This window comes from Pollutimonas sp. M17, from assembly GCF_025836975.1.
Classification (GTDB): Bacteria; Pseudomonadota; Gammaproteobacteria; order Burkholderiales; family Burkholderiaceae_B.
On sequence record NZ_CP107548.1, the window covers coordinates 840,443 to 953,180 of the forward strand.

General features: G+C 63.8%; 105 protein-coding genes, 2 tRNA genes and 1 other RNA gene (2 of these 108 cut by a window edge). 67 read left to right on the top strand and 41 right to left on the bottom strand.

Annotation, left to right across the window (positions count from 1 at the left end; genetic code table 11):
* Positions 1 to 201, top strand: partial view of a ferritin-like domain-containing protein gene (locus OEG81_RS04045; protein ID WP_264131443.1) — the 3' end only. It extends 381 nt beyond the left edge of the window; the window shows 201 of its 582 coding nt (coding positions 382-582); the start codon falls outside the window, past its left edge; the stop codon is at positions 199 to 201.
* Positions 198 to 611, top strand: coding sequence for a c-type cytochrome (locus OEG81_RS04050; RefSeq protein ID WP_412034102.1), 414 nt, complete (start codon positions 198 to 200; stop codon positions 609 to 611). Before OEG81_RS04045 ends, OEG81_RS04050 begins: the two co-directional genes overlap by 4 nt.
* A gap of 65 nt (positions 612 to 676) precedes the next feature.
* Here the strand turns inward: OEG81_RS04050 and OEG81_RS04055 are convergent, their stop codons facing one another.
* A complete protein-coding gene (locus OEG81_RS04055) occupies positions 677 to 1,456 on the bottom strand; it encodes a metallophosphoesterase (protein ID WP_264131444.1) in 780 nt (259 codons plus the stop codon).
* Between the two features lie 59 nt (positions 1,457 to 1,515).
* Here OEG81_RS04055 and OEG81_RS04060 point away from each other — a divergent pair.
* From OEG81_RS04060 to glnQ, 7 genes are all read left to right on the top strand, one after another.
* Positions 1,516 to 1,591, top strand: a tRNA-Lys gene (locus OEG81_RS04060).
* Positions 1,592 to 1,817: 226 nt separating this feature from the next.
* On the top strand, positions 1,818 to 2,828 hold the full coding sequence (locus OEG81_RS04065) for a methionine ABC transporter ATP-binding protein (RefSeq protein ID WP_264131445.1): 1,011 nt from the start codon (positions 1,818 to 1,820) through the stop codon (positions 2,826 to 2,828).
* Positions 2,825 to 3,484 (top strand): methionine ABC transporter permease, encoded by a 660-nt coding sequence (locus OEG81_RS04070; protein WP_264131446.1) that lies wholly within the window; start codon positions 2,825 to 2,827, stop codon positions 3,482 to 3,484. The genes OEG81_RS04065 and OEG81_RS04070 overlap by 4 nt, the downstream gene beginning before the upstream one ends.
* Before the next feature lie 19 nt (positions 3,485 to 3,503).
* Positions 3,504 to 4,295: a MetQ/NlpA family ABC transporter substrate-binding protein gene (locus tag OEG81_RS04075; RefSeq protein ID WP_264131447.1), complete on the top strand. Its 792-nt coding sequence runs from the start codon at positions 3,504 to 3,506 to the stop codon at positions 4,293 to 4,295.
* A 159-nt stretch (positions 4,296 to 4,454) separates the two neighbouring features.
* Positions 4,455 to 5,210: a glutamine ABC transporter substrate-binding protein GlnH gene (gene glnH / locus OEG81_RS04080; protein ID WP_264131448.1), complete on the top strand. Its 756-nt coding sequence runs from the start codon at positions 4,455 to 4,457 to the stop codon at positions 5,208 to 5,210.
* A gap of 131 nt (positions 5,211 to 5,341) precedes the next feature.
* Positions 5,342 to 6,181 (top strand): ABC transporter permease subunit, encoded by an 840-nt coding sequence (locus tag OEG81_RS04085; protein ID WP_412034103.1) that lies wholly within the window; start codon positions 5,342 to 5,344, stop codon positions 6,179 to 6,181.
* Positions 6,178 to 6,906, top strand: a complete 729-nt coding sequence (glnQ, locus tag OEG81_RS04090; protein WP_264131449.1) for a glutamine ABC transporter ATP-binding protein GlnQ — start codon at positions 6,178 to 6,180, stop codon at positions 6,904 to 6,906. Before OEG81_RS04085 ends, glnQ begins: the two co-directional genes overlap by 4 nt.
* Here the strand turns inward: glnQ and OEG81_RS04095 are convergent.
* The 3 genes from OEG81_RS04095 to OEG81_RS04105 form a co-directional block, all read right to left on the bottom strand.
* Entirely contained in the window at positions 6,903 to 7,604 is a 702-nt protein-coding gene (locus tag OEG81_RS04095) for a DUF6776 family protein (protein WP_264131450.1), read from the bottom strand. The two genes, glnQ and OEG81_RS04095, sit on opposite strands and share 4 nt — an antisense overlap.
* 188 nt (positions 7,605 to 7,792) lie before the next feature.
* The gene (gene murU / locus OEG81_RS04100; RefSeq protein WP_264131451.1) at positions 7,793 to 8,488 is read right to left on the bottom strand and encodes an N-acetylmuramate alpha-1-phosphate uridylyltransferase MurU; all 696 of its coding nucleotides are present in this window, start codon (positions 8,486 to 8,488) and stop codon (positions 7,793 to 7,795) included.
* Positions 8,488 to 9,531 (bottom strand): aminoglycoside phosphotransferase family protein, encoded by a 1,044-nt coding sequence (locus OEG81_RS04105; RefSeq protein ID WP_412034104.1) that lies wholly within the window; start codon positions 9,529 to 9,531, stop codon positions 8,488 to 8,490. The genes murU and OEG81_RS04105 overlap by 1 nt, the downstream gene beginning before the upstream one ends.
* 142 nt (positions 9,532 to 9,673) lie before the next feature.
* Here OEG81_RS04105 and OEG81_RS04110 point away from each other — a divergent pair, with 142 nt between their 5' ends.
* Genes OEG81_RS04110 through rsmA form a run of 3 tightly spaced genes read left to right on the top strand, consistent with a single transcriptional unit; the run spans position 9,674 to position 14,347 of the window.
* Positions 9,674 to 12,076, top strand: a complete 2,403-nt coding sequence (locus OEG81_RS04110) for an LPS-assembly protein LptD (protein WP_264131453.1) — start codon at positions 9,674 to 9,676, stop codon at positions 12,074 to 12,076.
* Entirely contained in the window at positions 12,073 to 13,557 is a 1,485-nt protein-coding gene (locus OEG81_RS04115) for a peptidylprolyl isomerase (RefSeq protein WP_264132463.1), read from the top strand. The genes OEG81_RS04110 and OEG81_RS04115 overlap by 4 nt, the downstream gene beginning before the upstream one ends.
* A 4-nt stretch (positions 13,558 to 13,561) precedes the next feature.
* Positions 13,562 to 14,347 (top strand): 16S rRNA (adenine(1518)-N(6)/adenine(1519)-N(6))-dimethyltransferase RsmA, encoded by a 786-nt coding sequence (gene rsmA / locus OEG81_RS04120; RefSeq protein ID WP_264131454.1) that lies wholly within the window; start codon positions 13,562 to 13,564, stop codon positions 14,345 to 14,347.
* 979 nt (positions 14,348 to 15,326) lie between these two features.
* Here rsmA and OEG81_RS04125 read toward each other — a convergent pair.
* Complete coding sequence (locus tag OEG81_RS04125; protein ID WP_264131455.1) at positions 15,327 to 16,556, bottom strand: nucleoside recognition domain-containing protein; 1,230 nt, start codon at positions 16,554 to 16,556, stop codon at positions 15,327 to 15,329.
* A 146-nt stretch (positions 16,557 to 16,702) separates the two neighbouring features.
* Between OEG81_RS04125 and OEG81_RS04130 the strand changes: the two genes are divergently transcribed.
* Complete coding sequence (locus OEG81_RS04130) at positions 16,703 to 18,925, top strand: acyl-CoA dehydrogenase (protein ID WP_264131456.1); 2,223 nt, start codon at positions 16,703 to 16,705, stop codon at positions 18,923 to 18,925.
* 32 nt (positions 18,926 to 18,957) lie between these two features.
* Here OEG81_RS04130 and gloA read toward each other — a convergent pair whose 3' ends face one another.
* The 6 genes from gloA to glyQ are packed head-to-tail and all read right to left on the bottom strand — an operon-like array spanning position 18,958 to position 24,584.
* Positions 18,958 to 19,353, bottom strand: a complete 396-nt coding sequence (gene gloA, locus OEG81_RS04135; RefSeq protein WP_264131457.1) for a lactoylglutathione lyase — start codon at positions 19,351 to 19,353, stop codon at positions 18,958 to 18,960.
* 43 nt (positions 19,354 to 19,396) lie between these two features.
* Positions 19,397 to 20,275, bottom strand: a complete 879-nt coding sequence (locus tag OEG81_RS04140) for a M48 family metallopeptidase (RefSeq protein WP_264131458.1) — start codon at positions 20,273 to 20,275, stop codon at positions 19,397 to 19,399.
* Positions 20,262 to 20,990 (bottom strand): lysophospholipid acyltransferase family protein, encoded by a 729-nt coding sequence (locus OEG81_RS04145; RefSeq protein WP_264131459.1) that lies wholly within the window; start codon positions 20,988 to 20,990, stop codon positions 20,262 to 20,264. The genes OEG81_RS04140 and OEG81_RS04145 overlap by 14 nt, the downstream gene beginning before the upstream one ends.
* A gap of 2 nt (positions 20,991 to 20,992) precedes the next feature.
* Complete coding sequence (gene gmhB / locus OEG81_RS04150; RefSeq protein WP_264131460.1) at positions 20,993 to 21,532, bottom strand: D-glycero-beta-D-manno-heptose 1,7-bisphosphate 7-phosphatase; 540 nt, start codon at positions 21,530 to 21,532, stop codon at positions 20,993 to 20,995.
* Positions 21,529 to 23,676: a glycine--tRNA ligase subunit beta gene (glyS, locus tag OEG81_RS04155; RefSeq protein WP_264131461.1), complete on the bottom strand. Its 2,148-nt coding sequence runs from the start codon at positions 23,674 to 23,676 to the stop codon at positions 21,529 to 21,531. Before glyS ends, gmhB begins: the two co-directional genes overlap by 4 nt.
* Positions 23,676 to 24,584, bottom strand: a complete 909-nt coding sequence (gene glyQ, locus OEG81_RS04160; RefSeq protein WP_264131462.1) for a glycine--tRNA ligase subunit alpha — start codon at positions 24,582 to 24,584, stop codon at positions 23,676 to 23,678. Before glyQ ends, glyS begins: the two co-directional genes overlap by 1 nt.
* Before the next feature lie 178 nt (positions 24,585 to 24,762).
* Here glyQ and OEG81_RS04165 point away from each other — a divergent pair, with 178 nt between their 5' ends.
* The 5 genes from OEG81_RS04165 to OEG81_RS04185 all read left to right on the top strand — a co-directional run bounded on the left by OEG81_RS04165 (position 24,763) and on the right by OEG81_RS04185 (position 30,159).
* Positions 24,763 to 25,530 (top strand): crotonase/enoyl-CoA hydratase family protein, encoded by a 768-nt coding sequence (locus OEG81_RS04165; protein ID WP_264131463.1) that lies wholly within the window; start codon positions 24,763 to 24,765, stop codon positions 25,528 to 25,530.
* A gap of 64 nt (positions 25,531 to 25,594) precedes the next feature.
* The gene (locus OEG81_RS04170; RefSeq protein WP_264131464.1) at positions 25,595 to 27,121 is read left to right on the top strand and encodes a fumarate hydratase; all 1,527 of its coding nucleotides are present in this window, start codon (positions 25,595 to 25,597) and stop codon (positions 27,119 to 27,121) included.
* Positions 27,122 to 27,284: 163 nt separating this feature from the next.
* On the top strand, positions 27,285 to 28,115 hold the full coding sequence (locus OEG81_RS04175) for a MaoC family dehydratase N-terminal domain-containing protein (protein ID WP_264131465.1): 831 nt from the start codon (positions 27,285 to 27,287) through the stop codon (positions 28,113 to 28,115).
* On the top strand, positions 28,112 to 29,350 hold the full coding sequence (locus OEG81_RS04180; protein ID WP_412034105.1) for a CaiB/BaiF CoA transferase family protein: 1,239 nt from the start codon (positions 28,112 to 28,114) through the stop codon (positions 29,348 to 29,350). The genes OEG81_RS04175 and OEG81_RS04180 overlap by 4 nt, the downstream gene beginning before the upstream one ends.
* Positions 29,350 to 30,159, top strand: a complete 810-nt coding sequence (locus tag OEG81_RS04185; protein WP_264131466.1) for an HpcH/HpaI aldolase/citrate lyase family protein — start codon at positions 29,350 to 29,352, stop codon at positions 30,157 to 30,159. The genes OEG81_RS04180 and OEG81_RS04185 overlap by 1 nt, the downstream gene beginning before the upstream one ends.
* Before the next feature lie 15 nt (positions 30,160 to 30,174).
* On the opposite strand, the gene folK is transcribed toward OEG81_RS04185, so the two are convergent.
* From folK to hda, 4 genes are all read right to left on the bottom strand, one after another.
* A complete protein-coding gene (gene folK / locus OEG81_RS04190) occupies positions 30,175 to 30,645 on the bottom strand; it encodes a 2-amino-4-hydroxy-6-hydroxymethyldihydropteridine diphosphokinase (RefSeq protein ID WP_264131467.1) in 471 nt (156 codons plus the stop codon).
* 67 nt (positions 30,646 to 30,712) lie between these two features.
* Entirely contained in the window at positions 30,713 to 32,071 is a 1,359-nt protein-coding gene (gene pcnB / locus OEG81_RS04195) for a polynucleotide adenylyltransferase PcnB (protein ID WP_264131468.1), read from the bottom strand.
* A 9-nt stretch (positions 32,072 to 32,080) separates the two neighbouring features.
* Positions 32,081 to 32,779 (bottom strand): HAD family hydrolase, encoded by a 699-nt coding sequence (locus OEG81_RS04200; RefSeq protein ID WP_264131469.1) that lies wholly within the window; start codon positions 32,777 to 32,779, stop codon positions 32,081 to 32,083.
* The gene (hda, locus tag OEG81_RS04205) at positions 32,776 to 33,483 is read right to left on the bottom strand and encodes a DnaA regulatory inactivator Hda (RefSeq protein ID WP_264131470.1); all 708 of its coding nucleotides are present in this window, start codon (positions 33,481 to 33,483) and stop codon (positions 32,776 to 32,778) included. Before hda ends, OEG81_RS04200 begins: the two co-directional genes overlap by 4 nt.
* A 132-nt stretch (positions 33,484 to 33,615) precedes the next feature.
* Between hda and purM the strand changes: the two genes are divergently transcribed.
* Complete coding sequence (purM, locus tag OEG81_RS04210; protein WP_264131471.1) at positions 33,616 to 34,668, top strand: phosphoribosylformylglycinamidine cyclo-ligase; 1,053 nt, start codon at positions 33,616 to 33,618, stop codon at positions 34,666 to 34,668.
* Between the two features lie 33 nt (positions 34,669 to 34,701).
* Here the strand turns inward: purM and miaA are convergent, their stop codons facing one another.
* Together miaA and mutL are read right to left on the bottom strand one after the other, a co-directional pair.
* Positions 34,702 to 35,643 carry a tRNA (adenosine(37)-N6)-dimethylallyltransferase MiaA gene (gene miaA, locus OEG81_RS04215; protein ID WP_264131472.1) on the bottom strand — a complete coding sequence of 314 codons (942 nt, stop codon included), beginning with the start codon at positions 35,641 to 35,643 and terminating at the stop codon, positions 34,702 to 34,704.
* Entirely contained in the window at positions 35,640 to 37,550 is a 1,911-nt protein-coding gene (gene mutL, locus OEG81_RS04220; protein ID WP_264131473.1) for a DNA mismatch repair endonuclease MutL, read from the bottom strand. The genes miaA and mutL overlap by 4 nt, the downstream gene beginning before the upstream one ends.
* 167 nt (positions 37,551 to 37,717) lie before the next feature.
* Between mutL and OEG81_RS04225 the strand changes: the two genes are divergently transcribed.
* Positions 37,718 to 38,359: a VTT domain-containing protein gene (locus tag OEG81_RS04225; protein WP_264131474.1), complete on the top strand. Its 642-nt coding sequence runs from the start codon at positions 37,718 to 37,720 to the stop codon at positions 38,357 to 38,359.
* A gap of 39 nt (positions 38,360 to 38,398) precedes the next feature.
* Here the strand turns inward: OEG81_RS04225 and OEG81_RS04230 are convergent, their stop codons facing one another.
* The 3 genes from OEG81_RS04230 to OEG81_RS04240 are packed head-to-tail and all read right to left on the bottom strand — an operon-like array spanning position 38,399 to position 41,158.
* The gene (locus tag OEG81_RS04230) at positions 38,399 to 39,760 is read right to left on the bottom strand and encodes an N-acetylmuramoyl-L-alanine amidase (protein ID WP_264131475.1); all 1,362 of its coding nucleotides are present in this window, start codon (positions 39,758 to 39,760) and stop codon (positions 38,399 to 38,401) included.
* Complete coding sequence (tsaE, locus tag OEG81_RS04235) at positions 39,691 to 40,248, bottom strand: tRNA (adenosine(37)-N6)-threonylcarbamoyltransferase complex ATPase subunit type 1 TsaE (RefSeq protein ID WP_264131476.1); 558 nt, start codon at positions 40,246 to 40,248, stop codon at positions 39,691 to 39,693. The genes OEG81_RS04230 and tsaE overlap by 70 nt, the downstream gene beginning before the upstream one ends.
* A gap of 13 nt (positions 40,249 to 40,261) precedes the next feature.
* Entirely contained in the window at positions 40,262 to 41,158 is an 897-nt protein-coding gene (locus OEG81_RS04240) for an AEC family transporter (RefSeq protein WP_264131477.1), read from the bottom strand.
* A gap of 197 nt (positions 41,159 to 41,355) precedes the next feature.
* Between OEG81_RS04240 and OEG81_RS04245 the strand changes: the two genes are divergently transcribed.
* Positions 41,356 to 42,342, top strand: a complete 987-nt coding sequence (locus OEG81_RS04245) for a tripartite tricarboxylate transporter substrate binding protein BugE (RefSeq protein WP_264131478.1) — start codon at positions 41,356 to 41,358, stop codon at positions 42,340 to 42,342.
* Positions 42,343 to 42,427: 85 nt separating this feature from the next.
* Positions 42,428 to 42,502: transfer RNA gene (locus OEG81_RS04250), tRNA-Arg, on the top strand.
* Positions 42,503 to 42,528: 26 nt separating this feature from the next.
* Here the strand turns inward: OEG81_RS04250 and OEG81_RS04255 are convergent.
* Positions 42,529 to 43,434, bottom strand: coding sequence for a LysR family transcriptional regulator (locus tag OEG81_RS04255; RefSeq protein ID WP_264131479.1), 906 nt, complete (start codon positions 43,432 to 43,434; stop codon positions 42,529 to 42,531).
* 212 nt (positions 43,435 to 43,646) lie between these two features.
* Here OEG81_RS04255 and OEG81_RS04260 point away from each other — a divergent pair, with 212 nt between their 5' ends.
* Positions 43,647 to 44,639, top strand: coding sequence for a Bug family tripartite tricarboxylate transporter substrate binding protein (locus tag OEG81_RS04260; RefSeq protein ID WP_264131480.1), 993 nt, complete (start codon positions 43,647 to 43,649; stop codon positions 44,637 to 44,639).
* 7 nt (positions 44,640 to 44,646) lie between these two features.
* The gene (locus OEG81_RS04265; RefSeq protein ID WP_264131481.1) at positions 44,647 to 45,870 is read left to right on the top strand and encodes an amidase; all 1,224 of its coding nucleotides are present in this window, start codon (positions 44,647 to 44,649) and stop codon (positions 45,868 to 45,870) included.
* Here the strand turns inward: OEG81_RS04265 and ybaK are convergent.
* Complete coding sequence (gene ybaK / locus OEG81_RS04270; RefSeq protein ID WP_264131482.1) at positions 45,867 to 46,379, bottom strand: Cys-tRNA(Pro) deacylase; 513 nt, start codon at positions 46,377 to 46,379, stop codon at positions 45,867 to 45,869. The two genes, OEG81_RS04265 and ybaK, sit on opposite strands and share 4 nt — an antisense overlap.
* Positions 46,380 to 46,438: 59 nt before the next feature.
* On the bottom strand, positions 46,439 to 47,350 hold the full coding sequence (gene xerD, locus OEG81_RS04275; RefSeq protein ID WP_412034127.1) for a site-specific tyrosine recombinase XerD: 912 nt from the start codon (positions 47,348 to 47,350) through the stop codon (positions 46,439 to 46,441).
* A 202-nt stretch (positions 47,351 to 47,552) separates the two neighbouring features.
* On the opposite strand from xerD, the gene modA reads away from it, so the two are divergent.
* Genes modA through OEG81_RS04290 form a run of 3 tightly spaced genes read left to right on the top strand, consistent with a single transcriptional unit; the run spans position 47,553 to position 49,741 of the window.
* Positions 47,553 to 48,308 (top strand): molybdate ABC transporter substrate-binding protein, encoded by a 756-nt coding sequence (modA, locus tag OEG81_RS04280; RefSeq protein WP_264131484.1) that lies wholly within the window; start codon positions 47,553 to 47,555, stop codon positions 48,306 to 48,308.
* A 12-nt stretch (positions 48,309 to 48,320) separates the two neighbouring features.
* A complete protein-coding gene (gene modB, locus OEG81_RS04285) occupies positions 48,321 to 49,010 on the top strand; it encodes a molybdate ABC transporter permease subunit (protein WP_264131485.1) in 690 nt (229 codons plus the stop codon).
* The gene (locus OEG81_RS04290; protein ID WP_264131486.1) at positions 49,007 to 49,741 is read left to right on the top strand and encodes an ABC transporter ATP-binding protein; all 735 of its coding nucleotides are present in this window, start codon (positions 49,007 to 49,009) and stop codon (positions 49,739 to 49,741) included. Before modB ends, OEG81_RS04290 begins: the two co-directional genes overlap by 4 nt.
* Here the strand turns inward: OEG81_RS04290 and OEG81_RS04295 are convergent.
* Complete coding sequence (locus tag OEG81_RS04295) at positions 49,693 to 50,523, bottom strand: TOBE domain-containing protein (protein WP_264131487.1); 831 nt, start codon at positions 50,521 to 50,523, stop codon at positions 49,693 to 49,695. The genes OEG81_RS04290 and OEG81_RS04295 overlap by 49 nt on opposite strands.
* A gap of 179 nt (positions 50,524 to 50,702) precedes the next feature.
* Here OEG81_RS04295 and OEG81_RS04300 point away from each other — a divergent pair, with 179 nt between their 5' ends.
* The 12 genes from OEG81_RS04300 (at position 50,703) to OEG81_RS04355 (ending at position 65,064) form a co-directional block, all read left to right on the top strand.
* A complete protein-coding gene (locus tag OEG81_RS04300) occupies positions 50,703 to 53,357 on the top strand; it encodes a PD-(D/E)XK nuclease family protein (protein ID WP_264131488.1) in 2,655 nt (884 codons plus the stop codon).
* Positions 53,347 to 56,679 carry a UvrD-helicase domain-containing protein gene (locus tag OEG81_RS04305; protein WP_264131489.1) on the top strand — a complete coding sequence of 1,111 codons (3,333 nt, stop codon included), beginning with the start codon at positions 53,347 to 53,349 and terminating at the stop codon, positions 56,677 to 56,679. Before OEG81_RS04300 ends, OEG81_RS04305 begins: the two co-directional genes overlap by 11 nt.
* A 34-nt stretch (positions 56,680 to 56,713) precedes the next feature.
* Positions 56,714 to 56,811, top strand: an RNA gene (gene ffs / locus OEG81_RS04310) — signal recognition particle sRNA small type.
* 95 nt (positions 56,812 to 56,906) lie between these two features.
* Positions 56,907 to 58,988: a DNA polymerase III subunit gamma/tau gene (locus OEG81_RS04315; protein WP_264131490.1), complete on the top strand. Its 2,082-nt coding sequence runs from the start codon at positions 56,907 to 56,909 to the stop codon at positions 58,986 to 58,988.
* A gap of 41 nt (positions 58,989 to 59,029) precedes the next feature.
* The gene (locus OEG81_RS04320; RefSeq protein WP_264131491.1) at positions 59,030 to 59,356 is read left to right on the top strand and encodes a YbaB/EbfC family nucleoid-associated protein; all 327 of its coding nucleotides are present in this window, start codon (positions 59,030 to 59,032) and stop codon (positions 59,354 to 59,356) included.
* Positions 59,356 to 59,964, top strand: coding sequence for a recombination mediator RecR (gene recR / locus OEG81_RS04325; RefSeq protein ID WP_264131492.1), 609 nt, complete (start codon positions 59,356 to 59,358; stop codon positions 59,962 to 59,964). Before OEG81_RS04320 ends, recR begins: the two co-directional genes overlap by 1 nt.
* An 89-nt stretch (positions 59,965 to 60,053) precedes the next feature.
* Positions 60,054 to 61,094 carry an ABC transporter substrate-binding protein gene (locus tag OEG81_RS04330; protein WP_264131493.1) on the top strand — a complete coding sequence of 347 codons (1,041 nt, stop codon included), beginning with the start codon at positions 60,054 to 60,056 and terminating at the stop codon, positions 61,092 to 61,094.
* A complete protein-coding gene (locus OEG81_RS04335; protein WP_264131494.1) occupies positions 61,087 to 61,896 on the top strand; it encodes an ABC transporter ATP-binding protein in 810 nt (269 codons plus the stop codon). Before OEG81_RS04330 ends, OEG81_RS04335 begins: the two co-directional genes overlap by 8 nt.
* Before the next feature lies 1 nt (position 61,897).
* A complete protein-coding gene (locus OEG81_RS04340) occupies positions 61,898 to 62,692 on the top strand; it encodes an ABC transporter permease (RefSeq protein WP_264131495.1) in 795 nt (264 codons plus the stop codon).
* A 90-nt stretch (positions 62,693 to 62,782) separates the two neighbouring features.
* Positions 62,783 to 63,886 carry a tRNA 2-selenouridine(34) synthase MnmH gene (mnmH, locus tag OEG81_RS04345; RefSeq protein ID WP_264131496.1) on the top strand — a complete coding sequence of 368 codons (1,104 nt, stop codon included), beginning with the start codon at positions 62,783 to 62,785 and terminating at the stop codon, positions 63,884 to 63,886.
* 57 nt (positions 63,887 to 63,943) lie between these two features.
* A complete protein-coding gene (locus OEG81_RS04350) occupies positions 63,944 to 64,324 on the top strand; it encodes an RNA-binding S4 domain-containing protein (protein ID WP_264131497.1) in 381 nt (126 codons plus the stop codon).
* A 161-nt stretch (positions 64,325 to 64,485) separates the two neighbouring features.
* Positions 64,486 to 65,064 (top strand): NUDIX domain-containing protein, encoded by a 579-nt coding sequence (locus tag OEG81_RS04355; protein ID WP_264131498.1) that lies wholly within the window; start codon positions 64,486 to 64,488, stop codon positions 65,062 to 65,064.
* Between the two features lie 56 nt (positions 65,065 to 65,120).
* On the opposite strand, the gene OEG81_RS04360 is transcribed toward OEG81_RS04355, so the two are convergent.
* Positions 65,121 to 66,248 carry an aminotransferase class V-fold PLP-dependent enzyme gene (locus OEG81_RS04360; RefSeq protein ID WP_264131499.1) on the bottom strand — a complete coding sequence of 376 codons (1,128 nt, stop codon included), beginning with the start codon at positions 66,246 to 66,248 and terminating at the stop codon, positions 65,121 to 65,123.
* A 184-nt stretch (positions 66,249 to 66,432) separates the two neighbouring features.
* The gene (locus OEG81_RS04365; protein ID WP_264131500.1) at positions 66,433 to 67,200 is read right to left on the bottom strand and encodes an SDR family oxidoreductase; all 768 of its coding nucleotides are present in this window, start codon (positions 67,198 to 67,200) and stop codon (positions 66,433 to 66,435) included.
* 119 nt (positions 67,201 to 67,319) lie between these two features.
* Here OEG81_RS04365 and OEG81_RS04370 point away from each other — a divergent pair, with 119 nt between their 5' ends.
* Positions 67,320 to 68,261: a LysR family transcriptional regulator gene (locus tag OEG81_RS04370; RefSeq protein ID WP_264131501.1), complete on the top strand. Its 942-nt coding sequence runs from the start codon at positions 67,320 to 67,322 to the stop codon at positions 68,259 to 68,261.
* Between the two features lie 137 nt (positions 68,262 to 68,398).
* Here the strand turns inward: OEG81_RS04370 and OEG81_RS04375 are convergent, their stop codons facing one another.
* The 4 genes from OEG81_RS04375 to tal all read right to left on the bottom strand — a co-directional run bounded on the left by OEG81_RS04375 (position 68,399) and on the right by tal (position 72,128).
* Positions 68,399 to 69,469 carry a PA0069 family radical SAM protein gene (locus OEG81_RS04375; protein WP_264131502.1) on the bottom strand — a complete coding sequence of 357 codons (1,071 nt, stop codon included), beginning with the start codon at positions 69,467 to 69,469 and terminating at the stop codon, positions 68,399 to 68,401.
* Between the two features lie 61 nt (positions 69,470 to 69,530).
* Positions 69,531 to 70,667 carry a winged helix-turn-helix domain-containing protein gene (locus tag OEG81_RS04380; protein WP_264131503.1) on the bottom strand — a complete coding sequence of 379 codons (1,137 nt, stop codon included), beginning with the start codon at positions 70,665 to 70,667 and terminating at the stop codon, positions 69,531 to 69,533.
* Positions 70,668 to 70,696: 29 nt separating this feature from the next.
* Positions 70,697 to 71,125, bottom strand: a complete 429-nt coding sequence (locus tag OEG81_RS04385) for a VOC family protein (protein WP_264131504.1) — start codon at positions 71,123 to 71,125, stop codon at positions 70,697 to 70,699.
* Positions 71,126 to 71,168: 43 nt separating this feature from the next.
* Positions 71,169 to 72,128, bottom strand: a complete 960-nt coding sequence (gene tal, locus OEG81_RS04390) for a transaldolase (protein ID WP_264131505.1) — start codon at positions 72,126 to 72,128, stop codon at positions 71,169 to 71,171.
* 200 nt (positions 72,129 to 72,328) lie between these two features.
* On the opposite strand from tal, the gene carA reads away from it, so the two are divergent.
* Genes carA through OEG81_RS04405 form a run of 3 tightly spaced genes read left to right on the top strand, consistent with a single transcriptional unit; the run spans position 72,329 to position 77,510 of the window.
* Positions 72,329 to 73,483 carry a glutamine-hydrolyzing carbamoyl-phosphate synthase small subunit gene (gene carA / locus OEG81_RS04395; RefSeq protein WP_264131506.1) on the top strand — a complete coding sequence of 385 codons (1,155 nt, stop codon included), beginning with the start codon at positions 72,329 to 72,331 and terminating at the stop codon, positions 73,481 to 73,483.
* A 9-nt stretch (positions 73,484 to 73,492) separates the two neighbouring features.
* Positions 73,493 to 76,735 (top strand): carbamoyl-phosphate synthase large subunit, encoded by a 3,243-nt coding sequence (gene carB, locus OEG81_RS04400; protein WP_264131507.1) that lies wholly within the window; start codon positions 73,493 to 73,495, stop codon positions 76,733 to 76,735.
* Positions 76,736 to 76,748: 13 nt separating this feature from the next.
* On the top strand, positions 76,749 to 77,510 hold the full coding sequence (locus tag OEG81_RS04405; protein WP_264131508.1) for an SDR family oxidoreductase: 762 nt from the start codon (positions 76,749 to 76,751) through the stop codon (positions 77,508 to 77,510).
* 13 nt (positions 77,511 to 77,523) lie between these two features.
* Here the strand turns inward: OEG81_RS04405 and OEG81_RS04410 are convergent, their stop codons facing one another.
* Complete coding sequence (locus OEG81_RS04410) at positions 77,524 to 77,964, bottom strand: YchJ family protein (protein WP_264131509.1); 441 nt, start codon at positions 77,962 to 77,964, stop codon at positions 77,524 to 77,526.
* Between the two features lie 30 nt (positions 77,965 to 77,994).
* Positions 77,995 to 78,642 (bottom strand): histidine phosphatase family protein, encoded by a 648-nt coding sequence (locus tag OEG81_RS04415; protein WP_264131510.1) that lies wholly within the window; start codon positions 78,640 to 78,642, stop codon positions 77,995 to 77,997.
* A gap of 139 nt (positions 78,643 to 78,781) precedes the next feature.
* Here OEG81_RS04415 and OEG81_RS04420 point away from each other — a divergent pair, with 139 nt between their 5' ends.
* Entirely contained in the window at positions 78,782 to 80,113 is a 1,332-nt protein-coding gene (locus OEG81_RS04420) for a uracil-xanthine permease family protein (protein ID WP_264131511.1), read from the top strand.
* 55 nt (positions 80,114 to 80,168) lie between these two features.
* Here OEG81_RS04420 and OEG81_RS04425 read toward each other — a convergent pair whose 3' ends face one another.
* From OEG81_RS04425 to OEG81_RS04435, 3 genes are all read right to left on the bottom strand, one after another.
* Positions 80,169 to 80,369, bottom strand: coding sequence for a DUF2892 domain-containing protein (locus tag OEG81_RS04425; protein ID WP_264131512.1), 201 nt, complete (start codon positions 80,367 to 80,369; stop codon positions 80,169 to 80,171).
* A 104-nt stretch (positions 80,370 to 80,473) separates the two neighbouring features.
* Complete coding sequence (locus tag OEG81_RS04430; RefSeq protein WP_264131513.1) at positions 80,474 to 80,992, bottom strand: rhodanese family protein; 519 nt, start codon at positions 80,990 to 80,992, stop codon at positions 80,474 to 80,476.
* Between the two features lie 71 nt (positions 80,993 to 81,063).
* Positions 81,064 to 81,375 (bottom strand): ArsR/SmtB family transcription factor, encoded by a 312-nt coding sequence (locus OEG81_RS04435; RefSeq protein ID WP_264131514.1) that lies wholly within the window; start codon positions 81,373 to 81,375, stop codon positions 81,064 to 81,066.
* Positions 81,376 to 81,476: 101 nt separating this feature from the next.
* Between OEG81_RS04435 and OEG81_RS04440 the strand changes: the two genes are divergently transcribed.
* The 3 genes from OEG81_RS04440 (at position 81,477) to greA (ending at position 83,944) form a co-directional block, all read left to right on the top strand.
* Positions 81,477 to 82,844 (top strand): NAD(P)/FAD-dependent oxidoreductase, encoded by a 1,368-nt coding sequence (locus tag OEG81_RS04440; RefSeq protein WP_264131515.1) that lies wholly within the window; start codon positions 81,477 to 81,479, stop codon positions 82,842 to 82,844.
* Between the two features lie 10 nt (positions 82,845 to 82,854).
* On the top strand, positions 82,855 to 83,199 hold the full coding sequence (locus tag OEG81_RS04445) for a DUF5368 domain-containing protein (protein WP_264131516.1): 345 nt from the start codon (positions 82,855 to 82,857) through the stop codon (positions 83,197 to 83,199).
* Between the two features lie 268 nt (positions 83,200 to 83,467).
* Positions 83,468 to 83,944, top strand: coding sequence for a transcription elongation factor GreA (greA, locus tag OEG81_RS04450; RefSeq protein ID WP_264131517.1), 477 nt, complete (start codon positions 83,468 to 83,470; stop codon positions 83,942 to 83,944).
* Positions 83,945 to 84,083: 139 nt separating this feature from the next.
* Here greA and OEG81_RS04455 read toward each other — a convergent pair whose 3' ends face one another.
* On the bottom strand, positions 84,084 to 84,650 hold the full coding sequence (locus OEG81_RS04455; RefSeq protein ID WP_264131518.1) for a YhbY family RNA-binding protein: 567 nt from the start codon (positions 84,648 to 84,650) through the stop codon (positions 84,084 to 84,086).
* Between the two features lie 17 nt (positions 84,651 to 84,667).
* Here OEG81_RS04455 and OEG81_RS04460 point away from each other — a divergent pair, with 17 nt between their 5' ends.
* The 5 genes from OEG81_RS04460 (at position 84,668) to OEG81_RS04480 (ending at position 90,373) form a co-directional block, all read left to right on the top strand.
* Positions 84,668 to 85,303, top strand: coding sequence for an RlmE family RNA methyltransferase (locus OEG81_RS04460; RefSeq protein WP_264131519.1), 636 nt, complete (start codon positions 84,668 to 84,670; stop codon positions 85,301 to 85,303).
* Between the two features lie 121 nt (positions 85,304 to 85,424).
* Positions 85,425 to 87,320 (top strand): ATP-dependent zinc metalloprotease FtsH, encoded by a 1,896-nt coding sequence (ftsH, locus tag OEG81_RS04465; protein ID WP_264131520.1) that lies wholly within the window; start codon positions 85,425 to 85,427, stop codon positions 87,318 to 87,320.
* 19 nt (positions 87,321 to 87,339) lie between these two features.
* Complete coding sequence (gene folP / locus OEG81_RS04470) at positions 87,340 to 88,179, top strand: dihydropteroate synthase (RefSeq protein WP_264131521.1); 840 nt, start codon at positions 87,340 to 87,342, stop codon at positions 88,177 to 88,179.
* The gene (glmM, locus tag OEG81_RS04475) at positions 88,176 to 89,522 is read left to right on the top strand and encodes a phosphoglucosamine mutase (protein WP_264131522.1); all 1,347 of its coding nucleotides are present in this window, start codon (positions 88,176 to 88,178) and stop codon (positions 89,520 to 89,522) included. The genes folP and glmM overlap by 4 nt, the downstream gene beginning before the upstream one ends.
* Before the next feature lie 65 nt (positions 89,523 to 89,587).
* Positions 89,588 to 90,373, top strand: coding sequence for a GNAT family N-acetyltransferase (locus tag OEG81_RS04480; RefSeq protein ID WP_264131523.1), 786 nt, complete (start codon positions 89,588 to 89,590; stop codon positions 90,371 to 90,373).
* Between the two features lie 7 nt (positions 90,374 to 90,380).
* On the opposite strand, the gene ppx is transcribed toward OEG81_RS04480, so the two are convergent.
* Positions 90,381 to 91,871 carry an exopolyphosphatase gene (gene ppx, locus OEG81_RS04485; protein WP_264131524.1) on the bottom strand — a complete coding sequence of 497 codons (1,491 nt, stop codon included), beginning with the start codon at positions 91,869 to 91,871 and terminating at the stop codon, positions 90,381 to 90,383.
* A gap of 194 nt (positions 91,872 to 92,065) precedes the next feature.
* On the opposite strand from ppx, the gene ppk1 reads away from it, so the two are divergent.
* The 13 genes from ppk1 to OEG81_RS04550 all read left to right on the top strand — a co-directional run bounded on the left by ppk1 (position 92,066) and on the right by OEG81_RS04550 (position 107,851).
* Positions 92,066 to 94,138: a polyphosphate kinase 1 gene (gene ppk1 / locus OEG81_RS04490; protein ID WP_264131525.1), complete on the top strand. Its 2,073-nt coding sequence runs from the start codon at positions 92,066 to 92,068 to the stop codon at positions 94,136 to 94,138.
* Between the two features lie 101 nt (positions 94,139 to 94,239).
* Complete coding sequence (gene pstS / locus OEG81_RS04495) at positions 94,240 to 95,283, top strand: phosphate ABC transporter substrate-binding protein PstS (RefSeq protein ID WP_264131526.1); 1,044 nt, start codon at positions 94,240 to 94,242, stop codon at positions 95,281 to 95,283.
* Between the two features lie 163 nt (positions 95,284 to 95,446).
* Positions 95,447 to 96,385, top strand: coding sequence for a phosphate ABC transporter permease subunit PstC (gene pstC / locus OEG81_RS04500; RefSeq protein ID WP_264131527.1), 939 nt, complete (start codon positions 95,447 to 95,449; stop codon positions 96,383 to 96,385).
* Positions 96,386 to 96,397: 12 nt separating this feature from the next.
* Positions 96,398 to 97,258 (top strand): phosphate ABC transporter permease PstA, encoded by an 861-nt coding sequence (pstA, locus tag OEG81_RS04505; RefSeq protein ID WP_264131528.1) that lies wholly within the window; start codon positions 96,398 to 96,400, stop codon positions 97,256 to 97,258.
* Between the two features lie 38 nt (positions 97,259 to 97,296).
* Positions 97,297 to 98,073 (top strand): phosphate ABC transporter ATP-binding protein PstB, encoded by a 777-nt coding sequence (pstB, locus tag OEG81_RS04510; RefSeq protein WP_264131529.1) that lies wholly within the window; start codon positions 97,297 to 97,299, stop codon positions 98,071 to 98,073.
* Positions 98,074 to 98,186: 113 nt separating this feature from the next.
* The gene (locus OEG81_RS04515; RefSeq protein WP_264131530.1) at positions 98,187 to 99,362 is read left to right on the top strand and encodes a S8 family serine peptidase; all 1,176 of its coding nucleotides are present in this window, start codon (positions 98,187 to 98,189) and stop codon (positions 99,360 to 99,362) included.
* A 15-nt stretch (positions 99,363 to 99,377) separates the two neighbouring features.
* Entirely contained in the window at positions 99,378 to 99,626 is a 249-nt protein-coding gene (locus tag OEG81_RS04520; protein WP_264131531.1) for a hypothetical protein, read from the top strand.
* Positions 99,627 to 99,956: 330 nt separating this feature from the next.
* A complete protein-coding gene (locus OEG81_RS04525) occupies positions 99,957 to 101,333 on the top strand; it encodes a substrate-binding protein (protein WP_264131532.1) in 1,377 nt (458 codons plus the stop codon).
* Between the two features lie 63 nt (positions 101,334 to 101,396).
* On the top strand, positions 101,397 to 102,251 hold the full coding sequence (locus tag OEG81_RS04530; RefSeq protein WP_264131533.1) for a branched-chain amino acid ABC transporter permease: 855 nt from the start codon (positions 101,397 to 101,399) through the stop codon (positions 102,249 to 102,251).
* The gene (locus tag OEG81_RS04535) at positions 102,248 to 104,158 is read left to right on the top strand and encodes a branched-chain amino acid ABC transporter ATP-binding protein/permease (protein ID WP_264131534.1); all 1,911 of its coding nucleotides are present in this window, start codon (positions 102,248 to 102,250) and stop codon (positions 104,156 to 104,158) included. Before OEG81_RS04530 ends, OEG81_RS04535 begins: the two co-directional genes overlap by 4 nt.
* The gene (locus OEG81_RS04540) at positions 104,155 to 104,859 is read left to right on the top strand and encodes an ABC transporter ATP-binding protein (RefSeq protein WP_264131535.1); all 705 of its coding nucleotides are present in this window, start codon (positions 104,155 to 104,157) and stop codon (positions 104,857 to 104,859) included. The genes OEG81_RS04535 and OEG81_RS04540 overlap by 4 nt, the downstream gene beginning before the upstream one ends.
* Before the next feature lie 30 nt (positions 104,860 to 104,889).
* The gene (gene acs, locus OEG81_RS04545; protein WP_264131536.1) at positions 104,890 to 106,869 is read left to right on the top strand and encodes an acetate--CoA ligase; all 1,980 of its coding nucleotides are present in this window, start codon (positions 104,890 to 104,892) and stop codon (positions 106,867 to 106,869) included.
* A 199-nt stretch (positions 106,870 to 107,068) separates the two neighbouring features.
* Positions 107,069 to 107,851, top strand: a complete 783-nt coding sequence (locus OEG81_RS04550; RefSeq protein WP_264131537.1) for an AraC family transcriptional regulator — start codon at positions 107,069 to 107,071, stop codon at positions 107,849 to 107,851.
* A 49-nt stretch (positions 107,852 to 107,900) separates the two neighbouring features.
* Here the strand turns inward: OEG81_RS04550 and OEG81_RS04555 are convergent, their stop codons facing one another.
* From OEG81_RS04555 to OEG81_RS04565, 3 genes are all read right to left on the bottom strand, one after another.
* A complete protein-coding gene (locus OEG81_RS04555) occupies positions 107,901 to 108,311 on the bottom strand; it encodes a DoxX family protein (RefSeq protein ID WP_264131538.1) in 411 nt (136 codons plus the stop codon).
* Between the two features lie 99 nt (positions 108,312 to 108,410).
* On the bottom strand, positions 108,411 to 108,878 hold the full coding sequence (locus OEG81_RS04560; protein ID WP_264131539.1) for an AMP-binding protein: 468 nt from the start codon (positions 108,876 to 108,878) through the stop codon (positions 108,411 to 108,413).
* Positions 108,879 to 109,015: 137 nt separating this feature from the next.
* On the bottom strand, positions 109,016 to 109,291 hold the full coding sequence (locus tag OEG81_RS04565) for a hypothetical protein (protein ID WP_264131540.1): 276 nt from the start codon (positions 109,289 to 109,291) through the stop codon (positions 109,016 to 109,018).
* A gap of 94 nt (positions 109,292 to 109,385) precedes the next feature.
* Here OEG81_RS04565 and OEG81_RS04570 point away from each other — a divergent pair, with 94 nt between their 5' ends.
* Positions 109,386 to 110,321, top strand: coding sequence for a LysR substrate-binding domain-containing protein (locus OEG81_RS04570; protein ID WP_264131541.1), 936 nt, complete (start codon positions 109,386 to 109,388; stop codon positions 110,319 to 110,321).
* Positions 110,322 to 110,343: 22 nt separating this feature from the next.
* Here the strand turns inward: OEG81_RS04570 and OEG81_RS04575 are convergent, their stop codons facing one another.
* The gene (locus OEG81_RS04575) at positions 110,344 to 111,240 is read right to left on the bottom strand and encodes an alpha/beta hydrolase (protein WP_412034128.1); all 897 of its coding nucleotides are present in this window, start codon (positions 111,238 to 111,240) and stop codon (positions 110,344 to 110,346) included.
* 177 nt (positions 111,241 to 111,417) lie between these two features.
* On the opposite strand from OEG81_RS04575, the gene OEG81_RS04580 reads away from it, so the two are divergent.
* Positions 111,418 to 112,738, top strand: partial view of an acyl-CoA synthetase gene (locus OEG81_RS04580; RefSeq protein WP_264131543.1) — the 5' portion only. It continues 335 nt past the right edge of the window; only the first 1,321 of its 1,656 coding nucleotides appear in the window; its start codon is at positions 111,418 to 111,420; its stop codon lies beyond the right edge, outside the window.

Here is a 112,738-nt window from a genome sequence, read left to right on the forward strand (position 1 = left end):
AAGTCCGACGCCGATGTGCTGCGCTTTGCCGCCATGCTGGAAAAAGGCGCGGTCAGCGCCTATCTGGGCGCGGTGCCGGTCTTCGACAACCGCGACCTGTCCAAGGCCGCCGCCAGCATCCTGGGCGATGAAGCCATGCACTGGGCGGTCTTGCGTAATGCGCTGGGCGAACCCCCCGTGCCTTCGGCCTTCATGTCATGAGCCCCAAGACATGGCTGGCCGCGCTGTCCTGTAGCCTGCCACTATGGGCCGCGGGCGGCGCCTGGGCGGCCGCACCCGCCGCGATGACGGGGGATGCGGCCAGGGGCGAGGCGGTGTATTCGCGGTGCCTGGCCTGCCATGCCCTGGCCTATGATCGGACCGGGCCCAGGCATTGCGGGCTGTTCGGCCGGCAGGCGGGCACGGTGCCCGGCTTCGCCTACAGCGATGCGATGCGCAACTCCAAAATCATCTGGGACGAGAAAACCCTGGATGCCTTTCTGCAAAATCCCTTGAAAGCCGTTCCGGGCACATCGATGGGTTATGCGGGCATTTCCGACGCCCAGGAGCGCGCCGATCTGATCGCCTACTTGAAGAAGGAAAACGCTTCGGCGGATTGCAAGGGCAAATAGAAAGATGGCAGCCTGATCGGGTAATCGCGAATGACCAGGTTTGGCTGCGTATCGGTCCGGCCGTTCTAGGCCGGCACCTCTACAACCAGACTGGGATCGAACGCCGGATTTTCGTTGATGCCGTCTCGCGCATAGCCGCGCGGGTTGCAAATGACCCGTGTGCCCGCCACTTGATAATCGAAGCTGTCGTGCGTGTGTCCGTGTATCCACAAGACGGCGCGCTTGGCATCCATCAGGTACTCGCTGTCGGAAACGAAGCATGTGTTGATCAGGGAGCCTTCGAAGCGGGGATGTATGCTTTTGGTGGAAGGGGCATGGTGTGTGATGACCACGGTGGGCCCCTGGAAGGGCGTATCCAGTTTCTGCTTCAGCCAGGACCGATTGGCGGCGAACAGCGCCTCAAACTCCGGCGGCGCCAGGGAGGTTCCCGGGATGGCGTCCGACTGTATCCGGGAGAAGTCGCGAATGAAATCCAAGGCCTGCTTGATGGATTGCTCGCGAATCTCACCCGGCCCATATAGATTGAAGTCGGTCCACAGCGTACTGCCGAGAAAGCGTGCGCCGTGAAGCACGATTTCGCCATTATCGAGTATGTGTATGGACGTTCCTTCGGCGAGACGCTTTAGCTGTTCGATGGTGCCTTTTATGGTGCCGCCATAGAATTCGTGATTGCCCGGCACGTAGAGCACAGGCTTTTCGAAGCGGCTGGCCCAGTCGATGGCCTGCCTTGGGCGGCTGATGTCGCCCGCCAGAACGACGATGTCGGCATCGGTTTCGGGCAGCGGCAAGCCGGCCTGGCCAAGGTGCAGGTCGGAAAGGATGTTGAGTCGGACGGCGGTGGGCACGGGCATTATTGTTGATTTGACAGCGTTTTTAAAACCGGCCATAATCTCGTTCTTCGGTTGGGTCGTTAGCTCAGTCGGTAGAGCACCGGACTTTTAATCCGTTGGTCGCGCGTTCGAGCCGCGCACGACCCACCAACGCCGCTTTTTTAAAAAAACCAGCCACAGGCTGGTTTTTTTATGCCTGCTGTTTATTGAACATTACTATACCGCTTTTGATGATTACGGGCCTTTTGCACATTATTTTTTGTGTATTCTATATAGCTTTAAACTATTAGAATTCGTAAATAAATCCCGTATGGTTATGTTAAATTGAGGCGCTGCCCATGAGGCCGCGCCTTGACTTCATCTTTGATTTCCTACCGTGATCCGCCTAGAGAACATCCGAAAAATCTACGCATCGCCCGGCCGCATCTCGCATGCCCTGGCCGGCGTGGATCTGCACATCCGGCAGGGGGAAGTCTTTGGCATCATCGGCCGCTCGGGGGCGGGCAAGAGCACCTTGATCCGCATGCTGAACCTCCTGGAGCGGCCGACGGAAGGCCGGGTCTGGGTGCGGGACCAGGACATCACCCAGTTTTCCGAAGCGCAATTGCGGCAGTTCCGCCAGCGTGTCGGCATGGTGTTCCAGCATTTCAATCTGCTGCGTTCGCGCACGGTGCTGGATAATGTCTGCTTTCCGCTCAAGCTGGCCGGCATGGCCCGCGCCGAACGCCTGCGGCGCGCCCACGAAGTGCTGGCCCTGGTGGGCCTGACCGAGCATGCCGCCAAATACCCCAGGCAGTTGTCCGGCGGGCAGCAGCAGCGCGTGGGCATCGCCCGGGCGCTGGCCAACCGGCCCGAAATCCTGCTGTGCGACGAGGCGACGTCCGCCCTGGACCCTGAAACCACGCAATCCATATTGCGCCTGCTCCTGGACATCAACAAGCGCCTGGGCCTGACCATCGTGCTGATCACGCACGGCATGGACGTCATCCGCACGGTATGCGACAAGGTGGCCGTCATCGATGCCGGCGCGATCGTCGAATGCGGCGAGGTCCTGGACGTTTTCCTGCATCCGCGCCATCCGGTCACGCAGTCGCTGCTGTCCGAAAGCGGCATGGACGCCGAGGGCTGGCGCGACATGGCCGCCGGCATAGGCGGCACGCTGATACGGCTCAGCTTTCGCGGCGAGGCGACGGTCCAGCCCATGCTGAGCCGGGCCAGTCGCGAACTGGGGCTGGACCTCAGCATCCTGCAGGGATCGGTCAGCCGCATCAAGGACACGCCCTACGGGCAACTGGTCATTTCGGTGCAGGGCGATCCGCAGGCGCAAGGCCGGCTCAATGGGCTGCTGGCGCAGGAAGGCGTCGAATGCGAGGTGCTGCGCTCATGATATTCGCCAATATGGACTGGGCGCTCATCGGCGAGGCCACGGTGGACACTCTGCTGATGACGGGGTTTTCGCTGATATTCACGGTGATCATCGGCCTGCCGCTGGGCATTTTGCTGTTCCTGACCAGCAAGCGGCAGATGCTCGAAAACGGCCCCATCTACCATGTGCTGTCATTTGTGGTGAATGTGCTCAGGTCGGTGCCTTTCCTGATTCTGCTGATCGTCATGATCCCGCTGACGCGCGTGCTGGCGGGCACCTCGCTGGGGGTGGAGGGCGCCGTGCCGCCGCTGGTGGCCAGCGCCGCGCCATTTTTCGCGCGGCTGGTCGAGAACGTGCTGCGCGAGCTCGATCCGGGCGTGTCCGAAGCCTGCCGCGCGATGGGCGCCAATTCGCGCCAGACCGTGCTGATGGCTTTGGTTCCCGAGGCCACCACCGGCATCGTGGCGGCCATCATCGTCACCGCCATCGCACTGGTGGGCTATTCGGCCATGTCGGGCGTGATCGGGGGCGGCGGGCTGGGCGACCTGGCCCTGCGTTTCGGATACCAGCGTTACCAGACGGACGTCATGATCGTGACGGTTGTCATTCTTGTCGTAATGGTGCAGCTTTTGCAGGTTTTCGGCGACAGGCTCGTCGCCAGGCTGAACCGGAAATAATGTTATCAAGGAGTCTATTATGTTTGTGAAGAAAATTGTGCCGGCTCTGGCCTTCAGCGTCGCCGCCTTGCTGGCCGCGACGTCCGCCCAGGCGGAAAAGCTCAGCGTGGCCGCCACCCCCGTGCCGCATGCCGAGCTGCTTGAACTGGTCAAGCCCGTGCTGGCCAAGGAAGGCGTGGAACTGGACATCAAGGTGTTCACCGACTACGTGCAGCCCAATCAGCAAGTGGCCGACGGCCAGATCGACGTCAACTTCTTCCAGCACCAGCCTTACCTGGACTCCTTCAACAAAGAGCACAAGACCAAGCTGGTCACGGTGGGCCTGGTCCATGTCGAGCCGTTCGGCGCGTACTCCAGCAAGATCAAGGACATCAAGGACTTGAAAGAGGGCGCCCTGGTCGCCTTGCCCAACGATCCTTCCAACGGCGCCCGTGCCTTGCTGCTGCTGCAAAAACAGGGCCTGATCAAGCTGAAGGATCCCAGCAATATCCTGGCCACCTCGCGCGATATCGTCGAGAACCCCAAGAAATTGAAGTTCCGCGAACTCGAAGCGGCCACTCTGCCACGCATCCTGCCCGACGTCGACCTGGCCCTGATCAACACGAACTACGCGCTGGAAGCGGGCCTGAACCCGGTCAAGGACGCCTTGTTCATCGAGGGCGCCGATTCGCCTTATACCAATATCGTGGTCACCACCGAAGCCAAAAAAGATGACCCCGCGGTCAAGAAGCTGGTGAAGGCGCTGAACAGCCCCGAAACCAAGCAATTCATCACCGACAAATACAAAGGCGCCATCGTTCCGGCGTTCTGATCGCCGCGAATGCGGCTGTCTGTACACATAAAAAGCGGCTTCTTGCCGCTTTTTTTCGGTTACCATACGTTTTCCATGGCGGCCGCCACGAGCGGCCAGCCGCAGGAACCGCCCCTATTCGAGTGCGGGTCGCCCCAAAGGTAAAACAAGGAGTCATGTATGTTCAAGAATAAATTCAAAGCTGTTCTGGCCGGATTGGCACTCGCCATGGCACTGCCCGCGGGCAACGCGGCCGCCCAGAACAAGGAATTGCTGGTTGCAACCGACACGGCCTTCGTTCCGTTCGAATTCAAGCAGGACGGAAAATACACGGGCTTCGACATCGAATTATGGGACGCCATCGCCAAGCAGGCCGGCCTGAAATACAGCCTGCGCCCCATGGACTTCAACGGCATCATCCCGGGCCTGCAGACGCGCAACATCGATGTCGCCCTGGCAGGCATCACCATCCGCGACGATCGCAAGAAGGTCATCGATTTTTCCGACCCTTACTATGAAAGCGGCCTGGCCATTCTTGTGGGCAAAGACAACAACACCATCAAGACGGCCAAGGACCTGGAAGGCAAGATGGTCGCGGTCAAGATCGGCACCGCCACGGTGGACTACCTGAAGGCCAATGTGCCCAATGCAAAGCTGAAGCTGTTCCCCAATATCGACAATGCCTTCCTGGAGCTGGCCACGGGCCGCGTCGATGCCGTCGTGCACGACACGCCCAACCTGCAGTATTTTGCCAAGACCGGCGGCCAGGGCCGCGTGAAAGTAGTGGGTTCGCTCAAGAGCGGCGATTTCTACGGCATCGCCTTCCCCAAGGGCAGCGACCTGGTGCCCACCGTCAACAAGGCCCTGAAAGCCTTGCAGGACAATGGCCAGTACGATGCCCTGTACACCAAGTGGTTCGGTCAAAAGGTTCAGTAAGCCCGACTCCGTCCACGACGGCGATCCTGCGGCCGGCGCTCCGGTGAGCGCTCACTGCTGGGTCGCCGTTTTTCATTGCAACGGCGCAAGCCCCGGTACGGGCTGCGCCCATTTTCCTTAAGGCAATCAACGTGACTTTTGAATGGTCTGTCATTTGGGACGCCATGCCCAGCCTGCTTGAAGGCACGCAAATGACGATACAAATCACTTTGCTTGGTTTGATCGGCGGAACGCTCATCGGCTTTCTGACCGGCGTCGTCACGACCTACGTCAAAGTGCTGGTCACCTGGAGAAGCACGGCCATCGCGATCGCGACCGTCGCCGCGCTGTATCTGCTGTTGCGCCTGGCGTCCTGGTTCGGCACCCAGTTCCTGTCCGGCGTGCCGGACTGGGCCTGGCTGGCGCTGAAAATCGCCATCGTGGCCGGCTTGCTGCTGCGCTTCGCCGCCTACATTCCCATTGCGCTTTCCTTCCTGGCCCAGCTGTACATCCTTCTTATACGGGGCACCCCCATCGTCGTGCAGGTGATGTTCATCTACTTTGCGCTGCCATTGATCTTCGGCTGGCGCATCGACGCGGTGTGGGCGGCCATCTTCACGCTGGTCATCAATTCGGGCGCCTACATCGCCGAAATCGTGCGCGGCGCCCTGCTGTCTGTGCCCAAGGGCCTGAAAGAGGCCGGCGAAGCCATGGGGCTGCCTTTCTACAAGATACTGGCCTTCATCATCGGCCCGGTCGCCTTGCGCCGCATGATCCCGGCGATGGGCAACCAGTGCATCATCAGCCTGAAGGATTCGTCGCTGTTCATCGTGATCGGCGTGGCCGAACTGACCCGCCAGGGCCAGGAGATCATCGCCAGCAACTTCCGCTCGGTCGAGATATGGGGCGCCGTGGCCGTCATCTATCTGATCCTGACCGGATTCATCGCGCTGGTGCTGAAGTTTGTCGAACACAGGACGCAGATCGTATGAGCATTGTTGAATTCAAGAACGTCGTCAAGCGCTTCGGCTCCAGCGTTGTGCTCAACGGCATCGACCTCACGATAGAAAAGGGCGAGGTCGTCGTGGTGGTCGGGCCGTCCGGGTCGGGCAAGTCCACCTTCCTGCGCTGCATCAATGTGCTGGAGACCATCGAGGGCGGCGACATCGTCGTCAATGGCCTGAGCGTGCTGGGCAGCGGTCCCCAGGTGCGCGAACTGCGCCGCGAAGCGGGCATGGTGTTCCAGCAGTTCAATCTGTTCCCGCAACTGACGGCGCTGGAAAACGTGATGTTCGGGCCCATACATACGCGCGGCACGCCGCGCGGCCAGGCCCGCGACGAAGCCCAGGCTTTGCTCCGCAAAGTGGGGCTGGGCGAGAAAATGGGCAACTATCCGGGCCAGCTATCGGGCGGGCAGCAGCAGCGCGTGGCGATTGCCCGCGCCCTGGCCATACGCCCGCAACTGATGCTGTTCGACGAACCCACGTCGGCGCTCGATCCCGAGCTGCGCCACGAAGTGCTGAAGGTCATGCAGGATGTGGCCGAAGAAGGCATGACCATGGTGGTGGTCACGCACGAAATGGAATTCGCGCGCAAGGTGGGAACGCGGCTGATCTTCATCGATCAGGGCAAGATCTCGGAAGACGGCCCGCCCAGCGAGTTGCTGAGCAATCCGCCCAGCCAGCGCCTGAAGGATTTCCTGCAGCACGTGTCCTAGCGGGACACCCTTATCGTACGGGTCGCCACCGTCTTCTCGGATCCTTCCCGCGTGATCTTTATGCTGACCTGCCGGGGGGTGAAGCCCTCGGGCAGGGGCAGGGTGCCGTCCAGATGGGTATAGCGCTGCAACTCTACCTTGAAGGCGGGCAGGTCGACGTGGCCGGACCTGCCGTTTGCGTACCGCCCGGCCACATTCAGCTCGGCCTGGCCGGTGAAGGTATCCGTCTTGCCTTCGTCCTGCATGACCAATATCAGATAATGCAGATAGCCGTCTTTGGCCTCGAAAGTGGCCGCGCGTATGCCCGGCGACGTGCCGCGCGGGTCGGCCGGCATGGCATCGACGAACAGCTGCAGGTCGGAGGTCAGCTTGGCGGCCTCTTCCTTGGCCTTCTTCAGCTCGTCGGCCTGGGCCTGCAGGTTGGCGCGCGTCTCGGTCAGATCGCGCGTCTGCTGGTTGAGCTGGGATTGCAGGCGCTGCTTGTCCATATTGACGCTGTTCAGGTCATAGTGCAACTGCTCCGATTGCTCGACGGTAAGGCGGACGGGGCCATAGCTTTTTTGCAGAAACAGCAGGCCTCCCGCACCCAGCACCACGCCCGTTAGCATCAGCACAAGCCACCGCGGTATGCGGCGCCGGCTGCGGGTCGAACCGTATGCCGTGGGCTTGAAGACGTGACGTTTGGATGAACCGAGCATGTGTAGATGATTCCTGTATGGCAAGGGCGGCCGGGCCCGCACGGGCCGCGCCGCCACCGAAAAGCCTTAAAGCATAGACCCTATTCCGCAACGGAAACAGGTATTGCAGGCCTTGGTTTCGCCTTGCCAGTTTTTGATACATTGTTGAATGTGCGCCCATAAATTGTAACGCGCACATGGGCGGGCCGCTACCCGGCCAGGCGTCGATCCAGGGCGGCCAGGCGTTCCGGGGTTCCCACATCGACCCAATCGCCGTCATGGCGTCCGCCGACGATGAGCCGCTGGTGCATGGCCTGGCGCAACAGGGGCGCCAGCGGGGCGGGCCGGCCGCGCTCCAGTTCCTCGAACAGGGCGGGACGATAGACGCCAATGCCCGAGAACGTCAGGGCGGCGACAGAGGGCATGTCCTGGGCTGTGCCAAGGAGGCCTGTCTCGTCGAGGCGGAAGTCGCCGTCGGGGTGCTGAACGGGATTGTCCACCATGAGCAGCCAGGCCAGCTTGCCCCGCGATTCGATATCGGCGGCCATGGCGGGCGCAAGGGCCGGATCCCAATCGCACCAGACATCGCCGTTGATGACCAGAAAAGGCTGGCCCTGGAAGAAATCCAGGGCCTGGACGATGCCGCCGGCGGTTTCCAGGGCCTGGGTTTCGGCTGAATAGGAAATGCGGACGCCATGGCGCCGGCCATCTCCCAGCGCCTCTTCGATCTTGCCGCCCAGCCAGGCGTGATTGACGATCAGTTCCGTAATGCCGGCCCGGGCCAGGCGCATCAGGTGCCACGCGATAAGCGGCCGCCCGCCCGCCTGCAGCAGCGGCTTGGGCGTGGTGTCGGTCAGGGGGCGCATGCGTTCGCCGCGGCCTGCTGCCAGTATCATGGCGCGCATCAGAATGTGTATCCCGTGGTCACCTGGCGGTTGTCGAGCTTGTCGAGCAGGCGCAGCAGCGGACGGAAGACGCCGTAGCGCTGGGCGACCTGGCGTGCATACGCGTTCACGCGGGGCATGTGATCCAGATAATGATGCTTGCCGTCGCGATGGGACAGACGCGCGAAGACGCCCAGTATGCGCAGGTTGCGCTGCAGGCTGATCCATTCGTAGGCGCGGTGGAAGTCGGCGAAGTCGGCGGGCACCGGCAGGCCGGCCGCTCTTGCGGCTTCCCAGTAGCGTATGGCCCAATCCAGCTGCTGCGGCTCTTCCCAGGTGGTGCGCGCATCCATGACCAGCGAAGCGATGTCGTAGCCGATGGGGCCCGCCAGGGCATCCTGGTAGTCGATGATGCCCGGGTCGCCGCCTTCGGGGGCCAGCATGAGGTTGGGCGAGTGGAAGTCCCGGTGAACCAACACACGGGCCTGCTTCACGTTGTCGGCGACCAGAGTGTCGAAGGTCTGGCGCAGCACGGCTTGCTCGGACTCATCCAGCCGAGCCTGGCAGTGCGTGTGCGCATACCATTCCGGGAATACGCTCAGTTCCTGGACCAGGCGCTGCGCGTCGTAGGCGGGCAGGCCGGTAACGGAGGCGCCTTGCAGTCGCACCAGCGCGGACAGGGCCGCGCGGTAGATTTCTTGCAGCCGTGCATCGTCCAGGCCCGACTGGATGGCCTGGTAATAGGTCTGTTCGCCCAGGTCGGAAAGCAGCAGGAATCCTTGCTGTACATCTTGCGCAAATATGGCCGGCACATTCAGGCCGGCCTGCCGGAGCAGGCCCGTGACATGTAAAAAAGGCCCGCAATCTTCGTGTTCGGGCGGTGCGTCCATGACAATGGCCGTGCCGCTGGACGATTGAAGGCGATAATAGCGGCGGAAGCTGGCATCGCTGGATGCGGGCCGCAAGGTGTCCAGGTCCAGCCCATGCGCCGCGGCAATGCTTTGCAGCCAGTTTTTCAGTGTGGCCAGGCGGATATCGGGGGAAGAATTCAAATCAGGTTCCATTGAAGAAAAATCGATAAATGCCGCAATCGGCGGTCATGCCTGTACCCGGCATGCGCCAGCTTCTCTATAATACCGGGTCGCCAATCCTTACGGTTCGGCTGCTGTGCCAAAATATAGTCTGTTTTCAGGAGACGAAATCCTCGTGCGTTTGGTTTGGTGGGCAATTCTATTCGCCATCGGTGGCGTATCGGCGGCGCAGGCGCAGCAGTCCGCCGCGGATACGGCCACGCGGCCGGATCTGCCGGCGCTTCGGGTGGCGCCCAACCTGCAATTGCACAAGAACGTGGACGACAACGAGATGTCCGCCTTCATGGTGGGCGACAAGATGGAAAGCGATCCCGACGGAAGGGTGATCCTGACGGGATCGGCCGAAGTGCGGCGCATCGACTCCATCGTCAAGGGCGATTACATCGATTACCAGCGCTCCACGGGCCAGGTCCGGGTGCGCGGCAATGGCCTGATCATACGAGACGCCAGCGTGATCACAGGCCCCACGCTGGATTACAACATCAATAGCGAAACGGGCGAGATCGACGAGCCGGATTTCTGGCTGGGCGCCACCGGCGGTTCCGGCACGGCCAGCCGGGCCGACATCTTCAGCCGCAGCCATATGCGGCTGTCCGACGTGAACTACACCGGCTGCCCCTGCCCGGATCCCGCCTGGTACATAAAGTCGCCCAAGGTGGACCTGCATTTCGACGAAAACGAAGGCATCGCGCGCCATGGGGTGCTGTACTTCAAGGATGTGCCCATCCTGTATTCGCCCTACCTCAGCTTTCCCATCAAGAAAGAGCGCAAATCGGGTTTCCTGATACCCACCTACGGCACGTCGAGCTCGGGCGGCTTCGAGCTTACCCTGCCGTACTATTTCAATCTGGCGCCCAATTACGATCTGACCGTGACGCCGCGCTACATGGCCAAGCGCGGCCTGCAGCTGGGCAGCGAGTTCCGCTACCTGGGCGAGCGCTATAGCGGCCAGCTCTATGGCACCTACCTGGCCGACGACAGGGTCGCCGACCGCAAGCGCTGGTACTATGCCGCGCAGCATACCCATAGCCTGGGCGGCGGCGTCAACGCTTCCTTCGACATACGGCGCGTGTCGGACGATGATTATTTCCGTGATTTTTCCTCTTTCGGGCTGAACGAGGCCAGCTACACCTACCTGCCCAGCAGCGCGGGCCTGAACTGGAGCGGCTACCGGTATTTCAACGCATCGCTGTATGCCTACAAGTACCAGACGCTGCAGGACGTCACCTCGGGCAGCTACCTGGTGCCCCAATACGACCGCCTGCCCGAACTGTACGTACGCGGCGCGCGCTACAACTGGGCGGGTTTCGACGTCCAGTCCGACAACTACGCCACGCGCTTCGTCCGTCCGGTTTATTCGGGGTCGTCCTTCCCCGCCGTGTGGGACAAGCACTATGGCCCGGACGGCACACGCTATTCGTCCTACACCACGGTGTCCTATCCCATCGTACGGGCCGGCTGGTACGTGACGCCCAAGGTCGGCCTGCACCTGAGCCAATACAACACCCAATGGCACGCCCAGGATAATCCCGGCTATCTGAGCTATCCCGCGGGCTACCTGACCTACCCCAAGTCCCAGTCGCGCGTGCTGCCCATCATGTCCATCGATTCAGGCATGGTGTTCGAGCGCGATACGACCCTGTTCGGCAATGACTCCATCCAGACGCTGGAACCGCGCGTCTATTACCTGCGCGTGCCTTACCGGGACCAGTCGCAGATACCGGTGTTCGACACCTATTACGCCGACTTCAACTTCGCCCAGGCCTTTGACGAAAACGTATTCAGCGGCGGCTGGGACCGCATCGCCGATGCCGACCAACTGACGGTGGGGCTGACCACCCGGTGGCTGGATGCGGAATCGGGCTTCGAGCGGCTGTCGCTGTCGGCGGCGCAGCGCATCTACTTCCGCGACCAGCTCGTTACCCTGTATCCCACCGACAAGCGCCGCACCAATACCAAGTCGGACTATCTGTTCGGCGCCGCCGCCGCGCTGACCGACAAGCTCTCGGTGCGTTTCGACGCGCAGTACAACCCCGAGTCCAAGGACCGCAACCGAATGACGGCGGGCTTCCGCTGGGAGCCCAAGCGCCTGGCGACGCTGTCGGTCGCCTACCGTTATCAGCGCGACCCCCGGCTGGTGGCCGATCCCTTCGCGGGCGAGCAGCCGGGCTATATCGACAACAGCAAGGAACAGGTTTCCCTGACCGGGCAGTGGCCGCTGACCAATAAGTGGTATGCGCTGGGCCGCTATGATTATTCCTTGCAGGAAAAACGCTCCACCCAGTCCATTCTGGGCGTGGAATACAAAGGCGATTGCTGCTGGACCGCCCGCGTCGTAATGCAGCGCTACGCCGTATCGCGCGAGAAGGCCAATACCGCCATGTTCTTCCAGCTTGAGCTCTCGGGCCTGGGCTCGCTGGGCACCGATCCCATGAAATTGCTGGGTGAACGGATCTCGGGCTACCAGTCCATCACTCCACCTATACCGGAAAAAACCACCTTCGAGAGGTATGAATAATGCGTAGTCTGCATGCTAAGCGCTGGCTTGCGCCCGTTCTGATTTCCTTGGCGGGCGTCCTGCTCTCGGGCGCCGCGTGGGCGGCCAAACCTGCTGCCAAGCCCGCGCAGCCCGCGGCGGCGCAACCCTCCGAGCAGTTCGTCGACGGCATTGCGGCCATCGTCAACAAGCACGTCATTACCTTGCAGCAGGTCAATACGCAGGCGCTATCGGCGCAAGAGCAATTGAAGCGCCAGAACATCCCGGTTCCGGAACTCACGGTGCTGCGCAAGCAGGTGCTGCAACGCATGATCACCGAAGAGCTGGAGCGCCAGGAGGCCGAGCGCCTGGGCATACGCGTGTCGGACGCGCAGGTCGACCATGCGGTCCAGACCATCGCGCAGCGCAATCGCATCAGCACGGCCACGCTGCGGCAGGAGATCGAGAAATCGGGCGTGCCCTGGGCGACCTATCTGGACAATCTGCGCCAGGAAGTGCGCCTGGACATGTTGCGTCAGCGCACCGTCGACAGCACGATCACCATTTCCGATGCCGAGATCGACGCCTTCCTGAAGAGCCAGGGCAATGCAATCAGTCCGCCGCAGCAGGCGGCTCAGCAGCCGGCTCCCGCCCCGCAGCAGCAAGGCCCGCAGGTGCTCGGCCTGGCCCAGATCCTGGTGGCCGTGCCTGAAGGCGCGCCGGCCGCGAAAGTGCAGGAATTGCGCCAGAAGGCCGAGGGCTTGCTGGCGCGCGTGCGCGGCGGCGCCGACTTTGCCGGCGTGGCGGCGGCTTCTTCCGACGGCCCGCAGGCCCTCAACGGCGGCGAGCTGGGTGTGCGTCCCGTCAATGGCTGGCCCGACCTGTTCGTCAGCGCCACCCAGAACCTGAACGCCGGCGAAATCAGCGGCATCGTGCAAAGCGGCAATGGCTTCCACATCCTCAAGGTGCTGACGCGCGGCCAGCCGGGCCAGCGTCCCGCCGAACCGCAGCTGCAATCGATGGCGCCGCAGGCGGCTCCCGCACAGCAGGGGCCGATGATGGTTACCCAGACCCACGCGCGCCACATCCTGATCAAGACGACCAAGGTCATGTCCGATGCGAAGGCCGAGACGCGGCTCAAGCAGCTGCGCCAGCGCCTGGCCAATGGCGAGGGTTTCGAGGATCTGGCCAAGCGCTATTCCGAAGACGCCACGGCGCCGCAGGGCGGCGACCTGGGTTGGCTGACACCGGGCGAAACGGTGCCGGCGTTCGAGCAGGCCATGAATGCGCTGGAACCGGGCCAAATCAGCGAGCCGGTCAAGTCGCAGTTCGGCTGGCACCTCATCCAGGTGCTGGAGCGCCGGACCAAGAACATGGAAAAGGAATTCAAGCGCATGCAGGCGCGGCAGATACTGTTCGAGCGACGCGTCGAGCCGGCCTTCGAGGATTGGCTCAGCCAGCTGCGCGGCCAGGCCTACATCGACAACCGCCTGGATCCGCAGTCGAACCGCAACCGCCGCTGATTCCATGGTTCATCAGGCTCGCAAGCGCTTCGGACAGCATTTCCTGGTCGATGAGAGCGTCATCGACGCCATCGTGCGGGGGATCGCGCCCAATCAGGGCGACAGGATCGTCGAGATCGGTCCCGGCCTGTCCGCCCTGACCGGACCGCTGATGCGCCGGCTGGACCGCCTGACGGTGGTGGAGATCGACCGCGACCTTGCGGCCCGGCTGCGGCACCAATACCCCGCCGATCGCCTGGAGGTCATCGAAGGCGATGCGCTGGACGTGGATTTTTCCGCCCTGGGCGGGGGGCTGCGCATCGTCGGCAATCTGCCCTACAACATTTCCAGCCCCTTGCTGTTCCACTTGATGGGCTGCGCCGGGCAGGTGGTGGATCAGCATTTCATGCTCCAGCGCGAAGTCATCGACCGCATGGTGGCCCAGCCTTCCACGGGCGACTACGGCCGCCTGTCGGTCATGCTGCAGTCGCGCTATCGCATGCAGAAGCTCTTCGATGTGGCCCCCGAGGCCTTCGACCCGCCTCCGCGCGTGGTGTCGGCCGTGGTGCGCATGGTGCCTTTGCCCGAGACCCGGCTGAAGCCGAAAAGCGGAAAGGCATTCGAACAACTGGTGGCCCGGGCGTTCGCGCAGCGGCGCAAGATGCTGCGGCGCGGCCTGGCGGATTGGGCGGGGCTGATCGATTGGGACGGTCTGGGGATTCCGGCCACTGCTCGCGCCGAAGAGCTCGCCGTTCCGCAGTTCATCGCGCTGTCCGACTGCCTGCTGGATGCTGGTGTCTTGAAGGCCTGATTGCATTTCCAGTGTGTTTTCGGTTCTCTTGGTTGTACGCTCTTTATGGCCTGTGAGTGTGTGGCCATGGTGTGAGTTCGTGGCCATGCCTGTGAGTGTGTGGTGTCAGCTTGTTGAACCGGCGCAGCCGGTGGGCAGGGGACGGGCTCCTATCGCTGCGCCCCTTCGGGGTTCCCTTGCAGCCGCTTTGCGCCGGGGTCGGGCGCGAACTCGCAAAAATCGGTCCCCCGGACCGATTTTGTGCTCAGACATGCGCGCCCTCTTACGCCCCCGCCGCAAAGCAGCTGCGGCGGCTTGCTCAGACGTCGCCCATCCCCTGCCCACCGGCTGCGCCTTGGCAGCGTGGCTGGCGACGGACATCGTTGAACGACAGACTTTGGTGGGGTGGTGATACCGTTGGGGTGATGACGCCGCTGGGGTGATGATACCGTTGGAGCGATGACACTGTTGGAGCGATGACACTGTTTGGGCAATGACCCTGTTAGGGCAATGACACCGTCAAGGCGATGACACCGTCAAGACGATGGGCACATTGACGATGGCTCATCCGTCAAGTCCGAATGTCCCGGCCCGCGCGGCGGGCGCGCGAGGCCGGGACGGCGCAAGACCTATTCCAGCTGCATGGAGCGCCGCATAAAAAGGCCAAGCACAAAAAACGCCCCAGCGGCGCCTCTAATGTAAAACACCGCAGTGGGACGGGTGGCGGGGGCCGGACGCGGCGACTTTCGGGGCCGAGCGAGCCGTCGGCGAACGCAGCCCGAAGGGGCGGAGGAGCCAGGCCCAGCGGTGTTCGGCGCGCAGGGCGCCGAACCGGCCACGAGGAGCAAGGCCGGCTCCCGCCACCCGACCCGCGTCAGAATATACCTTGCACGAGCCCCGCACCGGCACCGGCACCGCAACAAGCAAGCCCGCCTCAGCGAACACCCTGCACGGCTCCGGCCCCCGCACCGCTGTTTGCGGGCACGGTACCGTTGCGGCATCAACCGAAGAACCAGTAGCACACCCCTATGGATGCCAGCACGCCCGCCAGATCGGCGATCAGCGCGCAGCCCACGGCATGGCGGGCGCGCTGGATGCCCACCGCGCCGAAATACACCGCCAGCACATAGAAGGTGGTCTCGGTGCTGCCTTGCACGGTGGCGGCCAACAGGGCGGGGAAGCTGTCCACGCCGAAATGCTGCATGGTTTCGATGAGCATGGCGCGCGCCGCGCTGCCCGAGAAGGGCTTGACCAGGGCCGTGGGCAGTGCGTCGACGAATCGCGCGTCCAGGCCGGCGGCATGCACCAGCCATCGCACGCCGTCCAGCGCGACATCCAGCGCGCCGGAGGCGCGCAATACCCCGATGGCGCACAGCATGGCGACCAGGTAGGGCAGCAGGTTGCGCGAGATGTCGAAGCCTTCCTTGGCGCCTTCGACAAAGCACTCATAGACCGGAACCTTTTTTCGCGCACCCGCCAGCAGGAACGCCATGATGATGCTGAACAGCGTCAGGTTGCCCATCAGGGAGGACATGGCGCCGATGGCCGCGCCGCTGAGGGTGGCCAGCAAGGCCATGAAGCCGCCCAGGACCACGACCAGGGCGCCCAGCCAGGCCAGTACGACCGGATCGTGCAGCCTGAGCCTTTGCATGAACGCCACGGCCAGCAGGCCGGCCAGGGACGAGGCCGAGGTGGCCAGCAGGATGGGCAGGAAAACCAGCGTGGGGTCGGGGGCGCCCTGCTGGATCCGGTACATGAAGATGCTGACCGGCAGGAGCGTCAGCGATGAAGCGTTCATCACCAGGAACAGGATTTGCGCATTGGTGGCCGATTTGGGGTCCGGATTGAGCGATTGCAGTTCGCGCATCGCGCGCAGGCCGATGGGCGTGGCGGCGTTGTCCAGTCCCAATCCGTTGGCGGCGAAATTCAGGGTGATCAGGCCCAGCGCCGGATGGCCGGGAGGCACTTCCGGCATGAGCCTGCGAAACAGCGGCGCCAGCAGGCGGCCCAGCGCTTCGATGAGTCCCGCCGCTTCGGCGATGCGCAGAAAGCCCAGCCACAAGGTCAGGGTTCCGAAGAGCAGGATCATGATCTGGACGGAAAGCTCGGCCATGTCGAACAGGCCGAGCACGATGCGCGAGAAGACCTCGGGGTCGTCCAGCGCGATCCATTGATACAGGCCGGATACCGAAGCCACGATGAAGAAGGCAAGCCAGAGCGTATTGAGCATGGAGCGTTGCGCAAGGACAGTGATGGGCAGAGCCAGATTGTCGCAGACTCTGTGCGGACAGGGATAGTCCGCAGGGGAGATACTGTTCAGCCATCGTTCTTTCGGGGGATAATGGCTGCTACCGAGACACCGATAAAGGGAGCAACATGAACTGGAGAGCCTGGCGCCGCCAGTGGCTGACCGAGCCTTTGTACCGCATGGCGCGCGAAGCCATGCCGCGGCTATCGTCCACCGAGCAGGAAGCCATCGAGGCGGGCGATGTGTGGTGGGACGCCCAACTGTTTTCGGGCAAGCCCGATTGGCGGCAGTTGCTCGACGCGCCGCGGGTCTCGCTGACGCCGCAGGAACAGGCTTTCATGGACGGCCCGGTGGCGCAGGTCTGCCGCATGCTGAACGATTGGCAGATCACCTGGCGGGACGCGGACCTTCCCGCCGATGTCTGGGCCTTCTTCAAGGAACATGGCTTCTTCGGGATGATCATTCCACAGGAGTACGGCGGGCTGGGCTTCTCGCCCTATGCCCATTCCGAAGTCGTGCGTCGGATCTCCGTGCGCTCGGTGACCGCGGCCGTGACCGTCATGGTGCCCAATTCCCTGGGTCCCGGCGAACTGCTGATGCAGTTCGGCACTCAGGACCAGCGCGACTACTGGCTGCCCAGGCTGGCCCGGGGCCAGGAAATTCCATGCTTCGGCCTGACCAGCCCCGAAGCGGGCTCCGATGCCGCCTCCATGACCGATACCGGCGTGGTGTGCCGGCGTCAGGTCGACGGCGTCGACACCCTGGGCATACTGCTCAATTGGCGCAAGCGCTACATTACCTTGAGCCCGGTCGCCACCGTGCTGGGCCTGGCCTTCAAGTTGTCCGATCCCGACGGGTTGATCGGGGACGATCCCGGGCCTGGCATTTCCGTGGCTCTGGTGCCCACGCACCTGCCGGGCGTTCAGACGGGCCGCCGGCATCTGCCCGCCCTGCAGGCTTTCCAGAACGGGCCCACGGAAGGCCATGATGTTTTCGTCCCGCTGGACGCCCTGATAGGCGGGGTGGAGCAGGCCGGAAAGGGCTGGCAGATGCTGATGAGCGCGCTGGCGGCGGGCCGGGGCATTTCCCTGCCGTCCCTGTCGGCGGCCGCCTGCGCCTTTACCGCTCATACGTCCGGGGCCTATGCCCGCGTGCGCACCCAGTTCGGCATACCCATAGGCAAGTTCGAAGGCGTGCAGGAAAAACTGGGGCGCCTGGCGGGCAATGCCTATCTGGTCGAAGCCGCGCGGCGCTATACCTGCGCGGGGCTCGAGATGGGCTACAAGCCGGCGGTCGTTTCGGCCATCATGAAGCTTCATGCCACCGAGCGCATGCGGCAATCGGTGAACGACGCCATGGACATTCATGCGGGCAAGGCCGTCATCGACGGCCCCGGCAATTATCTTGGCAATCTGTATCGGGCGCTGCCTGTGGCCATTACCGTGGAAGGCGCCAACATCCTGACCCGCAACCTTATCGTATTCGGGCAGGGGGCGATCCGGGCGCATCCCTACTTGATGAAAGAAGTCGTGGCGCTGGCCGACAGCGACGAGCAGGCCGGCCAGGATGCCTTCGATGCGGTCATCTGGACCCACCTGGCGCACAGCGCCAGGAATGCGCTGCGCGCGACGGGCATGGCGTGGACGGCCGGACGGCTGGCCGCCGCGCCGCGCGAGGCCGGGGCGGCGGCCGCCTATTATCGCGGCCTGTCGCGCTACTCAGCCGCTTTTGCCCTGGTGTCTGAAATGACCTTGCTGACGCTGGGCGGAAGCCTGAAGCGCAAGGAAATGCTGTCGGCGCGGCTGGGCGACATCCTGGCCGAGCTCTTCCTGGTATCGGCGGTGCTCAAGCGCTGGCACGACGACGGCCGGCACGAATCCGACCTGCCCCTGTTGCGCTTTTGCGCCTTGCAGGGCTTTGCCATGATCGAGAAGCGCCTGAACGAAGTGTTGCTCAATTTTCCGTCGCGCGGGCTTGCCTGGTTGCTGCGCGGCCTGCTTCTGCCGCCGGGCCTGGGGGCGTCGCCGCCCTCGGATGCGCTCACCGCCGCCTGCGCGAATCTGCTGATGGAACCCTCCGATACGCGCGACCGCCTGGTGGGCGCCGTTTGGGAAGGGCATGACAGCCCCAGCGTGGAGTTGCTGGAGCGTGCCTACGAACTCGTCATCGAAGCGCAGCCTCTGCTGGACCGCGTCAAGCACGCGGGCCTGAAGGATTGGCGGCTGGCCCATGCCAAAGGGGCGATCACCGACGAGCAGGCCGCTTTGCTCACGGCGGTCGAAAGCGCGGTGGCGCAGGTGATCGAGGTGGACGACTTCGGACCGGGCGAATTCGCCCGGCCCGCGGCCTAGAGTGCCGTCCGGCCAAGGGTCGCCGGGGGGCTTTAGTCCGCCCGGTCCTTGCGCTGGATCAGTTCGATCTTGTAGCCGTCGGGGTCTTCCACGAAGGCGATGACGGTCTGGCCGTGCTTCATGGGACCCGCCTCGCGGGTCACGCGGCCACCCTTTTCCTTGATGCGCGCACAGGCGTCGTAGGCGTTCTCGACCTCGAGCGCAATGTGCCCGTAGCCGTTGCCCAGGTCGTAAGAGGGCGTGTCCCAGTTGTGCGTCAGCTCGATGACGGCGCCCTGGTCCTCGTCCTGATAGCCCACGAAGGCCAGGGTGAACTTGCCGTCGGGATAGTCTTTGCGGCGCAGCAGCCTCATTCCCAATACGTTGGTGTAGAACTGCAGTGAGCGTTCCAGATCGCCTACGCGCAGCATGGTGTGTAGTAAACGCAAGGAAATCTCCTTGAAGGTGATGGGTTGAACGAGCGGGGGCGCTTCAGATCAATGGAAGCGAGCCCGGGTTGTGTTGCCGAAGCGCATCGCGCGAACGCTCGAAGCCCGGAAGTATGCGGCCGACTTCGCGCCAGAAGTCCTTGCTGTGGTTCATTTCGCGCAGATGCGCCAGTTCGTGCGCAATGACGTAATCGATGACGTCATGGTCGAAGTGTATCAGGCGCCAATTGAGCATGATGTTGCCATCGCTGCTGCATGAGCCCCAGCGGGTCGCCGCCGACGATAGCCGCCAGCGCCGGATGGCCAGCCCATTGGCGTCCAGGAAATGCCGCAGGCGTTGCTCGAACCACTCGGCCGCCTGCTGCTGCAGCCAGGCATGGACGCTGTCCCGTATGCGGTGCCGGTCGGCGCCGGGGGGCAGCGCCAGGCTCAGCGTGTCGCCGTCGCGGGGCTTGAATGGGCTGCCGCTGAATGCAGTCGTCTTTCCGGCGCCGTTCAGCTCGAGCACGATGCGCCGGCCCAGATAAGGAATGCTGCCGCCTTGCTGCCATAGCGTGTCCGCCGTGGCCAGATGCCGCTGCCTGGCCCTCAGAGCGCGCAGCTTGGTCAGGATCCAATTGGCTTTTTCCACCACCGCGGCGTCGATCTGTCCCAATGTCACCCAATTTGGAGCCGTCACCTGCAAGCCGTCGTCGTTGACGGTCAGGCCTATGCTTTTGCGGCGCGAGCGCTGCAGCACGAAGCCGATGGTCTGCCCAGGGGTGGCGACCTCGCGCCATCGCGCGTTGCGTGGCAGCGATGGCGGTGGCAGGGTGGCGACAACGGCCGGTTCGATCGCCGGCGGCGGGGCGGGGGCGGGCACGGCCGGCGGGAGCGCCGCCGGGGCATCTGAAAAAAGCTCCAGTTGCCTATTCGGATCCATATCGTTCGGGATTGAGCACGCGCATTTCGGATTCGATCCAGTCGCGTACTTTCTCGTTCACAAGATCCGGCGTCAGGCCGGCGGGATCGATCAGGGGGCCTATCGATACGGTGACCAGTCCGGGCTTCTTGATGAAGGCATTGCGTCGCCAGCATTCGCCGGCATTGTGCGCCACCGGAATGATGGGAGTATTGGTGCGCGTGGCAAGCAGCGCGCCGCCCATTTTGTATCGGCCCGCCTTGCCCGGTGCGATGCGCGTCCCCTCGGGGAACAGGATGGGCCAGCGGCCGGCGTCGATGCGCTCCTGGCCTATGCGCACCACCTGCTCGAAGGCATCGCGTCCTTTTGAGCGGTCTATGGGTATCATGCGCAACAGCGCCAGGCCCCAGCCGAAGAAAGGCACCCAGTGCAGTTCTTTCTTGTAGACGAAACAAAGTTCGCGGGGCATGTAGGCGGGAAAGAACAAGGTTTCCCAGGCCGACTGGTGTTTGGACAGCAGGATGGCGCCGCCCTCGGGAAGGTTCTCGGCGCCTTTCAACTGCCAGCGTATGCCCAGGATGGCCTTGGCGCCCCAGACCGCCAGGCGCGGCCAGCCCACCGTGAGCTTGTAGCGCCAGCGCAGCGGCAAGGGCGACCACAGGATGCAGGCCAGGGCGTAGGGGATGACGGTGACGATAAGGAAGAGCTGATACAGGCTTGCGCGCAATACGGCCATGGTCATTCCCCGGTCAGCCAGGCGTCCACGACCGAAGCCAGGTCCGCGCGGATTTCGGTGCCCGCGGGCAGAGGCCCCTGTCCGCGGGTTTTTTCCCCATTGCCCGTCAGGACCAGCCAGGGAACGCAGCCTGCCTGGCTGGCGGCCTGCAGGTCGCGCAGCGAGTCGCCGACGGCCGGCACGTTCTTCAAGTCGATGTCGTAGCGGCGGCCGATGTCCACGAACAGGCCGGTCCGGGGCTTGCGGCAGCCGCAGTCGTCGTCCGGCCCGTGCGGGCACACGAAAATGGCATCGATGGCGCCGCCGGCCTGGGCGGCTTCGCGCCGCATCTTGGCATGGATGGCATTGAGCGTGTCCATGCTGAACAGGCCCCGCGCGAGGCCGGACTGGTTGCTTGCGATGACGACGCGCCAATTGGCGCGCGACAGGCGCGCAATGGCCTCCAGGCTGCCCGGCAGGGGTATCCATTCGTCCGGATGCTTGATGAAGGCGGCACTGTCCTGGTTGATGACGCCGTCGCGGTCGAGTATGGCGAGTTTCACTGGGCCAACCTGGAAATGTCGGCGACCTGGTTCATGACCTGGTGCAGGTCGTGAAGCAGGGCCAGGCGATTGGCCCGCAGGGCCGGATCCTCGGCCATGACCATGACGTCGTTGAAGAACGCATCGACCGCGTCCCTGGCCTGGGCCATGGTGGCCAGGCTGCCGGTGAAATCGCCCTGATCCAGCTGCGTCCGGGCTTGCGGCTTGAGCCTGGCGATGACGTCGGCCAGCGCCTGCTCGGCGGGCTCGGCAAGCTTGCCGTGATCGACGGCGCCCAGCGCGCTGTCGGCTTTCTTGAGCAGATTGGCAATGCGCTTGTTGGCGGCGGCCAGGCTTTCCGCCTCGGGTCGCCGGGCAAAATCGGCGCAGGCGTGTATGCGCGCCTGAACCTGGTGCAGGGCCGGCTCCAGCGCCAGTACCGCGTCGACCACATTGCGGTCGAAATCGCCCGCCAGCTGGTTGCGATAGCGTTCGTAGATGAAGGCCTGGACCTCGGCGGCGGTCGGCTCGGCCAGGGCGCCGGGCTTGAAGGCGCCGGCCGCCGACGCCAGCAGCTCGGGCAGGCGCAGGGTGGCGCTGTCGTTGACCTTCAGGTAGCCGCCCGCGCCCAGTTGCTCGAATGCGCTGATCAGGCCCAGGGCGGCGCGCCGCAACCCATAGGGGTCGCGTTCGCCGGTGGGCACCAGGCCTATGCCCCAGATTCCCATCAGCGTTTCGGCGCGCTCGGCGATGAACAGGATGGCGGAGGTGAGCGTAGCGCCGTCGACCGGAGCGTCCAGGCGTATGTGGTACTGATTCTTCAAGGCCAGGACGACATCGTCGGCTTCGCCGTCGGCGGCCGCGTAATAGGCGCCCATGATGCCTTGCAGCTCGGGGAACTCGGCCACCATGTTGGAGCCCAGGTCCGCTTTGGCCAGCAGTGCGGCGCGATCCGCATGCCGGGCGTCGGCGCCCAATTGCCCCGCGATGTATCCGGCTATCTTGCGCACGCGCTCGACGCGCTCGAGCTGGGAGCCCAGCTTGTTGTGATAGACGCTGGCCGCCAGCCCCGCCACCCGGTCGGCCAGAGGGGTCTTGCGGTCGGTCTCGAAAAAGAACTGCGCATCGGCCAGACGCGGCCTGACCACACGCTGGTTGCCTTCGATAATGTGCACCGGATCGTCGACCTGCATATTGCTGACGATCAGAAAGCGGTGCGTGAGCTTGCCGCCGGCCGGCTCGAACAAAGGGAAATACTTCTGATTCAGGCGCATGGTCAGGATCAGGCATTCGGGCGGCACTTGCAGGAACTGTTCCTCGAACTGCCCGACGTAGACCGTGGGATGCTCCACCAGCGCGGTGACTTCGTCCAGCAGGGCGTCGACCTCGGGGCCCGCGCCTATGGTGGCGCCCAGCGCCTGGGCCTGCTGCTGCAATTGCTGTTCGATCAGGGAGCGCCGCGCCGTGAAGGACGCGATGATCCTGCCTTCGTCGCGCAACTGGCTTTCATAGGAGTCCGGCGCAGCGATGGCGATGGCCTGGGGCGCCATGAAGCGGTGGCCCAGGGTGCTGCGCCCGGCATCGAGGCCCAGCGCGCTGACCCGGACGACCTGGTCGCCCCACAAGGCGACAAGCCGATGGGCGGGGCGGACGAACTTGACGCTGGTGACGCCGTCGGCCAGTTGATAACGCATGACTTTGGGTATGGGCAGGCTGGCAATCGCATGGTCCAGCGCTTCCTGCAAGCCCTCGGCCAGCGTCGCGCCGTTGGCGATGCCCCGGGCGTACAGGTAGTCCTGCTTGCCATCCGATTCGCGGATCAGGTCGGACGCGCCAAGGTGCGCAAGGCCCTTGCCGGCCAGCTTCTTGGCCAGCGCCGGCGTAAGTTCACCGCTGTCGGTCAGGCCGATCTTGGCGGGCATGAGTTTTTCGGTATAGGTCTGCTCGGGCGCCTGGTCCAGGACGGCGTCCAGCCGGACGGCCAGCCGCCGCGGCGTGGAAAAGTCTACGGTGACGCAGTCGGGAGCCAGCAGATTATGCTGCGCCAGGGTCTTGCGCACGCCTTCGGCAAAAGCCAGGCCCAGCTTTTGCAATGCCTTGGGGGGAAGCTCTTCGGTAAGCAGTTCGAGCAGCAGGGGCTGGGTGAGAGGGGCGGCATTCGTCATTATGCGGCCTCCGTGCCAGCGGTTTTGACCAGCATGGGAAATCCTAGTTTCTCGCGTGAATCGTAATAAGCCTGCGCGACGGCGCGCGACAGATTGCGGATGCGGCCTATGTAGGCGGCGCGCTCCGTAACGCTGATGGCTCCGCGGGCATCGAGCATATTGAAGGTATGCGCCGCCTTCAGCGTGGCTTCGTAGGCGGGCAGGGCCAGCGGAACCTGGATCAGGCGCTGCGCCTCGGCTTCGTAGTCGCCGAAGTGGGCAAACAGCATGTCGGTCGATGCGTGCTCGAAATTATAGGTGGACTGCTCCACCTCGTTCTGGTGGAAGACGTCGCGGTAAAGGACTTTGCGCCCATCGGCGCTTTCGGTCCAGACCAGGTCGTAGACGCTTTCGACACCCTGAAGGTACATGGCCAGCCGTTCCAGACCGTAGGTGATCTCGCCCGTGGTGGGGGTGCAGTCCAGGCCGCCGACCTGCTGGAAATACGTGAACTGGGTCACTTCCATGCCGTTCAGCCAGACTTCCCAACCCAGGCCCCATGCGCCCAGCGTGGGGTTTTCCCAGTCGTCCTCGACGAAACGGATGTCGTGCACCTGCGGGTCGATGCCCAGCGCGACGAGCGAACCGATATAGAGATCGATGATCTCGGGCGGGGCCGGTTTGAGCACGACCTGGTACTGGTAATAATGTTGCAGGCGATTGGGGTTCTCGCCGTAGCGGCCGTCCTTGGGGCGGCGCGATGGCTGAACATAGGCGGCGCGCCATGGCTCGGGGCCTATCGAACGCAGAAAGGTAGCCGTGTGCGAGGTGCCTGCGCCCACTTCCATGTCGTAGGGTTGCAGCAGCGCGCAGCCCTGCTTATCCCAATATTGCTGTAGCGTTAAAATGATTTGCTGAAAAGTGAGCATGTGCGAAGGCCAGTAAACCGAAAAGCTGCAAAATCTCTCGATTTTAACTGGTTCCGACACGAAGAAGGTTTGCCCGGGTCAAGGCCGGGATCAATTGGTCGTATGATGCTGGGTTCGACCGTTTATCAACGCGGGCGGCGCGTGCCGCGGCGTGGGGTTCTTTTTTAGGGAAGGTGCTATGTCCGACTTGGTGAAAGTGGAAATAATCGAACAGGTTCAGATTATTACGGTTAATCGGCCCGAGCAGCGCAACGCCGTCAATTACGAGACCGCCCACGAGCTGGCCAAGGCATTCGATGCGCTGGACGCCAACGAAAATGTCACGCTGGGCATCCTGACGGGCGCCGGCAACACCTTTTGCTCGGGCATGGACCTGAAGGCTTTCGCCCACAACGGCCAGCGTCCGCTGGTCGAGGGCCGGGGCTTTGCCGGCCTGTGCGAACGGCCGCCCCAAAAGCCCCTCATCGCCGCCGTCGAAGGCTATGCACTGGCCGGAGGCTTCGAAATGGCGCTGGCCTGCGACCTGATCGTGGCGGCCGACAACGCCAATTTCGGCTTGCCCGAAGTCAAGCGCGGCATCGTGGCGGGCGCCGGCGGCATGCTGCGCCTGCCCAGCCGCATTCCCTACCATATCGCCATGGAGGCCGTGCTGACCGGTGAAATGCTGCCGGCGGCCCGCGCCCATGCCTACGGCCTGGTCAACCGCCTGGTGGAGCCGGGCAAGGCGCTGGAAACCGCCCTGGAACTGGCGCGCGTCGTTGCCGCCAACGGCCCCCTGGCCGTGCGCACGGCCAAGAGGATCGTCACCGAGTCGCGCGACTGGCGCCAGGCCGACATGTTCGATTTGCAGCGCCCCCGCGTCGCGCACATCTTCGCATCGGCCGATGCGAAGGAAGGCGCGACCGCCTTTGCGGAAAAGCGCAAGCCCGTGTGGCGCGGCAAGTAAGCCCGCGCCTTCAGCAAGAACCGGCGGGCCGACAGGCCTGCCATTTTTTATGATAGTTCAGCCCATGACCACCACTATAAAAGAAAGCGACCTGATCCAGTCCATCGCGGATGCGGTGCAGTTCATCAGTTTTTATCATCCCGCCGACTACATCAAGCATCTGGCGCGGGCCTACGAGCTCGAGCAAAGCCCCGCGGCCAAGGACGCCATTGCCCAGATCCTGACCAACTCGCGCATGTGCGCCGAAGGACGCCGGCCCATCTGCCAGGACACCGGCGTGGTCAACGTATTCCTAAAGATAGGCATGGACGTGCGCTTCGACACCCGCCGGAGCATGCAGGAGCTGTGCGACGAGGGCGTGCGCCAGGGCTATCTGAATCCCGACAATCCCTTGCGGGCGTCGATATTGTCCGATCCCCTGTTCACGCGCAAGAACACGCGCGACAACACGCCCTGTATCGTCAATGTCGAACTGGTCGCGGGCGACAAGGTCGATGTGCAGGTGGCGGCCAAGGGGGGCGGTTCGGAGAACAAATCGAAATTCGCCATGCTCAATCCCAGCGACTCCCTGGTCGACTGGGTGCTCAAGACCGTGCCGCAAATGGGCGCGGGCTGGTGTCCCCCCGGCATGCTGGGCATAGGCGTGGGCGGAACCGCCGAAAAAGCCATGCTGATGGCCAAGCAGTCGCTCATGGAAGACATCGATATGTACGAGCTGCTGCAGCGCGGGCCGCAGAGCAAGCTTGAAGAGCTGCGCATCGAGCTGTACCAGAAGGTGAATGCGCTGGGCATCGGCGCACAGGGCCTGGGCGGCCTGACCACCGTGCTGGACGTCAAGATCCATACCTTCCCGACGCATGCGGCTTCCAAGCCGGTGGCGATGATCCCCAATTGCGCGGCGACCCGCCATGTGCATTTCGAGCTGGACGGTTCCGGCCCGGCCCGGTTGACGCCGCCTGCGCTGTCCGAATGGCCCGATGTGCATTGGGCGCCCGATTACAACAAATCGCTGCAGGTCGACCTGAACACGCTGACGCGCGAGCAAGTGGCCAGCTGGAAGCCGGGACAGACCCTGCTGTTGTCCGGAAAGATGCTGACAGGCCGCGACGCGGCGCACAAGCGCATCCAGGACATGCTGGCTCGCGGCGAGAAGCTGCCGGTGGATTTCACCAACCGGGTCATCTATTACGTCGGCCCGGTCGATCCGGTGCGCGAAGAGGTCGTGGGCCCCGCCGGCCCGACCACCTCGACGCGCATGGATTCCTTCACCGAAATGATGCTGGCGCAGACCGGCCTCATCTCCATGATAGGCAAGGCCGAACGCGGCCCAGTGGCCATCGAGGCCATACGCAAGCATGGCTCGGCCTACCTGATGGCCGTGGGCGGCTCGGCCTACCTGGTCTCCAAGGCCATACGAGGAGCCAAGGTGGTGGGCTTCGAGGACCTGGGCATGGAAGCCATCTACGAATTCGACGTGAAGGACATGCCGGTTACGGTGGCCGTCGACGCCCAGGGCACATCGGTGCATGAAACCGGCCCGAGGGAATGGCGCAGCCGAATCGCTGAAATACCGCTGGTGCCCGTTCAATAGGCCCTGCGCCTCGCCCGGATACGTTGCGATCCGGGCTTTTTTTCAACTTTTGCGCGCTGTTCGGTTTCCCCAAACCTGGGCTTATAAAAAAACGAATTCAAAAATGCGCGCCATGCAGGCAAGCTATAAGCTGGATTGTTTTTATCTGACCTTGGAAAACTTCATGACCACACTGGATCCCGGATCCTGGATAGGACGCAAGGAAAACTTCGACGACAACATCGACGTCGGACATGTTCGGCGCATCGCCTTGAGCCTGAACGAGGAGGCTCCGGGCGAAGGCGGGGCCTTGCCCCTGCTCTGGCAGTGGGGCCTGTTCATCAATGCCCTGCCTTACCACGAACTGGGCGACGACGGCCATCCGCAGCGGGGCGGCTTCCTGCCGCCGGCCGACGACCGCAATCGCATGTGGGCCGGAGGGCGGGTGCAGTTCCTGCAGGACTTGCGGGTGGGCAGGAAGGGCCGCCGCGAGTCCACGATAGCCGCCGTCACGGAAAAGCAGGGGCGCAGCGGCAAGTTGCTGTTCGTGACGGTCAAGCATGACTATATCCAGGGCGATGCCTTATGCATTTCCGAAGAGCAGGATATCGTCTATCGCGAGCCCAGCCCTCCCAAACTCGAAGGCGGCATGATCGCGCCCGAGGCGCAGTGGTCCGAGGCCGTGGTGCCGGACCCCGTCATGCTGTTCCGCTATTCGGCCGTGACCTTCAACGGGCACCGTATCCATTACGATGAGCCCTACGCGACGCGGACGGAAGGCTACCCGGGCCTGGTCGTGCATGGCCCCATGATCGCCACCCTGATGTGCCGGGCTTTTGTCCATGCGCATCCGGACAAGCAGGTCCTTTCCCTGTCGTATCGCGGCTTGCGGCCTTTGATCGCGCCCAGGCCGTTCAATGTGGCGGGCGTGCTGGCGGAAGACGGCAGCGCGAATCTATGGGCCGAACAGGGCGGTACGCTGGCCCACCAGGCGGAGTTGAGGTTCAAGTCATGAGCACACACAAGCAAAGCACGGGCACCATGAAACAGTCCTCCAGCACGGGCTCGGCGCCCCGGCCGCTGGACGGCATTACCGTGGTCAGCCTGGAACATGCGATCGCGGCGCCATTCTGCACCCGGCAACTGGCCGACCTTGGGGCGCGCGTGATCAAGGTGGAGCGCCCGGGCGTGGGGGATTTCGCGCGGGGCTACGACGAACGCGTCAAGGGACTGGCTTCGCATTTCGTGTGGACCAACCGTTCCAAGGAAAGCCTTGCGCTCGATTTGAAGCACCCCGATGCGGCCAAGATACTGGGTAGTCTGCTGGAGCGGGCCGATATCCTGGTGCAGAACCTGGCGCCCGGCGCCGCGGCGCGGCTGGGCCTGTCCTTCGAGGACTTGCACGAGCGGCACCCACGCCTGATCGTCTGCGATATCTCCGGATACGGCGAAGGCGGCCCTTACCAGGACAAGAAGGCCTACGACCTGCTGATTCAAAGCGAAAGCGGTTTCCTGTCGGTGACCGGCGGGCCGGACAGCCCGGCCAAGGCGGGGTGCTCGATTTCCGATATCGCGGCCGGCATGTACGCCTACAGCAGCATCCTGTCGGCACTGCTCCTGCGCGAGCGCACGGGCGTCGGCAGCCGCCTGGATGTGTCCATGCTGGAAAGCATGGTCGAATGGATGGGTTTCCCCATGTATTACGCATTCGACGGGGCTTCGCCGCCGCCCCGGGCCGGCGCGGCCCATGCCACCATCTATCCTTATGGCCCCTTCCCCGTGGGTGACGGCAGCGAGGTCATGCTGGGCTTGCAGAACGAGCGCGAGTGGGCGGCATTCTGCAAGACTGTCCTGCGCCAGCCCGATCTGGCCGCCGACGGCCGCTTCAGTTCCAACACCTTGCGCGTGGCCAACAAAGAGGCCTTGCGGGTGCTGATCGTTACCGCCTTCGCGTCCCTGTCGCGCGACCAGGTGATCGAGCGGCTCGAGCAGGCCAGCATCGCCAACGCGGGCGTGAACACCATGAGCGACGTGTGGGCGCATCCGCAGTTGGCGCAGCGCGGGCGCTGGCGCGAGGTGGACAGCGCGGCGGGTTCGCTGCCGGCCCTCATTCCGCCGGCCACCAGTTCCGCTTTCCAGGCCCGTATGGACCGGATCCCGGCATTGGGCGAAAATTCACGGGCCATCCTCGCCGAACTGGGCTATACGGCCCAGCAGATCGAGGCATACACCGAACAAGGAATCATCTGATGAGCAGGAGAACGAGATCGGCGCTATTCGTGCCCGCAAGCCGGCCCGAGCGATACGCCAAGGCGCTGGCGGCGGGCGCCGACGCGGTCATCATCGACCTGGAGGACGCGGTCGAGCACGAGGTCAAGGATGCCGCCCGCCGGCATGTGCTCGAGTTCGCTCTAGCCCATCCGCAGGACGTTTTTCTTGTGCGCGTCAACGCCGCGGCCACCTCGTGGTTTGCCGAGGACATGGCTTTGTGCCGCGAATTGCCGGCCCTGGCCGGCATCCTGCTGCCCAAGGCGGAATCCGCGGAGCAGGTCGGCCAGGCTTTTGCCGCCGGCAAGCCGGTGCTGCCCATCGTGGAAAGCGCGGCGGGCGTCCTGGCGCTGGACGACCTGGCCGCGGCAAAGGGTGTCGAGCGCCTGTCTTTCGGCAGCCTGGACCTGATGCTGGAGCTGGGCGCCACGCCGGATACGCCGGGCGCGGGCTTGCTGCTGGACCATATCCGCTGCCAGATTCTCCTGCACAGCGCGGCGCATCGCCTGGCGGCGCCGCTCGATGGCGTTTATCCCGATTTCGCCGACAAGGATGGCCTGGCGGCGGTGGCGCGGCAAGTGCGCGACATGGGCTTTGGCGGGATGCTGTGCATCCATCCCGCCCAGGTGCCGGTCATCCATTCGGTTTTCGTGCCGGCCCAGGCCGAGCTCGACTGGGCGCGCCGGGTCGTCGCGATGGCGCAGGATACCGGCACGCTGGCCTTCCAGCTGGATGGCAAGATGGTCGATGCCCCGGTCATCGAGCGCGCGCGCCGGATGCTCGAAGGCTGATCGGATCGCCCTTGGTTAAATCTGTTCCAGCCTTTGGCCGGAGCACGCTTCCAGCAGCTCGGCCAGGCTGCCCTGCCGCAAGCGCAGCGTGGGCGCCAGGTCGGCCAGCGGCTTCAACACGAAGGCCCGCTGGTGCATGCGCGGATGCGGCACGGTGAGTTCGGGCTCATCGATTTCCTGATCCCCGTAAAGCAGCAGGTCCAGGTCCAGCGTGCGCGGGGCGTTGCGATAGGGGCGCAGGCGCCCATGGTCCAGTTCGATCTTCTGCAGCGCGGCCAGCAGCGTGCGCGCATCCAGCGTCGTTTCAATCGTCGCCACCGCGTTCACGTAGTCGGGGCCGCTGGAGTCCACGGGCGCGCTGCCGTAAAACGGAGACAGCGTCAGCGCGCTTATGCCCGGCACCCGGGCAAGCTCCGCCGCGGCCTGCTTCAGGCTGTCCTGCGCCTCGCCCAGATTGGCGCCCAAGCCGATATATGCAAGCGTCATGGACGGGGCCGGCCGGCAGGCCTTGCCGCCGGCATGGCGGAGCGGGATAACGCCATGGCCATCGGTTTCAAGCCTGGCTGGGCGCGGGCCTGGCCTGGCGGCGTCTGGGGCCGCGGCGGCGCTTGCCGGCGCCCGCCGGCGCCCGACCCCGGTTCTGGGCCTGGTAGGCTTCTATCATTTCGCCGCGTGTGGCGTCGTCGGCATTGGCCAGGTCCATCCACCATTGCGCCTGGACACTGTCGACCTCGCGCGCTTCGGCGCGCAATTGCAGGAAATCGACCGCGGCGCGGAAGCGGGGCTGTTCGGCCATGCGCCAGATGGCCTTGGCGTTGGCGCGCTCGAAACGCGCCTGCATGAACCAGATCTCGCGCATGTCGGCCTGGAAGCGGCGCTGTATGGCCAGCTTGCGGGTCTGTTCCTCGACCACGGAGTCGGCGGCCATCATCAGCGCCTGGGCGGAGTGTTCGCCGCTTGCGCAGAGCTCCTGCCAGCGCTTGTTGACCAGCTTCCACAGCAGGGCCGCGAAAAGGAAGCTGGGGCTGATGGTCTTGCCCGACCGGACCCGGGCATCGGTGCGCGCCAGCGCGAGCTCGACGAACTGCTCGCCGCCGTCTTCCTCGAAGATGAGGTCGATGAGCGGCAGCAGGCCCTGGTGCAGGCCCACGGCCTGCAAGTGGCGCAGGCAGTCCATGGCGTGCCCGCAGGTCAGCAGTTTCAGGATTTCATCGAACAGGCGCGAGGCGGGCACGTTCTCGATGAGCGGCGCCAGGCGCGCAATGGGTTCCCGGGTGGCGGGATCGATGGTGCCGTTCAGCTTGGCCGCGAACCGCAGCGCCCGCAGCATGCGGACTGGATCTTCGCGGTAGCGCTGCTCGGGGTCGCCTATCATGCGCACCACGCGCTTCTTCAGGTCGCTGACGCCGCGGTGATAATCGATGACCTCTTCGTTGATGGGGTCGTAATACAGGGCGTTCAGGGTGAAGTCGCGGCGCGCGGCATCTTCTTCCTGGCTGCCGAACAGGTTGTCGCGCAGTATGCGTCCATGCTCGTCGGTGTCCTCATCGCCCGCGGCGTTGGCCCGGAAGGTGGAGGTCTCGATGATTTCCTGTCCGAAAACCACATGCACCAGTTGAAAGCGCTTGCCGATGATGCGCGCGCGGCGGAACAGCGGACGGATCTGGTTGGGCGTGGCATTGGTGGCGACGTCGAAGTCCTTGGGCTCGAGGCCGACGATCAGGTCGCGGACGGCTCCGCCCACGATGTAGGCGTCAAAGCCTTCGTGGCGCAAGACTTCGCAGACTTTGATGGCGTGGCGCGAGACGTTGCGCCGGTCTATTCCATGTTTTTCGCGCGGCAGGCGCTCCGGACCCCGCGCCGGCGAGGAAAACAGGCGTCCGACGAAGTTTTTTATTGTTTCTTTAAGCATGTGCGTATTTTAGGACTTTGCGTCCTGCATGTCCTTGAACAGATCAAGAATCTTCCAGCCGCGCTCTTGCGCCACCTGGCGCAATGCCGGGCTGGGATTGGTTGCAATGGGGTGGCTGACCGCCTCCAGCAGCGGCAGGTCATTGGGCGAATCGCTGTAGAAATAAACGCGCTCGAAGCTGCCCATCGACAGCTGCATGCCCGCCAGCCACTCGTTCACACGGATGATCTTCCCGGCCTGGAAGCTGGGGGTGCCCTGGATGCGGCCGGTGTAGCGGCCATCCCGGGTTTCGGCCAGGGTGGCGATCAGGTGGGAAATGCCGAAGGCGCGCGCAATGGGGGCGGTGACGAACTCGTTGGTCGCCGTCACGATGGCGCACAGGTCGCCGTCATCCATATGGCGGCGGACGAGGTCCTGCGCCGAAGGCAGGATGGCGGGACGCACCACTTCGGCCATGAAGGCCTCGTGCCATTCGGCCAGCTCCATGGGGCTGCCGCGGGTGAGCAGGCCCAGCATGAACTGGGCCGATTCTTCAGCAGTCAGCTTGCCCGCGTTATAGCGCTCCATCAATTCTTCGTTGCGGCGCTGCGCTTGGGCGGGATCGCCGGCGCGGCCGGTGCGCGCAAGGAAGTCGGCCCATTGATAGTCGCTGTCCAGCGGCAGCAATGTGTGATCCAGGTCGAACAGGGCCAGGCGTTTAGATGTCATGAATTATCGGATTCTTCGGTCGGCTGGCTTGAGGCCAGCAGGTCTTTCAGTAAAGGCAGGGTGATTGCCCGGTGTTTTTCGAGCGAGTAGCGGTCCAGCGCATCGACCAGGGCGCTCAGGCGGCCCATGTCGCGCGCGTAATGGGTCAGTATCCAGCCCATCACCTCGGAGGAAAGCTGCAGCCCGCGCTCGCCGGCCCGCTTGCGCAAGGCCTGTGCGCGGTCTTCGTCGGAAAGCAATTCCAGCCGGAATATCAGGTCCCAGCCCAGCCGGGTGCGCAGGTCCTCCCGCAAGGGCATGGCCAGCGGCGCGCGGTCGCCGGCCAGGACCAGCGCAAAGCCGGTGCCGGTGGCGGCGACCTCGCGCCAGCGATTGTACAGGGCGAACAGGGCGGCCTGGCCGGCCTCGTCCAGATCCTGCACATCGTCCACCGCAATGAGCCGGTAGCGCAGGGTCTCGGCGGTGGCGATTTCCTTCAGGGCGGCGGGGTCGCCGTCGCGGTCGAAATAAAGCGCATCGTCGCCGGCGGCGACCGCCTGGAGCAGGTGGCTGCGGCCGGCCCCGGCGGCGCCCCATAGGTAGATGGCGCGGCCCGGCCGCAGGGCCCGCAAGGCTTCCAGTGCCGCGCCGTTATCGCCGGCGACGAAATTGGCGAGCGAGGCCGGCGAGGACGGCAGAAGGTCGAGTATCAGTTGCTGCGTCATGTATCGTCTACTGTGGGGCCGCCGATTGTCTCGGCCGCGGCATGCCCGGGCGTGTTTTTGCCGCGTTCATCGTAAAATCAGGTCTGGTATTCAATTAAACACGCAATTCTTGCACATCCCACGGCATTTCTCATGACAAACAAACATTCCGCTACCCTGACCTATCGCGACGCCGGCGTCGATATCGATGCCGGCGAAGCCCTGGTCGATCGCATCAAGCCCCTGGCCGCCAAAACCATGAGGGCCGGCGTGATGGCCGGCATAGGCGGCTTTGGCGCATTGTTCGAGGTGCCGCGTCATCTGAAAGAGCCGGTGCTGGTGTCCGGCACCGACGGCGTGGGAACCAAGCTCCGGCTGGCGTTCGAATGGAAGCGCCATGATACCGTGGGCATAGACCTGGTCGCCATGAGCGTCAACGACATCCTGGTGCAGGGTGCCGAGCCGCTCTATTTCCTGGACTATTTCGCTTGCGGCAAGCTGTCGGTGGATACCGCGGCCAGCGTGGTGGGCGGCATCGCCCGGGGCTGCGAGCTGGCCGGCTGCGCGCTGATCGGCGGCGAAACCGCCGAGATGCCCGGCATGTACCCCGACGGCGAGTACGACCTGGCCGGCTTTGCCGTGGGCGCGGTCGAGAAGTCGCGCATCATCGACGGCAAGTCCATCGCGGTGGGCGACGCGGTCCTGGGCCTCGCGTCCAGCGGCGCCCATTCCAACGGTTTTTCCCTGCTGCGCAAGATTCTTACCCACGCCAACGCCCGACCCAATCAGGACCTGGGCGGCCGGCCGCTGGAAGACGTCGTCATGGAGCCCACGCGAATCTACGTCAAGTCCGTCCTGGCGGCTTTGGCCGAGCATGGCGACGCCATCAAGGGCCTGGCGCACATCACCGGCGGCGGCCTGCTGGACAACGTGCCGCGCATCCTGCAGCCGGGCTTTGCGGCGCGCCTGCATCGCGATGCCTGGACCATGCCCGAACTCTTCACCTGGCTGCAGCAGAACGGCGGGGTGGCCGATGCCGAGATGCACCGGGTCTTCAACTGCGGCATCGGCATGGTGCTCGTGGTGCCGACCGACAAGGCCGATGCGGTCGCGGCGACACTGGCCGCGCAGGGCGAACAGGTCAGCCGCCTGGGCGAGATCATCGAGCAGGACGGCGCCGACGCGCCCCAGACCGTCGTCGTCTAGGCAGCCGGTTGTGGCGCTATGCCGCTCCAGCGCCTACCGGGCCGCGGGCCAGTGAGCCGCGGCCGCATCCACGACGCGCGCCGCCGCGTCCGGATCCAGGCAATCGACCGTATGCCGCTGCGGCAAGGACCGCAGCCAGGTCAGCTGGCGCTTGGCCAACTGGCGGGTCGCCGCGATGGCCTGCTCCACGGCCTGGCCCAGGCCGTTTTTCCCGTCCAGATAATCCCATAATTGGCGGTAGCCCACGCAGCGCACCGAGGGCAGGCCGGTGTGCAGGTCGGGCCGCCGATGCAGGGCGCGCACCTCGTCGAGCAAACCCTGATCCATCATGGCTTGATAGCGCTGCGCGATGCGCGTGTGCAAGGCCAGCCGGTCGGACGGCTCCAGGCTGATGGTGACGAACTGCCGGACATCGCCGTGCCGCAAGGGCGGATCCTTCAGCCATTCGGACATCGGCCGGCCGCTGACCCGGTAGATTTCGATGGCCCGCTGCAGCCGCTGGCTGTCGTTGGGGGCCAGCCGGGCGGCGGTGTCGGGATCGTAGCGTGAAAGCCTGCGATGCAGCTCGGGCCAGCCCATGTCGCGCGCCTCGCGGTCTATGTCGGCGCGCACGGCCGCGTCGGCCGCCGGCAGCTCGTTCAGCCCCTCGCGCAGCGCTTTGTAATACAGCATGGTCCCGCCGCAAAGGAGCGGCAGGCGGCCGCGGGCGGTGATGTCGGCGATGAGGGTGCCGGCGTCGCGCTGGAATTCGGCCGCCGAGTAGGACTGGGCCGGGTCGCGTATGTCCAGCAGGTGGTGCGGCACCCGGGCCTGTTCCTCGCGGGACGGCTTGGCGGTGCCGATATCCATGCCGCGGTAGATGGTGGCGGAATCCATGACGATGATTTCCACCGGCCAGCGCCGGGCCAGGGCCAGCGCCGCCGCGCTCTTTCCCGAGGCGGTCGGGCCGGCCAGGCATAGGACGGGGCTGTTCATTGGCCGCGCATGAAAAGCTTGTCGAGCTCGCCGACCTTCCATTGGACCCAGGTGGGGCGGCCGTGGTTGCATTGATCGGCCCTTTCGGTTTGCTCCATCCTGCGCAGCAGGCCGTTCATTTCGTCCAGGGTAAGGCGCCGGTTGGCCCGCACCGATCCGTGGCAGGCCATGGTCGACAGCAATTCGTTGCGCTGTTCGGTCAGGCGCGGCGATACGCCCACGCTGGCCAGGTCGCGCAGCACGCCGCGCGCCAGCGATTCGATGTCGCCGTTGGCCAGCAGGGCGGGCACCGCGCGCACCGCGATGGAGGCGGGGCCCGCCGCCCGCAGCTCCAGTCCCAGATCGGCCAGCGTGGCGGCGTGCTCTTCGACCAGTCCGATCTCTTTTTCGCTTACGCCGAAGACGACGGGAACCAGCAATTCCTGGCGCGGCAGGCTCTGGGCATCCATGGCTTTCTTCAATTGCTCGTAGACGACGCGCTCGTGCGCGGCATGCATGTCGACCAGAACGAGCCCCGCCTGGTTCTGGGCCAGGATATAGATGCCGTGCAGTTGGCCCAGGGCCATGCCCAGGGGAAACTCGTGCGCCGGCGGCTGAGCGGCCGGCGTACCCGGCGCGGCATCGGAGGCGTCGATGGGGCGGTAGAGCGATTGCCAGTCCGTGGCTTGCCCGGCGCCATGGTCGCGCAGCTGAAAGGCCTGCTGCATCGGCGGGCGGAGAAAGGACGAGGGCATCGGCGGGCGCCCGTCAAACGCCGGCAAGGGCCGCGCCGGCGCGAGACTCGTTGCGCCGTCCGCGTCGCCGGCGGGAATCCGCTGCTCGTCCATGCCGCGCTCCGGTGCGCCGAAGCCCGGCGCTGCGCCGGTGTATGCGGCGGCGGCAACGTCGTCCGGGCCGCCTTGTCCGGCCAGCGTGTGGCCGCCCGCCGCCGACAGCGCCTGGCCGAGGGCCTGGCCCACGAAGCGGTGAATCGCGCCGCTGTCGCGGAAACGCACCTCGTGCTTGGCCGGATGCACGTTCACGTCCACCGTGGACGGATCGACCGAGAGAAACAGCACATAGGCGGGCTGGCGGTCGCCATGCAGCACGTCGGCGTAGGCCTGGCGTATGGCGTGGGCCACGGTCCGGTCCTTGACGTAGCGTCCATTCACGTAGAGATATTGCCGATCGGCGCGGCTGCGCGCATACGTGGGGCGTGTAATGACGCCTTGCAGGGCGATCAGGCCATGCTCGCGCGAAACCTCCAGGCCCTGCTCGATGAATTCCGCGCCCAGGACTTCGCGCACCCGCTGGCCGATATCGGCGGCCCGCCAGTTGCGCTGCGCCTTGTCATTATGGAACAGCCTGAAGGCGATGTGCGGCTGGGCCAGCGCGATCCTTTCCAGCGCGTCCACGCAATGCCCATATTCGGTGGCTTCCGAGCGCAGGAATTTGCGGCGCGCCGGGACGTCATCGAACAGCTGCCGCACGTCGATGGTGGTGCCGATGGACCCGGATGCGGGGACGGGCGCGCCGTGTGGTGCCTGTATCTGCCAGGCATGGGGCGCCTCGGCGCTGCGGGACGTCAGGGTAAGCCGCGCCACCGATGAAATCGAGGCCAGCGCCTCTCCCCGGAAACCCATCGAGGCGACGGACTCCAGTTCGTTCAGCGAGGCGATCTTGCTGGTGGCATGGCGCGTCAGCGCCAGGGCCAGCTCGTCTTGCGGAATGCCCGATCCGTCATCGCTGACGGAAATTCGCCGTATGCCGCCGCCGTCCAGGCGGACTTCGATGGCCCGCGCGCCGGCATCGATGGCGTTTTCCAGCAATTCCTTCAGGACGGAGGCCGGCCGTTCGATGACTTCGCCGGCCGCAATCTGACTGATGAGCTGGTCGGGAAGGGGAGCGATGGAGCGGCGTTCAGGCATTGCGGTATTCCGTTGATGTCGGGACCGGCGCCGGCGCGTCAAGCAGGGGCGCGGCGCGAAGGTGTATTGTGTTGCGTGTCGGCTTGATTTTAGCCGGTCGGGCGCGCCTGTTCTTTTGTTGCCGCCTCGAACAGGCTATATTGCTGTAACTTTTTTTGGTAGCGGATATGCTTGATCTCTTCAATATGATTCTCCATATAGACCAGTTCCTGGGAGACTGGGTGGCGCAATATGGCGAATGGATTTACCTGGTGCTCTTCCTTATCGTTTTTGGCGAGACGGGCCTGGTGGTGCTGCCCTTTTTGCCGGGCGATTCGCTGCTGTTCATCGCCGGCGCCTTCGGCGCATCCGGCCTGCTGGACCCGGTCATGCTGGCCGGCATATTGATCGTGGCGGCCGTGCTGGGCAACACCCTGAACTACTCCATAGGGCGGTATATCGGACCCAAGGTGTTTACCAGCAATTCGCGCTTCCTGGACCGGAACGCACTGATCAAGACCCATGCCTTCTATGAGAAGCATGGCGGCAAGACCATCGTCCTGTCGCGCTTCCTGCCGATTTTCCGCACCTTTGCGCCCTTCGTGGCGGGGGTCGCCGGCATGAATGTCCTGCGCTTCCAGCTGTTCAATATTTCCGGCGCCGTCCTGTGGGTGGGTGGCCTGGTTACGCTGGGATACTTTTTCGGCAACGTGCCCATCATCAAGGAGCATCTGAACACCATCGTCCTGATCGGTGTCAGCGCGGCCGCCGTGCCCGTCGTGCTGGGCACGCTATGGAAGCTGTTCAAGCGCAAATCCCCGTCGGCCTAGCGGCACGCCGGCCCGTTGCCGGGCCGGAAAGCGCGCTGCTCAGGCGCGCCGCGCAAGGGCCGGGCTGGAGGCGAAATAACCGCTGATGCCCGTCAGCATGGCGCGGGCGATCTTGTCCTGGTGCGCGGGGCTGCGCAGCAGGCGCTCTTCCTCGGGGTTGCTGATGAACGCCGTCTCCACCAGGATGGAGGGGATGTCGGGTGCCTTCAATACCGCAAACCCGGCCCGTTCCACGCTTTTCTTGTGCAGACGGTTGATCTTCCCGATCTCGCCCAGGACGCGGTCGCCGACCCGCATGGAATCGTTGATCTGGGCGGCGGTGGACAGGTCCAGCAGAACCTTGGCCACCTGCTTGTTGTGCGACCCCAGGTCGACGCCGCCGATCAGGTCGGCATCGTTTTCACGCTTTGCCATCCAGCGCGCGGCCGCGCTGGTGGCGCCGTTCTGGGACAGCGCGAACACCGACGATCCGCGCGCGCTGGGCTTGATCCAGGCGTCGGCATGTATGGAGATGAACAGGTCGGCCTTGACGCGGCGCGCCTTTTGCACCCTTACGTGCAAAGGCACGAAATAGTCGTTGTCGCGCGTCAGGTAGGCCCGCATATTGGGCTGCGCGTCGATCAGTTTTTTCAGCCGTCGGGCGATGCTCAGGACGATGTCTTTTTCCCGCGTACCGTTGCGTCCTATGGCGCCGGGGTCTTCACCGCCGTGGCCGGGATCGAGCGCGACCAATATGGGCCGGTTGTCGCGGCGCGGTTCCGACGCGATGGGCGGAGGAGCGGCCGGCGCGCGGGGCTGCTTGGCCACGGGCGGCAGCTTCTGGCCCGGCACCGAAGGCACGGGGACGTCGGGCGGCGCATTCTGCGCCAATTCCTCCAGCACTTCGGCCAATGGGTCCTGGTCGGCTTCATTCATGATGGCCAGCAAGGGGTCTTGCGCCACCTTGGGATACAGGTCGAGCACCAGGCGGTATTTGTATTCGCCGATGGGCTTCAGCGTGAAGACCTGCGGCGCAATGGGCTGCTTCAGGTCGAGCACCAGCCGGACCACGTCGGGCCGGTTCTGCGCCACCCGCACGGAGCCGATGTAAGGATCGTTGGGCTTGATCTTGGAGACGAGATTGTTGATGGTCGCGTTGATGCTCAAGCCCTGGATGTCCACGACCAGCCGGTCGGGATTGTCCAGCGTGAAGTGTTCCGCCTTGAGCTCGCTGTCCATTTCCAGGGTGACCCGCGTGTATTCGTCGGCGGGCCAGGTGCGCACGGCGACGATGGTTGCCGCATGCGTCAGCGTCGGAATGACCGGCAGGATGAACAGGCTGCCCGCGGTCGTTATGAGCCGGCGTCGGGAGATTCCCGCCGGGGATGTTCCGGATGGGGAAGGGCAAGAGTCGTCAGCCATAATTTTCCTTTGTCGCTATGGGCCGCTAGGCTGGCGTACCGCCCGATGTCTGCATAGTCCAGGTGTATGTCGAGGTCTGGAGGCGGCAATAAAGCGCCTGCTTGCTCCGGCCATTCGATCAAAATCACCGCTTCTTTCTGCAGTATATCGCGAAACCCAGCGTCCACCCATTCTCGCGAATCGCTAAATCTATAGAAATCAAGGTGATAGAAGTATAAGTTAGAAAGATTATAGCTTTCAAGCAGTGCGTAGCTGGGACTTTTTATTCGTCCGGTGATTCCGGACGCGCGCAGCAGGGCGCGGGCGAAGCTGGTCTTGCCCGCGCCGAGGTCCCCGCGAAGATGGATGCGCCCGCCGCGCCCCGTCCCGCCCGAGGCCGGATGGGTGCCGCACACCAGGGGCGCAAGCTGAGCGGCCAGAGATATCGTGGCCTCTTCATCGGGTAAATACACTCTATTCCTACTGATCTGGTGGTTTTCCTGTGTCATGCCCGTTTCTCGATTAAGCGGCCCCAATCATGAGCCAGAAGGGAATCGTCAGCGCCGACAGCAAGGTTCCTATCGACATCGTCACGGCAACCAGTGGCCCGTTCCCGCCCATTCGGGCGGCCAGAACGTGGGCCGACGAAGCGGTGGGCAAGGCGCCAAATAGCAACAGTATCTGCCGTTCGACCAGGCCCAGCCCCAGCGCCCAGCCTATGAAAATAGCGAATACGGGGGTGATCATCAAACGCAGCGCGATCATCCAGCTCATGAGCCTGGCGCTGCCCTGGCCGCCTCCGAGGGAAAGCGTGGCGCCCACGCACATCAGTCCGATGGCGATGGCGCAGGCACCCAGGCGTCCCAGCGTGGCGTCGATGGCCTTGGGAATGGGGACGTCCAGAATATTGCAAAGCAGGGCCAGCAGGGTGGCGATGATGAAGGGGTTGCGGATGATTTCCCGGAACACCTTGCCGCCGTTCTGCCGGGCCAGGGCGTGCACGGCCGCGATGTTGGAAATGGGCACGGCAAAGCCCACGATGACCGCCATGACGGTCTGTCCCGTCGAACCCGCCAGTCCGCCGGCCAACGACAAGCCTATATAGGTATTGAAGCGGTAGCCGCACTGCGCGACCGACGCATGGGCGATGGGCGAAGGCTTGAGCACGGGCACGGCCAGCCAGGTCATGGCCACGCCGAAACCCATGACGGCCAGCGTAGCCTGCAGCAATGTGTAGGTGCTCGAAAGGCTCAGGGGGGTTTGAGTGATCGAATGGAAGAGAAGCGCCGGAAACAGCACGAAGTAGACCAGTTGCTCGGCGCCCCGGAAAAAATCGCTGGAAAACCTGAGTTTGTGAAACAGCAGCCACCCCAGCCCGATAAGCAAGAAGTCAGGCAGTACGAGTTGGATGACGGACATAAGGATAAGGGTACGGGCGCTGCAAACGGACCGTATTCAGGCGTTTGCAAGCTTTGCGGGGAAGAATGAATAGGTAGTAACTAGAAGAGACAGAAAAGCTTGATAGCTGTTATCCTGCCACAAAATTAAGTGAGCTTAGCTGAAATTCGGGCGGCTTGTTTTGTAAACCCATTCGTTTTTTACGGAGTAATTACTAGATGGTTAAATTCCAAAATCGATTTGCCGCAGTTGCGCTGGCCGCCGGCGTTGCCTCGATATTCGGCGCTCCCGCACAGGCCGCCGATTTCCCGACGCAACCCATTCGTGTCATTGTTCCGTTCGCTCCCGGCGGCTCCACCGACATCGTGGCCCGCATCGTCACCCAACGCATGGGTCAGGAACTGGGCCAGACCATGGTCGTCGAAAACAAGGGCGGCGCAGGCGGCGCCATCGGCGCGGCGGAAGCGGCGCGCGCCAAACCCGACGGCTACACGCTTTCCATCGCCACCGTGTCCACCATGGCGGTCAACTCGGCCTGCCGCCCCAAGGATCTGCCCTATGATCCCTTGAAGGATTTCATGCCGGTCACCAACTTCGCCAACGTGCCCAACGTGATCGAAGTGAACCCCAAGTTCCCCGCCAAGAATTTCAAGGAATTCGTCAAGGCGCTTAAAGACAATCCCGGCAAGTACACGCACGGCAGCTCGGGCACATGCTCGGTGCTCCACCTGTTCGGCGAGGCCTTCAAGCAAGCCACCGGCACCGATGCCATCCACGTTCCCTACAAGGGTTCGGGTCCGGCCGTGACCGATGCCGTCGGCGGCCAGATCGACAGCATGTTCGACAACCTGCCCTCGTCCATGGGCCAGATCCAGGCCGGCGGATTGCGCCCATTGGCCATCGCCTGGCCCGAGCGCCTCAAGTCTCTGCCCGACGTCCCGACCCTGGCCGAAGAAGGCTATCCCCAACTGAACCAGCCCGCCTGGTATGGCTTGTTGGCTCCCGCCGGCACGCCACCCGAAATCATCAAGAAGTTGCGCGATGCTGCTGTCGTGGCACTGAAAGATCCCAAGGTCGTGGAAACGCTTGAAAAGCAAGGCGCGGCTCCTTCCGGCAACACGCCTGAAGAGTTCGCCAAAGAAATCAAGGAACAGTACGACTGGGCCAAGGAAGTCGTGGCCAAGGGCAACATCAAGCTCGAATAGCCGTGCAGGCCTGATGGCAACCTTGTAAAGGCCGGGGCGCGAGCCCCGGTTTTTTTTGTGCTTTATAATCTCAGGCCCAAACCGCGTCCCTGTAGTTAAATGGATATAACTTTCCCCTCCTAAGGGAAGATTGCAGGTTCGATTCCTGCCGGGGACGCCACGCTGCGCGCGGCTGTGCGCGCTGTTTCATCCGGACGCGTCGACCGAGGTGTCGGCTTTCATCAACGCCAGGAAATTGTCGATGGCCGGATTGGGATTGGCCGGATGCCTGGCCGCCAGCAGTTCCGCACGTATCGCTCCCACATTCCGCAGTTCCAGGTAGGCCAGCGTGTCGGCGCGCAGGCGCGACAGGGACGCGGGCACGATCGCGGCGCCTATGCCCGCCTCGACCGACGTGAGTATGGTGGGGATCATACTTTCCTGCACGATGCGCGGCGACGCCTGGCTTTGGACGGCCAGCAACTGGAATATCTGGCTGAAGTAGCGCGAACTCTGGCGCGCATATCCGATCAGGTCGAAGGACATGGCTTTTTTCAGCGACAGCGACTTTGCGCCCGAGCGCAGTGCCGGATGGTCCTGGCGAATGGCGAAAACCAGCGGCTCGGAGTAGATCAGCTCGGGCGCGAGATCCGGGTCGGCGAATGGCGGGCGCAGCAAGGCAAGGTCCAGATGGCGCTTGTGCAGCGCTTCGGGCATTTCGCTGGAATTCATTTCCTTCAGGTCGAGCACGACCTCGGGATACTGCAAGCGAAAGCTGTACAGGCTTTGGGATAGGTTGGAGTATGAGGCGCTGGGCGTGAGCCCCAGCGTGAGCCGGCCTTTTTCTCCTCGGTGCACCTGTTGTACGGCCTGTATGGCCAGCTCGGTGTCCTTATTCAGTTGCTTCAGGCGCCGCTGCAGTTCCAGCCCAGCCGGCGTCAAGCGCACCGAACGTGTGGAGCGCGTCAGCAGCTGCACTTTCAGCATCTCCTCCAGCTTCTTGATGCTTTGGCTAAGCGGCGGCTGCGTCATGAACAGGCGCTGGGCGGCGCGGCCGAAGTGAAGCTCTTCGGCCACCACGGCGAAAACATTCAATAAGCGGCTATCTATCATGGTGTCCGGTAAATGTCATGGTGAAAGATGGGTGCAAGGGCTGTGGCATCAGGAGCTACATTTTCAATTACGTTAAAAAAAAGATCAATAATCAATTAAAACAAGATTAGACAACATAATCGACCTGTCTTACGATGCCCTCCGGCATGAACTGAAACCCGGACATGGTGTCGTGGGTGATGGGCCTGGCGGCCCGGGATGGAGATAAGACCATGATCAAGAATTCAAGACGCTATTTGGCCGCGTTGGCCATCGCGGCCTGCTATGCGGGCCAATCCGTCGGTGTGGCGCAGGCCGCCGACTATCCTTCGCAGCCGATCACTTTCATCGTTCCTTACGCCGCGGGCGGCAGTTCGGACACGCGCTCGCGGCAACTGGCACAGAAAATGGGTGAAAGCCTGGGCACGACCGTGGTGGTCGAGAACCGGCCTGGCGCAAGCGGAAACATCGGCACCAGCCAGATCGCGCGCGCCAAGCCGGATGGCTACACCATAGGCCTGGGCAATTTCGCCCCCATGGCCGTGAATAAATCGCTGTACGGGAAAACGCTTCCATTCGATCCTGATAAGGACATCCAGCCCATCGCCCTGATCGAGCGCGGCGCCATGGTGCTGGGCGTGGGTTCGCAATCCCCTTATGCCAGCGTCGGAGCGCTGGTGAAGGACGGCAAGGCCAAGCCCAATCATCTCAACTACGCATCAACCGGTGCGGGCGGCGCTTCCCATCTGGTCAGCGAACTGTTCAAGGACAGCGCCGGCTTCAACGCGGTTCATATTCCGTACCGCGGGGGTGCTCCCGCATCCAACGACCTGATCGCGGGCAATGTGGATTTTTACCTTGAACTGGCCAGCCTGTTCATTCCCCACACCACCTCCGACCAGCCCCGCATCCGGGCCTTGGCCGTGGCATCGGAAGAACGCCTGAAGGCGCTGCCCAACGTGCCCACCTTCAAAGAGCAGGGCATCGACCTGGTGGCGTCCAACTGGTTCGGCGTGATTGCCCCAGCCGGCGTGCCACAGGACATTGTGGCCAGGCTGAACAAGGCGGTGAACCAGGCGCTCGGCGAGGAAAGCTATCGCTCCGTGGTCCAGGCTCAAGGCGCGGAAGTCGCCGGCGGCAGCCCCGAGGATTTCCAGGCCTTCATCCGCAGCGAATCCGAGCGCTGGTCCAAGTTGATCGAGCAAAAGAACATCACTGTTCAATAGGTGTTTCATGCAGGGAACGCAGTCTACATTGCGGGAGATCGGGCGCCGCGATGCCCGGTTGAAAGCCTGGGCCTACCTGCCTGAAGGCGGCCCCGAGCCGCAGGCCGCTCCGGCCCAGCCCCTTGCGGGGCTGTTGTTCGGCGTCAAGGATGTCATCGATGTGAAAGGCATGCCCACAGGTTGCGGGGCGTCCTTGCGCCAGACGCCTCCCAGCCTGTTTGACGCCTCATGCGTTGCGCAGCTGCGCGCGGCGGGCGCGGTGCCGATAGGCAAGACCGTGACCGCCGAATATGCCTTCACCGCTCCGGGCCCTACGCGCAATCCGTGGAATCCGGCCCATACTCCGGGCGGCTCGTCCAGCGGCTCGGCTGCCGCCGTAGCGGCCGGCATGGTGCCCATGGCTCTGGGCACGCAAACGGGCGGGTCCATCATCCGGCCTGCCGCATTCAATGGCGTGGTTGGGTTCAAGCCCACCTTCGGCTACGTGCACCGCGCGGGCATGGCGGTGATGTGCGATACCCTGGACACCATAGGATGGTTCACCAGGGATGTGGACCTGGCCGCCCGGGTTGCCGATGTCTTCCTGCCGGGGCCGTCCGGGCATTCGCCGGCCACATCCGAGTTGCGGGTCGCCGTGCTGCCTTGCCGCGGCGCGACGCCGCTGAGCATCGACGCCGGGCATACGCTGGAACAGGCCGCGGCCGCGCTGCAGCCGCATTGCAGGCAGATGGACTGGCTGCATCCGGATGAGGACATCGGCGTGTTGAGGTCGCTGCATGCGCGCATCATGCGCTATGAGTTGGCGCGGGGGCTGCTGCCGGTCTGGCGCAGCGAACCCGAAGCCTTGAGCGCGGCGACCGTGGACGGCATACGCCAGGGCCTTGGATTGAGCCCCGCCGAATATGGAGACATGCAGGCCATGCGGTCCAGGATACAGCGGCGCTGGGATGAGCGGTTTGCCGATTACGATTTCATCTTGACGCCCAGCGCTCCCGGCGAGGCCCCCGAAGGCCTGGCTACCACCGGCTCGTCCATTTTCAATTGCATCTGGTCATTGCTGGGTTGGCCCTGCATACACCTGCCTTGCGCCCTGTCTTCCAGGGGCCTGCCCATGGGCGTGCAATGTGTGGGCCGGCCGGGGCGGGACGCCCTGCTGTTGCAATTGGCCAGGCGCGTGCATCCGGTGATAGACCAGCGCGGCGAAAAAGCACGCCATTGGCCTGAGTCCTAGGACTCAGGCGCTCGCGACTTTACATCCAGCCCGACGGAAACGGGCTGGCCGCCGAGCAGTTGAGTGAGGGCCGAGGGCGGCACGCCGATCAGATAACCGCGCCGTCCGCCGTTCACGTAGATGGTGGAAAAATCCAGCAGTTCCGCTTCCACCCACACCGGCATCTTCTTGCGCGTGGCGAACGGCGAGGTTCCGCCCACCAGATAGCCGGAATGCTTTTGCGCGGTTTCGACGGAGCAGGGGCTGACCTTCTTGGCGCCCGTCTGCCGCGCCAGGTTCTTCGTCGATACCTCGCGGTCGCCATGCATGACGACCACCAGCGGCCTGGCGTTTTCATCTTCCATGATCAGGGTCTTGGCGACCTGGTGCAGGTCCAGGCCCAATTGCCTGGCGGCTTCCATCGCGCCGCCGTGGTCCACGTAGTCGTAAGGGTGCTCGGTGAATGCGACGCGGTTCTTCTTCAGAAGCTGAGTCGCCGGTGTTTCCGAGACATGCTTGTCTTTGGCCATGTTGTCGATGAATGAAATTGATGGGCGCTTTGCGGCGCCGGGGCTCTGGCGCGAATGTGTCACCCGCGGGGGTGATGTTTCGCGTGCAAAGCCTTGAGGCGTTCGCGCGCCACATGAGTATAAATCTGCGTGGTCGAAATGTCGGCATGGCCGAGCAGCATCTGCACCACCCGCAGGTCGGCGCCGTGATTCAGCAAATGTGTGGCGAAGGCATGCCGCAGCACATGGGGTGACAGGGGCGCGTGTATGTCCGCCAGCACGGCGTATTTCTTCACGATCAGCCAGAAGGACTGCCGTGTCATGGGGGCGGCGCGGCTGGTGACGAACAGAGCGTCGCAGCGGCGCGCGCCCAGCAATTCCGGACGGGACTGCTTAAGGTAAAGATCTATCCAGTATTGCGCTTCGTCGCCCAGCGGCACCAGCCGGTCCTTGCCGCCTTTGCCAAGGACGACGCGCACGACACCTTCGGTCAGGCTGGCGTCCAGCGCACCCAGGCCGATCAGCTCGCTGACGCGCAGGCCGGTGGCATAAAGCGTTTCCAGCATCGCCCGGTCGCGCAGGCCCAGCGCGTTGCGCGTGTCGGGTGCTTGCAGCAGGGCATCCACCTGGTCTTCCGACAAGGTCTTGGGAAAGCGCGCCGCTTGTTTTGCGGCCCGCAAGGTCAGACAGGGATCGCTGTGGACCAGGCCCTGGCGCAACGCCCATAGGTAGTAACGCCTCAGGGCGGCCAGGCGGCGGTTGGCCGTCGTGGCCTTGCTGGCGGCATGCCTGGCCGCGAACCAGTCCTGTATGTCGGCGGCATCGGCATGCTCCAGCCCCTTGCCCGTCTTGGCATGCAGCCATTGGGCGAAGGCGGTCAGATCGCGGCGGTAGGCCGAAAGCGTGTTCTGGGCCAGGCCGTCTTCCAGCCAGATGGCATCCAGGAATGCGTCGATGGTCGCGGGTGGGGAAAAGGCCAATGTGCGTCGTATATGGGTGAGGGTTTAGGGGCGGCGGCCTGCACGGCCGCCTATTGCGCTATGGCGACCGCGCCGCCTGCATCGCATCTTATCCCAATGGATCGGTTGACGAGCCGTTATATAGGTATATATATTACGAGTCGGATCAAGAAAACCGCTCCCTGGGCAATGACCATGGATCGATTATCTCGGGCAACCCTAAAAAAGGAAAAAAATGAACGTGAAGAAATTCATTGCCGCCGCCGCGCTGGTGGGCATGGGATGGCAGACGCAGGCTTGCGCGGCCGATCTGCTGGTGGGCGCGGCCGCCAGCCTGACCAACGCCTTTACCGAGCTTGCAGCGGCATTCCAGCAGGAGCATCCCGATACCAAGGTGCTGATGAGCTTTGCGGGCTCCGACGCGGTGGCGGCGCAGGTGATCCAGGGTGCGCCCATGGATATATTCGCCTCGGCGGATCAGAAGGCCATGGACAAGGCGGCCGCCTCGGGAAGCATCGATACGGGCAGCCGGCGCGATTTCGTCCGTAATGAAGTGGTACTGATCGTGCCGGCCGACAGCACGCTGGGCATTGCTTCGGTGGCCGGCCTGAAGGCGGCCGCCGTTAAGCGCGTCGCCCTGGGGAATCCGGCCACAGTGCCCGTGGGCCGCTACACCAAGGGCTCGCTGGAGCACACCGGCGACTGGGAGGCCGTCAGGAAAAACGAAGTGCTGGGCCAGAATGTGCGCCAGGTACTGGATTACGTGGCGCGCGGCGAGGTCGATGCGGGCTTTGTGTTCGCCACCGACGCGGCCATCATGCCCGGCAAGGTGAAGGTGGTGGCCAAGCTGCCGTCGCCCACGCCCGTGCTGTATCCGATTGCGCTGGTCAAGCGCGACGGCCGCCACCCGCAGGCCGGGGCCTTCCTCGACTTCATCGCATCGCCCAAAGGCGATGCGGTATTGGCGAAATACGGCTTCTCCAAACCCTGAGCCGGACAGACGATGTCGGATGTCGCCGTTCCACTGCTGCTGTCGCTGAAGGTCGCAGGCTGGGCCACATTCCTGTCCGCCGTGCTGGGGGTGTCGGTTGCCTACGGCCTGTCGCGCTGGCGTTCGGCCTGGAGCGACGCCATGGATGCGGTGCTGACCCTGCCGCTGGTCCTGCCGCCCACCGTCATCGGCTATTACCTGCTGGTGCTGCTGGGGCGCCGGGGCTGGCTGGGTTCTACCCTGGCGGACTGGGGTGTCGTGCTGGTCTTCACCTGGCAGGGGGCTGTGATCGCGGCCACCGTGGTGGCCTTTCCCATGGTGCTGAAGGCCGCCCGCGCGGCCTTCGAGAGCGTCGATCCGGCCCTGGAGAACGGCGCCCAGGTTCTGGGGATCAGCGCCGCCGGCACCTTCTTCAGGGTGACGCTGCCGCTGGCCCTGCCCGGCATCTTGGCGGGCGTATTCCTGGCTTTCGCGCGCGCCCTGGGCGAATTCGGCGCCACGCTGATGATAGCGGGCAGCATACCCGGGAAAACCCAGACCTTGTCCATCGCCATCTACGAAGCGGTGCAGGCCGGCAATGACAGCGTGGCCAATGTCCTGGTGGCGGTGACCTCGCTGACCTGCGTCGCGGTGTTGTGGATTGCCGGCAGGCTGGCTCCCGACCGGACGCGGACAATGAGCCAGAGGGCGGCTTTGCGATGATCCATCTCGATATCAAGCGGCGCATGCTCGCCGGCGCCCGGCAGTTTTCGCTGGACATCCGGATCGATGCCCAGGCCCGCCGCATCGCCCTGTTCGGGGCATCGGGCGCGGGCAAGACGCTGACTGTACAAGCCATTGCCGGCTTGATGCGTCCCGACAGCGGATGCATACAGGTATCCGGGACGACCTTCTACCATTCCGGGCAAGGAATCTTTCTTTCACCCCAGGAGCGGCGAGTCGGCTACCTGCAGCAGGACTACGGCCTGTTTCCTCATTTGACGGTTGCACAGAACGTGGCTTTCGGCCTGAAAAACGGCTGGTTGAATCCTCGGGGGCGGGCCTTGCCCGAGGCGGCGCGCCGCTGGATCGAATCCTTCGAGCTGGAAGGCGTTCTGAACAGCTATCCGGCGGAAATTTCGGGAGGACAGAAGCAGCGGGCGGCCCTGGCCCGCGCGCTGGCCGTGGAGCCTGGTGTATTGCTGCTGGACGAGCCCCTGTCTGCCCTGGATGCCGGCCTGCGCGAGAAAATGCGCGCCGAGCTGGCCGCGCTTCAGGCCAGGCTGGATATTCCGACAATATTGATCACCCACGATCCGGACGATGCGCTGGTGCTGGCCGACCGCATATACCAGATACAGGAAGGCCGGATCGTGGACGAGTACGATCCGGCGGGCTTGCCGCCTCAGTCCAGGACGCCCATCATCACGCTGGATGCCTTGAAGATTGCATAGGCCTCCTGCTGTTCGCGCAAGTCCAGCGCCGCCAGGCTTTCCATGCTGAGGACGGCGGCCAGCACCTGGCCGCCCGGCAGCTCGATGCTGGCCTCGGCGTTGACCGCGCCCTTGACGATGCGGCAGATCCGCCCCGGCAGCTGATTGCGGGCCGACAGCTTCAGTTCCCCACCGGGCAGTCCCACCATCACCGAAGACGCCTTGATGAACGCCAGCGCCCGCCGGCCCTGCCTCAGCGCCAGATTCTGCACGCTTTCGCTGGTAATGGAGGAGACGATCTCGATGCCGCCTCCCAGGTCCAGGACGACCTCGTCGTTCACCGCGCCGTGCTTGACCCGGACCACGGTGCCGGCCAGCTTGTTGCGCGCCGATGTCTGTACCATCATGTTCTGTATGAGCTCCAGGTTGCGGGATGAGGAACTGCTGACGGCGGCCAGCCGCGCCATGAAACGCTCATGCTCCTTGTTCAGCAATTGATATAGCTGGATCAGTTCCTGCGCCCGCGCCGTCAGGCTGGCGCCGCCGCCCCTTTGGCCTCCGGTGCTGCGCAGGACGAGGGGTTCGCCCGCCAGGTTGTTCATGGTATCCACGGCATCCCAGGCCGCCTTGTAGCTCAGGCCTATCTTCCTGGCCGCCGCGCTGATGGAGCCTTCCTCGCTGATGGCCGTCAGCAGCGCCATGCGTTTTTCGCTTCCCCAGTTCTGCCGGCCCGAGCGGAACCATATCGAACCGTCCAGTTCGATGGGGATGACGTGTGAGAGGGTGTGTTTCGGGTCTTGCATGGAGCCTAGTTTAGGGCCTGTTTGCGCCAATGGGAAAGCCGCCGCCGCCCGACGAGGGCGGCGGGTGCGGCGAGCGGCGCGGCGTGTCGCATATCGAGCCGTGCAATCGCAGGTTGGGCGCCATCCTCGACAGGGACTCGTTAGAATGGATCCCCTGGAAACAGCACAACCCGAGAACAATGGATACCTTCGAGTCCGTGGATCTGGGCCGGCTTTCAGGGCCGGGCTCCGAGAATACACTGGTCCTGACTGTCAACAACCGCCACGCGCGCCGCGTGCTGGCCGAGTTGTCGGCCGGCCTCGGCCCCGACCGCAGCGTCATGGCCGTGCCCGACATCCTGCCCTTGTCGGCCTGGCTGCGCAGGGCGGCGGACCGCCTGTCCTTCGTGCCCGAATCCCGGCAGCCCATGCACGTCCTGGATGCCTTTGGCTCGCAGTTGCTATGGCAGCGCGTCATCGCCGAGGTCGAGGCGGACCATGTCCTGCTGGACGTCCCGCAGGCCGCCCGCCTGGCCGCGGAGGCCGACCGCCTGGTCGATGATTGGCGCATCCAGGTGCCGCCGGAATATGAAACGTCCGATTATCAGCGCTTCCGCGTATGGCGCCGAAGCTACCGCGCGGCGCTGGAGCGTATGGACATGGAAGACGGCAACACGGCTTACGAGCGCATAAGCCGGGCACTGGCGGATGATGTATTGCGTATGGACGTCGACACCCTGGTCATGGCGGGTTTCAACGAGCTGTCGCCCCGTCTGTCGGCCATGCTCTCGGCCATGCGGGATCGCGGCCTGCGGGTGTGCGTGCTGGCCCGCCCCGCGCAAGCTCCCGGCAGCCTGCAAAGGGTGCAGGCTCCGGACCCGGACGGCGAATGGCGGCTGGCGGCGAACTGGGCGGCCCAACAACTGGCCGGTAATCCGGCGGGGCGGTATGCCATTGTGGCCGCAAGGCTGGAAGCCGACGTGGCGCTGGCGCACCGCTATCTGCGCGCTGCGCTGGGCCGGGACGCGCGGGGCCGGCCCATGCCCTATAACGTGGCGGTCGCCCGTCCGCTGGCGCAATGGCCGGCGGCGCGGGCCGCGCTGCTGTGGCTGCGGGTCATGGCCGATTTTTCCAGGAAGAAGAGCTGCGCGCCCGCCGATGCGGGTGCGGCCCTGCTGGCGGGGGGATGCCGCGCGCACAGCCAGGAAGCCGCGGGCCGGGCGGCCATCGACGCCCTTTGGCGGCGGCGCGCTCGAATCAAGGTGTCCGAAGCGCAGTTCGCCGCCGAACTGGATCGGTACGCGCCCAGCCTGGGCGAGGCGTGGCGGCTTTGCCGGCAGACCCTGGAGGGCGAGTCGGGATCGGCAGCCGCGGATACATGGAGCCGCCGCTTCCGCCTGTGCCTGCAGGCCTTGGGCTTTCCGGGCCAGTCGGTATTGGACAGCCACGCTTTCCAGGCGGTCGAAGCCTTCGACGGTCTTCTGGACGGCCTGGGCCGCCAGGCCGCGGTGGCCGGGCGGCTGGATTTTTCGGCGGCTGTGTCCCTGTTGGGGCGGCTTGCCCAGCAAACGCCTTTCCAGCCGCAGCGCGACCCGGAAGCCAGGCTGGATGTGCTGGGCTTCCTGGAGTCCGAGGGGGGGCGGTGGGACGGCGTCTGGGTGCTCGGCCTGACGGACGAGGTCCTGCCCGCGGCGCCCAAGCCCAATCCCTTCATTCCCATGGCTGTCCTGCGGCAGGCCAATGCGCCGCGCGCCACTCCGGAGCGCGAACTGCAATGGGCCATGACGATGTATGCCGGACTGCTGGAGTGCGCGCCCCAGGTATGGCTCAGCCACGCGCAGCGCGAGGGCGAGCGTGAACTGCGTCCCAGCCCGTGCATTGCGGAATTGGATGTGCAGGCCCCGCAGCCGGCCGCTGCCATGTCATCCGCCTGCCGACTGGAGCAACTGCTGGACGAGCAGGGGCCTCCCCTGCAAAGCCAGGGCGGGACGCGCGGCGGCATCGCCGTCATCGACACGCAGGCGCGCAACCCCTTATGGGCCTTCGTCAAATACAGGCTGGGCGCAAGCCAGCTGAAAGGCTATGCCGAGATATCCGATCAGAACGCGCGAGGCCTGCTGCTGCATCGGGCCATCGAACTCGTCTGGCGGGTGCTGGAAGACCAGCAGGGCCTGCTGCGTCTATGGAACGGCGGCGGGCTGGATACGCTGCTGCGCGAGTCGGTGCGGCAAGCGTGTGATGAATGCCTGGCCGATTACGGCCCCACGCTGCAAGAGCTCGAATCCGCCAGGGCTATCGCCGTCCTGCACGAGTGGCTGGCGTTGGAGCGTGCGCGCCAGCCCTTCCGCGTGCGCGATGTCGAGCAGGAATACAAATGGCTGCATGGCCCGCTGGAGCTCAGCCTGCGCCTGGACCGCATCGACGAGCTCGATGACGGCCGGCTGGCGCTGATCGACTACAAGTCGGGCAACGGGAACATCGATCCGAAGCCGGACTGGATGCGTGCGCGGCCGGTGGGACTGCAACTGCCCTTCTATGCGGCAGTGCTGGCCGAGGAGGAGGCCGAGGTCGCCGCGCTGGTACTGGCCCGGCTGCATGCCCGCGATACCCTGGTCAAGGGGCTGGCGGACGCCGACTATGGCTTCACGGGCCTGTCCGCCCCGCAGGACTGGCCCGATTTCGCCGGCCAGTCCTGGGCCGGGTTGATGGCGCAATGGCGCGGCGCCATTCATGCCCTGGCCGATGAGTACGTGGCGGGCCATGCCGGCAACCGGACCTTGCGCGCGGATGACCTGCGCTACTGCGATGTGCTGCCCTTTTTGCGCTTGACCGAGGAATACCGGCGTGACGATTAAACAGCCCAGCGACCGCGCCGTGCGCGACGCGGCCATAGACCCCACCCAGTCCTTTCTTGTCCAGGCCCCGGCGGGCTCCGGCAAGACGGAATTGCTGACCGATCGCATCCTGGCTTTGCTGGCCACCGTCAACCGGCCCGAGGAGATCGTGGCCATCACCTTTACGCGCAAGGCGGCATCCGAGATGCATGCGCGCGTGCTGGCCAAGCTGCGGGCCGGCATGCAGGCCGCTCCCGAAGAGGAATACAGGCGGCGCAGCTGGGAACTGGCGCGGCGGGCCATGAAGCGCGACGAGGAACTGGGCTGGAACCTGCTTCAGTATCCAGCCCGCCTGAGCATACGCACCATCGATTCCTTCTGCACCTATCTGGTCCGCGCCATGCCCTGGCTGAGCGCGCTGGGCGGCTTGCCCGCCATTGCCGACGACGCGCGCGGGCATTACGAGGCCGCCGCCCGGGCCACGCTGGACATGGCTGACGAGAACAGCTCGGTGGCGGCGCTGATCGCTCACCTGGACGTGGACCTGCGCGCGGCGCAGGGACTGCTGGCCGATATGCTGGCAAGCCGCGACCAGTGGCTGCCGCTGCTGGGGCCCGGCGGCAATGTCGACAGGCTGCTGCACAGTCTGGACGGCGCCATCCAGGCCGATCTGGCTCGTGTGGACCGTGCGATGCCGCCCGGCTGGGCGGCGGCGCTGGCGCCCTCGGTATCCCGCGCCGCCAATGTATTGGCGGACAGCGGCGAATCCATGGATATCAGCGCCCTCGCGCACTGGAGCGGGCAGCCCTTCGGCACCGAGGTGTCCAGCCTGCCCCAGTGGCAGGCGCTGGCCGACATCCTGTTGACCGCGAAGAACACCTTGCGGCGCACGGTGACCATCAAGCAGGGCTTCCAGGCCAAGGCGGACTACAAGGACGAGTTCCTGGCCTGGATCAAGGCCATGCCCGAAACCGATGAGTGGATTTCAGCCCTGGCCGATATCCGCTGCGCGCCGGGCAATGGCTACAGCGCTGAGCAGCTCGAGACCTTGAACCTGCTGATCGAGGTGCTTTGGCTGGCCGCGGCGCAGCTGAACCTGCGCTTCACCGAGGCCGGCGAGGTCGACTTCACCGAGATCTCGCGCCGCGCCGTGCAGGCCCTGGGACAGGTGGACGACCCGAGCGACCTGCTGCTGTCGCTCGATGCGGCCATCCGCCATATCCTGGTGGACGAGTTCCAGGACACCAGCCAGTCCCAGATCGAATTGCTCGAACGCCTGACCTCGGGCTGGATGCAAGGCGATGGGCGCACCCTGTTCCTCGTGGGCGATCCCATGCAATCGATCTACCGGTTCCGCAAGGCCGACGTGGGATGCTTTCTCAAGGTCAAGGAGGGCGGGCTGGGCGACATTGCGCTGACCGCATTGGAACTCAAAGACAATTTCCGTTCGCAGGCCAGGCTGGTCGAGTGGGTGAATGCCACCTGCGGGCCGGTCTTCCCCAAAGAGAACCATCCCGGCCTGGGCGCAATCCAGTACACGCCGTCGGTGGCGTTCCAGGACGGCGTCGATGGGCTGGGCGTCGAGTTTCACCCGGTCTGGTCGCGTGCAGCCAGGGACGGCGGCGACGAGGATGCCGTCGACACCGCCGCGGTGGCCGAATCCATCGCCATCCAGCTTGCGCGGGACGCCTTGGACAAGTATGCGGATAGCGAGAAGCCGGTCGCGATACTGGTACGGGCGCGTACCCACCTGGACAGCATCGTGCATCGCCTGGCCCAGGAAAACATTCCCTGCCGGGCGGTCGAACTGGTCTCGCTGAAGTCGCGGCAGGTCGTCGTGGATCTGGTGCAGCTGGCGCGGGCCTTGTCGCACCCGGCGGACAGGCTGGCGTGGCTTTCGGTCTTGCGTGCGCCTTTTTGCGGCCTCAGGCTGGACAGCCTGCATGCCTTGTTCGGCGTCGACCTGAATGCCGCGATACCCGCCGCCTTGTCCGACTGGCTGGCCCAAGGCGATTCGATCCTGGACGAAGACGAGGCCGGGCGTCTGCGCCATGCGGCCGCGGTGCTGCTGGATACGGCCAATGCCTCGGGGAGCATACCGTTCGCCTCCTGGCTGGAGGACTGCTGGCGCCGGCTGGGCGGCTTCGAGGTCTATGGCGGAGCCAGCGACGTGGCCGACGCCGAGCGCCTGTTCCGCCTGATCGAAGAACTGGCGCCTTATGGCGGCCTGGATCCCGAAGTGCTGGAGGGCAGGCTGGAAAAGCTGTATGCCGCGCCCAACAGCAGCGGCAGGGCGGTGGAGGTCATGACGATACACAAGTCCAAGGGGCTGGAGTTCGAAACCGTGATACTGGCCGGCCTGCATCGGCGCCCCAAGGGCGACACGCCTCCCTTGATGCGCTTCGAGCACAGCGAAGGGGAACTGCTGCTGGGGCCGATACGGCACCGGGCGGCCGAGGAATCCGAGCCGGTTTCCGTCTACCTGGCCGAGCGCGAGAAAAAGCGCGCCGCCTATGAAACAGACCGTCTGCTGTATGTGGCCCTGACGCGGGCGCGCCGGCAACTGCACCTGATCGGCGAAGTTGGCCTGGACGGCGGCATGCAGATAAAGAAACCCGCCGGGGCATCGCTGTTGGGGCGCTTGTGGGATTACATGGAGACGCCCCAGCCCCCGGAGGCGTCGGAACTGGACGGCGGCGGCATGCCGCAGGCTGCGTCGGGAGAGCAGCGCTTCCTGCTGCGCCTGCCCTCGGCCGCCATGCCGGCGGCGCCGTCCGGCGGCGCCGCGGCGGGACCGGGCACTCCTTGGCAGTGGCGATCCGAGTCCGGCGATGAAAGCATCATCGGCACGGTGGCCCATGCCTGGCTGGAGCACATCGGCAAGGAGGGGGCGGATGCCTGGTCGGCGCAGCGCGTCGATGCCTGCCTGCCCGTCTTCCGCAGGCAGTTGAGCCGCGCCGGCATGGCGGCGGCGGGACTGGACGGCGCCGCGCAGATCTTGCGCGAGACGCTGGCCGCCACCCTGGACAGCGCCAGGGGCCAGTGGCTGCTCCGGGTGGCGCAGGCGCATCGGGAATGGTCGCTGCTGGACGTCAGCGGCCGTGTTTCGGTCATCGACCTGGCGATTTCGCAGGAGCGTGACTGGCTGGTGGTGGATTACAAGACGGGGGTGCCGCGTCCGGGTGAAGCCATCGATGTTTTCACCGCGCGCATGCGCGAGCGCTATCAGGAGCAGATCGTGCGCTACTGTGCCCACGTCAGTGCCCTGGACGGCCGTCCGGCCCGGGGGGCGCTGTATTTTCCGCGCGTCGACGCATGGGTGGAATTTGCACCCGGGGGCTGAACGCGCCGGGCAAAGTCCTGTTAAACTCTTAGTCGGCGGGCCCCTTCGCATGGTTCGGCGGTGAATCTGGTCAGGTCGGGAACGAAGCAGCCACAGCCGTGCGGAATCAGTGCCGAAGTCAGGCTCGCCCTTCACACTCTTCGCATTTCCCCAAATACCCCAAGCAGCGTCGAATCCGGTACACTTTTTGTTTATCTTTCGATAGCTTCCGGTTTCAAGTTCATTGCATGACTTATCTGGTACTGGCGCGTAAATGGCGGCCACGTTCGTTCGACACCCTTATCGGCCAGGATCACGTGGTTCGTGCCTTGACGCATGCGCTTTCCACGCAGCGGCTGCACCATGCCTGGCTGTTCACGGGCACCAGAGGGGTGGGCAAGACCACGCTGTCGCGCATCCTTGCCAAGTCGCTGAACTGCGAAACCGGCATCACGGCCACGCCCTGCGGCGTTTGCCGCGCCTGCACCGAGATCGATGCCGGCCGCTTCGTCGACTATGTCGAACTCGACGCCGCGTCCAACCGGGGCGTCGAGGAAATGACGCAGTTGCTGGAGCAGGCGGTGTATGCGCCGGGCAGCGGACGCTTCAAGGTCTACATGATCGACGAAGTCCATATGCTGACGGGGCATGCGTTCAACGCCATGCTGAAAACGCTCGAAGAGCCGCCGCCCCACGTCAAATTCATACTGGCGACCACCGACCCCCAGAAGATTCCCGTTACCGTTCTGTCGCGCTGCCTGCAGTTCAACCTGAAGCAGATGACCGGCGAGTCCATCGTCGGGCACCTGAAGAGCGTGCTCGACCAGGAAAGCATACCGTTCGAGACTCCCGCCCTGCGCCTGCTCGCGCAGGCCGCCTCGGGCTCCATGCGCGATGCGCTGTCATTGACCGACCAGGCCATCGCCTATAGCGCGGGCAACCTTACCGGCGAGGCGGTGCAAGGCATGCTGGGCACCATCGACCAGCGCCATCTGGTCGAGCTGTTGCAGGCCCTGGCGGACGGCAGCGCCGCAAAGGTGCTGGACGTTGCCAACGAACTGGCGGCGCGCGGCCTGTCTTATACCGGCGCCTTGGGCGACCTGGCCGTATTGCTGTCGCGCATTGCCATCCAGCAGCGCATCCCGGGCACGATACCCGACGACGATCCCCTGGCCGAAGACATCGTCCGGCTGGCCGGCGCGCTGCATCCCGATCAGGCCCAGCTTTTCTATTCCGTGGCGGTGCATAGCCGCCAGGAGCTTTCCCTGGCGCCCGATGAATATGCCGGTTTCGTCATGGCCTGCCTGCGCATGCTGGCGCTGGCTCCCGCCAATGCGTCGGCGCCGCCGCCTGGCGATGGGCGCGCCCGTGCCGAACCGCCCCAGGTGGAAACCGGAACCCGGCCCCAGACGGAACCCAAGGCGGCGCCCGAGCCATCGCCGGCGGCAAGCGCCGGCCCGGCTGCTCCCATCGTTCAGCAGCAGCCTCCCGCCGCGGCGTTGCGCAACGATGCGCCGGTCGCCCGCGTCCAGGCGCCGGCCCCCATGGATCCGGCCTTGGCCGCCGCGGCCGCGCGGAAGGCTTCCCCTCCTGGAAGCGACGATGTTCCCGCCTGGGAAGACGCTCCGCAATCCGCCGGCGACGCGCAGCCGCCGGCCGGGCATGCGGACGAGCAGGGCGCGGTGGCTGCCCCGGCGCCGATCGCGGCTCGCGCAGCCGAGCCCCCCGGTGCACCGGACGACGATGCGGGCGGCTTCGAAACCATGCATATTCCCGACGAGGAATATTTCGACGATGCGGGCTACGAGCCCGTGGGCCTGGGCGATCCCGACGAGGCGCCGGACGGCTTCGTGCCGGCGCAAGGCCCGCAAGAAGACATGGTGCCGGCCCTGTTCGCCGCCGAGCGCAAGAAAGCCAAGGCGCCCCGCTTGCGCGACATGGACGCCCAGGCATGGCCCGCGCTGGCCGCCTCGCTGCCCCTGACCGGGCTGGCCGCCGAACTGGCGCGCCAAAGCGAGTGGCTGGGTTCGCAGGGCGATCAGGTCACCTTGCGCGTGGCCATACGTACGCTGGCCGAAAGCCCCGGAAAATCGCGGCTGTGCACGGTGCTGTCGGAATATTTCGGCGCCGTGGTCCAGCTCGATGTCGAATACGGGGCCACCGGCGATGAAACCGCGCATGCCCACGAACAGTTGCAGAGGGCCGAGCGGCAGAAGCAGGCCGAGCAGGCCGTCGCCAACGACCCCTTCGTGCAAACCCTCGTCAACGAATTCGGCGCCCAGGTGGTGCCGGGCTCCATCAGCGCCACGCCCCGGCATCGGGCCGCGTAGGCTTTTTTCTTCTTTGTTTCTATCTCTCAGGAAAACCAATCATGATGAAAGGTCAGATCGCCGGTTTGATGCGCCAGGCCCAGCAAATGCAGGAAAACATGAAAAAGGCGCAGGAAGCCCTGGCGGAGATCATCGTCGAAGGCGCTTCCGGAGGCGGCCTGGTCAAGGTCTCCATGAGCTGTCGGCATGACGTGAAGCGCGTTGCCATCGACCCCAGCTTGCTGGCGGACGATAAGGACATGCTCGAAGACCTCGTGGCGGCGGCGTTCAACGACGCATTGCGCAAAGCCGATGCCACTTCGCAAGAGAAAATGTCGTCCGTGACGGCCGGCATGCCCTTGCCGCCTGGAATGAAACTGCCGTTCTGATGCAAGCGCCGCTGCCCGAGCCCGAACCGCTCACCACGCTCATCGAGGCCTTGCGCCGTTTGCCCGGCGTGGGGCTGCGTTCGGCCAGGCGCATGGCTTACCACCTGATGCAGCACGACCTGACCGCCGCCGATCAGCTGAGCCGCGCGCTCGCCTCGGCCGTGAAGGACCTGCGCCATTGCACGCGCTGCAACGGCTTTGCCGAAGAGGAAGTCTGCGCCACCTGCGCCAACCCCAAGCGCGACGGCTCGGTGCTTTGCGTGGTCGAAACGCCCGCCGACCAGAACATGATCGAGTCCAGCCACGGCTATCGCGGCCTGTACTACGTGCTGATGGGGCGCCTGGCGCCGCTCGAGGGGGTGGGGCCGCAGGAGCTGCGCTTCGACCGCCTGGTGAAGCGGGCCAGCGACGGCGTGGTGCGTGAAGTCATACTGGCCACCAACTTCACGGCCGAAGGCGAAACCACGGCGCACTACCTGTCGGAACTGCTGCGCGCCCAGGGCCTGTCGGTCAGCCGTCTGGCGCGCGGCGTGCCCGCCGGCAGCGAACTGGAGTACGTCGATGCCGGAACCATCGCCTGGGCCCTGATGGAGCGGCGCAGCACCTGATTCGACGATCGGCATGGTGCAACTCCCGATAAGCAGGTGCAATATTCTCGGGTAATATCGGGAAATAATTTTTTTCCAGGAGACTTTCCATGTCCGTATCACGTCGTGATTTGCTCAAATTGGCCGGCGCAGCCGGTGCCGCAACCGTGGTTCCCGGCGCAGCCCGCGCCCAGGCGCTTGAAAAGAAAGAAGTAACCATCGCCGTCGGCGGCCAGGCCCTCATCTATTACCTGCCCCTGTCCATTGCCCATATCAAGGGCTACTTCAAGGACGAAGGCCTGGATGCCAAGATCGTCGATTTCGCGGGCGGCTCCAAGGCCTTGCAGGCCGTGGTCGGGGGCAGCGCCGACGTCGTCTCCGGCGCCTTCGAGCACACGATCAACCTGCAATCCAAGGGCCAGGCCTATCGCGCCTTTGCGCAGCAGGGCCAGGCGCCCATGATCGTTCTGGTGGTCTCCAAGAGAACCATGGCCGGCTACAAGTCGCCGGCCGACCTCAAGGGCAAGAAAATCGGCGTCACGGCGCCCGGCTCGTCCACCAACATGATGGCCAGCTTCTTCCTGGCCCAGCATGGCCTGAAACCCACCGATGTATCCTTTGTCGGGGTGGGAGCCGGCGCGGGCGCCATCACCGCCATGCGCACCGGCCAGATCGACGCCATGGCCAATCTGGATCCCGTCATCAGCACCCTGGTCAAGGAAGACGCCGTCCAGATCATCGCCGACACGCGCACCCTTAAGGACACCCACCAGATTTTCGGCGGCAACATGCCGTCGGGCTGCCTGTACACCTCGCAGGAATTCATCGACAAGAATCCCAACACCACCCAGGCGCTGGCCAACGCCATCGTGCGCGCCGACAAATGGATACAGGCCGCCAGCCCGGATGAAATCGCCAAGGTCGTGCCCGAGGGCTATCTGCTGGGCGATCCCGAGCTGTACAAGCTTGCCTTGAAGGGCAACAAGGAAGCCCTGTCGCCGGACGGCACCGTGGCGGATGACGGCCCGCAAACGGCGCTCAAGGCGCTGGCGGCCTTCGTACCCAACTTCCCCGCCGACAAGATCGACGTGTCCAAGATCTGGACCAACGATTTCGTTGCCAAAGCCAATAAAAAATATCCCCATGCTTGATGCCGCACTGCTGCTTGAAAACATTACCTGCACCTTCGCCTCGAACGAGGGGGCGGGTAAAAGCTATACGGCTGTAAAAGAGGCCTCCATCGCCATCGCCCCGGGCGAATTCGTTTCGGTGGTGGGGCCCACCGGCTGCGGCAAGTCCACCCTGCTCAATGTCGGGGCGGGCCTGCTGCAGCCTTCATCGGGCCAGGTCAAGGTTTTCGGCAAGCCTTTGCACGGCGTGAACCATCGCGCCGGCTACATGTTCCAGGGCGAAGCCCTCATGCCCTGGCGCAGCGCCTTGTCCAACGTAACCGCGGGGCTCGAATTCGCGGGCATGCCGGCGGATCAGGCCAGGGCGCAAGGGCTGGAGTGGCTGAAGCGGGTGGGGCTGGGCGGTTTCGAGAACCGCTATCCGCACCAGATGTCCGGCGGCATGCGCAAGCGCGCCATGCTTGCGCAAACGCTCATACGCGATCCCGACATCATCCTCATGGACGAACCCTTCTCGGCGCTCGACGTCCAGACGCGTCAGCTCATGGAAAACGAAGTCCTCGATCTGTGGATGGCCAAGCGCAAGGCCGTGCTGTTCATCACGCACGATCTGGATGAAGCCATCGCCATGAGCGACCGCGTGGTCGTTCTGTCGGCCGGACCCGCCACCCATCCCATCGGCGAGTTCGATATCGATATACCGCGGCCGCGGGACGTTGCCGAGGTGCGCAGCAACACGCGGTTCATCGAACTGCACAAGGCTATCTGGGATGTGTTGCGTGAAGAAGTGCTAAAGGGCTATGCCCAACAGAAACGGGCCTGAGATGTCGAAGTCATTCAAATCCAATTCCTTGCGCCTGCGGTTCTGGCAGGTGCTGCTCCTGGTCATCGTCCTGGTCGCCTGGCACCTGGCCTCGCAAGACCGGAACTTCGCCTTCTTCTTCGGGCAGCCGGTCGAAGTGGCCAAAGTCATCTGGGCCTGGTTCGTGACCAACGCCGACATCTACCGGCATCTGGGCGTGACGCTGACCGAGACCGTGCTGGCTTTCGTCATCGGCACGGTCGCGGGCCTGGGCTTCGGCCTTTGGCTGGGCCTGTCGCGCGGCGCCAGTGCGCTGCTCGACCCCTACATCACCGCCGCCAACTCCATGCCGCGCGTCATCCTGGCGCCGATATTCGGCATGTGGTTCGGCCTGGGCATCTGGTCCAAGGTGGCGCTGGCCGTGACTCTGGTGTTTTTCATCGTTTTCTTCAACGTCTACCAAGGCGTGCGCGAGGTCAGCACCACCTTGCTGGACAACGCCCGCATGCTGGGCGCCAATCGCAAGCAACTGCTGCGTCATGTGTATATTCCCTCGGCCACCAGCTGGGTGTTTTCCAGCCTGCACACGTCGGTCGGCCTGGCTTTCGTGGGTGCGGTGGTGGGCGAATACCTGGGTTCCGCGAGCGGCGTGGGCTACCTTATCCTGCAGGCCGAAGGCACCCTGGATGTGAACACCGTGTTCGCGGGCATTGTCGTGCTGACGCTTTTCGCCTTGTTGCTGGACGCCCTGGTCACCGTGGTGGAGGAACGCCTGCTGGCCTGGAAGCCCAAGGCGGGCGAAACCGAAAAGCTGTAGATTGCCATGAATCGGCCGATACGCTTCCTCCGTGGCGACTCCTTTCCGAATTGCGCACACCGGCCGGGTTTCGCGATCGGGATGGCCTGAATGCCTGGAAACAGCGGCGATTACCGCGAAATCTTCCTGCGCGATGCGCCGCTGCTGGATGTGCGCGCCCCGGTCGAGTTTTCCAAGGGCGCGTTTCCGCAAGCGCTGAACCGGCCCCTGATGGACGACGACGAACGCGCCAGGGTCGGCACTTGCTACACGCAAAAGGGCAGCCAGGCTGCCATCGACCTGGGGCACCGCCTGGTGTCGGGAGCGGTCAAGGCCGAACGCATCCAGGCTTGGGCGGATTTCGCCCGGGCTCATCCCGATGGCTACCTGTACTGCTTCCGGGGCGGCTTGCGTTCGCAAATCAGCCAGCAGTGGCTCAAGGAAGAGGCCGGGATCGACTACCCGCGCATCGACGGCGGATACAAGGCCATGCGCGGTTTTCTGCTTCAGACCACCGAGGCGGCGGTGTCGGAATGCGGCTTCATCCTGCTGGGCGGGCTGACCGGCGTGGGCAAGACCGAACTTCTGGCTCGACTGGACAATGGCATCGATCTGGAGCACCACGCGCGGCATCGGGGGTCGAGCTTCGGTCGGCACGCAAGGCCGCAGCCGGCGCAGATCGATTTCGAGAATGTGCTGGCCATCGACCTGCTGAAGAAACGTTCCCTAGGTGTGCAGCGGTTCGTCCTGGAAGAGGAGAGCCGCATGGTGGGAAGCTGTTCGCTGCCGCTTGCGCTGTATCGGAAGATGCCCGAGTGGCCGCTGGTCTGGCTGGAAGACAGCCTTGAGGGGCGCGTCCAGCGCATCCTGGGTGATTACGTCGTCGACCTATGCGCGCAGTTCGTTGCGCTGCATGGCCAAGAGGACGGCTTCGAGGCATTTGCGGAGCGGCTGCGGCACTGCCTGTCCAAGATAGTCAGGCGCCTGGGATGGGAACGCTATCGGCGGCTGTCGGCCATCATGGACGCCGCCTTGGCGGAGCAGCGGCGCAGCGGGTCGGTCGATGCGCATCGCGGCTGGATAGAAGGTCTGCTGAGCGAATACTACGATCCCATGTATGCCTACCAGCGAGAAAAGCATGCGGAGCGCATCGTATTCACGGGCGGCCGGCTTGCCGTGCTGGACTACCTGCGCCATCGCAGCCAGCCGGCGTGATGGCTGCGCGGGGTCATCTCCGGGCGGGTTGGCATGGAAAGTGCCGGGAGGCGTGAAATGGAAAAAATCCGGATCGATAAATGGCTTTGGGCCGCGCGTTTCTACAAGACACGCAGCCTGGCGGCGGATGAAATCATCAAGGGCAGGGTGCAGGTGAACGGGCAGCAGGCCAAGCCGGCGCGCGAGATCGCGGTGGGCGACCTGGTCAGCGTCCGCAAGGGGGATCCGGCCACCCTGGTGCGCGTGTGCGGGCTGAGCAGCGTGCGCGGACCCGCCACCGTGGCCAGCCGCCTGTACGAGGAAACGCCTGAAAGCGTTGCGGCGCGTGAACAGGCCGCCGAAATGAGGCGGCTTGCGCCCGAGCCCGCCCACGATATGGCCGCTCGGCGGCCCACGAAGCGCGATCGGCGGCGGATCGACCTGATGCGTGGAAAATAGAAAGGGGGGGAACCTTTCATCGCGATGAAACCATCCCGGTTTATGATCGTGTACGCGGTGTTCCCTTGGTCCGAGCCGCCCTGGGCCTGCTGTTTGCCCTGTGAATATTCGAATCGGCAGCACGCCGGCACCGACAATCCATTTTTTTAAGCAGAGCATTCATGCCCGAATCCGCCGACGCCCATCTGATCGAAACCTTGCTTGAAAGCCAGCGCCTGTTCGACGGGAGCTTCCTGAAGGCCCGGCGCGATACCGTCCGCCTGCCGGACGGAAACAGCGCCAGCCGCGAATACATCGTGCACCCCGGCGCGGTCGTCATCATCCCCTTGCTGGACGACGATCACGTGCTGGTGGAGCGCCAATTCCGCTATCCGGTCGACCGGGTCATGACGGAGTTTCCCGCAGGCAAGCTGGACCCGGGCGAGGACCCGTTGCTATGCGCGAAGCGCGAACTGCTGGAGGAAACCGGCTTCAGCGGCGGGGAGTGGGCCTATGCAGGCGCCATGCACCTGGCCATCGCCTATTCCACCGAAGTCATCCATATCTTCTTCGCCCGCAATCTGATTTCCGGGCCGCCGCAGCTGGATGCCGACGAATTTCTGGAAGTGCGCGCCATGCCTGTGCAGGCGCTGTTCGACGCTTGCCGCGAGGGCGGCATTACCGATGCCAAGACGCTAAGCTGCACGTTGTGGCTGCAAAACGTCCGCACGGGCGCCTGGCCTCTGGACTGGAAGGCTTGATCGGAGGCCTCGGGCGATCCCAATCTTCGCCCCTCCAGGCTCGGCGCCGGCGCCGCTTATTTCATTTTGTCCAGGGCGGTTTCCAGGCTTGCCACCGTGCGGTCGATATTGTGCAGCTTGTCCAGGCCGAACAGTCCGATACGGAAAGTCTTGAAGCCTTGCGGCTCGTCGCATTGCAGCGGCACGCCGGCCGCGGCCTGCAGGCCGGCCTGGGCGAATTTCCTGGCCGAGTGAATGCCGTCGTCGTCGGTGTAGCTGACCACTACGCCGGGCGCCTCGAAGCCCTTTGCGGCCACGCTCTTGTAGCCTTTGCCGCGCAGCAGCGCGCGTACCTTGTCGCCCAGCTCCTGCTGCTCGGCGCGCACCTTGTCAAAGCCGTAGGTCTCGGTCTCGGCCATGACGTCGCGCAAGACCTTCAATGAATCGGTCGGCATGGTGGCATGGTAGGCAAAGCCGCCTTGCTCGTAGGATTCCATGATCTGCAGCCATTTGCGCAGGTCGCAGGCGAAGCTGGTGCTGGTGGTGCCTTCGATTTGCTTTCGGGCCGACTCGCCCAGCATGACCAGGGCGCAGCATGCCGAGGACGTCCAGCCCTTTTGGGGAGCGCTGATCAGCACGTCGACGCCCACGGCCCGCATGTCGACCCAGATCGTGCCCGAGGCGATGCAATCCAGGACGAACAGCCCGCCCTCGTCGTGTATCGCCGCCGCGACCTGTCGCATGTAGTCATCGGGCAGCATGATGCCCGATGCGGTCTCGACGTGCGCGGCAAGCACCAGGTCGGGCTTGTATTCCTTGATGGCGGCCACGACTTCCTCGATGGCCGGGGGTGCGTAAGCGGCCTGGGCGCCCTCGGCCACCGGGGACGCCTTCAGGACACGGGTTTCGGCCGGGATGTTGCCCATGTCGAAGATCTGGCTCCAGCGGAAGCTGAACCAGCCATTGCGGATCACCAGGCATTTCTTGCCGCTTGCAAACTGGCGCGCGACCGCTTCCATGCCGAAGGTGCCGCTGCCGGGCACGACGATGGCCGATTCGGCTTTGTAGACCTGTTTCAGGCTGCGGGAAATGTCTTTCATCACTCCCTGGAAGGAGCCCGACATGTGGTTCAGGGCGCGGTCGGTGTAAACCACCGAGTATTCAAGCAATCCATCGGGGTCGACGTCGGGCAGCAGGCCAGGCATGGTGTTCTCCAAGAATAGCGCAAGGACCGATCGGACCCGGTGCGCGGGACAAGGAGATCGCCGATCTCCCGCGGGGCAATACCACTTCGTGATAGCCGGTCGATTTTAGACTGATAGTCACGCCAAGGTAAGCCCATGCGGAATCCATCCGGGAATGGCTGTTTTCCGGGCCAGCCGGCCTGGTTCAGGCGGTGAAGCCGCCGTCGATCGACAGGCTCGCGCCCGTCACCATGCCTGCCTCGGGGCCGGCCAGGTAGGCCACCATGCCTGCGATTTCTTCAGGCTGGGCATGCCTTTCCAACGCCATTAGCCCGTGCATGTCGGCGGCCATGGGGCCATCCTCGGGATTCATGTCCGTGGCGGTCGGGCCGGGCTGCACATTGTTGACGGTAATGCCGCGCGGCCCCAGGTCGCGCGCCAGGCCCCGGGTCAGGCCCGCCACCGCCGCCTTGCTCATGGCATAGGCCGAACCGCCGGCCCAGGGCATGCGGTCCGCATTGACGCTGCCGATGGTAACGATGCGCCCGCCTTCATCCATATGCCGCGCCGCGGCCTGTACGGCTATGAAGACAGCGCGTACGTTGACAGCCAGGGTACGGTCGAAATCCTCCAGAGCGAAAGAGTCCAGGTCGCCCATCAAGGCCACACCGGCGTTATTGACCAGCACGTCCAGGCGGCCGAACGAGGCGGCGGCTTCATCGATGGCGGCCGACAGCGCGGCGGCGTCGGCGCTGTCGGCCTGGATCGCCAGCGCCCGGCCGCCCGCGGTCTGGATCTCGGCGGCGAGCGCGTCCGCCGTGCTTGCCGACGAAGTGTAGGTGAAGGCCACTGCCGCGCCGTCGCGGGCCAGGCGTCGGACAATGGCCGCGCCTATGCCCCGGGCGCCGCCGGTGACGAAGGCGGCTTTTCCGGCGAGAAGAGGGGAGGCGGAGGAAGTTGCATTGCTGTTCATGATGGCTGCTCCAGAAAGATGAAATGGAAAAGAAACACGGGCAGTGTCCGCTTTCCACTGCGTGTCCGGTAGCCATGAATGGGATGGATTAATTTCAACTATTGGTTGAAAATAGCGAAATGCAGCCGCTCAGCCATCTGGAGTGTTTCGTTAAATCCGCCGAGAACGGCAGCTTCTCGGCGGCTGCCCGCTTGCTGGGCCTGACGCCGGCGGCCGTCAGCAAGAATGTCGCCCGCTTGGAAGCCTCGCTGGGCATGCGCCTGTTCCAGCGCAGCACCCGGAAACTGGCGCTCACCGAAGGCGGCGAACGCTTGCTGCAGCAGATTGCCGGCGCACTTGCCACGCTTTCCGACGCGGTCGATCACGCTTCAACGCAAGACAAACAGCCCGCCGGCACCTTGCGTGTCAGCATGGGCCCGGCTTTCGGGCGCGCTTATCTGCTTCCGATGCTGGGCGAGTTCTTGAGGCGCTATCCGGCCATCGTGCCTGATTGGCGTTTCGAGAACAGGCAGGCCGACCTGATCGGCGAGGGCTTCGACGCAGGGATAGGCGGCGGATTGAGCCTGAAGCCGGGCATGGTTGCGCGCGAGCTCGGCCGCGTTCATATCGTGGCCGTCGCGTCGCCATCGTACATCGCGGGAAAGCCCGATCCGCGCACTCCGCCGGACCTTGCAGCGCTTGACGGAATCTTGCGGCGCTCCCTCCATAATGGACGCACCAATCACTATTCCTTGCGCAACGCCGCCGGCGAGACCGCGATTGCAGACCTTGTTCCGCGTCTCGTCTTCGACGATCCCGAGGCAATGTGCCAAGCGGCCATGATGGGCCTGGGCGTTGCCCTGCTGCCCATGCCGTTCGCCGCGCCCTGGCTGCGCAGCGGCGCATTGCTGCGCGTGCTTCCCGGCTGGTGGGCCGACGCCGGACCGATCTCCTTGTACTATCCCGCGAAAAAGCTTCTGCCGGCGCGGACCAGGGTGTTCGTGGATTTCGTCATCGAGCAGTTCCAGGAACGTGGATTCGCCCGATTGGTGCGCGGCGACGGCGGGCCAGCGGTTCGATAGCGCCGCGCTTGCCATGGCCGGCACCGTTTCAACGACATCGAATCCTTCTCGAAAGGCCTGGAGCGCCATGCCGCCGTGCTGCCGGGCGAAACGGCGAGGGGCCCGCTTCCGTTTTTGCCGAATGAAGCCCCGCCTGTTCAAAACAGCTGCAATTGCCGCGTTTCGACGGATGGGCGGCGGAACAGGGATGTATCCAGAACGGGCCGTACCCGGTTCAGGCCCGCTTTCGCACAGGCTTTCCTGAAGCGCTGCTCGAGAAGTTCCGCAAAAATGCCGGCGCCTTGCATTCGTGTCCTGAAATCGGAATCGTAAACGCGGCCGCCGCGCATCTGCTTGAGCAGGTTCATGACATGGGCTTCCTTCAAGGGATGATGGGCAGCCAGCCATTCCTGGAAGAGAGCGGCGATTTCCAGCGGCAGCCGCAGCAGGACGTAGGCGGCACTCATGGCGCCGGCGTCCTTGGCGCTGAACAGGACTTTTTCCATGTCATGGTCGGTCAGCGCGGGAATGACGGGGGCCACGATGACGCCGCTTGGCACGCCCGCCCCGCTCAGCCTGCGCAGGGCTTCCAGGCGTGCGCCGGGGGTGCTGGCGCGCGGTTCCAGCGTTCGGGCGATATCGCGGTCCAGCGTGCCGATGGACATGAACACCCGGACCAGCTTCCTTTCGGCCATACGGGCAAGCAGGTCGATGTCCCGCGTGATGGACGCGGACTTGGTCGTAATGGCGACGGGGTGATTGAACTCATCCAGCACATCCAGAATCGAGGCCGTTATCCGCAGCCGACGTTCCACGGGCTGATAGGGGTCGGTGTTGGCGCCCAGCGCGATCAGCTTCGGCGTATACGACGGGCTGGACAAGGCTTTGCGCAGCAGCTCGGCCGCATTGGTCTTGGCATAGAGCTTCGTTTCGAAATCCAGGCCGGGCGAATGATTCAGGTAGGCGTGGGTCGGCCGAGCATAGCAATAGATGCATCCATGCTCGCAGCCCCTGTAGGGATTGATGGACCGGTCGAAGGGAATGTCGGGCGACTCGTTGCGGGAAATGATGGATTTGGCCGTCTCGACGGTCACGGTCGTGGCGGGCCGGAGGGTGTCGTCCGGCTGGCTCGTGGTCCATTCATCGTCGAACGATATGCGTTGGAACTCTTCGAATCGTGACGTCCTGTTCGACACGCTTCCCCGGCCCTTGATGGGTGTATCGCGCATGGTTTGGCCCCGCTATATACTGTATAAATAAACAGTATATAGCGGACGTGCCGCGGCCTGCTCAGGGCGCGAACTGGAATCGTTCGAAGGCGTCCAGTTTTTCTTCGATCAGGCGCTTATGCGCGGATGCCCGGCCCCGGCCCACCCAGGTCCATGCCTGCAGCAGCAGTTCGCGGCGGGCGCGATCCGCCTTCAGGTCCAGAACCGCCACGATTTCGTCATCGATCAGCACCGGCAGGCCCATATAGCCGTAAATGCGCTTCTCTTTGGGCACATAGGCTTCAAAAAGATGCTCGTAGCCGAAGAACATTTTCAGCCGCTTGCGCTGGATGACCAATGGATCGAACGGCGAAAGAATATGCACGCCTGCCGCTTCCGGCGGGATATCGGCCACTGTTTCGGGAAGCGACCAGTGCTCGACCTTGCCGGCGCCGTCTATCGCCACGGGAACCAGCTTCCCTTGTTTCACCCGTTTCTCGATGGCCAGGCGAAGCAGAGACTTGCGCCACGCGTTCAGATGGCAGGCGGAGTCCAGGCTGACCAGGCCTTGCGACCGCAGCGCCCGGTCGAGCAGGTAGTCGATGACCTGTTTCTCGCTGGCCTTCCTGGGCGGTCTGTCCCATTGAAAATGCCGGTCCATGAGCTCATAGGTCTTCAACATGCCGGTACGTTCGCTGACCGTCAGTTTGCCGATGTGAAAAGCCAGCTGCAATGCCCGTTTGGAAGGCTTGCGGCTGGCCCAGGCATGATCTTTTTCCACCAATTCGTCATCATCGATATCGCGTATCGATAATGCTCCGTTGTCGCGAACGCGAGCGATCACTCTGCGAAGGTCGCTTTCCGTCACGGAACTGAACCAGCTTCGCGGCGACAGGCGTTGCCGTTGCATGTCGCCCATGAAGAATCGTAGATCGTTCACTGGAATGTACGATAAAGCATGAGTCCAGTATTCGAACACCGTTCTGTCCACGCTTTGCGCCTGCCGCAAATGATCGCGCCGGTAATCGGGAATGCGTGTCCAAAGGATGTGATGGTGACAGCGCTCGATGACGTTGATGGTGTCGATCTGCACATAGCCCAGGTGCTGGACTGCCGCGGGCGTGGCTTGGGGCCCGCCGCCGAATGGGGCGTCGGTATTCAGTCTTTGGGCGCGCAGCCATAGGCGGCGGGCCTGCGGCTGGCTTATATCGCACCGCATGCTTGCTTAATGTCCCGGACGAAAGCGGTTCAAAACGTCACTTTGACTGAGGGGGCGCTGCGCTGAGCCGGGCCATGAAATACCGCTTCGATATTGTTGCCGTCGGGGTCGATCACAAAAGCGGCGTAATAGTCCGGATGGTATTCACGCAATCCCGGGGCGCCGTTATCTTTGCCGCCGTGATCCAGCGCCGCCTTGTAAAAGGCGGCGACCATGGCCTGGTCGCTTGCCTGGAATGCCAGGTGAACGGGACCGGTCAGCCGGCCCTGAGCAGCCGGGCTATCGGCGCTGGAGACCACCAGTTCGTCGGCCCAGAAAAAGCCGTCGCCCATGCCGCCTATGGGTATGCCCAGCGTATCGAAGATGGCGGAATAGAAGGCCTGGCTGGCGTTCAAGTCGCGTACCACCAATTGGATGTGGTCGATCAATCGACCGCGATGCAGCTCATTTATTTCCATTGCTTCTCCGGTTCAGCTATTTGCCGTTGCCTGCACACTGCTTTTACTTTTGCCGGGCCTGCGCGATGAGCGTATCCAGCTTGATGCCGTCGGCCGTGAACACCCGTATGCCTTCGGCCAGCTTTTCAGTGGCCATGGCGTCCTGGTTCAGTTCGGTCCGGAAGGCGACTTCGTTGCTGGCCACCCATTCGGGCGCGGTTTTCCGGGCTTCCTGCGGGTCCAGAGCCTTTTCCAGCGGCTCGGTGCTTTGCGACAGCTGATTCAGCAGCTCGGGGCTGATGGTCAGCAGGTCGCAGCCCGCCAGCGCGCGTATCTGCCCGATGTTGCGGAAGCTGGCACCCATGATTTCAGTGGGAATGTCGTAGGCCTTGTAGTAGTCGTAGATGCGCTTTACCGACAGCACGCCGGGATCGGAGGAGCCGGCATTGGCGGCTTCGTCCCACTGGGCGCCCGCCGCCTTCTTGTGCCAATCGTAGATGCGGCCCACGAAGGGCGATATCAGCTGCACCTTGGCCTGGGCGCAGGCCAGCGCCTGGGGCAGGGCGAACAGCAGCGTCATATTGCAGCGTATGCCCTCGGCCTGCAGCGCCTTGGCGGCCTGGATGCCTTCCCAGGTGGATGCCAGCTTGATGAGCACGCGTTCGCGCTCGATGCCGGCGCGCCGGTACATGCCGATGATCTGGCGGGCGCGCTCGATGCTGGCCTGAGTGTCGAAGGACAGCCGGGCGTCGACTTCCGTCGAGACCCGGCCGGGAATGATGCCGAGGATTTCCTTTCCGAAAGCGACGAGCAGCTGGTCGGCCAGTTCGGCGCTGGAGGCGCCGGCATGGTCGGCGATCGTTTTTTCCAGCAGGTGCCGGTTTTCCTCGAGCTGGACTGCTTTCAGGATGAGGGAGGGGTTGGTCGTGGCATCGGTGGGGCGATGCTTGCGCATGGTATCGAAATCGCCGGTATCGGCGACGACGGTCGTAAACTGACGCAGGGAATCGAGCTGGTTGGACATGATTTTTTACACCGTTCAAAACAATACAAAGCGGGCCAGGGCCTTGGTACGGGCGTGGGCTGGCTGTAGACTAGCTATTGCAAAGCATACAGGCGCGCGGCCTGGTTTTGCATCCTAATTTATACCCATTCATTCAGACCATACCAGTCTCAAGGTATAATTAGAAGGTTTAATTACTGACTTTACAACCGGGGTTTACAGTGCTGCCGTCACTCTTTTCCGAGGGGTCTGTCCAGGCCCCCACAGCAATTCTTGCCTTGGCGGACGGTACCATCTTCAAGGGTGTCTCTATCGGCGCCGATGGTTATTGCGTCGCCGAAATCGTATTCAACACTGCCATGACGGGATACCAGGAAATCCTGACCGATCCCAGCTACAACGGGCAAATCGTTACCCTTACCTATCCTCATATCGGCAATACCGGCGTCAATGAAGAAGACGTCGAGTCCACGCAGGTGCATGCGGCCGGCCTGGTCGTGCGCGACTGCTCGCTGCGCGTCTCCAATTTCCGGGCCACGCAGTCGCTGCCCGATTACCTGAAGGCGCAGGGCATCGTGGCCATTTCGGGTGTCGACACCCGCAAGCTTACCCGCATATTGCGCGAGGGCGGGGCGCAGGGCGCCTGCATCCTGGTCGGCGACGACGCCGACCGCGCCGTGCAACTGGCCCGTGACTTCCCGGGCATGTCGGGCCAGGATCTGGCCAAGGTGGTTTCCATCAAGGCTTCGGGCGACTGGCGCGCCGGAACCTGGCAGCTGGGCAAGGGTTTTTCGCAACCCGACGGCCATACCTATCACGTCGTGGCCTACGATTACGGCATCAAGACCAACATCCTGCGCCTGCTGGCCGATCGCGGCTGCCGCATCACATTGGTGCCGGCGCAAACGCCCGTGGCCGACGTGCTGGCCCTGAAGCCCGATGGCATCTTCCTGTCGAACGGCCCGGGCGATCCCGAACCCTGCGACTACGCCATCGACACCTGCAAGGCGGCGCTCCAGCACAAAATACCCCTGTTCGGCATCTGCCTGGGGCAGCAGATTCTTGGCCTGGGCATGGGCGCCAAGACCATCAAGATGAAAACCGGCCACCATGGCGCCAACCACCCTGTGCAAGACCTGGATACAGGCCGCGTGTTCATCACCAGCCAGAATCACGGCTTCAATGTCGATCCCGATTCCCTGCCGGCCAACGCCCGAGTCACGCACGTATCGCTGTTCGACGGCACGCTGCAAGGCTTCGAGCTTACCGACAGCCCCGCATTCTGCTTCCAGGGCCACCCCGAAGCCAGCCCCGGCCCACACGATATCGTGGTGCTCTTCGATAAATTCATCAGCCTCATGGCCAATAAAAAATAATTCAGCAATATGCCAAAGCGTTCAGACATAAAAAGCATTCTCATCATTGGCGCAGGCCCGATCATCATTGGCCAGGCCTGCGAATTCGACTATTCCGGCGCACAGGCCTGCAAGGCCCTGAAGGCCGACGGCTACCGCACCATACTGGTGAACAGCAATCCGGCCACCATCATGACCGACCCGGAAACGGCCGACGTCACCTATATCGAGCCCATTACCTGGCAGGCTGTTGAAAAGATCATCGAGCGCGAAAAGCCCGATGCGCTGCTGCCCACCATGGGCGGCCAGACCGCGCTCAATTGCGCGCTCGACCTGGTCCACCAGGGCGTACTCGAAAAGCACGGGGTGGAGCTCATCGGCGCCAACGAGCATGCCATCGAAAAGGCCGAGGATCGCCAGAAATTCAAGCAGGCCATGACCCAGATCGGCCTGGAGTCCGCCAGGTCGGGCGTGGCCCATTCCATGGACGAGGCCTGGGAAGTCCAGCGCCGCATCGGCGACGAAGCCGGCACCTCGGGCTTTCCGGTCGTCATCCGGCCCAGCTTCACCATGGGCGGCACGGGCGGCGGCATCGCCTACAACAGCGAAGAATTCGAAAGCATCTGCCGGCGCGGCCTGGAAGCCTCGCCCACCAAGGAATTGCTCATCGAGGAATCCCTGCTGGGCTGGAAGGAATACGAAATGGAAGTCGTGCGCGATTGCGCCGACAACTGCATTATCGTCTGCTCGATCGAGAACCTGGATCCCATGGGCGTGCACACCGGCGACTCCATCACCGTGGCGCCGGCGCAAACCCTGACCGACAAGGAATACCAGATCATGCGCAACGCATCGATCGCGGTATTGCGCGAGATCGGCGTGGACACGGGCGGCTCCAACGTGCAGTTCGCGGTCAATCCGCAGACCGGCCGCATGATCGTCATCGAGATGAATCCCCGCGTGTCGCGCTCGTCGGCGCTGGCCTCCAAGGCCACGGGCTTTCCCATCGCCAAGGTGGCCGCGCGCCTGGCCGTGGGCTATACGCTGGACGAACTCAAGAATGAAATCACCGGCGGCGCCACGCCGGCCTCGTTCGAGCCCGCGATCGACTATGTGGTGACCAAGGTTCCCCGTTTCGCCTTCGAAAAATTCCCGCAGGCCGATTCGCGCCTGACCACGCAGATGAAATCCGTGGGCGAAGTCATGGCCATAGGCCGCACCTTCCAGGAATCCTTCCAGAAAGCCCTGCGCGGACTGGAAGTGGGCGTCGACGGCCTGAACCAGAAAACCACCGATCGCGAGAAGCTGCAGATCGAACTGGGCGAGCCCGGCCCCGAGCGCATCTGGTATGTGGGCGACGCCTTCGCCCAGGGCTTCAGCCTTGAAGAAGTCCACAGCCTGACCAGCATCGATCCCTGGTTCCTGGCCCAGATCAAGGAAATCGTCGACATCGAGCTCGCGCTCGAACAGAAGACCCTGGCCGACCTGGACTACGACACCGTCTGGCAACTGAAGCGCCGGGGTTTTTCGGATCGCCGCCTGGCCTTCCTGCTGGACACCTCCGAGGCCGAAGTGCGCAAGCTGCGCCACCAGCTCGGCGTCCGTCCGGTCTACAAGCGCGTCGACACCTGCGCGGCCGAGTTCCCCACGCGCACGGCGTACATGTATTCCACTTATGAAGACGAATGCGAGGCCGCGCCCACCGATCGCAAGAAAATCATCGTGCTCGGCGGCGGCCCCAACCGCATCGGCCAGGGCATCGAATTCGATTATTGCTGCGTGCATGCGGCGCTGGCCCTGCGCGACGATGGCTATGAAACCATCATGGTCAACTGCAATCCCGAAACGGTGTCCACCGACTACGATACCTCCGACCGCCTGTATTTCGAGCCCCTTACGCTGGAAGACGTGCTGGAGATCGTCCACAAGGAAAACCCCGTCGGCATGATCGTGCAGTACGGCGGCCAGACCCCGCTGAAGCTGGCGCGCGCCCTGGAGGCCAATGGCGTGCCCATCATCGGCACCAGCCCCGAATCCATCGACGTGGCCGAAGACCGCGAGCGCTTCCAGAAGCTGCTGAACAAGCTGGGCCTGCGCCAGCCGCCCAACCGCACGGCCCGCACCGAAGGCGAGGCCCTGGCGCACGCCGCCGAGATCGGCTACCCCCTGGTGGTTCGCCCCAGCTACGTGCTGGGCGGCCGCGCCATGGAGATCGTGCACGAGCAGCAGGACCTCGAGCGCTATATGCGCGAGGCCGTCAAGGTCAGCAACGATTCCCCGGTGCTGCTGGACCACTTCCTGAACAACGCGATCGAGGTCGACGTTGACTGCCTGGCCGACGGCGAAACCGTCTTCATCGGCGGCGTCATGGAGCACATCGAGCAGGCGGGCGTCCATTCCGGCGATTCGGCATGCAGCCTGCCGCCGTATTCCCTGTCGGCCGAGATCATCGCCGAGATCAAGCGCCAGACTTCGCTGATGGCGCGTGCGCTCAACGTGAAGGGCCTGATGAACGTACAGTTCGCCATCCAGGACGGCGATGTCTACGTGCTCGAGGTCAACCCGCGCGCCTCGCGCACGGTGCCCTACGTATCCAAGGCGACCGGGCTGCAACTGGCCAAGATCGCCGCGCGCGCCATGGCGGGCAAGACGCTGGCCGAGCAGGGCATACACAAGGAAGTCGTCCCCTCCTACTACTCGGTGAAGGAGGCGGTATTCCCCTTCGTCAAGTTCCCGGGCGTGGACACCATCCTGGGGCCGGAAATGAAATCCACCGGCGAAGTCATGGGCGTGGGCCAGAGCTTCGGCGAGGCCTTCGTCAAGTCGCAACTGGCGGCCAGCGTGCTGCTGCCTGAATCCGGCACGGCCTTCATCAGCGTGCGCGCCCAGGACAAGCCGCGCGCCGTCGAGGTTGCCCGGGGCCTGAGCGCGCTGGGCTTCAGGATCGTCGCCACGCGCGGCACGGCGGCGGCCATCGAGGCGGCCGGGCTCGAGGTCCAGGTCGTCAACAAGGTCACCGAAGGGCGTCCGCACATCGTCGACATGATCAAGAACGGCGAAATCGCGCTGGTCATCAACACGGTCGAAGAGCGGCGCAACGCCATTGCCGATTCGCGCATGATACGCACCAATGCACTGGCGGCCCGGGTTACCTTCTTCACCACCATAGCGGGCGCGCACGCGGCCGTCGAGGGCCTGCAATACATGCGCCAGGGCGACGGCCTGAAGGTGTATTCCCTGCAAGACCTGCACGCATCCCTGCCGGCGCAATAACGGCGCCGCGTCGATGAAGCGTGTATTCATCACCGGGGCGAGCAGCGGCATAGGCGCCGCTCTCGCCCTGTTTTATGCGCGCCGGGGTTGCCAGATCGGCTTGCTGGGGCGGCGCCTGGACGCTCTGCGGGCCTTGCGGGACCAATTGCCGGGCGATGGCCATGAAATCCATGTGGCCGACGTGCGCGACCGTGCGGCCCTGCATGCCGCCGCATCCGACTTCCTGCAAGGCGGGCCCGTCGATATCGTGATTGCCAGCGCCGGCATCAGCGCCGGAACATTGACGGAAGAGCTGGACGACTTCGATGTGTTCGAGTCCATCGTCGCAACCAACCTGACGGCCACAGTAGCCACCTTCGAGCCCTTCATCGCCTCGATGAAAGAGCGTGGGCATGGCCGCCTGGTCGGCATCGCCAGCGTGGCCGCGGTGCGGGGCCTGCCGGGCGCGGGCGCCTACAGCGCCTCGAAGGCGGCGGTCCGCACGTACTGCGAAAGCCTGCGCGTGGAACTGAGCCGCAGCGGCGTCAGGGTGGTGACGATAGCGCCCGGCTTCATCCGGACTCCCATGACGGCGCACAACCCCTACAAAATGCCTTTTCTAATGCCGGTGGACCGGTTTGCGGAAAAAGCGGTTGCGGCCATCGACAAAGGCGTGTCGTACAAGGTGATTCCCTGGCAAATGGCCTGGGTGGCCCGCTTGCTGCGCCTGGTGCCCGACCGGCTTTACGACCATTTCTCCTTCCGGCGCAAGCGCAAGCCCAGGCTGCATGAGTAGCCAGGTTTTTTGTCTAGGGCTGTGCCGTTGCGTTGAAATCGGCGTCTCCATCGACATAGAACCACAGGCCGTCTTCGCGGACGAAGCGGCTGCGTTCATGCAGACGGCGAGCCTTGCCGGCTTCCCGATAGCGCGCCGTAAAGACGACCTCGGCTCTTGAGGCGTCCAGTGGGGTGTGGCTTTCCACCTTCAATCCCAGCCAGCGTATGCCGTGCGCTTCGCCCGGCGGCGGCAGGTCCAGACTGGCCGGCCGGGTCGAGGGATGCCAGCTTGCCAGCAGATAGGCTTCCCGGCCCAGCGCATAGGCGGTGTAGCGGGACCGCATCAGGCGCTCGGCGTCGGGCGCGGGCGCATGGCCGTCTATAAAGGGCTGGCAGCAGGCGGAATAGGGAAGGCCAGGCGCCTGGCCGCCGCAAGGGCAGGTAGCAGCCGTGCCAGGCTTGCCGTGCTTCACGAAAGACCCCGCTTCCTGTTTTCCCCGACGCTAGATGACATCGTCCAGCGCCGCCAGGTCCAGGTGTTCGGTTTGCCCCCAGGCATGCATGCGCCAGCGTTTGTCGCCGTCGATGGCGAACTGGTTGATGCTGGCGTTCAGGATGGGGTCCGGCCGGACGGCATCCAGCGCCAGGCCGTTGGCCAGGCGCCAGGCGATGTCGATGACGCCTCCGTGCGAGAACACCATGATGTTCTTGCCCTGATGATCCTGGGCCAGGGTCTCGAAGGCCTGGGCAATGCGCGAGGAAAAAACCTTCAGGGATTCGCCCTGTTCTATCGACTGGTCGGGATCGCGGAAATTCACGCGGGGGCCGCCTTCCTGCTCGCCGTTCAGCAGCGCCCAGTCCCGCCCTTCGTAGATGCCGTAGCAGCGTTCGCGCAGGCCCGCGTGGCGCTCTATGGGCAGGCCGAAATGGCCGGCCGCGCTGCATGCGGTTTCGTAGGCCCGCCCAAGGTCGCTGGCGACCACCAGGTCGATCTTCTGGCCGAAAGCCGGCGACCGCAGGTAATCGCCCAGCTGCCTGGCCTGCTGGATGCCGACGGCGCTGAGCGGAATATCCAGCCAGCCCTGAAGCCGCCTGTCCGCATTCCATTGGGTCTCGCCGTGGCGTATCAGCCAGAATCGGGTGGTATTCACGTCATGCACTCGCTTGATAAGGTAAAGAGGGGTCGTTGCCGATACGACAGTATATTAAGTGTTGCAGTTCGATGCCCCGCGCCCGTACACTCTCGCCTCAGTAAAACAACAATTCGATTCCATAAAGGGCGCGTATCCTATGTCGAACACTTATTTTCCACGCTGGCGCAAGGTACAGGGCGGCGCCAGCGGCGTCGTCGTGCAGCCGGACGAATGCATGTCGTGGCCGCAGAACATCGCCATGGGCGCCCAGCACGTCGTGGCCATGTTCGGTTCGACGATACTGGCTCCCCTGCTGATGGGCTTCGATCCGAATGTCGCCATCCTGATGTCGGGCATCGGCACGCTGATCTTCTTTCTTTTCGTCGGCGGCCGCGTGCCCAGCTACCTGGGCTCGAGCTTTGCCTTCATCGGCGGCGTCATCGCGGTGACCGGCTATGCCGGCGCCGGCGCCAACGGCAATATCGGCGTGGCGCTGGGCGCCATCATTGCCTGCGGTTTCGTTTATACCCTGATCGGCCTTGCAGTGTGGTGGATGAACGCGCGTTCCGGCGGCGCCACCCAATGGATCGATACCTGGATGCCGCCCGTCGTGACCGGCGCCATCGTGGCGGTCATCGGCCTGAACCTGGCGCCCATCGCCGCCAAGGGCGCCATGGGCGGCACCACTTTCGATGCCCTGATGGCGCTCATGACGGTGCTGTGCGTCGGCGGGATCGCGGTCTATACGCGCGGCACGACCCAGCGCCTGCTGATCCTGGTCGGGCTGCTGCTGGCCTGCGTCATCTATGCCTTGTTCACCAATGTGCTGGGCATGGGCAAGCCCATCGACTTCAGCGGGGTGGCCCATGCCCCCTGGCTGGGGCTGCCGCAATTCGCGGCGCCTGTTTTCGAACTGCACGCCATGAGCGTGATCGTGCCGGTGGCCATCATCCTGGTGGCCGAGAACCTGGGCCACATCAAGGCGGTCAGCGCCATGACCGGCAAGAACCTGGACGTCTACCTGGGCCGGGCCTTCGTGGGCGACGGCGTGGCCACCATGGTGTCGGGAGCGGTCGGCGGCACGGGGGTCACCACCTATGCGGAAAACATCGGCGTCATGACGGTTACCCGAATCTATTCCACCCTGGTCTTCGTGGTGGCCGCCTGCATCGCCATCCTGCTGGGCTTTTCGCCCAAATTCGGCGCATTGATCCAGATCATTCCGGGTCCGGTGCTGGGCGGGATGTCGGTCGTGGTGTTCGGCCTGATCGCTGTGGCCGGCGCCCGCATCTGGGTGGTCAACCAGGTCGATTTCAGCGACAACCGCAACCTGATCGTCGCCGCCGTCACCCTGGTGCTGGGAGCCGGCAATTTTTCCATCCAGTTCGGTGCATTCAAGCTGGACGGCATCGGCACGGCAACTTTCGGCGCGATCATTCTATACGCGCTGCTGCGGATAGGTGTGCCCACGCGCGGCGTAGCAAAATAGAAAGCCGCTGCCTGGCCTGTTGAAATAGGGCAGGCCAGCCTTCAGCTTGGCATCGTTACTGCTTACGGGTATGGAGGGGGCAGGTATCCAGCCCAAGCAGGCGATAGGCGGGGCATCTGCCAGCCAGCCCCGTAAGCAAGGGTATGATGCCCAACCAGCCCCACCATCCGATGGTGCCGACCGCCGCCAACGCAATTAGCGCGGCGCCCACGATGATGCGTAGCGTGCGGTCGATAATGCCTACATTGATCTTCATGTTGACTCCCGTCTGAAGCAAGTGCCGGTCTCCCGGCGGAAAATGGTTGCCGGGCCTGTCGCAGCGGCCTCATGCTTGCGCGGAACGTTGCCGGTAATTTTGCTTTAACGCAGGGCACGCTGATTCCAGGGCATTTTCATCAGCAAGCGAGCCAGGCCGCAAAAGCCCGACAGCCCCGCAAACACGAGGCCAGCGCCCACAAAACCGGATATCAGAAAAAACCAGGCCGATACGGTGAGGCCAAGCATGATGCCGAGCAGGATCAGGATTCCGGCGGCGATCTGAACCTGGCGCTGCAACTCCATCGGCTGTGACGTGTCGGCCTCCACTGGCAGCCCTGCCTTCCTCCAGGCATTCAATCCACCCTCGATCAAATAGGCGTCGCCGGCCACGCATGCGTTCAACCTATGCGCGTTGGCATGCGTGCGGTTGCCGGAACGGCAAAGAAAGATAACGGCGGCGTTTACGGGTAGCGACCCGGGACGCAAGGCGTCGATAGGCAAATGTTGCGCACCGGCGATGTGTTCGCGCGCGTGTTCGTTTGCGGAGCGGATGTCGACCAGGATAGCTCCCTGGCTCATGAGGCCCTGCGCATCGCGCGGGGAGAGGGGTTTCAGTGTCATTCGATGACTCTCCATGCCAAATTCGCGGATCCGGCCCGCCACGGGCGGCGATGTCCGCCAGGCGCATGCGTCTAAGGACAAAAGATGCGCTTGAGCGTCCCGATCAGCAATGCGGCATCGGGGTTGTCGATACGGTAGTACAAGGCTTGCGCCTCGCGCCGGTAAGTCACCAGTCCATCTTCACGCATCCTGGCCAGATGCTGGGAAAGGGCGGACTGGCTCAAGTTGACGTGCTCCAGCAAAGTACCGACTGTCATCTCTTTCTGTTCAATCAATAGGCACAGCACCAGCAACCGGTTTTCATTGCCTACGGCTCGAAGCAGGGCAGCGGCTTTTGACGCGCCTTCCCTCAGGAATTGCCGATTCTTTTCATTTGATGCCATACGATTCCGATTGTCCTTGATATATGTCATATAAGATTAATCTAATTTAGATTATTCTAATAAAAAGAACGCCGCCTGACAATTCAAACAGGGAGAGGGGTATGAAAAAAAGGGTGATACGCACTGAAGGCCCGCCGCGCGCGCCCGCTGTCTTGTCCAGTCCCGGGATGCGGCGGCGCGATTTCCTGATGCTGGGGGCCGCGGGCGCCTTGGGGGCGGCCTTTCCCGCCGCAGGCGCCCGCCTGCCGGACAAGGTCGGGACGCCGGCCCATATCGTCATCCTTGGCGCGGGCGCGGCGGGATTGTCAACCGCGTCGCGACTGGTTCAGCGATTGGAGGGCGCGCGCATCACATTGATCGATGCCCGCAAGGCCCATTACTATCAACCCGGTTTCACTTTGGTAGGCGGCGGCATCAAGCCGGCCAGCTATGTCGTGTCGTCCACATCGGAATATGTGCCGCGCGGCGTCGACCTGATTGAAGAGCGTGTGGCGGAAATCGATCCTGAAGGCCGCAAGGTGGTCACCGAGGGCGGTACGACTCTTGTTTACGATTTTCTCATCGTGGCGGTGGGCATGGAACTGGACTATGAGGCGATCGACGGCATGGAAGTCCGCCTGATCGGCAGCCAGGGAATAGGCAGCATCTACAATGGTCCCGACGCGGCGGCGGCCACATGGCGCGCCATGTCGGAGTTTGCCGACAAGGGCGGCAAGGGGGTGTTCCTTCGTCCCAACACGGAAATGAAGTGCGCCGGCGCGCCGCTGAAGTACACCTTCATTACCGAGGACCATCTGGTTCGCCGCGGCAAGCGCGGTAAAGCCGAGATCGTCTACAACGCCAACAATCAGGCGCTTTTCAGCGTGCCCATTGTGTCAGAGAAGGTGCGCATGCTGTTCCAGCAGCGCGACATCAGGGTTAATTATCAGCGTGTGCTGCAGGCGATAGACCCGGGCCGGCGCATCGCCACCTTTCGTACGCCGGACGGCATGGAGGAGCAGAATTATGACTTCATTCACGTAATACCTCCCATGCGTGCGCCCGAGGCCGTGCGCAACAGTCCGCTGCCCTGGCAACAGGGAGCGTGGGCCGACGAGGGTTGGGCGGAAGTGGATCGGGGCACCTTGCGGCATGTGCGCTATGCCAATGTTTACGGGATAGGCGATATTGCCGGTGTGCCCAAGGGCAAGACGGCGGCCAGCGTGAAGTGGCAGGTGCCGGTTGCCGTGGACCACCTTGTGGCCGATATCCAGGGGAAAACGTCGGATGCTTTGTACACGGGCTATACATCATGCCCGTTGATCACCCGCCTGGGCCGGGCCATGCTGGTCGAGTTCGATTATCAGAACAACTTGGTGCCGTCCTTTCCGGGAATAGTGGCGCCGCTTGAAGAGCTATGGGTGACTTGGGTCATGAAGACCATGGGGCTCCGGCCCACCTATATCGCCATGCTGCGCGGAAAGGCGTGAGGAGAATGTCATGAAGGATATGGACTTGATGATTTTGCTGGCGGTGTTCCAGGAAATGATGGGGCCGCTGTTATGGGTCGTGCTGGTGCTGATTGCCGCGGGCCTGGCCGCTTTTGTGGCCTTGCTGACCGCCGAGCGGGGCTTGCGGTCGCGCAGGCTGGTCCGGTCCCAGGCATTGGGCTTGGTGGGCGGGGCGCTGGCTTTGGTGTTGATGGCCAAGGTGTCGTCATCCGGCTACACTAATGCCGGCGGGCCGGTCGATTGGCTCTTGATTGCCTTTGTATTTGGCATCGGATTGGTCGGTACGACCATCGTGCTCTATACGCTGGCAGGATGGTGGACCCACCGTGCGTAAGCGGAAAAATGAGCGCTTCAGTCACCTCTTGTAGCGAATAAGCCATGGGCTTGCATTTTCCCTGAAGTTTACCGACAATAGCTACATCTCCCCGGTTTGCATCCAGGCCGGGGTTTTATTTTGAGCTAGACCCAATTGTTGTTTACAGCTATAAAAAACCAACGATTCCTTTAGTTCGCATCAACGGGCGGTGTTCTCCGCCCAAGCAATTATTTACTAGGCGCTCCTTTGTGGGGAGCGTCTTTTTACTTTTAATTCAGGAATAGCTATGTCCGCGATACCGTTGACAACACGCGGCGCTGAGCGCTTGCAAGCAGAATTACATCGTCTTAAGACCGTCGAGCGTCCCGCGGTCATCAATGCCATCGCCGAGGCCCGCGCCCAGGGCGACTTGTCGGAAAACGCCGAATACGACGCCGCGCGCGAGCGCCAGGCCTTCGTGGAAGGGCGGATCCAGGAACTGGAGGGCACCCTGTCCAATGCGCAGGTCATCGATCCGGCCTCGCTGGACGTCGACGGCAAGGCGGTGTTCGGCGCCACCGTCGAAATCGAAGATCTGGAATCGGGCGAACGCGTCACCTATCAAATCGTGGGCGACGTCGAGGCCGATATCCGGTCCAACCTCATTTCCGTCTCCAGTCCGGTGGCCCGGGCCCTGATCGGCAAGGGCGAAGGCGATGTGGTCGAAGTCAAGGCGCCGGCGGGCATACGCGAATTCGAAGTCCTCAACGTCAGCTATCTGTAGCAGGCCGGCGTTGCACGCCACCCTCCTGTAAAATACCCGCATCGACGGCCAAAGAAAAAGCCCATACACAGATCGTGTTGGGCTTTATAATTTGCGCGCCGCGAAGCCATGCGCCCGCAAGCGCATGCTGGTTGGGATGTCAGCGTTTTCCGGGCCGCAGGTTGCGGCGGGCGCCGGCGCGCAGTGATAGCGCGCTGCCCGAGCGGCGCGGAATGCCATGGTCGGCGCGCTCCGCCGATGCCGCGCCGCGACGGGCACGGGGCGCAGCCGTTTCGGGCTTGTCGGCCTTCTGGGCCGCGCGCTTGGCTTTTTCCGTGCGGCGGGTACGCGTCACGCCTTCGGCCGCAAGCTTCTTGGGCGTGTGGGGTTCCGACGGCTTGCGCACCGCGCGGGTTGCGTTTTGTTCTTCGGCCTTGGCGCGCTGCGCGGCGGCGTCGGGCCTGTAGATGATCAGCGTCTTGCCAAGGTGGTGGACCAGCGCGCAGGACAAGGTCTCGCAGATGGTTTCCTGCATGGCGTTGCGCGCTTCGCGTTCCTCGCCCGCGATGCGGACCTTGATCAACTGGTGCGCATTCAGGTTGAGGTCGATTTCTTTGAGCACCGATTCGGACAGGCCGCGGTCGCCAATCAGGACGACCGGACGCAAGGGGTGGGCGGCGGCGCGCAGGGCGCTACGCTCTTGGGAAGTAATGTCAAGTTTTGGCATGATGAGATTGTACGGGAATGGCCAAAAAAAAATTCTCAAAAGAGTGGATTCAGCAACATATTAATGATCCCTACGTCAAAATGGCGCAACAGAAGGGATACCGGGCCCGGGCGGCTTTCAAGCTTTCCGAGATCCTCGATACCGAGAAGCTGATGCGGCCCGGCGACATCGTCGTCGACCTGGGTTCGGCGCCGGGCAGCTGGTCGCAAGTGGCCCGCGAGCGCCTGGTGGGCCCGGGCGGCGTCATCAAGGGGCGCGTCGTCGCCCTGGACATGCTGCCCATGGAGCCCATTGCCGGGGTCGAGTTCATACAGGGCGACTTCCGCGAGGATGCCGTGCTCGAACAGCTGAAAGATCTGCTGGGAGATGCGCAGGTGGATCTTGTTATATCCGATATGGCCCCCAATTTATCAGGTGTGGGCTCGGCGGATTCAGCTAGAATTCAGCATGTGTGCGACCTGGCCCTTGATTTTGCCTGCGGGCACCTCAAGCCCGAAGGCGCATTGATCGTCAAAGCCTTCCATGGCAGCGGCTTCTCGCAGATCGTCGAATCCTTCAAGCGGCACTTTCAGAAAGTGGTCGAGCGCAAGCCCAAGGCGTCGCGCGACAAGTCTTCCGAGACCTTCCTGGTGGGGCGGCGTTTGAAGCGGTAGGGACGGGGTGGTTTTCCTAAACGCGATTCTTTCTATCGGGTAGAATGAGTCATTGACATACTTGTTTTGCTGCCGTTATTGCGGGGGTTTGGCAAGCTGATTTACAAGTAGGAGGTTGGCTTTGAACAACTCGTTTTCCAAGGTCGCGATCTGGATGGTGATCGCGCTGGTCCTGTTCACTGTATTCAAGCAGTTCGACGGACGCGCCACCACGACTGAAACCGTGACCTATACCCAATTCATGAACGATGCGCAGGCGGGCCGCATCAGCAAGGTGGACATCCAGGGCGACACCCTGTATGTCACGCCCGATGCCGGCCGCCCCTACAGCCTGACGTCGCCCGGCGACCTCTGGATGGTGCCCGAACTCGTCAAGTCGGGCGTGCAGGTTTCCGGCAAGGCGCGCGAAGAACCCTCCTTCCTGACCAGCCTGTTCATTTCCTGGTTCCCCATGCTGCTGTTGATCGGCGTATGGATCTTCTTCATGCGCCAGATGCAGGGCGGCGGCAAGGGCGGGGCGTTCAGCTTCGGCAAATCGCGCGCCCGCATGCTCGACGAAAACACCAATCACATTACCTTTGCCGACGTCGCCGGCTGCGACGAGGCCAAGGAAGATGTCCAGGAACTGGTCGATTTCCTGCGCGACCCCACCAAGTTCCAGCGCCTGGGCGGACGCATCCCGCGCGGCGTGCTGATGGTCGGCTCGCCCGGCACCGGCAAGACCCTGCTGGCCAAGGCCATCGCCGGCGAGGCCAAAGTGCCTTTCTTCAGCATTTCGGGCTCCGATTTCGTCGAAATGTTCGTCGGCGTGGGCGCGGCCCGCGTGCGCGACATGTTCGAAAACGCCAAGAAGCAGGCGCCCTGCATCATCTTCATCGATGAAATCGACGCGGTCGGCCGCCAGCGCGGTGCCGGCCTGGGCGGCGGCAACGACGAGCGCGAACAAACCCTGAACCAGTTGCTGGTCGAGATGGACGGTTTCGAAACCGGCCAGGGCGTGCTGGTCATCGCCGCCACCAACCGTCCCGACGTGCTCGATCCCGCGCTCCTGCGTCCGGGCCGCTTCGACCGCCAGGTCGTGGTGTCCCTGCCCGACATCCGCGGGCGCGAGCAGATCCTCAAAGTCCACATGCGCAAGGTGCCCCTGGCCACCAACGTCGATGCCCTGGTGCTGGCACGCGGCACGCCCGGCTTCTCGGGCGCCGACCTGGCCAACCTGGTCAACGAGGCCGCCCTGTTCGCGGCCCGCCGCAATGGCCGCACGGTCGACATGAGCGACTTTGAAAAGGCCAAGGACAAGATCATCATGGGCGCCGAGCGCCGCTCCATGATCATGCCCGAGGAAGAGCGCCGCAACACGGCCTATCACGAGTCGGGCCACGCCCTGGTGGCGCGCATGCTGCCCAAGACCGACCCCGTCCACAAGGTCACCATCATCCCGCGCGGCCGCGCGCTGGGCGTGACCATGCAGTTGCCCGAAGGCGACCGCTACAGCATGGACAAGGAACGCCTGCTGAATACCATCGCCGTGCTGTTCGGCGGCCGCATCGCTGAAGAAGTGTTCATGAACCAGATGACCACCGGCGCTTCCAACGACTTCGAGCGGGCCACCGCCATCGCCCGCGACATCGTCACGCGCTACGGCATGACCGACTCCCTTGGTCCGGTGGTCTACGCCGAGAACGAGGGCGAGGTCTTCCTCGGCCGCAGCGTGACCAAGACCACGCATGTGTCCGAAGCCACCATGCAGAAGGTCGACCACGAGATCCGCGCCATCATCGACGAGCAGTACAGCGTTGCGCGCAAGATCATCGAAGACAACCGCGACAAGATGGAAGCCATGACGGCGGCCCTGCTGGAATGGGAAACCATCGACGCCGATCAGATCCAGGACATCATGGAAGGCCGTCCGCCGCGCGCGCCCCAGCCGCCGTCCTCCAACAACGATGCGTCCGGCACGACGCCGCCCACCGGCCTGACCTCGGCCGGCGGCAATGCCGCGGCAACGCCGGTATAAGGTCGCAGCCGGCACGCGAATGAGCTCATCCTTGCTTTGTGGGCGCTTCGAGCTGAACCTCGGGCGCCCATTGATAATGGGAATCGTGAACGTCACGCCCGATTCCTTTTCCGATGGCGCCGCGCATTTCGAAGCGGATGCCGCCATCGCACATGCACACAGCCTCATCGATCAGGGCGCCGACATGCTCGACATCGGCGGCGAGTCGACGCGGCCCGGCGCCGAGCCGGTCTCCGCCGACGATGAGCTGGCGCGCATCCTGCCCGTCATCGAAGCGCTGAGAAGCTGCCGCCTGCCCTTGTCCGTCGATACCTTCAAGCCTGAAGTCATGCGCCGCGTCCTGGATGCGGGCGCCGACATGATCAACGACATCTATGGCTTTCGCCGCCCCGGCGCCCTGCAGGCCGTGGCAGATTCGAACTGCGGCCTGTGCATCATGCACATGCAGGGCGAACCCAAGACCATGCAGCAGGCGCCCCGATACGACGACATTCTGGCCGAGGTGCGCCGCTTTCTGCGCGAGCGCAGCGCGGCCGCGCTGGCTGCGGGCATCGACCGGCGCCGCATCGTCCTTGACCCGGGCTATGGCTTCGGCAAGACACCGGCCCAGAACTACCAACTGTTGCGGCAATTGCCGGATGTCGGCGGCGAAGGCTTTCCGTGGCTGATCGGCCTGTCGCGCAAATCGATGATAGGCCACGTCATCGGCCGCGAACCGGCCGATCGTGTATTCGGCAGCGTGGCGGCGGCGCTCGCCGCGGTGGCACGGGGCGCGCATATCGTCCGTGTGCATGATGTCGCGGCGACCGTGGATGCGGTAAAAGTGTGGCGAGCAATCGAATTCGGAGATTTCCTATGACAGAGCGTAAATATTTTGGCACGGACGGTGTACGCGGCGAAGTGGGCGGGCCCACGATCAACGCCGAGTTTGCGCTTCGGCTGGGCTATGCCGCCGGTCGCGTGCTGGCACGCAAATTTCCCGGCCGCGGGCGTCCGGCCGTGGTCATCGGCAAGGACACGCGCATCTCGGGCTATATGCTGGAGTCCGCGCTCGAGGCCGGCCTGTCCGCCGCGGGCATCGACGTCCTGCTGGCCGGGCCCGTGCCCACGCCGGCCGTGGCCTACCTGACGCGCGCGCTGCGGCTGGTGGCGGGCATCGTAATCAGCGCTTCGCATAATCCCTATCAGGACAACGGCATCAAGTTCTTCTCGGCGCAAGGCATGAAGCTGCCCGACGAGATCGAAAGCGAGATCGAAGCCGCGATCGACGAACCGCTGGGTTGCGTCAGTTCCGAGGCGCTGGGCCGGGCCCGCCGCATCGACGATGCCGCCGGACGCTACATCGAGTTCTGCAAGAGCACTTTTCCCAACGAGCTCGACCTGTCGGGCCTGTCCATCGTGGTCGATGCGGCCAATGGGGCGGCCTACCACATAGCGCCCCATGTATTCCGCGAGCTTGGCGCCGAGGTCTTCGCCATCGGCTGCCAGCCCGACGGCCTGAACATCAATGAAGGCGTGGGCGCAATGCACCCCGAGAACCTGGTGGCAGAGGTGAAGGCCAGGGGCGCCGACCTGGGCGTGGCGCTGGACGGCGATGCCGACCGCCTGCAGATGGTCGATGGCAGCGGGCGCCTGTATAACGGCGACGAATTGCTGTATGCCATCGTGCGCGACCGCATGACCCAGAAACCGGTCGAGGGGGTGGTGGGCACCCTGATGACCAATTTCGGCTTCGAGAAACAGATGGAGCAGTTGGGTATCGGGTTCGAACGAGCCAAGGTCGGCGACCGCTACGTGCTGGAAAGCATGCAGAATCGGGGCTGGCTGTATGGCGGAGAAAGTTCGGGCCACCTGCTTTGCCTGGATTGCCACACCACCGGGGACGGCATCATCGCGGCGCTCCAGGTCCTGACGGCCATGAGCCGCAGCGGACGCACGCTGGATGACCTGGTGTCGGAACTGAAGATGTATCCCCAGAAGATGGTCAACGTTCCCTTGGCCCCGGGCATGCAATGGCAGACCCATCCGGGGCTGATGGCGGCCAAGGAAAGCGTGGAGCGCCAGTTGAACGGGCGCGGTCGGGTGCTTATACGCGCCTCGGGCACCGAGCCCAAGCTGCGCCTGATGGTGGAGGCCGAAGAGGCCGCCCTGGCCGACGAAGGCGTGCAACAGCTGCTTGCGGTGGATTTAACAAACGGGTAACGTGTTCATCAAATGCTTGAAACATTCCGCCGCCAGACTACCGGAATGTTTACGGAGTTACCCGCATGTTAGAGCTTGCACGCATTCAACCCGAAGCCCCCCTTGGCGCAGCCTTGCCCGATCTCGCCGTCCCCGGCGGGCTGGTCATGGGGCTGGCGCGAACCAATGAAGAGCTAGAGGCCATACAGCGCTTGCGCTACAGCGTTTTCACCGAAGAAATGAATGCCGTGTTCCCGGACGCGGTCGACGGCGTGGACAGCGACCGCTACGATCCATGGTGCGAGCACTTCATGGTCAAGGAAATCAACACGGGCCGGGTGGTGGGCACCTACCGGCTGCTCACGCCCGCCAATGCGAAGAAAGCCGGTGGCTATTATTCCGAATCCGAATTCGATCTGAGCGGCCTGGGCTCCATGCGCGACGAACTGGTCGAGGTAGGGCGCTCGTGCACGCATGCCGACTACCGCAATGGCTCGGTCATCATGCTGCTCTGGTCGGGCATCGCCACGCTCGTGCAGCAATCCGGCTTCCGCTATGTGCTGGGCTGCGCCAGCGTCAGCTTGCGGGACGATGGCGTGACCGCGGCCGAGGTCTGGCGCGCCGCCAGCAAATCCATGTCCGCCAATCCCGAATTGCCTCGCGCGACCCCGCTGCACCGCTATCCCGTCGAGCGCCTGGGCAGTGAATTGCCGGCGCGCATGCCGGCGCTTATCAAGGGCTACCTGAAACTGGGGGCCACGATTTGCGGCGAACCCGCCTGGGATCCCGACTTCAATACAGCCGACTTCCCCGTTCTGCTGGACATGACGCGCATGGACACGCGTTACCGCCGCCATTTCGGCATGGAATGATCCAGCTTCAGGTTTCGGCCACTTCCAGTTCGAACCCGGCCTTGTTCCATTCGCGTTTTTCAGCTTGCAACGAATACTCCGACAAGGGGTGCGATGCCAGCCATTCCCGGTCGACGTTGATTGTCACGCCTTTGCCATTGAGCGTGATCGTCACGGGCAATTGATCCTGGTCCTCCCGGCGGCGGGAAAGCAGCACGGCCAGGCGCAGGCACAGCAGCGTCAGGCGCCGGCCGCGGGCCGGCTCCAGCGTGGGCAGCTTGCTGATCTTACCGTGATGGCCTAGGGCAAACAGGGCCAGCAACTGCTGGTCGTCGTTGGAGAAGCCCGGCATGTCGGCATGTTCCAGAATGTAGGCGCTGTGCTTGTGATATTCGGCATGGGCGATGCTGATGCCGACTTCGTGCAGGTCGGCGGCCCAGCCCAGGGTGCGCTCCAGTTCCTGTTTTTCAGGGCCGTCGTCCAGGCCCAACTGGTCGAAGAAGGTCAGGGCCGTGCGCTTGACGCGTTCGGACTGGCGCGTGTCCACATGGTAGCGCTTGATGAACTGGCGCACCGTTTCATTGCGCTTGTCATGCTCCGAGTCCCGGCCCAGCAGGTCGTACAGCACGCCGACCCGTAATGCGCCTTCTCCGGGCGCCATGGCCTTGATGTTCAGCTCCTGGAAGGCCGCCATCATGATGGCCAGGCCGCCGGCCAGAACCAGCGAGCGGTCATGCTTCAAGCCCGGCAGCTCGCTCATGATGACCTTGCCGTCCCTTACCAGCTTGGCTTTCAGTTTCTCCATGCCGTCAAGGGTGATGCCCTTGCTCGACATGCCGCCTTCCTTGAGCACGGCCAACAGGCCTTTGGCGGTTCCCGAGGATCCGTAGGCCTCCTGCCAGCCCGTCTTGCGGTACTGCTTGGAAATGCCCTCCAGCTCGCGCCTTGCGGCCAGCTGGGCCTGTTGCATGCGCGCTTCGGTAATGTGCCCGTCGGGGAAGAAGCGTCGTGTATAGCTGACGCAGCCCATATACAGGGAGGACATGTGCAGGGGCTTGAAGCCCTTGCCTATGATGACTTCGGTCGAGCCGCCACCGATGTCTATCATCAGCCGGCGATTGGCCGAGGGCGGCAATTCGTTGGTGATGCCCGAGAAGATGAGCCGGGCCTCTTCCTGCCCCGCGATGACCTCGATGGGAAAGCCCAGGGCCTCTTCCGCCCGCGGCAGGATCCGGTCCACGTTGCGCGCGATGCGGAAGGTGTTGGTCGCCACGGCGCGCACGCAGTTCGGGTGGAAGCCGGCCAGGCGTTCGCCGAAGCGCTTCAAGACCGTGATGGCGCGTTCGATGGCCTCTTCGTTGATGATCTTGTTCTCATCCAGCCCGGCTGCCAGCCGCACGGACTCCTTGAGCCGGTCGATGGCGTAGATCTGGGCGATGCCATCCTGTTGCACCACGCGTCCGATGGACAAGCGGAAGCTGTTCGAGCCGAGGTCGACCGCGGCGAGTAGATGATCCATGATGCGTCAATTCGGGTGAGTACGGGGCGATTATAGAGTCCGTGCCGATAACCAACGCTCAATTCCGCAAGTCTGGTGGAAAGAAGCCGCCTTTTGATAGTATGGGAGGTCAGGCGCGGCCATTTTTTCAGGCTGTCACATAGCCGTCACAATAATGAAGTAAAACGTTCGACTATTCTGTTTCCGGCTCATTTATGCTTCCGTCATCGTCCGATCCCTCATTGCTGAATCGTGAATTGTCCTTGCTCAAATTCAATGAGCGGGTCCTGGCCATGGCCGAGAATCGAAGCACGCCCTTGCTGGAGCGCCTGCGCTACCTGTGCATCGTCAGCTCCAACCTGGACGAGTTTTTTGAAATCCGCATTTCTAGCCTCAAGGAGCAATTGCGCCAGACCCCCGGGCTGGTCGGCGTCGACGGCTATTCCCCCGGCGAGGCGTTCGAGCGCGTGCAGCGCGCCGCCCATGAACTGGTCGACAAGCAGAACAGCCTGCTGACCAACCAGGTCCTGCCCAAGCTCAAGGCCGAGGGCATCGCCCTGCTGGAGCCCTCGTGCTGGAGCGAAGAGCTGCACGCCTGGGCGCATGCCGGCTTTCATCGCGAAGTCATGCCCATGCTGACCCCCATAGGGCTGGATCCGGCGCATCCCTTTCCGCGCGTCTACAACAAAAGCCTCAACTTCATCGTGGCCCTGTCCGGGCAGGACGCCTTCGGGCGCAGCGCCTCGATCGCCATCGTGCAGGCGCCGCGCGCGCTGCCGCGCCTGATCAAGGTGCCGCCCGAGATTTCCGGCATCCCTCACGGCTACATACTGCTTACCGCCCTGATCAGCGCCTTTGTCGGCGAGCTTTTCCCGGGCCTGGATGCCAAGGGGGTCTATCAGTGGCGGGTCACCCGCAACAGCGACCTGTTCGTGGACGAGGAAGAAATCACCAATCTTCGGCAAGCGCTGCAGGGCGAGCTTTCTCAGCGCAATTTCGGCGCGGCCGTCCGGCTCGAAATCGACCAGTACATGCCGGCCGACCTCGAAGCTTTCCTGCAGCAGGAGTTCCTGTTGCAGCCGCAGGACACCTACCGGGTCAGCGGCCCGGTGAATCTGTCGCGCCTGATGCAGCTGTGCAATGTGGTCGATCGCCCCGAACTGCTGTTTCCGGATCACCGTCCCAAGATGCCGTCGCCCTTCGATACGGTCTCGGACAACCCCGAAGAGCTATTCGCCGCGATCGCCGAGAAAGACCGCCTGCTGCACCATCCCTACCAGTCCTTCCAGCCGGTGCTCAATTTCCTGACGGCGGCGGCCATGGATCCGTCGGTGGTGGCCATCAAGCAGACCATCTACCGCACCGGCGAAGATTCCGAGCTCATGCGCCTGCTGCTCGCCGCCGCCAAGGCGGGCAAGGAAGTCACCGTGGTGGTCGAATTGATGGCGCGTTTCGACGAACAGACCAACATCAATTGGGCCGCCAAGCTGGAAGAAGTGGGCGCGCACGTAAGCTACGGCGTCGTCGGCCACAAGACACACGCGAAAATGGCGCTGGTGCTGCGCCGCGAAAAGGGCGGCATCCGCCGCTACGGACACCTGGGCACCGGCAACTACCATCCGCGCACCGCCAGGCTTTATACCGACTTCGGCCTGTTGACGGCCGACCAGAAGCTGTGCGAGGACATGGACAAGGTCTTTTCGCTGCTGACCGGGCTGGGCGCCCGCCGTCCCCTGAAGCTGCTGCTGCAATCGCCTTTCACGCTGCATGAGACCATGGTGGCCCTGATCAAGAACGAAGTCGTGCATGCCAGGGCGGGCAAGAGGGCGCGCATCATGGCCAAGATGAATTCCCTGCTGGAACCCATCATCATCGACGCCCTGTACAAGGCCAGCCAGGCGGGGGTCAAGATAGACCTGATCGTGCGGGGCGCCTGCGCCTTGCGCGCCGGCGTGCCGGGGCTGTCGGAAAATATCCGGGTCCGATCCGTGATCGGCCGCTTCCTGGAGCACTCCCGGGTGTTCTATTTCTACAATGACGGGGCGGAAAATGTGTATTTGTCGTCCGCCGACTGGATGGACCGCAATTTCTTCCGCCGTGTCGAGATCAGCTTCCCCGTGCTCGACAAGGCCCTGAAGAAGCGGGTCATCAACGAGGCCTTTACCTATGCCTTGCGCGACAACCAACTGGCCTGGCGCGCCTTGCCCAATGGCGACTACAGCAAGATAAAGAGCCGGGGCAAGGCATTCAACTTGCACGAATACCTGGTGCAGCAGCTGGGCTCATGAAAATGACGGCCGCTGTCACGAACATGTCATATTTCGTACTTACTATAGCGGTTGTGCAGGGTTGACCTGTCTTAACCAGTCTCAGTCAAGAGGATTCCTCTATGTTCAAACGCGTTCTATTACAGATTTCGGTCGGTATCGCTTTCGGCGCCGCCTCCTTGGCCGCCCATGCCGCCGACATCACCGGCGCAGGCGCTTCCTTCCCCTATCCCATCTACGCCAAATGGGCCGCCCAATACCAGAAGGAAACCGGCAACCGGGTGAACTACCAGTCCATCGGTTCGGGCGGTGGCCAGCAGCAGATCATTGCCAAGACGGTCGATTTCGGCGCATCCGACGACCCGATGAAGGGCGATGCGCTGGAAAAGAACGGCTTGTTCCAGTTCCCGGCCATCGTCGGCGGAACCGTGCCTGTCGTGAATGTCGAAGGCATCGAGCCGGGCAAGCTGAAGCTGTCGGGTGAAGTCATTGCCGACATCTTCATGGCCAAGATCAAGAAGTGGGACGATGCCGCCATCAAGGCGCTGAACCCCGACCTGAAGCTGCCCAGCACATCGATCATCGTGGTGCATCGTTCCGACGGCTCGGGCACGACCTTCGGCTGGACCAACTACCTGTCCAAGGTATCGCCCGCCTGGAAAGAGCAGGTCGGCGAGGGCAAGGCGGTCAAATGGCCCACCGGCCAGGGCGGTAAAGGAAACGAGGGCGTGGCCGCCTACGTTCGCCAGTTGAAGAACTCCATCGGCTACGTCGAATATGCCTATGCCAAGCAAAACGGCCTGGCATGGACCCAGCTGAAGAACAAGGACGGCAAGTTCGTACAGCCGACCCAAGCCGCGTTTGCCGCCGCAGCCGCCAACGCCGACTGGAAGAGCGCGCCCGGCATGGGCGTGGTGCTGACCGACGAGCCGGGCGCCGAATCGTGGCCCGTCACCTCCGCCAGCTTCATCCTGGTGCATAAGAAGCAGGACAAGCCTGAAAACGGCAAGGAAGTGCTGGCCTTCTTCGACTGGGCCTTCAAGAAGGGCGGCAAGCTGGCCGAAGAGCTGGACTACGTTCCGATGCCCGGCAGCGTGACCCAGCAGATCGCCGACGCCTGGAAGGCCGAGATCAAGGGCGCCGATGGTTCCGCAGTCTGGAAATAAGGGGTAAAAAGGGGGGCAAGCCCCTTTTTCACCGGACAAAGGCGGTGCTGTTCCGATGGCACCGTCTTTGTTGTGTAAAAATTACGGTTTGTTCCCCGCCCGCCGTTTGTTCCAGTGTCCTTGAGCCTATGTCATCAATCCCGCGAATTGTCAGAAAATCCACATGAAGAATAACCAGAACGCGCTCATGGACTCTCTGTTCAAGAACCTGACCCGCACGTTTGCCTTCCTCGTTTTCATTCTGCTGGGCGCCATCATGGTATCCCTGCTGTATGGCAGCCGGGAATCCATTGCCGCCCACGGCATTGCCTTCCTCTGGACCAACAACTGGGATCCGGTCCAGAACATCTACGGCGCCCTGGTGCCCATCGCGGGCACATTGCTCACGTCGGCCATCGCGCTGCTCATCGCGGTGCCGGTGTCCTTCGGCATCGCCATGTTCCTGACCGAGCTGTCCCCGGTGTGGCTGCGCCGGCCGCTGGGCACGGCCATCGAAATGCTGGCCGCCATCCCATCCATCATCTACGGCATGTGGGGGCTGTTCGTTTTCGTCCCCCTGTTCCAGCAGTATGTGCAGCCCCATATCATCGACCTGTTCGAAGGCGTGCCCGTGCTGGGCGACATCTTCGCCGGGCCTCCCTTCGGCATCGGCGTTTTCACGGCGGGCCTGATACTGTCCATCATGGTGATTCCCTTCATCACGGCCGTCATGCGCGACGTCTTCGAGCTGGTGCCGCCCCTGCTGAAGGAATCGGCCTACGGCCTTGGCAGCACGACCTGGGAGGTCGTCTGGAAGGTGGTATTGCCCTACACCAAAAGCGGCGTGATCGGCGGCATCATGCTGGGGCTGGGACGCGCGCTGGGCGAGACCATGGCGGTCACTTTCGTCATCGGCAACGCCTTCAACCTGCCGTCCTCGATTTTCTCGCCCTCCAATTCCATCGCCTCGGCGCTGGCCAACGAATTCAACGAAGCCGGGGGCATGCAGAAGTCCGCACTGCTGGAACTGGGCCTGATCCTGTTCCTGATCACCACCATCGTGCTGGCATTTTCCAAGCTCCTGCTGCTTCGCCTTGCCAAGGGCGAGGGCACTTCGCACTAAGCCGGACAAGACATGTTTACTTCCGAATCCATCGTTAACACCTCGAACCCGGTCTATCGCCGGCGCCAGCGGTTCAACAAGCTCATGCTCACGCTGTCCAGCGCCACGGTCGTGTTCGGTCTTTTCTGGCTGTGCTGGATCATCCTGACGCTGCTGACCAAGGGCGGCTCGGCCTTGTCCCTGACCCTGCTGACGGAAAGCACCCCGCCTCCCGGGGCCGACGGCGGCCTGCTCAATGCCATCATGGGCAGCATCATGATGGCTGCCGTGGCAACCCTCGTCGGCACGCCCATAGGGGTGCTGGCGGGCACCTATCTGGCCGAGTACGGCCAGCGCGGCTGGCTGGCGCCGGCCACCCGCTTCCTGAACGACGTGCTGTTGTCCGCGCCGTCCATCATCATCGGCCTGTTCATCTATGCGGTATACGTCGCGCAGGTGGGCCATTACTCGGGCTGGGCCGGCGCCCTGGCGCTGGCCATACTGGTGATCCCCGTGGTGGTGCGCTCCACCGACAACATGCTGATGCTGGTGCCCAACAGCCTGCGGGAAGCCGCTGCCGCCCTGGGCTGCCCCCAATGGCGCATCGTCATGTACATCTGTTACAGGGCGGCGCGTTCTGGCATTGTCACAGGCGTTCTGCTGGCGGTCGCCCGCATTTCCGGCGAGACGGCTCCCTTGTTGTTCACCGCCCTGAACAACCAATTCATGTCCATGAATATGAATGCGCCCATCGCCAACCTGCCCGTGGTCATCTTCCAGTATGCCGCCAGCCCCTACGAGGACTGGAACCGCCTTGCCTGGGCAGGCGCCGTACTGATCACCTTGCTGGTGCTGGGCATCAATATTGCCGCCCGCAGCCTTTTCCGTAAATAAAACGTGGCGAGGGGCTGCGCCCCCGCCGGGAAACGATTATGCAAACCACCACCTCCGCCGAACGCACCAAACTGGAAGTCAAGAACCTGAACTTCTACTACGGCAAGTACCAGGCCATCAAGGACGTGAACCTGTCCATCAAGGAAAACAAGGTAACCGCCTTCATCGGCCCCTCCGGTTGCGGCAAATCGACGCTGCTGCGCACCTTCAACCGCATGTACGAGCTCTACCCGGGCCAGCGCGCCGAGGGCGAAATCAACCTGGACGGCGAGAACCTGCTGACGTCCAAGATGGATATATCGCTGATACGGGCCAAGGTCGGCATGGTGTTCCAGAAGCCGACGCCGTTTCCCATGAGCATCTACGACAACATCGCCTTCGGCGTGCGCCTGTTCGAGAAGCTCAGCAAGGGCGAGATGGACGAGCGCGTTGAGTGGGCGCTGTCCAAGGCGGCTCTGTGGAACGAAGTCAAGGACAAGCTCAACCAAAGCGGCAACGGCTTGTCGGGCGGGCAGCAGCAGCGCCTTTGCATCGCGCGCGGCGTGGCCATCAAGCCCGAGGTTCTGCTGCTGGACGAGCCCTGCTCGGCCCTCGATCCGATTTCAACCGCCAAGATCGAAGAGCTGATCGCCGAACTCAAGTCCGACTACACCGTGGTCATCGTGACCCACAACATGCAGCAGGCGGCCCGCTGCTCCGACTACACCGCCTACATGTATCTGGGCGAACTCATGGAATACGGCGAGACCGACCAGATCTTCGTCAAGCCCGCCCGCAAGGAAACGGAAGACTACATCACGGGCCGCTTCGGCTGATTGAAACCGGCTGTAGCAGTTTCGGCTTGACGGCCGGCAGCGGGGCTTGCATGCTATCCGCTACGGGGCAAGGCGTAGGCATCGCGGCGCCCCTGTTCCGATAGGAGGATGCCATGGCCCCGGATGCCGGCGTCACAGGCCGCTACTTGGTGCTGCTCTGCAAGGACACGCCGCAGGACGGCTTGCGCAAGCTCTCCGAAGCCACGGGGGTCAGCATCTCCAGCGCGGCATCGGCCGGCCGGCAGGGGCGATCCGGGCCGCCGGGCCCGCAATGCGCCATCGTCTTCGACCGCATCGGGGTCGCCCTGGTCCATTGCGCGCCGGATAGTCCCGGCCTGCAGGCCATGCAATCGCTTCAGGACGGCACGGCCATACTCGCCATCGAACCCGAAAGAACCGTGCATGCCATCGCCATGACGCCGTCGGCCGGGATCGACGAGACGACCGCCACATGGGGCGTGCAGGCCGTCGGCGCGCAATTGTCGGCGCAGGCCGGGGAGGGCGTCAGGCTGGCGGTGCTGGATACGGGCATCGATGCCGGACACCCCGATTTTGCGGAGCGGGTCATCACATCGCGATCGTTCATCGACGGCCAGGATACGCATGACGGCAACGGACACGGCACCCACTGCGCCGGCATTGCCTGCGGCCCCGCCAATCCAGGCGCGGCGCCGCGCTATGGGATTGCCGGCGCCGCGCAATTATTCGTGGGCAAGGTCCTTGGCGACGAAGGCCAGGGCGGGGACGGCGGCGTGCTGGAAGGGATAGACTGGGCCATCGAGAACCGCTGCGATATCGTGTCCATGTCGCTGGGCAGTTCGCTTGCCGCCGGCCAGCCCTATTCCAGGGTGTTCGAAGAGGTCGCCAGGCGCGCCCTGGAGGCGGGCACCGTGATTATCGCCGCGGCGGGCAACGACAGCCGGCGCCCCGAACACATAGCGCCCGTTTCCCATCCCGCGAACTGTCCGTCGATAGTGGCCGTGGGCGCGGTGGATCGCAGGCTGGATATTGCTCCCTTTTCCAGCGGCGGCCTGGTGCCGGAGGGAGGCAAGGTCGACATCGCCGCGCCCGGCGTCGATATTCTCTCGGCCTGGCCGGGGCCGCAGCGCTATGACACCCTCAGCGGCACCAGCATGGCCACGCCTTTCGTCGCGGGCGTGGCCGCCCTGTATGCCGGCGGGCCGGGCCGGCCCCGGGGCGCGGCCCTGCTCGAACGGCTGCGCGCCGGCGCGAAACATCTGGACCTGCCCGAGCGCGATGTCGGCGCCGGCCTGGTGCAGGCGCCCTAGAACCAAGAGGCTCTCATGACCCGCAAGAGACTGCACATACTGGTCGAGCAGGCGTCGCTCGAACGCTTTCCGGAGATCGTCGAGGACTGCCGGCGGACGGGCATGGTCATCGAGCGCCAGATGCGTACCGTGGGCGTGTTTTCAGGGCTGATCGATGAGTCCAGGCTGGAGGACGTCTGCAAGGTCAAGGGTGTGCGCAACGTCGAGGAGTCCCGCGACGTGCACGGCCTGGACGGCGGCGGCGCAAGGCCTCCGCGCAAATGAAAGCGCGCTTTCAGTATTAACGTTTACCCTTTGATTTCTTTATAAAGTCTGATTCAAGACAGTTAATGTCCTTTCCGAGTGAGTCCCGACGTATTGCTTTTGATAATCTTCGTCGCATCCGTGCCCACACACAAATAGAAACAGTAACGGATATCGCTCTTATACACGGCGAACAAAAAGCATTCTTGCAGCGTTAAACGCGCGGCATGTCATAAAAAAATTCCCAGGCTGGTCGCGTTCATTCCTGTTTCAGGAAGGGCGCAGCTTGGCCCGAGAAGCATGGGGGATGGTTTTGTAGCACGTCACAGTAGTACTCAAAGGAGATAGGCAGTGAAAGACACACATATCCATAATAACGAGACAGGCTCGACGACCCGTCGCAGCTTCCTGAAAACCGGCACCGGGGTCGCGGGCGGCCTGCTGGTTCCCGGCGCGTACAGCTCGGCTGCCTTCGCGCAGAAAAAGGACTACCCCAAGCTGGGCAACTATCCCGAGGGCGTGGCGGGAGACACCGTCGTGGCGGGCCTTACGCTGGACCTTACCGGCCCGTATTCCGCGGAAGGGGCCGGACAGAAGCGCGGCTTCGAGCTGGCGGCGGAGCTCATCAACAACGGCGATCCGCGGGTCAAGAAGGTGTCCCCGCTGACCCAGAAGGGCATTCTGGGCAAGAAAATCGTGCTGGCCATCGGCGATGCCGAAACCAAGCCCAACAGCGCCGTGCAGGCGGCCACCCGCTTCATCCGCCAGGACAAGGCCATGATGATCGCCGGCAGCGTCAGCAGCTCGGTCGCCATCGCCCTGCAAAACACCTGCGAACGCGCCAAGACGCTGTACTTCCCCATTATCAGCGGCTCCAGCGACACCACCGGCAAGGATTGCCGCCGCTACGGCTTCCGGCTGTGCCATCACGCCTACACCGCGTCCAAGGCCATCGCGCCGGTGCTGGCCCAGGCCTACGGCAAGAACATGAAGGCGATCCACCTGGTGCCCGACTACAACTACGGCCACTCCATCCACCACTACATGAAGCAGTTCACCGAGGAGCAGGGCTGGACGACCATCGACAACCCCCAGATCCACCCGCTGGGCGCGACCGACTACAGCGCCTACCTGCTGAACATTGCCAATAGCGGCGCCGACATCCTGATCAACCACGACTACGGCGCCGATGCGGTCAACTCCGCCAAGCAGGCCCACCAGTTCGGCGTCTTGAAGAACATGAAGATGTGCGTACCTTACATGCCCGCCTACATGCTCGAGGAAGTCGGCCCGGAAATCATGGAAGGCGTACACGGGACCATGGTCTTCTGGCATACCGAGTCAGAAAAGAACGAGATCGCCAAGGACTTCGTGGAAGCGTACGAGGCCAAGTTCAACGCCAAGCCGCGTGATCCCGAGCACAACGCCTACATGACCATGCTGCTGTGGGCCGATGCCGTCGAGCGCGCCGGTACCTTCTACCCGGCCGCGGTGGTCGAGGCCTTCGAGGACAGCATCAACCACAAGCGTCCGTACACCATGGGCGGCGAAGTCTACTTCCGCGCCGAAGACCATGACGGCGCGGCGAACTTCGCGGTGGTGCGCGGCAAGAAACCGTCCGAAATCAAGAACAAGGACGATCTGGTCGACGTCGTGGCCGTGGCCAACGGCGTGGATACGCTGCCGCCCATCGGCTACGCCGGCTGCAAGATGGCTCCCGCCGCGTAGGGTGATCCGCTTGGTTTCATAACAAAAAAGAAGGGGGACAGTATGCCTAGCTTGGGCCTATTCATGTCACAAGTGTTCAATGGTCTCGCGCTGGGGGTGCTGCTCTCCCTCATTGCGGCCGGCCTGACTATCATTTACGGCACGCTCGGAGTCATCAACTTTGCGCACGGCGCCCTGTTCGTGGTGGGCGCCTATGCCGGCTTTTCCATTTTCACGTCTACCGGCTCGTTTCTGCTCAGCATTGCAGGCGGTTCGCTGGCTGCAATGATCGTTGGCCTCATCATGGAGCGCGGCCTCATCAAGCGCTTCTACAACCGCCCCGTCGAAGACCAGATACTGGTCACCTTCGGGATCAGCATCGTCCTGGTCGAAATCATCCGAGCCATCTTCGGCGGCGTCGGGCAGCGCGTGCCCGTTCCCACCTGGGGCGAGGGCGTGGTCGACATGGGCTTCGTCGTCTACCCGCTTTACCGCATCCAGATACTGGCCATCGCCGCGGGGGCGCTGGGGCTGTGCTGGTTGGTGCTGTACCGCACGCGGCTCGGCCTCATCATCCGGTCCGGCATCGAGGACGCCCTCATGACGCGCCTGCTGGGCATCAATATCCAGCGCGCCTTCCTGGTGGTGTTCGGCGTCGGGGCGGCGGCGGCCGGTTTCGCCGGCATGATCTACGCGCCCATCGTCTCCATCGTCCCCGACATGGGATTCCGCGTGCTCATCCAGTCCTTCGTGGTGGTGGTGCTGGGCGGCGTCGGCTCCTTTCCCGGGGCCATTCTCGGCGGTTTGATCGCAGGCCAGATCCTTAGCCTGACCTCGCTGTTCAATCCGGTCTATTCCGATGTCATGCTGTTCGCAGCCATGGCGCTGGTACTTATTTTGCGGCCACAAGGTCTATTGGGTGTGGAGGGCAGGGCATGAGTCAATCTGATAATTCCATCGCGATCGAAGCCGGCGCGACGCAGGGCCGTACCCCCGGCGCGGCCGCCAGGCCGGCCGGAGCCCTGCGCCGCCGCTATGGGGTCGAGTTCATCACCGCCATGGTGCTTTGCGCGGCGCCCTTCCTGGCGCCGCTCATCGGCGCGGGCCCCGACCTGCTGGGCCGCGTGCTCATCTGGGGCCTGTTCGGCCTGGGCTTCGACCTGCTGTTCGGCTATGCCGGCCTCCTGTCGTTCGGGCAGGCTGCGTTCTACGGCACCGGCAGTTTCGTCACCGCTTACTTGCTGACCACCGGCATCATCCCCAACATGCTGCTGGCGCTGGTGGTGGCCATGCTGGTGGCGTCCGTGCTGGGCCTGCTCATCGGCTACCTGACGCTGCGCCGCAGCGGCATCTATTTCGCCATGAGCACGCTGGCTTTTGCCGAGATGATCTACTTCCTGGAGTTCGGGCCGCTGCGCGACTGGACCGGGGGCGAAAACGGCATACCCGGCATTCCGGAACCGGCCATCGACCTGGGCTTCTTCAGCTACGCCATCCAGCCGGGCTGGCCCATGTACACCTTCCTGGCCGTCATGTTCTTCGTGGGCTTCGTCATCGCCCGGCGCATTTCGCTGTCTCCGTTCGGCGTCATCCTGACCGCCATTCGCGGCAACCCTGTGCGCGCCATGGCGGTGGGCCACCGCATCCAGCGCTACAAGCTTGCGGTGTTCGTGGTGGCGGCGGCCTACGGCGGCGTGGCGGGCGGCCTACTGGGCCTGTTCCAGGGCTATATGCCGCCCGACGCGTTCAACCTGCATACCTCGGCCGAACTGGTCATCCAGACCGTCATGGGCGGCGCCGGAACGCTGTTCGGTCCCCTGCTGGGCGCCCTGATCTGGCTCTACCTGTTCGAAGTCCTGCAGTTCGTGGACTCGGTCGGCCCATACTGGCGCCTGATACTGGGCGTCATCTTCGTGATACTGGTCACGGTGTTCCGGCGCGGAATCTGCGGTGAGTTCATCGCGTGGCGCGACAAGCGCATGGCGCGGCGCCTGAACCGGGCGGTCGATGCCGGCCAAAGCCGCGGCGCGGCCCGGTCCGGCCAGGGGGTGCAGCTGCTCATGCGCCAGCCGGCGCCGGCCGCCCCGGGCGTGCCCGTTCTGCAAGCCAATGATATCGCCAAGCATTATGGCGGGCTCAAGGCCGTGAAGGGCGTCTCCATCGCGGTGCAGGAGGGCGAGCTGCGCGGGCTGATCGGACCCAACGGCGCCGGCAAGTCGACCTTCTTCAAGATGCTGGCGGGCGAGATCGAACCCACCAGCGGCGAGGTCTTCCTGCGCGGCGGCAACATCACCGGCATAGGCGTGACCCAGGTCTGCCAAATGGGCATGAGCAAGAGCTACCAGGTCAACGAACTGTTCGATGCCCTGACCGTCCGCCAGAACATCCTGATGTCGGTGCTGGGGCAGAAGCGCGGATCCTTCCGTTTCGATGCCCTGGCCAGCCTGAACGGCGTCAGTGGCTACGGCGAACAGGTCGAGGCGGCCATGGAACTGGTCGAGCTGTCCCACAAGGCCGACACGCCGGTGCATGAACTTTCCTACGGCGAGAAGCGGCGGGTCGAAATCGGCCTGGCGCTCGCCACGGGCGCGAACGTCCTGTTGCTGGACGAGCCCCTGGCGGGCATGAGCCCCGAAGAGCGCGTGCATGCGGTGGCCCTGCTCAAGAGCATACGGCGCGGGCGCACCGTTCTTATCGTCGAGCACGACATGGATGCCATGTTCGAACTGGCCGACAAGATCACCGTGCTGTACGACGGAAATTTCCTCGCGGAGGGCACCCCCGAGGAAATCCAGGCCAACAAGGCGGTGCAGGAAGCATATCTGGGAGGCGTGGAAGAATCATGAGTCTGCTCGAAGTTAACGGCATCAATACCTTTTACGGCGATTCGCATATCTTGTTCGACGTTTCGCTCGAAGTCCGCGAGAACGAGGTCGTGGCCCTGCTGGGCCGCAACGGCGCCGGTAAATCCACTTTGTTGAAAACGCTGGCGGGGGCGCTGACCCCGCAGTCGGGCTCCATCACGTTCGCGGGCACGCCCATCCATAAGATGCCGGCCCATGAAATCGCCCGGCTGGGCCTGCAGCTGGTGCCCGAAGAGCGCCGGGTCATAGGCGGCATCACCGTCCATGAAAACCTTCAGTTGGCCGCGATGACGGCCAAGAAACCGCTCAGCTACGACGAAATCTATCGCACCTTCCCCCGCCTGGATGAACGGCGGGGCAACAAGGGGCGCGAGCTCTCGGGCGGCGAACAACAAATGGTCGCCATTGCGCGCGCCATGATACGCGATGCCCGCCTCATCCTTCTGGACGAGCCCTTCGAAGGCCTTGCGCCGCTCATCGTGCGCGACCTCATGAATGTATGCCAGGAGCTCGCCAGGCAGGGCCGCACCATCGTCGTGGTCGAGCAGAACGTCACGGCGGCGCTTTCCATGGCCGACCGCTGCTACCTGCTCAATACCGGCCATGTGGTGTTTGGCGGCACGTCCCAGGAGCTGCAGCAGAAGCCGGAAATAACCAACCGCTACCTTGGGGCGGCCGCGTGAGTTCACGTATTTGCAGATGGAGAATAAGTCATGTCGTCCACCATTGATTCCATACTTGTCGAAAGCCGGGTTTTCCCTCCGTCGGCCAAGACGGCCGCGGGGGCGGTGATTTCCAGTATGGAAAACTACAAGGCGCTGTGCGAGGAGGCCGAGCGCGATTTCGAGGGCTTCTGGACCCGGCTGGCGCGCGAGCATCTTCAATGGCGCAAGCCCTTCACCCGTGTGCTCGATGAGTCGAACGCGCCGTTCTACACCTGGTTCGACGACGGCGAGCTCAACGTATCCGAGAACTGCCTGGACGTCCACCTTGAGAACGGCAATGCCGACAAGACCGCGCTGATCTTCGAGGCGGACGACGGCACGGTGGAAAAGGTCAGCTACCGTCAGCTGCATGCGCGCGTCTGCCGCATTGCAAACGGCATCAAGGCTTTGGGCTATGCCAAGGGAGACAGGGCCATCATCTATCTGCCCATGTCCATCGAGGCCATCGCCACCATGCAAGCCTGCGCCAGGCTGGGCATTACCCACTCGGTGGTGTTCGGCGGCTTCTCGGCCAAGAGCCTGCACCAGCGCATTGTCGACGTGGGCGCGGCCCTGGTCATCACCGCCGATGCGCAGCTTCGCGGCGGACGGGCCATCCCCCTGAAGGCCGCCGTGGACGAGGCGCTGGCCGACGAGGGCGGCGACGTCGTCAGAAAGGTCATCGTATACCGGCGCGCCGGCATCGATGTCGCCTGGAACGAAGGGCGCGATGTCTGGCTGCACAATCTGGAGGACGGGCAGCCCGATACCTGCGAAGCCGTCGCGGTCGAGGCCGAGCATCCCCTGTTCATCCTGTACACGTCGGGATCCACCGGCAAGCCCAAGGGCGTGCAGCATGCGTCGGCGGGTTATCTGCTGTGGGCTACGCTGACCACGCAGTGGGTGTTCGATACCCGGCCCGACGACGTGTTCTGGTGCACGGCCGATGTGGGCTGGGTGACCGGCCATACCTACATCGCCTACGGAACCCTGGCCGCCGGACTGACCCAGGTGGTGTTCGAAGGCATACCCACCTATCCGGATGCCGGCCGCTTCTGGAAAATGATCGAACGCCACAAGGTCAGCATCTTCTATACGGCGCCCACCGCCATACGCTCCCTGATCAAGGCGGCGCAGGCCGATCCGGCCACGCATCCGCAGCGCCACGACCTTTCCAGCCTGCGCCTGCTGGGCTCGGTGGGCGAACCCATCAACCCCGAAGCCTGGATCTGGTACTACAACAACGTGGGCAACGGCCGCTGTCCCATTGTCGATACCTGGTGGCAAACCGAGACCGGCGGCCATATCCTGACGCCCTTGCCGGGCGCCACGCCGCTCAAGCCCGGCTCGTGCACGCTACCCCTGCCGGGCATATCCACCGGGGTGGTCGACGAAGCCGGCAACGAGGTGCCTTCCGGGCGCGGCGGCTCGCTGGTCATCAAGAAGCCGTGGCCGGCCATGATACGCGCGGTCTGGGGAGACCCCGAGCGTTTCAGGAGCAGCTACTTCCCGGCCGACCTGAAGGGCTACTACCTGGCCGGCGACAACGCCCAGCGCGACGCCGACGGCTATTACTGGATCATGGGCCGCAGCGACGACGTGCTCAGCGTATCGGGCCATCGCCTTGGCGGAACCGAGATCGAATCGGCCCTGGTGGCTCACGAGCTGGTGGCGGAAGCCGCGGTGGTGGGCCGTCCGGATGCAACGACCGGAGAGGCCATCGTGGCATTCGTGATGCTCAAGGTGCCGGCGCCCGAGGGCAAGCAGGCCGAGGCCATCGCCACGCAGTTGCGCGACTGGGTCGCCAGCGAGGTCGGCCCCATTGCAAAGCCGCGCGATATACGCTTTGGCAACAACCTGCCCAAGACCCGGTCCGGAAAAATCATGCGCCGCCTCTTGCGCGTGGTGGCCGAGGGCAAAGAGGTGACGCAGGATGTGTCCACGCTTGAAAACCCCGATGTCCTGAAGCAGTTCACCGGCGTCTATTGACCCTGGCAAGTCGGTGAGCGGGCTGGTGGCTCCTTGCGAAGTCAAGAGCTTCCAGCCCTTCGGGGCTGGGGGTTTTCCTCCATGGATATAAGCGGGCGACTCATTAGAATCGAGGCACGAATGAGCGCGGTAAGTTGCGAATCGGTCGTCTTGATCATTATGTGTTGTAAGGCCATTGTGTATTGGGGGGTGGTTCGTAATGGAGTCGCAATTGAACAGCGGCGCGGTGGATCGCGCCGGCGTGCTGGTCGGCGGCCTTAGCCGGGATTTCGCCGACTCGACCATATTGACTGATCACTCGCACGAAATGGGTCAGCTCAAATTCGCCCTGAGCGGCGTCATGGTGGTGGCCAGCACCGAGGGCCATTGGGTCGTGCCGCCCACCCGGGCGCTTTGGCTGGCTCCGAATGTGCGCCATCGCGTGCGCATGCTGGGCAAGGTCAGGCTTCGCTCGGTTTTCGTCAATCCGCAATATCCGCATGGCCTGCCCGAGCGCAGCTGCCTGCTGCCCGCTACGCCGCTATTCCGAGAAGTCATCACCGAGGTCGCAGGCTCCACGTCCAAAGCGCTGCTCAATCGCCGGACCCGGCTGTTGATGGACTTGCTGCTTGAAGAACTCACCGAGGAACCCGCCACGCCGCTGCATCTGCCCGCGCCGCGCGACCATAGGCTGGCGCGCATATGCACGCATATCCAGGAACACCTGGACGACATGAAAACCCTGCGGGAATGGTCCAAAGAGCTGGGCTACGATCAACGCACCCTGCATCGCCTGTTCATCCAGGAACTGGGCATGTCCTTCCTGCAATGGCGCCAGCAGGCCAAGCTGCTGGCGGCTCTGGAGTGGCTGGCCGAAGGCCGCCAGGTTCTGGGCATTGCGCTCGACCTGGGCTACCAGACGCAAAGCGCGTTTACGGCCATGTTCAGGCGCAACCTGGGTATTACGCCCAGCGACTTCGTCAGGTCGATGGCCGGCGCTTGAACTCCGCCAGGCGGCTCCGTGTAACGGACCCGCCCCGATGGGCAAGGGTTCAGTTCCAGTTGCCGCCCTTGCCGCCCATGCTGTAGCGGCCCGCGCCCAACAGGGCCACGGCCAGGCTGCCGAATAAATACAGGCCCTGAAGCTCGAGGCGCCAGCCGCCGGTGCCCGACAGTTCGAACATATGGCCCATGTGCGCCAGCGCAATGGCCACCAGCATGTTCACGGCGATCAGCAGGCCGCCCAGACGGGTGTAGAAGCCCAGGATGAGGAACAGCGGCGCAAGGACTTCGCCTATATATACCGCCCACGCAAAGAAAGCCGGCATGCCGCGCGCCACGATCATGGATTCGATGGGACCTATGCCGTGAAGCAGTTTTGCAACGCCGTGAAAAAGGATCAGCACGCCTATGGTCAGGCGCAGAACCAGCTTTCCCAGGTCGTCGAGGGTGGTCGGGGACATTGGATACTCCGTTGCGAGTGAGTGAGTCGGGAGAGGGGGGCGGCCAAGCCGGCCCGCGCCATTATAGGAGGCGTGCGCGGCTTGAGGAAGGGCATGCGCCTACTCGCTTTTTGCTTTCGCCAGGGCCTGATCCAGCAGGCCCGGCTCGTAGGCAATGAATTCCTTTCCGCGGTAAGTGCGGACCAGGCCCTCGAACTGGGAGAAACGGATCTTCAGTTCGTCGTCGCAATGGATCAGCGGGTCGCCCTTGTCGTCGACCAGGACGGCGGTGGGGTGCGTATCGATCAGCAACTGATGCAGCTGTTCGGTGGTACTTTCGCAACTGAGCGGCACCAGTATCTTGCCGGCTTGCAGGATGGCCATGACGCTGACCAGGTATTCCAGGGACTGGGCGGCACACAGGGCAACCCGCGAACCCGGCGTGGGGTCGTTCATCTGGAGGGCGACGGCCAGCGCCTTTACAGTGATAGCCAGCTCGGCATAAGTGACCTGGCTTTCGCCGTCTTCGATGGCGACCTCGTCGCCATGCTGCTCGATCATGTTGTGCAGGAAATCAATGGTAAGCATCGTGTTTTCGCGGCCTGTCTTATTGATGGAATCCAGTGAGTATAGAGATCATTAAGCACAATTCCAGCCATGAGCCGCTAGGGTTTCCCCTGGTTTCCGCTTTCGGGAGGCCGGTCCGCCTTTCCGGCCCCGGGCCTTCAACGTATCTTCAGGTCGACCAGCCGCTTTGCGGCGCGGCCCTGACGGTGCTGGACTTCCGCCATCAGCCAGACGGGCGCGCCTATGTCTTTCAGCATGTGCGCATCCATCTCGGCCACCGCGTCGATCGCGCCGATCCACGGATCGCGGACGGCCCCGCCACGGGACGGCTTCTTCCATGCGGACAGCCAACGGCGCAGGCGTGCCAGGGTGGAACGATAGGGCAGGGCCGGATCGGGGGGTGTATTCCGGGCTTCGCAATTCAATGCCGTCATAAGAGCCTCCTGGAGCGTGGAATAGGTCGTTTGGTAAGGATAATCTTCCAGCTATATGCTGTGAATCGACTTGTTCTACCCTTGTTGGTCAGTTATGCTTACCACAATGGCCCGACTGCCCTTGAATACCCTGCCCGTTTTCCGCGCCGCCGCCGAGCTCCAGAATCTGCGCGCGGCCGCCGATGCGCTGCACCTGACGCACAGCGCCGTCAGCCAGCAGATACGTGTGCTGGAAGAACAGCTGGGCTTTGTCCTCTTCGAGCGCAGGGGACGCCGCGTGGTGCTGAATCCGGCCGGTGAAGCCTTGCTGCGATCCGTGCAAGGCGCACTGGCTCAATTGGACGAGGGTGTGCAAGCGGCCGCCGCGGCCGCTTGCGGACTTGAGCAGCGCTTGCGGATCACGGTATTGCCGTCATTCGCCCAACGATGGTTGCTGCCGCGCATGCATCGGTGGCGCCAGCGGCATCCCGATCTGGCGCTCGAGGTCGATGTCTCGCAGCAGGCTCTGGACTTGCAACGAGAGGGTTTTCACGCAGGCCTGCGCCAGGGGGTGGGGCCGTGGCCGGGCCTGGTGTCCGAGCGCCTGTTCGATGCGCCCATGCCGCTGGTGGTGGTGGGCTGCGCCATCGACGCGCGGCGCCTGCTGGGCCAGCCGCCGGCGGCGCTCTTGCGCGAGCCCTTGCTGGGAGAACGCGAGGTATGGCGGCGCTGGTTCGAGGCGGCCGGCCTGAGGGCCCAGGTGACGCCCGTGGCCCAGTTCAACGACATGGGGCTGATGCTGCAGGCGGCGGAGCAGGGCATAGGCCTGACCCTGGTGCGCGAACTGCTGGCGGCGGACGCCATCCGGGACGGCCGCCTGATCCGGCTTTCGCCGATCGAGGTGGAATACGAAACGGGGCACACCTACCATCTCGTGTATCCCCCCGCCTTGCGCGATTGGCCGCCCCTGGCCGCCTTGCGTGCATGGATAAGCGACGAGCTGGAACTCTCGCGCCGGTCTTTGAAGGCGGATGGCGGCGTAGCCTCCTGATCGGCCGCGGCCCGCCGGGCAGCTATCGATTGGCCAGGGCGCCGGCCCGCCGCATGGCCTGGCTTGCGTCATGCGTGAAGCTGCGGACCGCGTCCCGATAGATGCCGCTGCTGCTGGCGCCCGAATGCGACGCGCCGTCTATTTTGACCAGGCGGCGCGGCAGGCCGGGATCGATGGCCGATGCCATGAGTGCGTCGCTCATGGTGTGCGGAACCACGCGGTCGTTGGTGCCATGCAGGAACAATATGGGCTTGCGCACTTGCTTTATGGTGTTCAGCGAGTCGAAGGGCTGGGTCAGCACCAGGGCCAGCCCTGGGATATGCTCCCACCGGCTGCCGGCTATCATGTCCTGGATGCGGGTAAAGGTCGATTCGAGTATCAGGCCCGCGAAGTCGGGCTGATCCGGCTTTGAGGCCAGGGCCACCGCGATCGCGCCACCCAGGCTGTGCCCGTATATGAACCTGAGCGCCGGCGCGGGCTGCCGTCGCGCCAGCTCCCGCAGCGCGGCGCCGGCATCCTCGACGGCGCTCGATTGCGAAGGCAGCCGCGCGGTCGATGCTCCGAAGCCGCGATAGTCTATGGCCAGCACGGCATAGCCCATGTCCACCCAGCGTTCGATGCGAAAGGCGCTGTCGTTCAGATTCCAGCGCGCGCCATGCAGGTACAGGACGGTGGCGGCGCCGGCTGCCGCCGGCGGGGCGACGTACCAGGCGCGCACGGTGTCGCCGTTTTCAAGAGCCAGGTCGAAGATCTCCGTGCCTTGCGGCGGCTTGCGCCACCAGGGGCTTTCGCGCGTCTCGACGGCGAATATGGTGGCGCGCTGCCAGCGGTCGAGCATGACGTAGCCGCCGGCCAGCGCCAGCAACAGCAGGCATGCCAGGATACGAAGAAGGCGTGGACGGAAGCGCATGGGCGGGATGAAAAAGGGGCGGACGGGCGTTCATCATAGCGGTTGCCGCGGCGCCCATGCCAGCCCGTCGGGACGCCGAAGGCTGAAGGGGTAATATAGTCGCACTCGTACAGCGCTGCCTGGACGGCTTGCGCAAACGATGCGCACAAATAGAAAACACGAGACAACACGACCGAGGATACGTCCATGCTGCCCCTGCACCCCTCCAGCTACGAAGATGCCGTCAATCGATTTCGCTGGGACATTCCCGCGCGCTACAACATCGGCGTCGATGCCTGCGCAAAATGGGCCGAGCGGGATCCGGGCAGGCTGGCGCTGATCCATGTCGATCAACACGGCAAGGCGCAGGATTACAGCTTCGGCGACATGCACGAGGCATCGAACCGGCTGGCCAATTTGTTCCTGGCCCTGGGCGCGCAGGCGGGCGACCGGATCGGGATTCTTCTGCCCCAGGCGCCGGAAACCGCTTTCGCGCACATTGCCGCCTACAAGATCGGCTGCATCGCCATTCCGCTTTTCACGCTGTTCGGGGCCGAGGCCTTGCGGTACAGGCTGGGCGACAGCGGCGCGCGGGTGGTCGTGACCAATGCCGAGGGCGCGGCCAAGCTGGCCGAAATACGCGGTCAGTTGCCGGACCTGCAAACCGTGCTGACGATAGACGGCGCACAGACTGACACCCTGGACCTGCATCGGGAAATGAAGCGGCATGGAACCGATCTGGTCCCGGTCGATACGGCGGCCGATGATCCGGCCGTCATCATCTATACCTCGGGCACCACCGGCCAGCCCAAGGGGGCGCTGCATGCGCACCGCGTGCTGCTGGGCCATTTGCCGGGCGTGGAGATCTCGCACAACCTGTTCCCGCAGGAAGGCGACCGGATGTGGACGCCGGCCGACTGGGCCTGGATAGGCGGCTTGTTCGATGTGCTGCTTCCGGCCTGGCACCATGGCATCGCCGTGGTGGCCCATCGCTTCAAGAAGTTCACGCCGGAAAGCGCCTTCCAGCTTCTGCAGGACTATGGCGTGCGCAACACCTTCCTTCCGCCCACCGCATTGAAGATGATGCGCTCGGTCGATAGGCCCGAAGCGCGCTGGAGCTACCGTTTGCGCTCGGTGGCCAGCGGCGGAGAATCGCTGGGCGCCGAGCTGCTGGATTGGGGCAGGCGCAGTTTCGGGCTGACCATCAATGAATTCTACGGGCAGACCGAATGCAACATGACGGTTTCCTCCTGCGCCGATATCGTGCCCACGCGTCCGGGAGCCATAGGCCGCGCGGTGCCGGGCCACACATTGGCCATCATCGACGGGCAAGGCAATCGGCTGCCCGCGGGAGCCAGCGGCAGCATCGCGGTTCGGCGCCCCGATCCCGTCCTGTTCTTGCAGTACTGGAACAACACCAGGGCGACGGAGGATAAATTCGTGGGCGACTGGCTGGTCACCGGCGACACGGGCAGCATGGACGAAGACGGCTACATCCATTTCGTCGGGCGCAACGACGACGTCATCA

Coding starts and splice junctions, on each gene's coding strand:
- OEG81_RS04050 (WP_412034102.1), top strand. CDS start 198: ATGAGCCCCAAGACATGGCTGGCCGCGCTGTCCTGTAGCCTGCCACTA.
- OEG81_RS04070 (WP_264131446.1), top strand. CDS start 2,825: ATGATATTCGCCAATATGGACTGGGCGCTCATCGGCGAGGCCACGGTG.
- OEG81_RS04075 (WP_264131447.1), top strand. CDS start 3,504: ATGTTTGTGAAGAAAATTGTGCCGGCTCTGGCCTTCAGCGTCGCCGCC.
- glnH (WP_264131448.1), top strand. CDS start 4,455: ATGTTCAAGAATAAATTCAAAGCTGTTCTGGCCGGATTGGCACTCGCC.
- glnQ (WP_264131449.1), top strand. CDS start 6,178: ATGAGCATTGTTGAATTCAAGAACGTCGTCAAGCGCTTCGGCTCCAGC.
- OEG81_RS04095 (WP_264131450.1), bottom strand. CDS start 7,604: ATGCTCGGTTCATCCAAACGTCACGTCTTCAAGCCCACGGCATACGGT.
- murU (WP_264131451.1), bottom strand. CDS start 8,488: ATGCGCGCCATGATACTGGCAGCAGGCCGCGGCGAACGCATGCGCCCC.
- OEG81_RS04105 (WP_412034104.1), bottom strand. CDS start 9,531: ATGGAACCTGATTTGAATTCTTCCCCCGATATCCGCCTGGCCACACTG.
- rsmA (WP_264131454.1), top strand. CDS start 13,562: ATGGTTCATCAGGCTCGCAAGCGCTTCGGACAGCATTTCCTGGTCGAT.
- OEG81_RS04125 (WP_264131455.1), bottom strand. CDS start 16,556: ATGCTCAATACGCTCTGGCTTGCCTTCTTCATCGTGGCTTCGGTATCC.
- OEG81_RS04130 (WP_264131456.1), top strand. CDS start 16,703: ATGAACTGGAGAGCCTGGCGCCGCCAGTGGCTGACCGAGCCTTTGTAC.
- OEG81_RS04140 (WP_264131458.1), bottom strand. CDS start 20,275: ATGGATCCGAATAGGCAACTGGAGCTTTTTTCAGATGCCCCGGCGGCG.
- OEG81_RS04145 (WP_264131459.1), bottom strand. CDS start 20,990: ATGGCCGTATTGCGCGCAAGCCTGTATCAGCTCTTCCTTATCGTCACC.
- glyS (WP_264131461.1), bottom strand. CDS start 23,676: ATGACGAATGCCGCCCCTCTCACCCAGCCCCTGCTGCTCGAACTGCTT.
- glyQ (WP_264131462.1), bottom strand. CDS start 24,584: ATGCTCACTTTTCAGCAAATCATTTTAACGCTACAGCAATATTGGGAT.
- OEG81_RS04165 (WP_264131463.1), top strand. CDS start 24,763: ATGTCCGACTTGGTGAAAGTGGAAATAATCGAACAGGTTCAGATTATT.
- OEG81_RS04170 (WP_264131464.1), top strand. CDS start 25,595: ATGACCACCACTATAAAAGAAAGCGACCTGATCCAGTCCATCGCGGAT.
- OEG81_RS04175 (WP_264131465.1), top strand. CDS start 27,285: ATGACCACACTGGATCCCGGATCCTGGATAGGACGCAAGGAAAACTTC.
- OEG81_RS04180 (WP_412034105.1), top strand. CDS start 28,112: ATGAGCACACACAAGCAAAGCACGGGCACCATGAAACAGTCCTCCAGC.
- OEG81_RS04185 (WP_264131466.1), top strand. CDS start 29,350: ATGAGCAGGAGAACGAGATCGGCGCTATTCGTGCCCGCAAGCCGGCCC.
- folK (WP_264131467.1), bottom strand. CDS start 30,645: ATGACGCTTGCATATATCGGCTTGGGCGCCAATCTGGGCGAGGCGCAG.
- pcnB (WP_264131468.1), bottom strand. CDS start 32,071: ATGCTTAAAGAAACAATAAAAAACTTCGTCGGACGCCTGTTTTCCTCG.
- OEG81_RS04200 (WP_264131469.1), bottom strand. CDS start 32,779: ATGACATCTAAACGCCTGGCCCTGTTCGACCTGGATCACACATTGCTG.
- hda (WP_264131470.1), bottom strand. CDS start 33,483: ATGACGCAGCAACTGATACTCGACCTTCTGCCGTCCTCGCCGGCCTCG.
- purM (WP_264131471.1), top strand. CDS start 33,616: ATGACAAACAAACATTCCGCTACCCTGACCTATCGCGACGCCGGCGTC.
- miaA (WP_264131472.1), bottom strand. CDS start 35,643: ATGAACAGCCCCGTCCTATGCCTGGCCGGCCCGACCGCCTCGGGAAAG.
- mutL (WP_264131473.1), bottom strand. CDS start 37,550: ATGCCTGAACGCCGCTCCATCGCTCCCCTTCCCGACCAGCTCATCAGT.
- OEG81_RS04225 (WP_264131474.1), top strand. CDS start 37,718: ATGCTTGATCTCTTCAATATGATTCTCCATATAGACCAGTTCCTGGGA.
- OEG81_RS04230 (WP_264131475.1), bottom strand. CDS start 39,760: ATGGCTGACGACTCTTGCCCTTCCCCATCCGGAACATCCCCGGCGGGA.
- tsaE (WP_264131476.1), bottom strand. CDS start 40,248: ATGACACAGGAAAACCACCAGATCAGTAGGAATAGAGTGTATTTACCC.
- OEG81_RS04240 (WP_264131477.1), bottom strand. CDS start 41,158: ATGTCCGTCATCCAACTCGTACTGCCTGACTTCTTGCTTATCGGGCTG.
- OEG81_RS04245 (WP_264131478.1), top strand. CDS start 41,356: ATGGTTAAATTCCAAAATCGATTTGCCGCAGTTGCGCTGGCCGCCGGC.
- OEG81_RS04255 (WP_264131479.1), bottom strand. CDS start 43,434: ATGATAGATAGCCGCTTATTGAATGTTTTCGCCGTGGTGGCCGAAGAG.
- OEG81_RS04260 (WP_264131480.1), top strand. CDS start 43,647: ATGATCAAGAATTCAAGACGCTATTTGGCCGCGTTGGCCATCGCGGCC.
- OEG81_RS04265 (WP_264131481.1), top strand. CDS start 44,647: ATGCAGGGAACGCAGTCTACATTGCGGGAGATCGGGCGCCGCGATGCC.
- ybaK (WP_264131482.1), bottom strand. CDS start 46,379: ATGGCCAAAGACAAGCATGTCTCGGAAACACCGGCGACTCAGCTTCTG.
- modA (WP_264131484.1), top strand. CDS start 47,553: ATGAACGTGAAGAAATTCATTGCCGCCGCCGCGCTGGTGGGCATGGGA.
- modB (WP_264131485.1), top strand. CDS start 48,321: ATGTCGGATGTCGCCGTTCCACTGCTGCTGTCGCTGAAGGTCGCAGGC.
- OEG81_RS04290 (WP_264131486.1), top strand. CDS start 49,007: ATGATCCATCTCGATATCAAGCGGCGCATGCTCGCCGGCGCCCGGCAG.
- OEG81_RS04295 (WP_264131487.1), bottom strand. CDS start 50,523: ATGCAAGACCCGAAACACACCCTCTCACACGTCATCCCCATCGAACTG.
- OEG81_RS04300 (WP_264131488.1), top strand. CDS start 50,703: ATGGATACCTTCGAGTCCGTGGATCTGGGCCGGCTTTCAGGGCCGGGC.
- OEG81_RS04315 (WP_264131490.1), top strand. CDS start 56,907: ATGACTTATCTGGTACTGGCGCGTAAATGGCGGCCACGTTCGTTCGAC.
- OEG81_RS04320 (WP_264131491.1), top strand. CDS start 59,030: ATGATGAAAGGTCAGATCGCCGGTTTGATGCGCCAGGCCCAGCAAATG.
- recR (WP_264131492.1), top strand. CDS start 59,356: ATGCAAGCGCCGCTGCCCGAGCCCGAACCGCTCACCACGCTCATCGAG.
- OEG81_RS04330 (WP_264131493.1), top strand. CDS start 60,054: ATGTCCGTATCACGTCGTGATTTGCTCAAATTGGCCGGCGCAGCCGGT.
- OEG81_RS04335 (WP_264131494.1), top strand. CDS start 61,087: ATGCTTGATGCCGCACTGCTGCTTGAAAACATTACCTGCACCTTCGCC.
- OEG81_RS04340 (WP_264131495.1), top strand. CDS start 61,898: ATGTCGAAGTCATTCAAATCCAATTCCTTGCGCCTGCGGTTCTGGCAG.
- mnmH (WP_264131496.1), top strand. CDS start 62,783: ATGCCTGGAAACAGCGGCGATTACCGCGAAATCTTCCTGCGCGATGCG.
- OEG81_RS04350 (WP_264131497.1), top strand. CDS start 63,944: ATGGAAAAAATCCGGATCGATAAATGGCTTTGGGCCGCGCGTTTCTAC.
- OEG81_RS04355 (WP_264131498.1), top strand. CDS start 64,486: ATGCCCGAATCCGCCGACGCCCATCTGATCGAAACCTTGCTTGAAAGC.
- OEG81_RS04360 (WP_264131499.1), bottom strand. CDS start 66,248: ATGCCTGGCCTGCTGCCCGACGTCGACCCCGATGGATTGCTTGAATAC.
- OEG81_RS04365 (WP_264131500.1), bottom strand. CDS start 67,200: ATGAACAGCAATGCAACTTCCTCCGCCTCCCCTCTTCTCGCCGGAAAA.
- OEG81_RS04370 (WP_264131501.1), top strand. CDS start 67,320: ATGCAGCCGCTCAGCCATCTGGAGTGTTTCGTTAAATCCGCCGAGAAC.
- OEG81_RS04375 (WP_264131502.1), bottom strand. CDS start 69,469: ATGCGCGATACACCCATCAAGGGCCGGGGAAGCGTGTCGAACAGGACG.
- OEG81_RS04380 (WP_264131503.1), bottom strand. CDS start 70,667: ATGCGGTGCGATATAAGCCAGCCGCAGGCCCGCCGCCTATGGCTGCGC.
- OEG81_RS04385 (WP_264131504.1), bottom strand. CDS start 71,125: ATGGAAATAAATGAGCTGCATCGCGGTCGATTGATCGACCACATCCAA.
- tal (WP_264131505.1), bottom strand. CDS start 72,128: ATGTCCAACCAGCTCGATTCCCTGCGTCAGTTTACGACCGTCGTCGCC.
- carB (WP_264131507.1), top strand. CDS start 73,493: ATGCCAAAGCGTTCAGACATAAAAAGCATTCTCATCATTGGCGCAGGC.
- OEG81_RS04405 (WP_264131508.1), top strand. CDS start 76,749: ATGAAGCGTGTATTCATCACCGGGGCGAGCAGCGGCATAGGCGCCGCT.
- OEG81_RS04420 (WP_264131511.1), top strand. CDS start 78,782: ATGTCGAACACTTATTTTCCACGCTGGCGCAAGGTACAGGGCGGCGCC.
- OEG81_RS04425 (WP_264131512.1), bottom strand. CDS start 80,369: ATGAAGATCAATGTAGGCATTATCGACCGCACGCTACGCATCATCGTG.
- OEG81_RS04430 (WP_264131513.1), bottom strand. CDS start 80,992: ATGACACTGAAACCCCTCTCCCCGCGCGATGCGCAGGGCCTCATGAGC.
- OEG81_RS04435 (WP_264131514.1), bottom strand. CDS start 81,375: ATGGCATCAAATGAAAAGAATCGGCAATTCCTGAGGGAAGGCGCGTCA.
- OEG81_RS04440 (WP_264131515.1), top strand. CDS start 81,477: ATGAAAAAAAGGGTGATACGCACTGAAGGCCCGCCGCGCGCGCCCGCT.
- OEG81_RS04445 (WP_264131516.1), top strand. CDS start 82,855: ATGAAGGATATGGACTTGATGATTTTGCTGGCGGTGTTCCAGGAAATG.
- greA (WP_264131517.1), top strand. CDS start 83,468: ATGTCCGCGATACCGTTGACAACACGCGGCGCTGAGCGCTTGCAAGCA.
- OEG81_RS04455 (WP_264131518.1), bottom strand. CDS start 84,650: ATGCCAAAACTTGACATTACTTCCCAAGAGCGTAGCGCCCTGCGCGCC.
- OEG81_RS04460 (WP_264131519.1), top strand. CDS start 84,668: ATGGCCAAAAAAAAATTCTCAAAAGAGTGGATTCAGCAACATATTAAT.
- folP (WP_264131521.1), top strand. CDS start 87,340: ATGAGCTCATCCTTGCTTTGTGGGCGCTTCGAGCTGAACCTCGGGCGC.
- glmM (WP_264131522.1), top strand. CDS start 88,176: ATGACAGAGCGTAAATATTTTGGCACGGACGGTGTACGCGGCGAAGTG.
- OEG81_RS04480 (WP_264131523.1), top strand. CDS start 89,588: ATGTTAGAGCTTGCACGCATTCAACCCGAAGCCCCCCTTGGCGCAGCC.
- ppx (WP_264131524.1), bottom strand. CDS start 91,871: ATGGATCATCTACTCGCCGCGGTCGACCTCGGCTCGAACAGCTTCCGC.
- ppk1 (WP_264131525.1), top strand. CDS start 92,066: ATGCTTCCGTCATCGTCCGATCCCTCATTGCTGAATCGTGAATTGTCC.
- pstS (WP_264131526.1), top strand. CDS start 94,240: ATGTTCAAACGCGTTCTATTACAGATTTCGGTCGGTATCGCTTTCGGC.
- pstC (WP_264131527.1), top strand. CDS start 95,447: ATGAAGAATAACCAGAACGCGCTCATGGACTCTCTGTTCAAGAACCTG.
- pstA (WP_264131528.1), top strand. CDS start 96,398: ATGTTTACTTCCGAATCCATCGTTAACACCTCGAACCCGGTCTATCGC.
- pstB (WP_264131529.1), top strand. CDS start 97,297: ATGCAAACCACCACCTCCGCCGAACGCACCAAACTGGAAGTCAAGAAC.
- OEG81_RS04515 (WP_264131530.1), top strand. CDS start 98,187: ATGGCCCCGGATGCCGGCGTCACAGGCCGCTACTTGGTGCTGCTCTGC.
- OEG81_RS04520 (WP_264131531.1), top strand. CDS start 99,378: ATGACCCGCAAGAGACTGCACATACTGGTCGAGCAGGCGTCGCTCGAA.
- OEG81_RS04530 (WP_264131533.1), top strand. CDS start 101,397: ATGTCACAAGTGTTCAATGGTCTCGCGCTGGGGGTGCTGCTCTCCCTC.
- OEG81_RS04535 (WP_264131534.1), top strand. CDS start 102,248: ATGAGTCAATCTGATAATTCCATCGCGATCGAAGCCGGCGCGACGCAG.
- OEG81_RS04540 (WP_264131535.1), top strand. CDS start 104,155: ATGAGTCTGCTCGAAGTTAACGGCATCAATACCTTTTACGGCGATTCG.
- acs (WP_264131536.1), top strand. CDS start 104,890: ATGTCGTCCACCATTGATTCCATACTTGTCGAAAGCCGGGTTTTCCCT.
- OEG81_RS04550 (WP_264131537.1), top strand. CDS start 107,069: ATGGAGTCGCAATTGAACAGCGGCGCGGTGGATCGCGCCGGCGTGCTG.
- OEG81_RS04555 (WP_264131538.1), bottom strand. CDS start 108,311: ATGTCCCCGACCACCCTCGACGACCTGGGAAAGCTGGTTCTGCGCCTG.
- OEG81_RS04560 (WP_264131539.1), bottom strand. CDS start 108,878: ATGCTTACCATTGATTTCCTGCACAACATGATCGAGCAGCATGGCGAC.
- OEG81_RS04565 (WP_264131540.1), bottom strand. CDS start 109,291: ATGACGGCATTGAATTGCGAAGCCCGGAATACACCCCCCGATCCGGCC.
- OEG81_RS04570 (WP_264131541.1), top strand. CDS start 109,386: ATGCTTACCACAATGGCCCGACTGCCCTTGAATACCCTGCCCGTTTTC.